The sequence below is a fragment of the Nocardioides hwasunensis genome (assembly GCF_014779665.1).
Classification (GTDB): Bacteria; Actinomycetota; Actinomycetes; order Propionibacteriales; family Nocardioidaceae; genus Nocardioides; species Nocardioides hwasunensis.
Map to the genome: position 1 here is coordinate 1 of NZ_JACXYY010000008.1, position 113626 is coordinate 113626.

The following is a 113626-nucleotide window of genomic DNA, read 5'->3' on the forward strand; positions in this document are numbered from 1 at the left end:
CCCCCCCGTCGTCCACGAGGGTTTGAGTCCCCTCGCCGTCACCTCCCAATTCAGCTCGCAGGCGTTCATGTCACTCGGGACTCGGGGGTGTCGACGCGTCTAACGGGCGATGGTCTGTGATTCGGCCAGTTACAGCGGAGTGCGGACGTGCCAATGAGCTCCGCTCAACTTGAAGGTCATCCAGTCATTAAGTTCGGTTGGCGTGAGAGGGTCGGTGTCCCAGCCGGGTGATGTCCGGTCGAGTACCTCTACCAAACTGACCGGCAGGCGTTGACGATCGATGCTTTTCACTTCGGTGCACGCGTGCGCGTAGGCGTCCCACAACGAGATGCCACGTATGAGCGCGTGGTGAAGTGCGGCGCTGAAGACGGCGGCGATGCGGTCGCTGATGGGGCGGGTGGTCGCGATGCAGGTGACGGCGCCGACAGTGATGAAGCACGAGTCGAGCGGGGTTTGCTCAAGGAGTTGCATCGGGTCGTATGTGCTGTGGCCAGTGGCGCAGGCTGCGAGAACGACGAGTTTGGTGCCAGAGAGATTCAAACCGCCGAGTACCTCGGCACCTGTGAGAGTGCCAGCCCTGAGGTGGATGCCGGTACTGGCTTCGTTCAGGCCGGTGGTGGCGTGCCCCGCGAGGTGGATCAGCGCATACCTGCCAGTTGTGGGCAAACTATGGTCGGCGGGCGCGTTGTACAGATCGGTGAGAAAGGCGACTTCGCCGTCGACTCCGCCCAGTTGGTCTGAGCCTGTGCCTGCCCATCCATTGATGTGATGCGGTCTCGGTGGGGGCGCCGCGACTGAGTTAGTCGGTTGAAGCAGCGACAGGGACGGAGCGTAGGAGGCCTCTTCAAACCCGAGCGCCAGAAGCGCCACGTGAACTGGCGTGCGCGTGAACCGCTCGGAGGGACAGACGACGAGACGTGAAACGCCGAGTTCAAGTAGTTGTGTCAGAGGGCGAAGCGCATCCGTGAGAGCTGCGACTCCCTCCCTCTCATGTGCCGCGCCCTGGGTGGGGTCGGTGGTCGCGTTCGCTGCGGCCGGAGGGTTCCAGATGCCGCACTGGAACCCCTTGAATTGGGGTGCTCCGTCGTGGTGGAGCCAGCTCGCGACTGGGTAAAGCATGGCATCGGTGTCGCACTCGAGGTGAATGAACGCCCGTCTGTCTCCCAGTACGGTCAGGGTTTCTTGATTGATCGCCGGGAGGTGCAGTCCGCTGCCTGCGATGCTTTTGCGGAGGGCGAGTCTGTTCTCTTCGAGTTCCGCGACGCTCGATTGCTCGATTCCGAGATATTGACTGTCGAGCGCGGTGTAGCGCGTCAACGCGTCGAAATACTGCCGAAGAACTTCGCGGACCGTGCTCGGGACGCGCCCTTCTAGCGCGGCACGGACAGATCGTGCGACGTCGTGGCGTCGCAACTCAGCAGCGCTGGCGCGAAGCTCAGCCTCCTCGGCCTCATCTAGGGCTTCGGCGACGAAGTCCACGACGCCATCAGGTGAGGCGTGTCGCTGGACAAAGGCGGTCGCGGCTTCCGCGACTTCGTCGGGAATCCCCATGTTGAAGGACATGACATGTTGGAGGTGATTGCGATGGTCCAGGAAGAGAAGATCCACCAAGGCCGCCTTCATCGTGCCGAGGACCGCGAGGCGCAGCAGGCTGGTGGCTTCGGCTCCGTATCCAAACTGGATCCTTAGCTCGGAGGGCATGCCGTTGGGGCCAAGTGGATGCAAGCTCAAGTCGAAAGACTCGGACTGTTCGTCGAAACTGAACGCACACCCGTACTTGAGGCGCCTGAGAGCTTTGACGTCGTCGTAAGTCTCGGCCGTGATGAACCATCCGGGAATGGCACCGGAGGTTTGGTGCATGTTTCGGGCGCCCCTATTCAGAACCCACTCGCGTTGGTAGCCGGTGAGGCCGTCGGGACGTGATCCTGACCATCCGCCCCGGCCGGCGAGCGGGACGTCGATCCTTAAGCCGCTCCTGGTGAGGACCAGGTCGGCGGCGACATCATCGGGGCCGTCGCCCTGGCTGGAGAGAAGTTCTAGTGGCGTGAACGTCCTCATCGCTGTTGGGATATCGGTGCTGACGAGGTGCCGCACGATCGCAAGATGGTTGTCAGGAAAGCTAAGTACGCCGGTCGGGTTGTGCTGGTACAGGTCTGCCGCGTGCTGACATGCGGGAGGGAGCAGAAGTGGGCGGGGTTCTAGGTGGGGCATCCTGGCGGCTGGACCGTCAATGATCTCATCGAGCACCGCTGCACTGACTCGTTGTGAAGTCTGGCTGTACTGACGAATGCTGACCCATGTGACGTCGCTGAGCCAGGCGGTGCGTGGTTCGACGCGGCCAGTTCGCCAGCGCGAGATCTCTGCTCCGACCGCGTCGAGTGACGTACCGGCCACGGCCAGTTCTTCGTCGCGTAGGCCGTGACGGTGCCCCACGCCGATGGTCATCCGCAAGAGTGCTTCAAGCAGTGGGTCCTCGTCAGTTGGACCGACGATCGCCGTCGATAGTTCGGTGAACCAGCCGTCTCTGCGTCGAGTGCATTCTGGGCACAGCCCGGCACTCATCGTTTCGGCCACGCTCCCAGAGTGCACTGTCCGCGCGTTTCACGTCGTATTGACTCGGATGGCGCTAAGGAGAGAGTGGCGTATCGGCTGACGGGCGATTCCCAGGTCGTTAGGCCCGATGAGACACTGGGCTGCCTTCGGGATCCGCGCGCAGGAGACTCCGATCGTCGGCCTAGAAGCGACTTTCAGGACGCGGGCGAGCGGCGGTAAGACGCACCCATTGCGAATGATCTGGACGAGCTGATCCCGGGCGATTAGGCGTTAAAGACTTCAGTTGGGATCGACACTTCCGGGTAGGCGCTGGAGCTAGTCCACGATCACGCTGCGGCGTTAGCGTCGCACCAGCTAGCGTGGCGTCGGCTGAGGAGGCTCCGTGATCGTAGTCGTCGTCGACACCACCGCGACTTTCGTGGACGTCATGATGTCCACCACGAGGTGGATGCAACTGCTGACCCTGGCGAACCAGTCCTCCGTGACTCTAGTCGTACCGGACGTCGTCCTGCGCGAGACCGCCCGCCACTGGCACCACAAGGCAACCGAGGCGATCAAAATCGCCAACAGCCGGATCGACAAGCTCGACAAGTCCACGGCCGACCTCAACCACCTCGGCGTCGAGGCTGCGGTAATCGAGTCGAGCGCTCCGTTGACTGCAATCCCGGACGCGGTCGGGTTCGAAGAGCAGCGACGCGACATGCTCGAGGCGTTGGGCGTGGATTTACAGCTTACACCGTCCGGTCTCGACATCGAGACGGTGCTGGTGCGTGACCTGGCTCGCTCCAAGCCCTTCCAACCTTCCGGGAAGGGCTTTCGAGACACCCTGGTTTGGGAGACCTTGAAAGAAGTGATCGGAGAGGCATCCTCAGCTGACGAAGTCGTCTTCGTCACCGACAACAGCGGCGACTACTGCGCCTCGAACGGCGAGATGGCGCCAGAGCTGCTCGCCGAGCTCACGCCGGGCACGGGACATCTGACCCGGGTGGCGACGCTCGACGAGCTCTTCGACACCCCCCTCATGACTCCGCTGGTCGGGGCAATTTCGAAGACCGATAGCGAGCTCGCTGAGTTCCTAGCGCTCGCCCAAGCCACGGCTGTAGCCAAAGCTGAGCTTCTGTCAGTCGGCCAAGTCGTCGCCAGTGCGGTGTACAGCACGGTGGACCAGCTGATGGGCGAAGACGTAGATCCGTACGGCGACGAGTTCACCCCTGGCTACAACTTCAGCGAGCTCGACCTCCCCAACAGCCTCACCGAAGTAACTCTCGACGTCGTCGAGGTAGACCAAGACACCCTCACTTGGCAGTCGTATGCCACTTACGACGAAACGACCGTGCTCATCCAAGCCGAGGTCGACGCTGACATCTCGCTGATCGCCCTGGCCTACACGAGTGAGGCCGTCCACCTCGCGGAGGCGGGCCTGGTGGCAGTGAGCGATCCCCACTTCAACGACCACATGGCCGAGGTCGTGCTGTCCACCCCCGGGCGCTTGGTTTTCCAGATCCGTGTAGAACACGGCGTGAACTACGCCGAACACTGCGAGCTCGAGCGAGTCGAGCCACTGTAAGTCCGACATTCAGCGTCGCATCCCGATGTGGTCGAGGCCCGCCAAAGGCACGTCCGTGCCTCCCGATCCGCTGGCGTAGCCCACACGCTCGCTCCTGAACTTGCCGTGATGCTCGACCACTCCGATTAAGGCTTGCGTCAGCGGAGAAGCTGCAGCCGAGGCGTAGCGCGACGCGGCGGAATGGGCGTCCCCGCAACAACACGACTGGCGCGTCGCAGAAGCTTGCAGGGTCCGACACTCGCCTCCTCACGCTCAGGTCGGAACCAGCTCACCGCGTCCATGTTCGAGAGTGCGAGTCCGCGTTGACCAGTAGACGGTCCTGTCGGCCGCCTGTGCGAGACTCGGCGCATGCGAGAGGTTCGGCTTATCAAGTCCTTCTCGTCCATCGGCGGACGCCAGTTTCCGCCAGTATCGGAGCTTGATCTGCACTCAGTGGCGGTTGACGTGGCCGCGAGCCTTCAGGGGCCCTCCGGAGACGTATGGGTGATACCCGAGATGCCCAGCCCGTTGGGCCTGCCTGACTTCGTAGCGCTTCTGGGCGGCGAAGACTGGCTAGCCGCTCGATCGAGGTTGGCGACGAGCCCAGTGCTATCACAAGCGGATTGCGTCGTCCTGGCCAGCCTTCACGTGACAAGGCCCTCGTCGCCATCAACGGTGATGCGCAGGCTTGGTTGGCACGCGGACCGGCTTGCCCCAGTAGTAAGTCGTCTCGTGCGGTCCGGCGCGGCTCTTCAAACGACCAGCGGGGCCTTGTCGCTCGCGCCCGGACTGCTCCCGCAGGGCAGGCTCGTGGCGATCGAGACCAAGGTGAAGGATTGGGGCCGTGCCATACAGCAGGGTCGGGCGTACAGGACCTGGTCCGACAATTACGTAGTTGTTCTCGGCGATGTCGGCCAACTTGCGCTAAACCGAGCACGCGTCGAGGTTGCCGCTGATCGCGCGGGGCTCTATGCCGGTGGGAACTGGCTTGTCCGTCCGGCGGCCCGCACGGTCACGCTTCCGCGCAGGCTTCAAGGTTTCGAGTACGTCTATGCATCAGTAACCTCAGATCCAGCCTTCCGAATCTCGGAATAGGTCGACCCCTTGCAGGAAGGGGGTGTTCCATCGGCTCGCGGCGAGCCGCGTTGAGGTGACACGTTGTACCTCCGGCCACTCTCCGACCGCTGCTACGTACGCCGCTCGAAGAGTGTCTACTCGGTCCTGTCCTGACCGCGATCGCAGGTCGTCGATCACAGTAGTCAGGACGGTTGCATGGTGAGCAAAGGCTTGCTCAGCCTGAGGACCAATCGTCCCCGGCGTTAGGCGAAGCGCAAGGGTAGGGCGCTCGGAAACCAGCACGTCGTACTCACCGTTTGAGAGGCCCCCCATAAGCCCCCGCAGTGTTGGGCGCTGATACCAAGCGCCTCCGCCTGCGCCCGTATCTGCCTGGCGCTCCTCGAAGTCCTGATATGCGCAGAGCCGTTGACGCATATCCCAGCCGGTGCCGACCGCCTCGGCGCCGGCAGCCACGGCAGGTAGCGCTGCTACGTCGCCGAATGCCACGCGCACGGGTCGATCCTGACTCAGTGCGTACGTGGTTCGCATCAGTCCGAAGATTTCTTCGGGCGTCGCAGCCGGCGGCATGGCGTTGTCGCCCCGAGCGATTGTCAGCAGCCAGCCGCCTGGTTGGAGTTGATCGAGGGCGCCGATATGCGCGTCCAGCTCTGCTCCCGAACTCCAGAACTGCTGATCTCCCGCGATCGTGAGCCAGGACGTCGGCGATTGCCTCACGGCTTCGGCAGACATGTCTAGCGCTGCCTGACTTCTCGGGGTATCGGGGTATGACACGAGGAAAGTCGGCGCCAAACCGGGTGCTTGCAGTTGCGCTTGCACTGCAAAGACGCGTTCGACGTGGTCCCGCACCAGCGTTGGAGTGCTGAAGTCACCGCGAGTGCCGCTCCACAGTTGCCAGTCGTCATAGAACCGAAAGTCGCCCGCCCGAGGCATGTTGAGGGCGTGAGTCATCGGATCAAACCAGAACTCCCCTCCCGCACCTCTAATTGCCTCGGACGTTGCAAGCGCTGACCGCTTGTAGCCGTTGCCTTCGACGGGAGAGGTGAAGGGTGACAACGCCGCGCCACGAGCGTATCCCCCTCGGAGCGCGTTACTGGTCCATCGGATCAGCGTATTTCGAGCCGTGTCTTGAATTATTGTGCTCATCGAAGGGACTCGAATGCGGTCTTGAGAGCCGACCCATTTCGATAGCGGCGCGCTGGTTGAGCATGAAGCGCCCGCTCCACGATGGCGACAAGTTCAGCTGGAAGATCGCTCCGCGCGTCTGCAAGAGGGACATGTTCTGCGGTCCTCAGCCGCTGCATGTATTCGGCGTCGTTTCCCTTGTACGGAACGGGAGAAGTGCCGGTGGCCGCTAGGTACACTAGTGCGGCGCAGGCAAAGACGTCCGATGCTGGTGTTGGCGCTCCGGAGTACGCCTGAATGTGCTCAGGAGTCATGAAACCCGGCGTCCCAGGCTGACCCCCCACAGTTACACCGCTACGGAGCGTGTGCTTGGCGAAGCCCGGATCCATGACCTTGAAGTCACCGCTACTCAAGCATCTAACGTTGCCCGGGCTTAGGTCCCTATGGATAACACTCTTGTCGTGCATAGCGCCTAGGCCTGCTGCCACTTGGCTCCCGAGTGAGACGAGCTGGTCAGCATCCCAACCCGTTCCTAGGGAGTGGCGCAAATCGGCGCCGTCCAGCAGTTCCTCAAGCCATGCCGCCGCGTGCGCAGGATTACCTATCTCCGTAAGTTCGGAAACCACTTTCACGACATTCGGGTGGTCAATAGCTCGAAGGAGCTCGACTTCACGGTGAGACCGCTCAAGGGCGGCAGGATCACTCGCTCGACCAAGGTCGATCAGTTTGAGGACGCGTTGCTCCCCGTTTGGGTCAGTAACTACGTAGACCCGCTTCTGTCCGCCCTCGAAGAGCGGTCGCAATACCGACACGTCAAGCGCGCTGCAGGCGTCGCTTAAGAGATCCCCCATGTCGTTCAGCATATGGCTATCTGACGACGTCGTGGATCAATCTCTGCTCCGCCACACCGAGTCACCCATGTGGCGGGTCGCCATTACGCCCATTCTGGGCGGATCGCAGTAGATCCTTCGCTTCAGACTGGCGCCCGGTCCAAAGCCCACTGCGTGACTACGCGTGCGGGCGTCCAGCCCGTGAAGGTGCCGATCGGCTCCGCAGCCTCGACGCCGATGCGGGTCAGCTCGCCGCCGTGGGCGGCGTACGCCCTGGCAAGCAGCATCTCGGTCTCGAGCGTGACGCCGTGGACGACGAGGCGACCGCCGGGCTTGAGGGCGGCCAGGCAGGTCTCGAGGACGCCCTCGCGGGTTGCGCCGCCTCCGATGAAGATGGCGTCCGGCGCATCGAGACCGGACAGGGCTGACGGAGCGCGACCTTCGACGACCTGGAGGTCGGGGACGCCCAGGGCGTGAGCGTTGCGGGTGATTCGCGCGGCGCGCTCAGGGTCGGTCTCGATGGCGATCGTGTGGCAGGTGGGGTGAGAACGCATCCACTCGATGCCGATCGACCCGGCGCCGGCGCCGACGTCCCAGAGGAGCTGGCCGGGGGCGGGCATCAGGCGGGCGAGGGCCGAGGCGCGGAGGTCGCGCTTGGTGAGCTGGCCGTCGTTCTCGTAGGCCGAGTCAGGGAGGCCGGGCGCCCAGGAGGCCAGGCCGAACCCCGGCCGTGGTTTCGACACGCTCGCTGGCGCTCGCTGCTCAACCGACGGGCTGACCGAGATCGCGATGACGTTCAGCGCCGGTGAATCCCCCGACCAGGAGGAGGCGACGCCTGACTGAAGACTTTCGGAAGGCGAGCCGAGGTCGCCGAGGACGGTGAGAGTCGACGCACCCCAGCCCGACGAGGTCAGCAGTGAAGCCACCGCAGCGGGCGTCGAGGCATCCGACGACAGCACCAGGATCCGGCGGCCCGGTGCTAGGTGTAGCACCAGCCGGTCGATCGGGCGCCCCACGAGCGAGACGACCTCGCAGGACTCGGAGGACCACCCCATCCGAGCCCGAGCCAACGCGACGGACGAGACAGCAGGCACCACCCGCACCGGGGCGCCGTACTCCAGCAGCGTCGTCGCGATGCCCGACACCAGCGGGTCCCCGGAGGCGAGCGCGACCACCGGACGCCCGGCGTACTCAGAGAGCAGCGCAGGCAGGGAAGCTGCCAGCGGAGAGGGCCACGGCACCCGCTGCTGACCGTCGACGGACGGCACCAGGGAGAGATGCCGAGAGCCGCCCCAGAGCACCGAAGCCTCCAGCACCAGGGACTGCGACGAGGGGGAGATCGAGGCCCAGCCGTCGGCGCCGATCCCGACGACCACGATCTCGCTGGGTGCACCACTGGACGACATGGCCGCAGACGCTATCGTGACGCGGACAAGGCGAGAGGTGCCCCGAGGCTTGGGGAGAATCTGGGAAGCCGGTGAAAGTCCGGCACAGGGCCCGCTGCGGTGACTCGAGACGTCGACAACGGCGATCCGGGAAGTCCGAAGACCGGCCTCCCGTCGACCAGTTCCAACCTGGCAACGAGAGCGGGAGCCCCCATGCCACAGCAGTACCCCCTCTGCGCAGTCGTCGGCAGCGACGACATGACGCTCGCCCTCCTCCTCACCACGATCTCCCCCGAGGTCGGCGGCGTGCTCGTGCGCGGCGAGAAGGGCACGGCGAAGTCCACGACCGTCCGCGCCCTCGCCACCGTGCTGCCGCCCATCGAGGTGGTCGCCGGCGACCGGTTCGCCAGCGCACCCGGCGACACGTCGCCTGACGGGACCTGGGGAAGCGACGCGGAGACCGAGACCCGGCCCGTACGCCTCGTCGAGCTCCCCGTCGGCGCCACCGAGGACCGCGTCCTCGGCTCGCTGCACCTCTCCAAGGTGCTGGCCGACGGCGTGGCTGAGTACGAGCCCGGCCTCCTCGCCCGCGCGCACCGCGGCATCCTCTACGTCGACGAGGTCAACCTCCTCCACGACCACCTCGTCGACCTGCTCCTCGACGCCGCCGCGATGGGCCGCTCCACCGTCGAGCGCGACGGCGTCTCGGTCGCCCACGCCGCCCGCTTCGTGCTCGTCGGCACCATGAACCCCGAGGAGGGCGAGCTCCGTCCGCAGCTCCTCGACCGCTTCGGCCTCACCGTCGAGATCGCCGCGCCGCGCGACCCGCAGCTGCGCGCCGAGGTCGTCCGACGACGGCTCGCGTTCGACGCCGATCCGGCCGCCTTCGTCGAGTCGTACGCCGACGCCGAGCGCGCGCTGACCGACCGGATCGCTGCCGCCCGCAAGCTGCTCCCCGAGGTCGAGCTGACCGACGCGGTGCTGACCAAGGTGGCTGAGGTGTGCGCCGCCTTCGAGGTCGACGGGATGCGCGCCGACATCGTCACCACGCGTACGGCGATCGCGCACGCCGCGTGGCACGGGCGTACCCACGTCACGCGGGCCGACATCCGGCAGGCGGCGCTGCTGGCGCTGCCGCACCGGCGGCGGCGAAACCCCTTCGATGCGCCCGGGCTGGACGAGGACCTGCTCGACCAGGTCCTCGGGGACGAGGAGCCAGACCCTGAGCCGCCCATGCCTCCGGAGCCGCAGGGTGACGGGGACGGGGACGCTGAGGATCCGGGTTTCGACACGGGCCCTGAGGACTCTGCTCAACCGACGGATCAGTCGGAAGATGGCGGACGTCACGAGAATCCTCGGTCCGAACCGAGCGATTCCATGACGTCCGACGAGCCGACCGACGTTGAGTCTCCGGGAGACTCACGGCCGAGTGGCGCGGGTCAGACGTCGGTGATCGGGGCGGCGGACCCCTACAAGGTGAAGCGGCTCGAGGTGCACGGCACCGGGGCCGGGGAGTCGGGCAAGCGCAGCCGCGCGCTGACGAGCAACGGCCGGCGGATCGGGGCGGATCCGACCGGCAACGGTGGGCTCCACCTCATCGAGACGATCCGGGCCGCGGCCCCCCACCAGATCGCCCGCGGACGCACCGACGGCAGGATCCGGTTCGAGAACGCCGACCTCAGGACCGCGCGACGCGAGGGCCGCGAGGCCAACCTCGTCCTGTTCTGCGTCGATGCGAGCGGCAGCATGGCGGCGAAGAAGCGGATGGAGCAGGTCAAGACCGCGATCCTCAGCCTGCTGCTCGACGCCTACCAGCGCCGCGACAAGGTCGGGCTGGTCACCTTCCGCGCCGACAGCGCCGAGGTCGCGCTGCCGCCGACCCACTCGGTCGACATCGCCGCCAAGCGGCTCGCCGACCTGCCGGCAGGAGGGCGTACGCCGCTCGCCGAGGGTCTGCTCACCGCGGCCGAGGTGCTGCGGGTGGAGAGGGTCCGCGACCCGAGGCGACGCCCGCTCCTCATCGTGATCACCGACGGCCGCGCCACCCACGGCCCCGACGCGGTGAACCGCAGCCGGCAGGCCGCCAGCTGGGTCGCCGAGCAGGGCACGTCCGCCGTCGTCGTCGACTGCGAGCAGGGCCCGATGCGGATGGGCCTCGCCGGCACGCTCGCGATCGCCATGCAGGCCAGCCACCTCCCGCTCGCCGAGGTGAACGCGCAGGCCCTCACCGGACTGGCGCGCGCAGCATGAGCCAGCAGCTCTACGACGTCATCGCCCGCCGCCGCGACGTACGAGCGGAGTTCAGCGGCGACGACCTCGACCAAGACGCGCTGCGACGGGTGCTGTACGCAGCCCACCAGGCGCCGTCCGTCGGCCACTCCCAGCCGTGGGACTTCGTGCTGGTGAAGGACGAGGTGAAGCGCCGCGAGTTCGCCGAGCACGTGGAGACCGAGCGCAAGGTCTTCGCCGACCAGCTCGACGGCGAGCGGCGCGCCACCTTCGAGAAGATCAAGGTCGAGGGGATCCGCGAGTCCGGCCTCGGCGTGGTCGTGACCTACTCCCCCGACCGCGGCGGGCAGCACGTGCTCGGCCGCCACGCGATCGCCGACGCCGGCCTCTACTCCACCTGCCTGGCCATCCAGAACCTCTGGCTCTCCGCCACCGCCGAGGGCCTCGGCGTGGGGTGGGTGTCGTTCTACCGCGAGGAGTTCCTCGCCGACCTCATCGGCCTGCCCGACGGCGTACGACCCGTCGCGTGGCTCTGCCTCGGCCCCATCACGCGGCTGCAGGAGGTGCCCGACCTGGTCCGCCACGACTGGCGCAAGGGCCGCACACTGGACGAGGCCATCCACCACGACAGCTGGAGCGCCTGATGCCCAAGGGAGTGCCGACCACCGTCCCCGACGACGGCCTGACCACGCGCGAGCGCCGCAACCGGCCGCTGATCATGGTCCACACCGGCCCCGGCAAGGGGAAGTCGACGGCCGCCTTCGGTCTCGCGATGCGCGGGTGGAACCAGGGATTCAGCATCGGCGTCTTCCAGTTCGTGAAGTCCGCCAAGTGGCGCATCGGTGAGCAGACCGTGCTCGAGCGCCTCGGCGAGCTGCACGAGGAGACCGGCGAGGGCGGGCCCGTCACCTGGCACAAGATGGGCTCGGGCTGGTCGTGGTCGCGCAAGGCCGGCACCGACGAGGACCACGCCGCCGACGCCGCCGAGGGCTGGCAGGAGATCAAGCGCGCGCTCGCCGAGGAGCGCCACGACCTCTACGTCCTCGACGAGTTCACCTATCCGATGAAGTGGGGCTGGGTCGACGTCGACGACGTCGTCTCCACCCTGGTGGACCGGCCCGGTCGCCAGCACGTCGTCATCACCGGCCGCCACGCCGACCCGCGCCTCGTCGAGGCGGCCAACCTCGTCACCGAGATGGGCCAGGTCAAGCACCCGATGGAGGTCGGGCAGAAGGGACAGCGAGGCATCGAATGGTGACCCTCCCCCGCCTCATGGTCGCCGCACCCGCGAGCGGCCACGGCAAGACCACCGTCGCCACCGGGCTGATGGCCGCCCTCGCCCGCGCCGGCCACACCGTCAGCGGCCACAAGGTCGGCCCCGACTACATCGACCCCGGCTACCACGCGCTCGCCACCGGCCGCCCCGGCCGCAACCTCGACCCGCACCTCGTCGGGGAGGAGCGTCTCGTACCGCTGCTCCTGCACGGCGCCGCCGGCGCGGACCTCGCCGTCATCGAGGGCGTGATGGGCTTGTACGACGGCCAGATCGGTGGCGACGGGTTCGCCTCGACGGCCCACGTCGCGGCCGTCACGCGCACGCCGGTGGTGCTGGTGGTCGACATCTCCTCGGCCTCGCGCACCATCGCCGCCACCGTCCACGGCCTGATGACCTGGGCGCAGCCGCCCGTCGACGTGGTCGGCGTGATCCTCAACAAGGCCGGGTCCGCCCGGCACGCCGAGGAGGTCGTCCGGTCCATCGGTGACCGGGTGCCCGTGCTCGGGATCCTGCAGCGCGACGACGGGATCGAGGCGCCGTCACGCCACCTCGGGCTCGTGCCTGCCGCCGAGCGCGGCGACGCGGCTGCGGCGCTCGACCGGCTGGCCGCCCAGATCGCCGAGAAGGTGGACCTCGAGGCGGTCGTACGACTCGCTGCCGCCGCGCCGGCGTTGGCTGAGGCTCCCTGGGATCCGCGCGTCGCTCTTGGTTTCGACACGCTCGCTTCGCTCGCTGCTCAACCATCGAGCCTCTCTGGGTCGTTGGTTGAGCAGGGTGCTCTGGCGCCCGTGTCGAAACCAGGCCTCGGTGGGCGTCGGCCTGTCATCGCCGTCGCCGGCGGCCGGGCGTTCACCTTCCGCTACGCCGAGACCGTGGAGCTGCTGGAGGCCGCGGGCGCGGAGGTCGTCGACCTCGACCCGCTGACCGACAGCGAGCTGCCGGAGGGGACGACCGGGCTCTACCTCGGTGGCGGCTTCCCCGAGATGCACGCCCTCGACCTCGCGGCCAACGAGCAGCTGCGCGCCGACATCAGGGGCGCCATCGGCCGCGGGCTGCCGACGGTTGCCGAGTGCGCCGGCCTGCTCTACCTGTGCCGCACCGTCGCCGGCCCCTCCGGCCAGCCCGCCCACATGGTCGGCGCGATCCCGGCCGACGCCGCGATGGCGCCCCGGCTCACGCTGTCCTACCGGCGCGCCAAGGCCGTCGGCGGCGACCTGCTCTCCCGCCCCGGCGAGGAGGTCACCGGCCACGAGTTCCACCGCACCCACCTGCTCGGCGACACCGGCGGCCAGCCCGCGTGGTGGCTCGACGGCGAGGGCGGGCCGCACCCCGCGGGCGTCGGCACCCGGACGCTCCACGCGTCGTACCTCCACGTCCACTGGGCCGGGCACCCGCACCTCGCGGCGCGCTTCACCGAGGCGGCGGCCGCGGCGCTGCCTATCACCGCCGCACTGCGGTGAACCTCCGCCACCACGGGGACCGCGAGGCGACGCCGGGGCTGGTCGACTTCGCCGTCAACGTCCACCCGGCCCCGATGCCGTCGTGGCTGCGCGAGGCGATCACGCGGAGCGTCGACGACCTCGCCCGCTACCCCGACCCGACCGAGGCCGAGGCGGCGCTCGCGACGCACCACCACCGCGAGCGCGACGACGTACTCGCCACCTCCGGCGCCGCCGAGGCCTTCACGCTGATCGCACGACTCACGGCCTGGCGCAGGCCGGTCGTGGTGCACCCGCAGTTCACCGAGCCCGACGTCGCCCTCGAGAACGCCGGCCACGCCGTCGACCACGTCGTCGTCGGATCGCCAAGACGTGGGGGACTGCCGGACTTCGGGCTGGAGACCACCGCGATCCCCGACGACGCCGACCTGGTCGTCGTCGGCAACCCGACCAACCCCACCGGCGTACGCCACCGGGCCGCTGCGTTGCAGGAGCTCACAGGGGAGGGCCGGCTGGTCGTCGTCGACGAGGCCTTCAACGACAACGGCGCCGAGAGCCTGGCCGACGAGCGCATCCCGGGCCTGCTGGTCGTCCGCAGCCTCACCAAGCTCTGGGCGATCGCCGGCCTGCGCGCGGGCTACGTCCTGGGCGAGCCCGACACGGTCGCCCGACTGCGCGAGCTCCAGCCGCCGTGGTCGGTCTCCACCCCCGCCGCGGCCGCGATGATCGCCTGCACGAGCGACCAGGCACGCGCCGAGGCGAGCGCCCGTGACGAGCAGGTCACCCGATGGCGCGAGCACCTCGAGCAGGGCCTCCGGGACGCGGGCATCGAGCACGTGCCGAGCTCGGCTCCCTTCGTCCTCGCCCGGCCCGGCGCCGGCGTCCACGCGGCCCTGCGCGCCCGCGGGGTCGCCGTACGACGCTGCGACACGTTCCCCGGCCTGGACGACTCCTGGGTCAGGATCGCCGTGCGCCCGCCCGAGGTGACCAGAATCCTGCTCGATCTCTTGTCAGCACCCGCCTGAGCGCTGGTAGGTTGCGCTAGATCGCGTGCGAGGAACCCGGTGTGAGTCCGGGGCAGTAGCGCTACTGTGACAGCCGCCCAGGTGGCTGGAGCCAGACCCGAGCTCGCGGATCGCCCAACGCAGCACCCACTCAACTGCACGGGGACGCTTTCATCCCCAGGAGGCACCACATGAGCCAGGCCATTCCCGCTCCCGCGTCACCCGAGATCGCGGTTCCCACCATCCCGCTCGGCCAGATCGCGCCGTGGGCACTGTTCTTCGGCCTGCTGGCCGTCATCGCGCTGTTCTTCGTCAGTGCCGACCAGGGTGCGATCAGCATCCCCGCCGGCAACGCGGTCCACGAGTGGGTGCACGACGGCCGGCACCTGCTCGGCTTCCCCTGCCACTGAGCCGGGGGACGCATGACCATCCGCAACTTCCTGGTCACAGGTCTGCTCGCAGGCCTGTTCGCCGGGGTGCTGACCTTCGCCGTCGCCAACGTCTTCGGTGAGCCGTCGATCGACACCGCCATCGGCATCGAGGAGGCCGGCTCCGCCGCCGAGGCGCCGGCCGCCGACGACGGCCACTCGCACGAGGACGGCGAGGAGGCCGGGCACTCCCACGGCGACGAGGGCACCGAGGTGTCCCGCGGCACCCAGAAGACCTGGGGCCTCGCCACCGCCTTCCTGATCGTCGGTCCCGCGCTCGGCGGCCTGGTCGGCATCGCGTCGGCCTTCGCCATGGGTCGGCTGCGCCGGCTCACGCCGCCCCAGTCGACCGCGCTGATCGCCCTGCTCGGCTTCGTCGCCGTCGCGCTGGTGCCGTTCGCGAAGTACCCCGCCACCCCGCCCGCCGTCGGCGACGGCGACACCATCGGCCAGCGCACCGGCTACTACTTCGCGTTCCTGGTCGTCTCGGTGCTCGCCATGGTCGGCGCGGTGCTGCTCGGCCGGATGCTGCTCGCCTCGCTGCGCACGACCGAGGCCGTGGCCGTGGCGGCCGCGGCCTACCTGCTCGTCGTGGTCGTCGTCGGTCACCTGATGCCGACGGTCAACGAGCTCGGCGACTTCCCGGCCGACACGCTGTGGTACTTCCGTCGCGCCTCGCTCGTCACGCTCGCCACCCTGTGGGCGCTGATCGGGATCATCATGACCGCGCTCGTCGCGCGCCAGCACGAGAAGGCCACCCTCGCGCACGCCAAGCGTGAGATGGCCGCCTCGCTCTGACCCGACCGACCGCCGGTTGAGCAGCGAGGGACGAGCGTGTCGACACCAGCGGTATCCCGCGCGCTCGGCCTCGCGCTCGGCCACCTCGCCGACCGGCGCCTCGGTGACCCGCAGCGCGGGCACCCGGTGGCGCTGTTCGGCAGCGCGGCCGCGGCGCTCGAGCGGCGGACGTACGCCGACTCGCGACCGCGCGGCGTCGGGCACCTGGCGCTCCTGGCCGGGACCGTCTCGGGCGGCGGTCTCGTCCTGGAGCGTCGCACGCGCGACCACTTCGTCGCCCACACCCTGCTCACCGCCGCAGCGACGTGGACCGTACTCGGCGGCACCTCGCTCGCCCGCGAGGCGGCCGCCGTGCACGGCCTCCTCGCCGCCGACGACTTGCCGGGCGCTCGTCAGCGGCTGACCCACCTGGTCGGCCGCGACACCTCCGTCCTCGACGCCGAGGAGGTGAGCCGGGCGACTGTCGAGTCGGTCGCGGAGAACACTTCAGACGCCGTCGTGGCTCCCCTCGTCTGGGGCGGGCTGCTCGGCGTCCCCGGTCTGCTCGGATACCGCGCGGTCAACACCCTCGACGCGATGGTCGGCCACCTCGGGGAGCGCTACGGCCGCTTCGGCTGGGCGTCCGCCCGGCTCGACGACCTGCTCAACCTGCCCGGCGCGCGCCTGAGCGGACTCCTCGCCGCCGCGCTCGCGCCGAGGGTCGGCGGTCGCCCGCGCGACGCGCTGAGGGCGTGGGCGCGTGACGCGCGACGCCACCCCAGCCCGAACGCGGGCGTGGTGGAGGCCGCGTTCGCCGGCGCGCTCGGCGTACGACTGGGCGGGCGCAACACCTACGCCCACGGCACCGAGGACCGCGTGCTGCTCGGTGACGGGCCACCGCCGGGCCCGGACGACATCGACCGCTCCGTCCGCCTGGCGGACCAGGTCGGGGCCGGAGCGGTCGTCGTCGCGGTGCTCCTCGCGCTGCGCCGACGGGCGTAGCCGCGCGGACGTTGGTCTGGAAGTCGGGCTGCGTCCACGCCGAGCGGCCGCGCACAGCGCGCGTGGTGTCCGCGCGTCTACGCGTCCGCCTCGAGGCGGTCGGGGAGCCCGAGGCGGGGGAACTGCTCGGCACCGAAGATGGTGACCTCGGTGACGAGGCCGCCCGAGATGCGGAGCACGTCGACCGTGAGCGGCACGTAGGCCGACTCCTGCTCCCGCCAGTGATAGCTGGCGATCGCAGGCTGCCGGTTCACCGACGTGGTGATCGAGCGCAGGCCCGTCATCTCCGGGAAGCCGTTCGCCGTCCAGTCGGCGACCACCGCGTCGCGGCCGACGACCAGTCCCTCCCACGGCGGCATCGAGTAGCGCACGTCGTCGCGCATCATGGTCGCGATCGTGTCGATGTCGGCGACGGTGCTGGCGTCGGCGAAGCGACGCACCAGCTCACGGGTCTCCGGGTCCTCTCCGCCGGTCCAGTCCTGACGCTCGGCGGGCAGGTGCTCGCGCATCCCGGCACGGGCCCGCTGGAGCGCGCTGTTGACGGAGTTGACCGAGTCGCCGAGCAGGTCGGCGACGTCCTTGGCCGGCCACCCGAGCACGTCGCGCAGGATCAGCACCGCGCGCGGACGCGGGGCCAGGTGCTGCACCGCGACGACGTAGGCCAGCTCGATGGTCTCGCGCGCCACTGCGACCACCTCGGGCTCGTCGGCATCGGCGGCGGGCAGCTCGTCGAGCAGCCGGTCGGGATAGGGCTGCAGCCACCGGGCCTCCCCGCCGGTCGCGGCCGCGGGCCGCGTGCGGGTCAGCAGGTCGAGGCACGCATTGGTCGCGATCCTGTAGAGCCAGGCCCGGAAGGTCGACCTCCCCTCGAAGGTCTCGCGACGGCGCCAGGCGCGCAGGAAGGTCTCCTGCACGGCGTCCTCGGCGTCCTCGAAGGAGCCGAGCATCCGATAGCAATGGACGTGCAGCTCGCGCCGGTGCGGCTCCGCCCGCTCGGCGAACTCCGCCTCGCTCGCAGCCGTCACGTCGACCTCCACCCCTGTCGCGGTCATGGTCCCTGTCCTTCCTGTCGTCGGGTGTCATGGGTATGACTCCGACGACCGGAGGAACTCATCACTCCGCAGGGACCTTTGCACCCGAGTCTCCCGCTTGGTGGCTCAGATCTGGTGTGACAAGCGGGGTGGTCACCGGATATCCGGTGACTCCAGCCGCGGGCCGGGCCCCGAACCCGGGTCAGACGAAGGGGTTCGGCAGCGCCCCCGGCAGCCCGGCGAGCAGCTCGCGCGCCCGGGCGGCGTGGGTGTGCTCGACCAGTACCTCGTACTTCGTGGCGACCACCTGGGTCACCGAGGAGAAGTCGCGCTGCCCGCGGGTGGCGCCGTAGCCGATGAGCGCCCAGACCAGGCCGAACGTCGCGCCGAGGAAGGCCGTCGTCAGCAGCACCTGCCACACGCCCTCCTCGGTGAAGAGCGCGAAGACCAGGCCGATGAAGACCCCGAGCCACAGCCCCGACAGGATCCCGCCGACGCCGACCTTCGACCACGTGAGCCGGCCGGTGACCCGCTCGATCCGCTTGAGGTCGGTGCCGACGATCATCAGGTGCTCGACGGGGAACTCGGCATCGGAGAGGAAGTCGACGCTCTTCTGCGCGGCGGCGTAGTCGTCGTACACCGCCAACGACTGCGGGAACTTCAGCGTGAAGGGTGAGCCTGACCTGAGCATGGGGTTGACGCCGGGAGTCGACATGGTCGGACCTTTCGTGATCGGTGCCTCCAGCCTAGGACGGTCGGCTGAGGACCCACTGAACAGCGGCTGCCGGGTCGCTGACGGTCTCGACGCCGTCGATCGCGGCCCCACGTCGTACGACGACCACGGGCACGCCGAGCTGGTCGGCCGCGGCCACCTTGGGCCAGGTGTAGGAGCCGCCGGAGTCCTTGGTGACGAGGACGTCGATCGCGTGCTCAGCGAGCAGCTCGAGCTCGCCGGGGAGGTCGTAGGGACCGCGGTCGTGGAGCAGCAGCCACGGCACGGGCAGCGCGATCGTCGGCGCGTCGACCACCCTCGCCACGGCTCGTACGCCGCCCAGCGGAGCGACGAAGCGGTCGAGCTGCTGGCGCCCGATGGTCAGCAGCGGGCGCCGACCGAGCCGCACCGCCAGTGCGGCGGCCGCGTCGTGGTCGTCGACCCAGTGCCACCCGTCCGCCCCGGGAGCGCTCGACCAGCCGGGACGGGCGAGCCGCAGCAGCGGCAGCCGGGCCGCCGTGCAGGCCTGCACCGCGTGCGCGGACATCCCCTCGGCGAAGGGGTGGGTGGCGTCGACGACGACGTCGATGCGGTGACCGGCCAGCCAGTCCAGCAGCCCCTCGACCCCGCCGAAGCCGCCGATGCGCACCGGCCCCACCGGCAGCCGTGGTCTCGCGACCCGGCCGGCCAGCGAGGACACGACGTCGACACCGTCCGCGACCAGGAGCGCCGCGAGCTCGCGCGCCTCGCTCGTGCCACCGAGCAGCAGCACCCTCACCGGGAGGCCCCCGGCTCGAGCATCAGCAGGTCGGAGGGAGCGCCGGAACGAGCGAGGTCGAGCAGCGCGTCGAGGTCGAGGTGCTCCTCGGCCAGGTCGCCGAGGAGGTCGAGCCGTCGTTCGCGCAGCGCCGCGAAGCTCACCTCGCCCGGCTCGTACGACGCCCCTGCCGCCGCGGACGCCTCCGTGAGGAGAGCCCGCCGGAGCTCGTCGCCCTCGAGGCTGCCGTGCCACATGGTCCCGAGGACCGCGCCGGCGCGGGCACCACCGAGGAACTCCTCCCCGCCGTGGCGGGTGATGCGGCCGTGGTGGATCTCGTAGCCGTGCGCGGGCTGCCCGAGGGCCGAGCCGGTCGGCAGCCGCAGCACCTTGTCGGCACCGAAGGTCGTCGTCACGTCGAGCAGCCCGAGCCCCGGCTCGTCCGCACCGGCGGCGCCCTCGACACCGGAGGGGTCCGTGATCCGTCGCCCGAGCATCTGGAAGCCACCGCAGATCCCGAGCACCGGCCGGCCCTCGGCGGCGTGCGCCAGGATCGCCCGGTCGAGCCCGCGGGCACGCAGCCAGGCCAGGTCCTCGAGCGTCGCCCGGGTGCCGGGCAGCACGACCAGGTCGGCGCCGGCGAGCGCGCGTGCCTCGGAGGCGAAGGTGACGTCGACCCCCGGCTCGATGCCGAGCGCGTCGACGTCGGTGAAGTTGGAGATCCGCGGGAGCCGGACCACGGCGACCCGCAGCCGAGCCTCGGCGTCGGACGCGCGCCGCCCGGCGAGGTCGAGCGCGTCCTCCGAGTCGAGCCAGAGGTCCGGGTGCCACGGCAGCACGCCGTACATGTCTCGCCGCGTCAGCCGGCGCAGCTCGTCGAGGCCCGGTCGCAGCAGGTCGACGTCGCCGCGGAACTTGTTGATCACGAAGCCCGCGATGAGTGCCTGGTCGGCCGCGGACAGCAGCGCGACCGTGCCGAAGAGCGCGGCGAAGACACCCCCGCGATCGATGTCGCCGACGACGAGGGTGGGGATCCGGCCGTGCTGGGCCAGGCCCATGTTGACGTAGTCGCCCTCGCGCAGGTTGATCTCGGCCGGGCTCCCGGCGCCCTCGACCACGACCAGGTCGTGACGGGCGGCCAGGTCGTCGAAGGCGGCGTACGCCGCGTCGCGCAGGTGGGTGCGCCCGCCGACGAAGTCCTTCGAGTCGATGGTGCCGCCCGGACGACCCATCACCACGACGTGGCTGCGCCGGTCGCCGCCGGGCTTGAGCAGCACCGGGTTCATCGCGGCCTCGGGCTCGACCCCGGCGGCCACCGCCTGGATCCACTGCGCGCGCCCGATCTCGGCACCACGTCCGTCGGGCGTGGGACAGACCATCGAGTTGTTCGACATGTTCTGCGCCTTGAAGGGCGCCACCCGGATCCCGCGACGGGCGAAGGCCCGGCACAGCGCGGTGGTGACGATGGTCTTGCCGGCGTCCGACGTCGTCCCCGCCACCAGCAGTGCGCTCACGGGTGCAGCCTAGAGAGGTGCGCAGCTCTCCGCCGACCTGGCCCGCGGAAGCCTGACGCTCATCGTCGTGCCGTCGCCGGCCCGCGACGCGACGGCGACCGTCCCGCCGTGGCGACGCACGATGCGGTCGACGATCGAGAGCCCGAGACCGTGGCCCGGCCGCGCCCGCACCTCCGAGGAGGGGGACCGGAAGAACTCCTCGAAGACGTGCGCCTGGTCCTCCTCGCTGATGCCGATGCCCTCGTCGCGGACCGCGAGCACCACGTGCTCGGCCTCCACGTCGACGCTGAGCCTGACCGCACCACCGGGCGGGGAGTACTTGACGGCGTTGGTGAGCAGGTTGCGCACGACGACGCCGAGCTCGTCGGTGTCGCCGCGGATCTCCACCGCCCGCTCGGGCAGGTCCAGCTCGATGTCCTCGGGCGCCTGGTCGTCGGCCAGCTGCCGACGCACCTCGCGGGCGATCCCCACGAGGTCGATCGGGGTGGCGGGCAGCGGCCTGTCCTCCTCGACGCTCGCGGTCACCAGCATCGACTCGGCCATGTCGGCGATGCGGTGCGCACCGCGCAGGATCGCCTCGAGGTGACGGCGCACGTCAGCGTCGGGCTCCTTGTCGAGCGCCAGCTCGGCATGTCCCAGCACGCTCGTCGTCGGCGAGCGCACCTCGTGGGACAGCATGTGCATCAGCTCGCTCCGGGAACGCGAGACGCGTCGCTCGACCTCGAGGTCGCGGGTGAGGTCGCGGTGCTCGACGACGTTGACCACGGCCCGCCGGGCCTGGTCGGCGTAGACGTTGAGCACCTGGCGCTGGTCGACGTCGGGGCGCCGACCGTCGCGGGGCAGGTCGACCGAGAGGAGACCGCGCAGGCGGCCCTGCGCGTCGCGCAGCAGCGCGCACAGCAGGTCCTCGGGATGCCAGGACACGTCCCCCGGTGCGGCGTCCGTCACCGGGATCCACTGGAAGCCGTGCAGCCGACCGGTCGCGCGGTCGTGCGGGACGAAGAGGAGCTGCCCCCACTCGTCCGCGCGCGAGAGCTCCTCCAGGACCAGCTGCACCGGGGCCTGCCGGTCGAGCAGGTCGCGCGCGGCCGACCGGCTCCCGGCGACGGCGACGATCCGGAAGTGGTCGTCCTCGACGACGCTGATCGCGGCGACGTCGAACCCCGAGAGGCTCACCACCCCGTCTGCGATGAACTGCAGCACGTCGTTCCCCGTGTCGGGGTGGCTCATCCCGGTTCTCTCCCTCGATGTCAGATGTGTCGTCAGGCGCGTGTCGGCCGACCGCGAGCTCGGCCTTCCTGTTTCCCTACCCGCAGCGGGCAGGTCCCACGCGTGCGGGACGGGCTCCTGAGGCGAACTGGACCTTCGAGTGATACTTCGTTGCCGGGGCCTGGAACGGATCTTGACGAAGCGGATGTTTCGTTCTCGAGACAGGCGGGCAAGAGTGGGTGTATGAGCAGGCTCCTCTTCGACAATCGCGTGATCGTGGTCGCGTTCCTGGTGCTGGCCTTCGTCAACGCCTTCGCGATCCAGAACCGCTGGTACTCCTGAGTCCCACCCCGCCCCTGTCCGAGTTTCCGTGACAGGGGCGTCGAAGTCTGCCTAGGGTCGAGGTCCACCTTCCTCGGAGGCCGTCATCCGATCCTCTCCCGCCGCCCTGATCGCCCTGCTCCTCGCGAGCACCCTCGCCCTCGTCGCGCCGAGCCACCCGGTCGCCGCCTCGGCCCGTGCCGGCTCGCTCAGCGCGAGCCCCGGCAACGGCGGCTTCACCGCCGGGCAGGAGGTCACGCTCACCGGCAACATCGGTGCCAGCGGCCGGCGCACCGTCCGGCTCCAGAGCAACCTCGACCGCCCCGGTGACCGCTGGCGCGACGTGCCCGGCACGGCCACCCGCACCAACGCGGCAGGCTCGTTCACGATGCGCGTGCGCGCCCACTCCAGCCACATCGTCTACCGCGTGGTCTCGGGCAACCGGCGCACGCCGACGTGGGCGTCCGACGCGGTCCACCAGGAGATCACCCTCGCGGCCCGTGGGCAGGCAGTGGCCGGCCGACCGCTCACCCTGGTCGCCAGCACCGCGACGATGCCGCTGCTCGAGGGTCGCGCACTCACCCTCCAGGAGCGCTCCGGCGCCGGCTGGACGACCCTCGCGACGAGCTCCGTCGGACCCGACGGCACCGGCTCGTTCACCATCACGCCGGCTGCCGCCGGCACCGCCGTCTACCGCGTCCGCCAGGAGGACCACGACCGCGGCGTGGGCCACGTCGGCTGGTTCCCCAGCTATCCCCTGTACGTCGAGGTGCTGGGCGCCGCGTCCCGACCATCGCCCGCGCATCGGATCGCACCCGCGATCGCAGCCGTGCCTCAGGACGACCTCGCGCCGCGGTCGGCCCGGAAGGCCTTCCAGACCACCGCCGCGGCCTCGCTGCGCTGGGGCAAGCAGATCTACGACTTCGACTGGGAGTTCGGCGAGTCCCTCACCGACCGCGCCGTCATCGGCACCCGACGACGGGGGTCGTGGACCGACGTCACCACCGGCACCGGCCGCATCGCGCTGCGCAACGGCGCCCTGCAGATGAGCAGCAACAGCGAGGGCGCCGGACGTGCCGGCTCCTACGGTTCGCTCGTCGCCACGCTCGGGGGCAGCGCCACCCCGGCCTACGGTCGCTGGGAGACCCGCGCGATGCCGATGCTCACCGCGAACGGCACCACCGACTACGTCGTCAAGGCCGAGCTGATCCCGGTGGCGGACGTCGCCACCGGGTGCGACGCCCGAGCGATCACGCTCTTCGAGGCCACCCCCAGCACGACCGGGGTGACGATCGGCGCCAAGGCCGCCTCCGGCGCTGCCTGGACCCGTCGGCTCCCGGTGACCACGCGCGACACCTTCCACGCCTACGCCGTCGAGGTCACCCGGAAGCGGATCACCTGGTTCGTCGACGGGCGCCCGGTGGGCAAGGTGACCGACCGCGCGGCCGTGTCGGGGCAGCCGATGACCGTGCGGATCTCGATGCTCGACTCGGGCACCGCGCCGATGAAGACCACACGGACGCTCGTCGACTGGGTGCGCGGCTACCCCGCCGGCACCGGCAGGCCCACGCGCGGCGGCGTACGCCTGAGCGCGGGGACGCACACCACCACCTGCTGACGTGGGCGCCCCGCCATCGTCCTGACAGCCCCCTGACACCCCCCTGACACCATGGTGGCGTGATCCTGTCCGACCCGCCCCTCCTGCCCGTCCTGTCGTCGGACTGCTCCCGGTGCAGCGGGCTGTGCTGCGTGCTGCTGCCCTTCTCGGGCAGCGACGGCTTCGGGGTCACCAAGTCGGGCGGAACGCCGTGCGCGCACCTCACCGGATCGGATGCGTGCGGCATCCACGCGACGCTGCGCCGCGACGGCTGGGTCGGGTGCACCCGCTTCGAGTGCTTCGGCGCGGGCCAGCACGTCACCCAGGTGACCTACGGCGGAGCGTCGTGGCGCGACCAGGCCGACCTCGGCGAGATGGCGGCCGTGCTGTCCGTGGTGCGCTCGCTCCACGAGATGCTGCTGCACCTCGGCACGGCCGGCGACCGCGCGCCCGGCTCGGTGCCCGACGGTCTCGTCGAGGAGATCCTCGTGCTCGACCGGGCCGACCCGGTCACGCTGCTCACCGCCGACGTGGACGACCTCTACAGCCGCGTCGGCGCGACCCTGGCCGATGCCAGCGCACGGGTGCGGCCCGCGTCCGCCGACGACCTCGCGCACGCCGACCTCGCAGGGCACGACCTGCGGGGGCGTGACCTGTCCGGCGCCAGCCTGCGCGGAGCGACCCTGATCCGGACCGACCTGCGCGGCCTCGACCTCCGCGACACCGACGTCCTCGGAGCCGACCTCCGTGACGCCGACGTGCGCGGCGCCGACCTGTCGACGACGTTGTTCCTCACCCAGCCGCAGGTCAACGCCGCGACGGGCGACTCGACGACGGTGCTGCCCGAGGGGCTCGACGTCCCCGGGCACTGGTGACGACCTCAGGCGACCAGCAGCCCGACCCCGAGGCTGACCAGGCTCAGCGCGAGCAGCAGTGCCCCGGCGAAGACCATCACGATGAGCCGGTTCGGCTCGGTGCGACCCGCCCCCATCGACGAGAGGAAGAACCCGCCGGGCATCAGCAGGGCCGACACAGCGACACCGGAGCGGGAGAACCAGTCCAGCACTCCCGTCTGGGCGGTGTTGTCCGCGAGCACCTGGCACACGAGTGCCAGCACGAGCAGCACGGCTGCATGGGCGTGACCGGCTCGCGCGAACTTCTCCTGGAACGGCGTCACCGCCGACCGCCCCCGGACGATCCTCAGCAGGTGGAGACCACCGGTCTCGACCGTGACGAGCGACAGCAGCAACACTCCGGCGAGCACCCGGGACTCCTCGGACAGCACAGCGGCGGCGTTCTCCATGACAGCTCCTTTTGGATAGTGGACTCTCCAATAGTTGGACAGTAAAGTATCCAAAACAAGGGAAGGAGCATCCCGGATGTGGATGGCGGAGCTCTCCGACCGCAGCGGTGTCGCGGTCCCCACGATCAAGTTCTACCTGCGCGAGGGCCTGCTCCCCCGAGGTGAGCCGCGGGGCGCGACGCGATCGTCCTACGACGAGTCGCACGTCGATCGGCTCCGCCTGATCCGGGCGCTGGTGGACGTCGCCGGCCTGGGGCTCGAGCGCGTGCGCGAGGTGCTGGACGTCCTCGACTCGCCCTCCTCCTCGCTGCACCAGGCACTCGCCGCTGCCCACCAGCTGCTCTCGCCGGCACCCGAGGCGTCGCCGACCGAGGCGAGCGCGGCTGCGGTCGCCCAGCTGCTGGCGGCCACCGGTTCGGCGGCCGATCCCCACGGGCCGCACGCGACCGCCGTCGCAGCCGCGCTCGACGCGATGCACCGTGCCGGGCAGCCGGTCTCGGACGAGGGGCTGGTGCGCTATGCGCAGGCGATGGCAGCCGTCGCCGAGGCGGAGGTCGTCGGCATGACCACCGAGCACCGCGACGGAGCACTCACCTACGCCCTCCTCGGCAGCGTCCTCGCCGAGCCCGTGCTGCTGGGCCTGCGCCGGCTGGCCCACGAGGACCAGTCGGTGCGCCGGTTCTCCGGCTGACCGCCGCCTCGGGTCCGCTCAGCCGGGCACGTCCCCGAAGGCGTGCTCGTCGCCGAAGGGGTTGTCGCAGAACAGCACCGACCAGTGCGCGCAACCGATGTCCTCGTCCACCAGCGGCTGCTCGTCCCTCACGACGACCCACCGGCCGGACCACGACTCGGTCGGCTCGCCCGCCACCGGGTGGGTCTCACCGACCGGGCGCAGCAGCCTGAGGCAGGAGGGCTCACCGTCGGAGGAGGCGTCGACGTCGACATGGCTCACCTCGGCCTCGCCGATCGTGCCCAGCCGCTCGCACCCGTCGTACGCCGCCTGCTGGTCGCCGCTCACCGTCAGCAGTCCCCGCGCCTCGACGTCGGAGCCGACCTGCCACGCGCTGACGCTGCGGAGCGTGCAGACCTCGCGGTAGTTCTGCACGATCCACCCGCCGTCGTCGGTCGCGAAGTCGCAGACCTGCTCGACCCAGGCGACGTCGGCATCACGCCCGGCGGCGTCCACGAGCTCCTGGTGCCGGTCCAGAGCGGCAGGGACCGCCGACTCGAGCTCGGCGCTCACCCGCTCGGCGATGTCCCCGCGCTGCTGGTGCGCGCCGATGACGGCGACCAGGTTGACGCCGAGATAGCCGACCACGACCAGGGCGAGCAGACCTGCCAGGACCTTCAGGAGGGTGCGCACCCACCTCATCTTCCCCGATGACCGGGAGTCGACACCCGGCTGAGTGCCCGTACGCACGCGGCGCACGCTCGACCCGACGAGACTCGGCACATGGAACCCAGCACCTGGCAGCGTCCGGGCCTCCGCGCCGCCCTCCTCTACGCCCTGGCCGCCAGCCTCCTCGGCACCGTCGTCTCCGCCGTCAGCCGGCTCGAGCTGACCCGCCGGTCCGTCCCCGACGCCCCGCTGCCCGACGGGCCGGTCATCGTGGTCGCGAACCACACCAGCTTCGCCGACGGCATCCTGCTCGCGCTGGTCGGCCGTCGGCTCGGACGCTCGCTGCGCCTGATGGCCACCGGCGGCGTCTTCCGCTCGGGGCTCGTCGGGCCGATCGTCCGGCGGCTCGGCTTCATCCCCGTGCTGCGCGGGACGGCGTCGGCGGCCGGCTCCCTCGACGCCGCGGCCGCCGCCCTCGAGGCCGGCGAGGCGGTCGGCCTCTTCCCCGAGGGCCGCATCACCCGCGACCCGGGCCACTGGCCCGAGCGCAGCAAGACCGGTGCGGTCCGCCTCGCGCTCCGCACCGGCGCCCCGGTCGTCCCGGTCGCCCTCGTCGGCGCCGAGCGGGTCGTCGGCAGGACCGGCATCGTCGGCCGGCTGCTGCGCAACACGGTGCTCCGTCCGCGGGTCGCGGTGTCGGTCGGGGAGCCCATCGACGTACGCCGTCTCGCCGACGTCGCCTCAGCCGCGGACGCCGCGTCGGTGGACGACGCGACCGTGCGCCGGGTCGCCGACGAGGTGATGGCCGTGCTGGTCTCCCACGTCGCCGAGCTCCGCGGGGAGCCCGCGCCCCACCCGGCCGGCGTACCGGAGGACGTGCTCAGCGCCTGAGGTCGCCGAAGGGGCTCAGGAGTAGCGGTGGCTCTTGGCCGCGTGGCCCTTCTCGCGGGTGCAGGTGCGTCCGCTCATGTTGCGGTGACCGCAGAGGTCGTCGGCGTCAGCAGCGGGGACCTCGGCCGCACGCTCCTCGACCTTCTTCGTCGCAGGCGGGGCGACCGGCGCCTTCAGGCGCGCCGGGGCCGCAGCCGATCGCTTCTGCGCCTCGGCGTACTTCGCCTCCCGCATCGCGCGGAGGTTGTCCATCTTGCTCATCGCTCGCTCACACCCCTGAACCTACGTGGTCGCACCGACACGACGGCGCGACACCCTCACCGGCTCCAGTCGATCTCGGCGTGCATGGCGAGCAGCCGGGCCCCGCGCAGCCGATCGTGCTGCGCGACCCACGCGACCCGACCGCGCAGGTGCTCCTCGAAGGCGGGGTGGTCGTCGCGGTTCTGGCTGCTCGGTCCGTGGACCCGGCAGTTGTGCAGGATCGCCTTCAACCGGTCGACGTCGGCCCGCGAGACCCGCGGCCGCTCGTTCACGACGAGGCCGCCGAGCGACTGGCGACCCGCGCGCGGCATGACCCCGGTCTTGCGCGGGTTGAGCCGGAAGCCCTCGTCGACGACGATCCGCTCGACGGCGTCGAGGAGTCGCGAGGTGCCGGTGCCCCAGCCCGTGGCGCCGGAGAACGCGAGGTCGTCGGCGTACCTCGTGTAGCGCCCGCCCCAGGAGCGGGCGAGCGCGCTGAGCCGGACGTCGAGGTGGTAGGCCGCGAGGTTGGCCATCGCCGGCGACGTCGGTGCTCCCTGGGGAAGGTGCGGCCGGGCCAGCCGGCGACCCAGCCGCCAGTGGGCGTCGAGCAGCCCTTCGTCCACCGGGGTCGGGATGGCGCGCCACGAGGCGAGCGGCAGCACGCTGGTCACCAGGCCGGCGAGGGCGTGCGCCACCGGCTCGGGATAGCCCGCGGTGCGCCAGATGCCGTAGACACGGGACACCGTGACGCTGGCGAAGAACGCCTCGAGGTCCATCCGCAGCACGACGCTGCGGCCGGCGTGGGGAGCGGCGTAGGCCCGCACCGACCCGCCCGGGCGGAAGCCCCGCGCCGCGTCGTGCGGCGGGATGCGCGAGGCAAGCTCGTCGAGCAGCCGACGCTGGATCGCCCGCAGTCGGGGCTTGGGCGCCTCGAGCACCCGGATCCCGCCGCTCGCCGCGACCCGGTGGCTGACGCGGTAGTGCTGCAGTGGTGGCTGCACGGTGAGCCGCGCCAGGTGTCGCGGGTCGGCGAACCAGTCGAGCTCGCCGTCGGTGACGCGGAGGTACGACGCCAGGTCCGCCAGGCGGTCGAGCTCGGGCAGGCGCCACCGGTTGGCGATCATGTGGGTCTCGGCCACCGGGTGGACCTGGGGGCCGGCCAGCGCGGCCTTCTCAGCCGCGGGCAGCCGCGCGAGGTTGGTGGCGAGCTCGCGCGGCCGGTCGCCGGGCGGGCGGGGATAGAGATCGAGCGTCTGCCGCACGAGGGGTGCGAGCCATCGCGGGCGACGCCCCAGCACGACCGCGCCGCTGGCGGTGAGCCCCGCGCGCGTCCACTCGCCGGCCAGGAACCCGGCAGCGAGCGCCCGTGCGAGCTCGGGCCTCATCGCGCCGACGTCGGGCGGGTGGTGTGCGGCAGCGCAGCTCGACCTGTCCCGTCGTGCGCGCGGCGACCTGCAGCGGAGCGCAGCCTGTCGCGCGCGGTGCCGTGCCCGAACATTCCGGTGGTCCCCGGGGTAGCCCCGGGGAAGCTGACCGGTGACACGCACCGGTCCGCCGTCTCGAAGAAGCGCTGCCGCACCTCGGCACCCTAACCGGGCGCGGGGACGGCTCGACGTGCGCGGCGTCGACCTCAGCGGGCGTGGCGTCGACGTCGACGCCTGGCGTGTCAGGTGGGCCTGCGCCAGACCACGACGGACTGGCCGACGCCGTGGTGGAGCACCGGCAGCTTGTTGCCCGGCGGGCTCGCCGGCGCACGGGCGGCCAGCAGTCGGCGTACGCCGTCCAGCTCGGCGACGAGCTCCTCGTTGCGGGCGCGCAGGGCGTCGACCTGGAGCTCGAGGTCCATGATGCGGCGCACGCCCTCGATGCCGATGCCGGCGCTGGTGAGGTCGGCGATCTCGCGCAGCCGCTCGAGGTCGCGGTGGGAGTAGCGACGGCCGCCGCCCCCGGTGCGACCGGGCCGGATCAGCCCCATCCGCTCGTAGGCGCGCAGCGTCTGGGGGTGCAGCCCGGTCAGCTCCGCGGCGACGCTGATGACGTACACCGCGGCATCGGGGGACGGCGATCCGAACGGGGTTGTCATGCGAAGAGCCCTGCCCGGAGCGGCTTTCCGGCGGTGGCCGCGCGGTAGGCCTCGAGGGCCTCGCGCGCGGTCGGGTCGAGCGACGCCGGGACCTGCACCTCGACCGTGGCGAGCAGGTCGCCCTTCGAGCCGTCGCGCTTGGTGGCTCCCTTGCCGCGCACCCGGAAGGTGCGCCCGTTGGGCGTGCCCGCCGGGACCTTGAGGGTGACGGGCGCGCCGCCGAGCGTCGGGATCTTCACCTCGGCGCCGAGTGCCGCCTCGTCGAAGGAGACGGGGACCTCGATCGTGAGGTTGTCGTCCTTGCGCCCGAAGACCCGGTGGGGCGTGACCTTGACCTTGACGAACAGGTCGCCGGCCGGGCCGCCGTTCTCGCCCGGAGAGCCCTTGCCCTTGAGCCGGATCTTGGCGCCGTCCTTGACGCCCGCGGGGATGCGGGCCTGGATCGAGCGGGCGGAGGTGCCGCGGCCGGAGCCGTGGCAGGTGGGGCAGGCCTCGTCGTAGACCAGCTGGCGACCGCCGCACGCGGGGCAGGTCTCCTGCATCGCGAACGCGCCGCCCGCGCCGGACACCACGAAGCCGGCGCCCTCGCACTGCGGGCAGATGTGCGGCCGGGTGCCGGGCTTGCCGCCCGTGCCCTGGCACGTCTCGCACGCTGTGTCGGTCGGCAGCCGCAGGGAGAGCGTGACGCCGTCGAGCGCGTCGCTGAACCCGATGGTGGCCGAGCTCTCCATGTCGGCGCCGCGCCGCGGTCGCGCCTGCTGCGGACGGGTGCGCTGGCCACCACCGAAGAGGTCGCCGAACATGTCGCCGAGCCCGCCGCCGGCGCCGCCCCGCTCGCGGAGCAGGTCGTCGAGGTTGAACCCGCCACCGCCGAAGCCGCCCGGACCGCCGGTGCCGCCACCCATGCCCGCGCCGAAGCCGCCACGCGCCTGCAGCGAGCGGAACTCGTCGTACTTCTTGCGCTTGGCCTCGTCGCCGACGACGTCGTAGGCCTCGGCGACGGCCTTGAACTTCTCGTGCTTGGCGTCGTCACCGGGGTTGGAGTCGGGGTGGTTGTCGCGGGCCAGCTTGCGATAGGCCTTCTTGATGTCGGCCGCGCTCGCGTCCTGACCGACGCCGAGGGTCTTGTAGAAGTCCTTCGTCGCCCAGTCGTTGCGGAACGTCTCCTCAGCCATGGGTGTACCTCCTCTCGTGAGGGTCGGTGCCGGACGTCACGGCGGCCGGTGCCGGGGCGGCCGGCCACCGTGACGTCGTGGATCAGGCGTCGACGGGGTCGACCACCAGGACCTGCGCGGCGCGCACCACCCGGTCGCCGATCTTGTAGCCCGCCTTGGCGATGTGCTTGCAGGTGACGACGTCGACCTCCGGGTCGGTGCCCAGGTGGCTGAGCGCCTCGTGCAGGTTCGGGTCGAACGGGTCGCCCGGCTCGCCGAAACGGGTCAGCCCGAGGTTGGTCACCACACCGGTCAGCTGGTCGGCCACGGCCTTGAAGCCGCCGTCGATCTCCTCGTGCTCGCGGGCCCGGTCGATGGTGTCGAGCACCTCGATGATCGGCGCGAGGACGCGGTAGGTCGCGTTCTCCGTGGTGAGCTGGCGGTCCCGGTCGACGCGCTTGCGGTAGTTGGCGTACTCCGCCTGCAGGCGCTGCAGGTCGGCCGTGCGCTCCGCGAGCTGTACGTCGGCCGACGCGGCGACGCCACCCTCGGCGGTCTCGACCTCGGCGACGTCCTCGGGCTCCAGGGGTCCGCCTTCCTCGAGCCAGGTGTCGACGCCGCTGATGTCGTCACGGTCGCCGGGGTCGCTGGTGGTGTCGGACGGGAGGTCGGCCGCTGCGTCCGGCTGGCCGGCCGAGGCCGAGGCGCCCTCCACGGGCACCTCGACCTCGGTCTCGTCGGCCATCTCGCCGGCGGCGTCACCGAAGGATCCGCTGCCGGACTGGGTCACTTGTTCTCACCCTCCGTGCTCGAGTCGCCGGTGGAGTCGGTCGTCTCGCCCTCGACGGGCTCGTCGACGATCTCGGCGTCCACGACGTCGTCGTCGGCCTCACCGGTGGCGCCGGTGGCACCGCCCGCGGCGGCCTGGTCGGCCTCGGCGGCGGCGTACAGCGCGGCGCCCATCTTCTGGCTCGACTCGTTGAGCTTGGTGACGCCGGCGGTGATCTCCTCCGAGGTCGCGTCCTCCTTGGCGAGGGTCTCCTTCAGTGCGTCGACGTCGGCCTGCACCTCGGTCTTCACGTCGTCGGGGAGCTTCTCGGCGTTGTCGGTGAGGAACTTCTCGGTCGTGTAGACCAGCTGGTCACCCTGGTTGCGGGCCTCGACGGCCTCGCGACGCTTGGCGTCCTCCTCGGCGTACTGCTCGGCCTCCTTGACCATGCGGTCGATCTCGTCCTTGCCGAGCGCGGAGCCACCGGAGATGGTCATCGACTGCTCGCGGCCGGACGCCTGGTCCTTGGCCGAGACGTGCACGATGCCGTTGGCGTCGATGTCGAAGGTGACCTCGATCTTCGGCACGCCGCGCGGGGCCGGCGGGAGGCCGGTCAGCTCGAAGTTGCCGAGGGGCTGGTTCTGCGACCACATCTGGCGCTCGCCCTGCGCGACCTTGATCTCCACCGACGGCTGGTTGTCGTCGGCGGTGGTGAAGATCTCCGAGCGCTTCGTCGGGATCGTGGTGTTGCGCTCGATGAGGTAGGTCATCACGCCGCCCTTGGTCTCGATGCCGAGGGAGAGCGGGGTGACGTCGAGGAGCAGCACGTCCTTGACCTCACCCTTGAGGACACCGGCCTGGAGCGCGGCGCCGACGGCGACCACCTCGTCGGGGTTGACGCCCTTGTTGGGCTGCTTGCCGCCGAGGAGCTCGGTGACGACCTCGGTCACGGCCGGCATCCGGGTCGAGCCGCCGACGAGGACCACGTGGTCGATGTTGGCGACCGCGACGCCACCGTCCTTGAGCACCGACTGGAACGGCGCCTTGGTGCGCTCGAGCAGGTCGGCGGTGAGCTTCTGGAACTCGGCTCGCGTCAGCTTCTCCTCGAAGTGGAGCGGCCCGGACTCGCCGTGGGTGATGTAGGGCAGGTGGACGGTGGTCTCGCTGGAGGACGAGAGCTCGATCTTCGCCTTCTCCGCGGCCTCCTGCAGGCGCTGCTTGGCGATCTTGTCGGCTGCCAGGTCGACGCCGTTGGAGTCCTTGAACTTCTTGACCATCCACTCCACGACGCGGTTGTCCCAGTCGTCGCCACCGAGGTGGTTGTCACCGGAGGTCGCCTTGACCTCGACGACGCCCTCGCCGATCTCGAGCAGGGACACGTCGAACGTGCCGCCACCGAGGTCGAAGACGAGGATGGTCTGGTCCTCGCCCTTGTCGAGGCCGTAGGCCAGGGCGGCCGCGGTGGGCTCGTTGACGATGCGGCTCACGTTGAGGCCGGCGATCTCGCCGGCCTCCTTGGTGGCCTGGCGCTGGGAGTCGGAGAAGTACGCCGGGACGGTGATGACCGCGTCGGTCACGGTCTCGCCGAGGTAGGCCTCCGCGTCGCGCTTGAGCTTCTGCAGCACGAACGCGCTGATCTGCTGCGGGGTGAAGGTCTTGTCGTCGATCTCGACCTTCCAGTCCTCGCCCATGTGGCGCTTGACGGACCGGATGGTGCGGTCGACGTTGGTGACCGCCTGGCGCTTGGCGACCTCGCCGACGAGGACCTCGCCGGACTTGGTGAAGGCCACGACGGACGGGGTGGTCCGGGCGCCTTCGGCGTTGGCGATGACGGTGGGTTCGCCACCTTCGAGGACCGACACGACGGAGTTCGTCGTGCCGAGGTCGATGCCGACCGCTCGAGCCATGGTTGTTACCTCCTGCGTTGGTTCTTCCGGGATGTTCGGTGAGAGCTCTGGGTGCCGCGTCTGCTGGCGGCGATGTCGCCATCGTGCCGCGCTGCGGGTCCGGACACAAATTAGTTGAGCCGGAATGACTCAACTCTCGTTATCTGACTCAACGCAGGACGGCGTGAGATGTTCCCGGATCCGGCGACGAATGTGCAGGTTGAGCGGACCATCGGTCGCTTGACCGACCGGCGCCGGTCGGTCAGGCGGCCCATGGTCCGCTCAACCGCAGCGGTGGCCGGCCCTAGGGTGGGGCGCATGATCCGTCACACCGTCGCCTTCAGGCTCCACCACGCGCCCGGCTCGGCCGAGGAGCAGGACTTCCTCGCCGCCGCTCGGGCCCTCGCCGACGTCCCCGGCGTGACGGCGTTCGAGCAGCTGCGACAGACCAGCGCGAAGAACGACTTCTCGTTCGGCTTCTCGATGGAGTTCGCCGACCAGGCGGCCTATGACGCCTACAACGACCACCCCGTCCACACGGCGTTCGTCGCCGACCGCTGGGTGCCCGAGGTGGCCGACTTCCTCGAGATCGACTACGCGCCGCTCTGACGGGTCCAGACGTACGGCGTCGTCGTGGTGATCGCGGCGAGGCCCGAGCGCTCGAGGATCGGGCGCGACATGTCGGTGCAGTCGGAGTTGATGTAGCGGATGCCGCGCTCGACGGCCGAGCGGGCGCGGGCCGCGACGAGGGCGCGGTAGATGCCGCGGCCCCGGAGCTCGGGGAGCGTCGAGCCGCCCCAGATCCCGGCGAAGTCGGTGCCCTCGACCGGCGTCAGCCGACCCGCGCACACGACTCGCTCGCCGACCTCGGCGACCCAGAACTCCGAGCCGCCCGACTCCAGCTCGGCCAGCGAGGAGGCCACCGACGGGCCGCGCCCGGTGCCGAAGATCGACTCCTGGGCCTCGAGCATCCGGGTGAGATCGGCCTCGGCGTCGGGACCGGGAAGGAGGCGGCGTACGACGACGGGGCCGGCGGGCGTGTCGTCGAGGTCCACGTCGACCGCGAGCAGCGACGCCTCGCCGACCATCACGGTCTCGACCGGCTCGGCCTCGAATCCGTGGGCGACGAGCCTCTCGCCGAGGTCGGCCGGGAGGTCGTGGCCGCGGGACTTCCACTCGAACGAGTCGACGTCGGTCTCGTCGCGGTAGTGGACGACGGTCCGCGCGATGAGGTCGTCGAGCGCGTCGCCCTCGATGCCGTCGAGGTCGCGGTAGGAGACGAAGCCGCCGTGGTCGAAGATCCCCCGCCACAGCGGTCCGTCGCGGTCGACCTCACCCGCGCGGGCCATCTCGGCCTCGGTCCTGAGCTGTTCGTCGTACGCCCTGAGGAGGACCTGGCTCGCCATGGGGTCAGCCTAGGGTCTCGACTTCCCCGAAACAGGTGCTGTTCTCGCTGATTCACCTGTTGCTCAGGGCGTGGCGACCGCACACTTTCCCCATGCTCCATCGGGGGAACCTGCGCCGGGTCGTCGGCGCCTCAGTCGCAGTGACGCTGCTCGCTGCGCTCATCTCGTTCTACGTCGCCGACCGCGCGGGCGCGGGCCCGACCCGCTGCCAGCAGCACCGGGCCGACGCCCGTGAGCGCGCAGGCATCGTCACCGGCGAGGGCGAGAGGGTCCTGGTCATCGGCGACTCGTGGTCGGTCGGCCTCGGTCAGGACGACCTCGCGCGGTCGTGGGCCACCCAGCTCGCGGGCGAGGTGCACGTCGCCGGGTTCTCCGGATCCGGGTTCAGCGAGCGGGCCAGCGGCTGCGGACGTGTCGCGTTCGCCGACCGTGCGCCGACGGCCGTCGCGGCGGTGCGGCCGCAGCTCGTCGTCGTCGAGGGAGGCCTCAACGACTACGACCAGCCCGACCGCGCGATCGACCGGGGATTCCGCGACCTGATGGCCGACCTGGCCGGCCGCCGGGTCGTCGTCGTCGGACCGGCCACGGCCCCCTCGCGCGCCGCCGCCGTGCCTCGCGTCGACGAGGTGCTGGCCAGGCTGAGCGCGGTGTACGGCGTGCCCTACATCGCCACGTCCGACCTCGACCTCGACTACCTCGACGACCGGCTGCACCTCACCGAGGGTGGACACCGGGAGTTCGGCGACGCCGTCGCCGACCGAATCGCTGCCGTCGAGCCCACCCGACCGGCGGTTCTGCCCCGCTGATCCGCTCGCCGCGACGGAATCGCGTGCGCGTCCGATGATCGGACAGACCGTCATCCCGACGGTCGACATGTGCAGGTTCTCGCGTTGCGAGAACCTGCAGTTCAGGCCTCATTGACGCCGACCTCGCTGATTGCAAATTTGTGCAGTGGTCCGCTTCACCCAATCCCACTCTCGGGCTCTCGGGCCCGGACTCACGATTGGAACACCTCAGTGAACTCAACCCGACTGGCCTCCCTGGCCGGTATCGCAGCGACCGCGGTCGCTGCATCGTTCCTGGCACCGACCACCACCCCGGCCGGTGCCGCACCCACGGCGGGCAACCCCCGCCTCGAGGCCCAGCAGGCAGCAAGCGCCTGGGTCAAGGGACACGGGACCGCGCTCGAGCGCGCGACCGCTGACTCCTTCGTCCGCACCGGCACCTTCGAGGGCGACGGCGATGTCTGGTCGATGGCCTACGAGCGGACCCACGAGGGCCTGCGCGTGGTCGGCGGGGACTTCGTCGTCCTCGCCAACGCCGAGGGCCAGGTCGTCGGCTCCTCGGTCGCCCAGGAGCAGCCCGTCGAGATCGCGAGCACGACGCCGACCCTCACCGCCGACCGCGCGACGAACGTCGCCCAGACCCAGGTCGACGAGGTCAGCGACACCACCGCACCGGAGCTCGTCATCTGGCACCGCGACACCGGTACCCGGCTCGCGTACGAGGTCCAGGTGCGAGGCACCGACGCCGGCCACGTCTCCTGGCAGCGGGTCTGGGTCGACGCCCTGACCGGTGACGTCCTGGAGTCCCGCGAGCAGATCGCGCACGGCACCGGCAACGGCAACTGGGAAGGCACGGTCACGATCCCCACGTCGGGATCGGGCTCGTCGTACTCGATGATCAACGCCAACGCCACCACGCTCAGGTGCCAGGACGCCGCCACCAACACCACGTTCAGCGGCAGCGACGACGTGTGGGGCAACGGCAGCGCCACCGACAAGGAGACCGGCTGCGTCGATGCGTTCTACAGCGCTGAGCAGGAGCGGCTGATGCTCGCCAGCTGGCTCGGCCGCAACGGCATGGACGGGTCGGGTGGCTGGGTGCCGATCCGTGTCGGCCTCAACGACGTCAACGCCTACTACGACGGCACCCAGGTGCAGATCGGCCACCGCCAGGGCAGCAACCAGTGGATCGGCGCCATCGACGTCGTCGCCCACGAGTTCGGCCACGGGATCGACGACAAGACCCCCGGCGGGATCTCCGGCGGGGGCACCCAGGAGTTCGTCGCCGACACCTTCGGCACCGCCACCGAGTTCTACGCCAACAACCCGGCCGACCCCGCCGACTACACGATCGGCGAAGAGGTCAACCTCGTCGGCCAGGGCCCCATCCGCGACATGTCCAACCCCGGCAACGTCGGCGACCCGAGCTGCTACTCCAGCTCCGTCCCGGGCTCCGAGGTCCACGCCGCGGCCGGGCCCGGCGACCACTGGTGGTACCTCCTGGCCAACGGAGGCACCTCGAAGTGCAACGGCGCCACCGTGAGCGGCGTCGGCGTCCAGAACGCGATGAAGATCATGTACAACGCGATGCTGATGAAGACGTCGTCCTCGTCGTACCCGAAGTACCGCACCTGGACGCTCACCGCGGCCAAGAACCTCGACTCGACCTGTGCGCTCTTCAACTCCACCAAGGCCGCCTGGAACGCCGTCAACATGCCCGCGCAGTCGGCCGACCCCACGTGCGGTGGCACGACCACCCCGCCGACCGACCCGCCCACCGGCGGCAACCTCCTCGCCAACCCGGGCTTCGAGTCCGGCGCGACGAGCTGGACCGGCACCTCCGGACCGATCACCAACAACACCGGCCGGCCGGCGCGCTCGGGATCATGGAAGCTGTGGCTCGGTGGCAACGGCTCGTCGAGCACGGAGACCGTCAACCAGTCGGTCACGATCCCGTCGTCGGCGAGCGCGGCCACGCTGTCGTACTGGATCCGCACCGACACCGCCGAGCGTGGCTCCACGGCGTACGACACGATGCGGGTGCAGGTCGTGGACGGCTCGACCGCCACCACGCTGCGCACCTTCTCCAACGCCGGGGTCAGTGCGACCTACACGCAGTACTCGCACAACCTCGCGGCCTATCGCGGGAAGACGGTCACCATCCGCTTCACCATGACCGAGGACTCGTCGCTCCAGACGAGCTTCGTGGTCGACGACACCGCGCTGAACGTCTCCTAGGCTCCGCCGCCAGTCGACCAGCGAGCGCCAGCGCAGCGCCCCACCGGTTGAGCAGCGAGCGCCAGCCCCCACCGCCGGTTGAGCAGCGAGCGCCAGCGAGCGTGTCGAAACCAAGGGGATCGATGACCTTGGTTCCGACACGGGCGCCGGGGCGCCCTGCTCGACCGGCGGTGGAGGGTCCTACTCCGCGAGCCAGGCGGTCCAGGCGTCGAAGGAGGAGGGGCGACCCAGGAAGTCGGCGACGAGGTCGGCGGCGTCCTGTCGCCCGCCCTGGGCCAGCACCTTGTCCCGGTAGGCGGTCGCCACCTCTGTGGCGAACAGGTCGTCGGTGTCGAAGGCGGAGAAGAGATCCTTCGCGATCACCAGCGACCACATGTAGGTGTAGTAGCCCGAGGAGTAGCCGTCGAGGTGGCCGAAGGAGCAGTGCATGTGCGCGCCCTCGAGCGGCGGGTACACCGAGTAACGGCTCTGCAGCTCGTCACCGTAGGCCGTCAGGTCGTCGTGCGGGCCGGCGTGGAAGAAGTAGGACCGAGCCGCGTACGACATCTGCTGCGCGGCGTAGAGACCCTTGCCGAAGTGGTCGGCCCGGCGCATCGCGGCGACCAGGTCGGCCGGGATCGTCTCGCCGGCGGCGTTGCGGGCGAAGGTGGCGAGCACGTCGGCGTCCCAGGCCCACTCCTCGAGCATCTGGCTGGGCGCCTCGACGAAGTCCCACTCGGTGGCGACGCCGGAGAAGCGCGTCCAGTCGCCCTGCCCGGCAAGGACGTGGTGGACCAGGTGGCCGAACTCGTGGAATAGCGTGACGACCTCGTCGTGCTCCATCAGGCCGCGGCTGAAGTTGCAGACCAGCACGCCCTCGGGCAGCTGCACACCGGCGATGCCCTTGACCATGTCGAACTGCGCGGCGTGCTTGAACTTGCCCTCGCGGGGGTGCAGGTCGAGGTGGATCCGGCCGATGTGACGGCCCTCGAGCCCGACGTCGTAGCTCGCGACGTCGTCGTGCCAGGTGCCCGCGTCGGCCCGGTCGACGGACGTCCACTCGAGGCCGAACAGGCGGCCGGTGACGTCGAGGAGGCCCTGACGGACCTGCTCGAAGGGGAAGTAGGTCCGCACGACCTGGCCGTCGACGTCGTACTGCTCGCGGCGGACGAGCTCGCCGTAGTAGCGCGAGTCGTAGGTCGTCACGGTGTCGGCAGCCGGTTCGTCGACGCGCAGGCGGTCGCGGAGCACCACGACCTCCTCTCCGGCCCGGTCGACCGCAGCCGCGCTGATCCGGTCGATGAAGTCGGCCACGGCCCGGCCCGAGCCGATCATCTTGACCTCGGTGTCGTAGTCGGGCCACGAGTCGTAGCCGAGGAGGTCGGCGGTCTCGCGGCGCACCGCGAGGAGGTCCTGGAGCACCTGGTCGTTGGCCGGCCAGGCGACGTTGTTGGCGGCCAGGGTGAGCTCGCGGCGGGCCTCGCGGTCGGCACCGAAGGTCATGAACGGGACCAGATCGGGATAGTCGGTGGTGAGGGTGACCAGCCCGTCGTCGTCGGGCTCGTGGGCGGCGCGGTAGTCGTCGGGGAGGCCGGCCAGCCGCTCGGGGGCGACCCGGATCGAGCGGACGTCGTCGCGGATGTTGCGCCCGAAGTCCTGGGAGAGCCGCACGCCCTGCTCGCTGAGCTCGCGCAGCCGGTCGCGAGTGGCGTCGTCACGGTCGACACCGGACCGCCGGAAGTCGCGCAGCGTGTGCTCCAGGACGCGGGTCGCATCGGCGTCGAGGCCCTCCGCGGCGAGCCCCGCGAAGACGGCGTAGAGGTCGCGGTCGAGGCTCAGCTCGGTGACGTACTTCTGCACCTGCTGGCTCAGCTCGTCGGCGCGGTCGCGCACTGCGGCGTCGGGGTGCACCTCGGCCCACAGCGCGACGGCGTCGGCGTTGGCGATCGCGGTCTCGGCACAGTTCCATGCGGCGAGCACCTCGGTGGCCGAGCCGCCGGCCTTGACGGTGTCGACCTCGCGGACCGCGTCGGCGAGGGCGCCCTCGCAGCGCTCGCCGACCCACGCGAGCCAGTCACCGGCTCCCGGGAGGTCGATCGGGGCGGGCCGGACGTCGGGCTGGGCGCTGTCGTGGGTCACCCCCAGAGACTAGGACGACGCTCCGACGGCGGAATACCTCGGCGCCATCCGGTGTAGGGACAGACATGACTGTTCCCGACATCGCCCTGCACGACGGCACGTCCATCCCCCAGCTCGGCTTCGGCGTCTTCCAGGTGCCGCCGGCCGAGACCGCCGCCACGGTGGCGAAGGCCCTGGAGGCCGGCTACCGCCACATCGACACCGCGCAGATGTACGGCAACGAGGAGGGCGTCGGTGCCGGCATCAAGGACTCCGGCATCGCGCGCGACGAGCTCTACGTCACGACCAAGCTCAACAACGACTTCCACCTCCCCGACGACGCCCGCCGCGAGATCGACGTCTCGCTCGACAAGCTCGGCCTCGACCAGGTCGACCTCTTCCTCATCCACTGGCCGCTGCCGAACCGCTACGACGGCGACTTCGTGCAGACCTGGCGGGCGCTGATCGAGGCGCAGGAGGCCGGCAAGGCCCGCAGCATCGGCGTCTCGAACTTCCAGCCCGCACACCTCGAGCGCATCGTCGAGGAGACCGGCGTCGTGCCGGTGGTCAACCAGGTCGAGGTGCACCCCTTCTTCGCCAACGAGGCGGTCCGCGCGGCCAACACGAAGCACGGCGTGCTGACCGAGGCCTGGTCGCCGATCGCGCAGGGTGCGGTGATGGACGACGACACCATCGGCGAGATCGCCTCGCTCGTCGGACGCACGCCGGCCCAGGTCACGCTCCGCTGGCACGTGCAGCGCGGCGACATCATCTTCCCGAAGTCGATGAACGCCGACCGGATGAAGCAGAACTTCGAGATCTTCGACTTCGAGCTCGAGCCCGCTCACATGTCGGCCCTCGACGAGCTCGACCGTGGCGAGTCCGGCCGGACGGGCCCGAACCCCGACACCTTCTGATCTCGTCCTGAGCGGTGAGTGAGACATGTTCCACCGCCTGAGAGCCTGCGTCACTCACCGCTCGTCGAGTGCCCGTAGCGTGGCCGGGTGACCTCGGGGACCACGCAGGAGTTCCGCTTCCGCGACATCGCACTGGTGGCGTACGGACCCTCCGTCGTCTCCGCGATCGGCCACGGCGCGATCATGCCGGTGCTCGCGCTGCGGGCGCGCGACCTGGGCGCCGACATCAGCGTCGCGGCGGCGATCGTCGCCCTGGTCGGCGTCGGCCAGCTCCTCGCGAGCCTCCCGTCGGGCGCGCTGATCGCACGGATCGGCGAGCGTCGGGCACTCGTGGCGGCCGGTCTCCTCGACGCCTGCGCGATGGCGTTCGCGGCGCTGACCGACTCCGTGATCGGGCTCGCGGCCGGCGTGCTGCTGAGCGGGGTGTGCTGGACGCTGTTCCTGATCGCGCGCCAGGGCTTCATGATCGACATGGTCCCCGCGACCCACCGGGCGCGGGCGATGTCGCTGCTGGGTGGGTCCTACCGGGTCGGCGTGCTCGTGGGGCCTCTCCTCGGCGCCGGGCTGATCCACGTCACCGGCATCACCAGCGTCTTCTGGCTCGGCGCCGCGATGTCGGTCACCGCCTCGTTGCTGGCGGCCACGATGCCCGACCTCGGCGAGGAGAAGCGGGCGGTCGCCAAGGCCAGCGGCCAGGGTCACCTCGGCGTGTGGACCGTGATCCGCTCCCACCGCACGGTGCTCGCGACCGTCGGGTCAGCGGTCGTCATCCTCGGCATGAGTCGGTCGCTGCGGCTGAGCCTGTTGCCGCTGTGGGCCGACCACCTCGGCCTGTCGGCCTCGACGACGTCCCTGATCTTCGCCGGCGCGGCGGCGATCGACGTCGCCTTCATGTGGCCCGGAGGGTGGCTGATGGACACCCGCGGCCGGATGTTCGTCGCGGTGCCGGTCGTGCTGTCGATGGCTCTCGCCTGCCTGCTCCTGCCGCTCGCGACCAACGTCGTCACCGTCTCGCTGGTGATGGCCATGATCGCCTGCGGCAACGGCCTCGGTTCGGGCATCGTCATGACGCTCGGGGCCGACTCCGCACCACTGGACGGCCGCCCGCAGTTCCTCGGCGCGTGGCGCCTGTGCGGCGACATCGGCAACTCCGGCGGTCCGCTCATGGTCAGCGCGGTCGCGGCGGTCGCACCGCTGGCGACCGCCTGCCTCGTGCTCGGCGTGCTGATCCTGGCCGGCACCGGGTGGGTCGGCTACTGGACCCGGCGGGTCGACGTCGCCCGGGAGGCCGTCAGCCGACCGTGACCGTGACCTCGTTCGAGACCGCGTCGGAGTCGGTGTCGACCACGCGGAACTTGTTCTCACCGGCGCGGCTCGTCTGGACGTACGTCGCGAACGTGCCGCCGCTGACCGACATGGTCACCGGGAAGTCGGACCACTGCTCGTTCTCGAAGCGCTGCACCTGGAGGATCGCACCCTCGGCACCGGCGTAGGTGCCGGTGAGGTCGATCTGCTGCATCGGGCTCACCGTCTGCTGCGCCGCGGTCAGGGCGATGCCCGCGGCGGGAGCCTCGGTCGTGGACTCGCCGTCCGTGCCGGGCTCCTCGGTCGTGGTGGGCGGAGCCTCCGTGCTGGTCTCGCTCGGCTGGGGCAGCTCGAAGGTCGGCGGCGGGTCGTTGCTGTCGCTCGCCGACGAGCTCTCACCGATCCCGGTGGCCTTCACGCCGACCGTCACCGCGAGGCCACCGAGGAGCCCGATGACCACGGCGACGCCGACCAGGGCGATGAGCCCGGTCAGGACGGGACGCTTCTCGGTGTCCATGGTGGTGGGGGGACCTCTCGGGTGACGACAGCAGCCTCGCCATCATCCAAGATGGCTGGTTGCATGGCCAACCGACGCCGGTCGCGCACGCTCGTCAGGGAGGATGGGGACATGCAGTCACCGTTGCGACACGGCCGGGCAGCCATTGGTACGACGATCGCCGGGGGCGCGCTCGCCGCGCTGTCCCAGGCCCCGGAGCGGGCCTCACGGCTCCTCCGGCACCGCTACCCGACGGTCGCGGTGACCGGGATGACCGGCGTCGGCAAGACCCGCCTGGCCGACCGGCTCTCCCGCCGCGCCAGCAGCCAGTCCTCGTCGTCGACGGCGAGCAGCACGACCGACGTCGGCTCGGCGACGATGGAGCGGCGCACGCGTCGCAACGCGAGGCTGCGCGGCTACCGCTTCCGCGTGGTCCCGGGCGAGAACGCCGCCACCCGGCTGGGCGCGCTGGACGAGGTCTTCCACGACGAGCCGGTGGACGGCGTCCTGCACGTGGTGGCCAACGGCCACGCCACCCCGCGGCGCACGGCCGGCACCACCGGCGCGGCCGACGCCTCGCGTGAGGAGCAGCTGGCGGCCGAGCTCGAGGACTGGTCGATCACCGCCCACCGGATCGCCAGCATGGCGGTGCGGCGCGAGCGACCGACCTGGCTGGTGGTCGCGGTGACCAAGGCGGACCTGTTCGCCGACGACGTCGACGCCGCCGTGCACTACTACTCCCCCGGGAGCGGCTCTCCCTTCGGCGACAAGCTCGACGAGCTCCGCGCGCTCGCCGGCGGGGCGAAGCTCTCGATCGACGTGCTCCCCGTCTGCTCGCAGGGTGGCGACAAGAGGTCCGCGATGCCCGAGAAGGCATGCACGGACCTGCTCGGCCGACTCGAGCTGCGCATCGCGCAGCTCTGCGGACATGTCTGAGCCCCTGAGGCGAGGACGGCTGGCGCTCGCCGTCACCGGGACGGCGTACGTCGTCGCGCTGGTGTGGTCCGCGCTGGTCCTCCCCGAGCGGGTCCCGTCCCACTTCGACGCGGCCGGCCGGGTCGACGCGTGGTCCTCGCGCACCTCGATGATCGTGTTCTGGGCGGTGATCGGCGTGGTCGTCCTCGTGGGGCTCCCGGCACTGGTCCGGCTCGTCACCCGCGGCGACGGCACCTTCGTCAACATGCCGCGGGCCTCGAAGGACTACTGGTTCGCGCCCGAGCGTCGGGCGGAGTTCCAGGTGCGGTTCCAGGACGACATGGAGGGGTTCACGGCGCTGACCGGGGTGCTGTTGGTCCTCGTGCTGGGCGTGACCACCTGGGTCGGCGCGACCGGGCGAGACGGCCTGCCGTGGTGGGTCCTCGCCGCCGCGATCGGGCTCTACCTCGTCGTGACGGCGGTGTGGACGGTCCGCCTGCTGCGGGCCTACCGACCACCCGGGGCCGGCTGACCGACCACCGCTGGGCCACGTCCGGTCCAGACCGCTCGACGGGGTTGTTCACAGATTCACGACCCGTGGTTTCGACGGTGTTCACGGGGGCAGAAGATGGCCATGAGGCCGATCGCGATCAACCAGCGGGCGCTGCGAGGCGCCAAGGGCGAGCTGGACTCCGCACGCGATGAGGTGCGGTCCGCGCTCGGTGACATCGATCATCCCTCCGACGACTTCCCTTGGCGCGACCTCGTCGTCGAGGGCGTGCGGAGCCTGGTGGAGGACGCCGAGCAGATCGCCCGGCGCTGCCGCACCCTCGCCGGTGCGATCGACGACTCCATCATCGACTTCGACGAGCTCGACGTCATGGTCGGCCAGGCCGCCGCGCTCACCGCCCACCTCGACCAGGTGAGGTCATGACCAGGGTCGCGGCCGACGCGCTCGAGACCCAGCAGAGCGGCCTCCGGTTCGGCGACCCGATCGGCTGCGGCTACCACTGGACCGAGCCCGACGAGATCGACTCCTACGGTGACTCCGTCCGGCGCCTGGCCAACCGGGTCGAGCTCGCGGTCGACGCCTTCGAGCGCACCGCGACCATCTCCGAGGACGTCTTCTCCGGCGAGGCCGCCGACACGCTGCGCGAGCGTGCCGGTCGACGCCACGAGGAGTCGGCGAGCGTGCGCGACAACCTCCGTGGTCTGGGGCGCGCCATCAACGTCTACTCCGACGTGCTGCGCCGTCACCGCCAGGGGCTGGAGGAGCTGCGGGTGTTCGGCGCCTCGAAGGGCCTCGAGATCCGGGGCAACCGCATCTGGCCGCCGGTCGAGACCCTGCCCGGGGACGCGACGCAGAAGCAGGCGGACGCCTGGGAGAACGACTGGAAGGCCTACCAGGAGTGCTTCGAGGCCAAGATCGCGCTGCGTGATGCGCGACGGGCCAGCACCAAGGACCTCGTGAAGGCGCTCGCGGACTACGCCGGCGTCCGCCCCGACAAGGACACGGCGAAGCTCGTCGTCGCCCAGCACCAGCAGGTGAGGTTCGGCGACCTGCGTCGCGAGGCCGCTGAGGAGGCGATGGAGGCCGTCGAGGCCCACGATGCGGCCGACGCCGCGCGAGCGACCGTGGAGGCGCTCAGGAGGCGCGAGCAGACGGCGCTCGGCGACCTCGAGGACCTGGCGATGGCCGACGCGCCGGCCGACCAGATCAAGGCGCAGGCCGACAAGGTCGCCGCGCTCCACCGCGAGCTCGCCGAGGCCCGGGCCGAGGCCCGCGAGGCCACGGCCACCGCCCAGCGCGAGCAGGCCGAGGCCAACCGTGCCGCACGCAACCTCGAGGCCGCCGAGCAGGGACGCCCCCGCATCGTCGGCCGGACCGTCCCCTCGCCGTTGCCCGTCACCAACCTGCAGGACCGGCTCGGCTGATCCAGACTGCTCGCCGTCGGTGGTCGCGTAGGCCGGGAGGTCCACCCGCCCGCCGGTTGAGCAGGTCGCGCAGCGACCGTGTCGAAACCAAGGGCACTCGGCCAATACCAGTCCCCCCACAGATCCAGTTGCGCGATGGCCGCTGTCAGTGGTCGCCGATACAATCGAACACATGATCGACCCACCGGCAGCCGCACCCGAGGCAAAGGCAGACGACCTCTCCGCCTCAGCGCTGCTCGCGGTGGCACGGGAACGGAAGGCTGCCGAGGACCGTGCCGCGGCCGACCTGTTGGAGGTCGCCGCCCGGTGGGCTGACCTCCACCCGCCCGAGTCGATCCACTCGGCCGCGTCGTTCACGACCGTGGGGTGTGAGCGCGAGGAGCCCATCGCCGGTCCCGGGTGCCCACTGGTGGCGGAGTTCTGCGTCGCCGAGTTCGGTGCTGTTCTTGGGATCTCCACTCTGTCGGCGAAGAAGCTGATCGGACACGCGCTCGAGCTGCGCCACCGGCTCCCCCGCCTCTGGACACACGTCCAGGCTGGTGTCGTGCCCGCGTGGCGGGCCAGGTCGGTCGCCGAGACCACCATCCACACCAGCCCCTCGTTGACCGTCGAGGCGGCCGGGTGGGTCGACGCGCAGGTCGCGGCCGTCGCCGCACGCATCGGTCCCGCGCAGCTCGACCGGCTCGTCGCCGAGACCATCACCCGCTTCGACCTCGCCCAGCCCGACCCCGCCGCCGACCCCGAGGACGGCTACCTCCACGTCGACCCGAGGCATGTGACCGTGCACGGCCAGGACGTCCACTTCGCCGGCACCGTCCGCATCGACGCCGAGGTCGACCTCGCCGACAGCATCGACCTCGACCGAGCCCTCGCCCACGGCGCCGCCACCCAGAAAGCCCTCGGCTCCACCGAGTCCCTCGACGCCCGCCGCGCCAAGGCACTCGGCGACCTCGCCCGCACCCAGACCGCCCTCGACCTCTTCCACCAGAGCACGGGATCAGCGAAGTCCGACACCATCAGCACCGACACCCACGACCGGGACGGCCTCCCCGCCGCGCGGCAGGTCGTCCTCATCGCCCACTTCGACGCCCACACAGCCGGCGACACCACCGTGTTCGGTCCCACCGGCCAGATGGAACACGGCCGACGCCTCGCCCTCCTCGACCAGATCCAGGCCTGGTGCGCCGACTCCCGCACCGAGGTGACCGTCACGCCCGTCATCGACCTCCACCAGCAGCTCAACACCCCGGCGTACAAGATCCCCGACCGCATCCGCGACCACGTCACCCTCCGCGACCGCACCTGCGTGTTCCCCTGGTGCAGCCGACCAGCAAGGGCCTGCGACATCGACCACATCATCCCCTTCGACCACGACGCCCACGCCGAAGGCAGACCCCAGACCGGACCCACCCAGACCGGCAACCTCGCCGCCCTGTGCCGAACCCACCACCGACTCAAGACACACACGACCTGGCGCTACCGCATGATCGACCCCGGGGTCTTCGAGTGGACCAGCCCCCACAGTCACCGCTACCGGCGCGACCAATCAGGCACCACCCGCATCGGCGAACCACCCGACTGACCGGGTCTCGCGACGGGGCTTCGCCCTGCCTCGACCGACGACACCGAGCCGACTCCGACCTTCCCCGACCGACGCTCGACGGTCAATGCTCAGCGCGCCCCCACCTCGTAGCGGGTCGTGCCCTTGACCTTGTCGTCGCCGCACGACTGCCGGCGGACGGGACCGGCCACCGCCACCACCTCGTCGTCAGGATCGCCGCCGGCGCGGACGTGCAACTCACGGACCTGATCGACGCCGGAGCGGCCGGCGCGCCCGCGCACGAGCCCCTCGGGAAGCTCTCCGCGGAGCACCGCCTGGCAGGCGGCGAGCGCGTTCCCGGTGTCGAGCCGGCCCAGGGTGATGCCGCTCGGGAGCGCGAGGAGCGTGCCGGAGAACCGGTGCCCACCCAGGTGCGTGGTCTCCCAGGTCCCCTCCGCCCACGCCTGGCTGAGCGACGCGGCGATCGGCCGACCGATCTCGGCGCAGCACCGGTCACGCTTGCCGTTCGTGCAGACCAGCCACAGCGGCTCGTCGTACGACGGGAGCGTGGCGAGGTCGATGCCGAGGAGGTCCTCGGCGCGATCGAGCACCGCGCCGCGCACGTCGAAGCCCTCCCCGGTCGCGCGCGCGAGGAAGACCCGGGTGCCCGGGCCGGAGGTGCCGTCGGGACGACGGACGAGCAGCACCTTGAGATCGAGCGACCCGAGGTGCTCCCGCACCGGTTCGGGCAGTCGGTTCTCGGCGATCGCGTCACGTCCCCACGGCCCGGGGCTCTCGACGAGCAGGGTCTCGGTGTCGGTCGGCGCGGTGCCGACGATCGACTCGTCGTCCTCGACGCTCGCAGCGGAGCAACGGAACTCGGTCAGGTCAGGCACGTGCAGCAGTCTGGCGGACGACCCTCACGAGCCGTTCGCCCGGCGGGGCCGAAGCACCCCGGAGCGGGGCGGGTCAGTACCTCAGGTTCTGCCAGAGCAGCGCTGCCGCGGCGCTCTCCGTCGGGTTGCACCAGCTGCCGTAGGTGCGCTGAGCGCCACCGGTGACCAGGAAGGTGGCGCAGTCGGCTGCGTGCTCGAGCGGAGCCCAGTCGGAGGCGAGCGGGATGACTGGCCCGCTCGGGTTCTGGTCGGGCACGAAGATCTCGGCGGAGCGGGCCTCCAGCGTCTTCCAGCCCTGGGCGGTGCCTCCCCAGTTGTAGAACTGCTTCATGTGGGCGCACTCGTGGATGGCGATCGCGAGCTTGGAGGCCTCCGTCTCCCCGGTCGGGGCGGCCAGCGAGGCGACGTCCATGGTGATCCCGTGCTGCCAGCTGAAGACCGCGTCCTTCGCGCCGGTGATCTCGCCGGTCGTGTCGATCGTGATGGCGGCGTTCGGGCACAGGTTGGCGATCGGCGCGTAGAAGCGGGCCTGGTCGCCGGTGTACATGGCCTGGTTCTCGAAGCGGACCGAGACCGGCTTGGAGGCGACGCTGCGACGCGCCTTCCTCGGGCCCTTCTTGATCTTCTTGGTCTTGAGCCGGTAGTCGACGGTCTGCGCCGCGACGCCGGGGGTGTTGACGAACGCAGGGATGCTGGCCTTGACCAGGCCCCTCTTGCCGATCGTGGCCCTGACGCCCTTCATCCGGCTCCACTTGCCGCCGTCGACGCGCGCCTGGACGAAGACCTTCTTCGGCTTGATCGGCGTCGCACCGCGGTAGGTCTTCCAGGCGGCGGTGAGCTCGATGCCCGTGCCGGACCCGCGGGTCGCGGTGGAGAAGCCGAAGCCGTCGATGCGGTTGTACTTCTGGCCCCAGAACGCGAAGAGCGGACGACGAGGCCGCTGGGCGCTGGCCACCTTGCTGCGGGCGTCGGTCGTCGCCGGCGCGTCGAGGACCGGGGCGACGACGGGCGCGACGCCGTCGACCGACACCGCGGCATCCGGCGTCCGCACGTCGTCGGCCCCGTCCGGTGCGGCGCCCGCCGAGGTGGCGAGAGCGAGCGTCGAGGTCGTGGACAGTGCCGCAGCGGCGAGCACGACGGTCAGGCGTCGGCCAAGGGTCATGGGTTCAGCTCCAGACGGGTAGGTGTCGCAGATCCTGTACCCCCGGCCACCGCCCAGCAAACGGTGGGCCGGCTCAGGCCTGGATCAACCCACGGCGACGCGCCACCGCCGCGGCCTCGGTGCGGGACGCCGCGTCGAGCTTGGCCAGGATGTTGGAGACATGGACCGAGACGGTCTTGGTGCTGATGAACAGCTGCTTGCCGATCTCGCCGTTGGAACGTCCCTCGGCCACGAGCGCGAGGATCTCGGACTCTCGCGGTGTCAGCACGGCGACCTCGACGGTGCTGGAGGGCGCGGGGGTGGAGCCCTGGCCGGTGAGCTCGGCCAACAACGACGTCGACCGCATCGCGTGCGCCGCCTCGCGTGCCTGGTCGGCCACCGCACGTGCGCCCTGGGCATCGCCGGTGGCGCGCAGCACGCCAGCCAGGCGGACCCGCGCCTGCGCCATCTCGGGCACGCTGCCGTAGGCCACAGCCGTCTCCTCGGCTGCTCGCCACGCCTCGACGAGCTCAGCGGCCGACGGCGGCTCGACCTGGGCGAGCCAGCGCCAGCGCAGGTGCTCGGCCGTCCGCCGGGCCACCCACATCCGGTATTCGGGGCCGTGGCTGCCGTCATAGGGGGCGTAGAAGTCGATCACCCGAGCGGCGTCGCCGACCAGGCGCTCCACGTCGACGGCGGCGGCCTCGCGCTCCTCGGCGGACTGACGAGGGGCCGCGGCGGCGTGGGCGCTGAGCGCCAGGACGGCGAGTCGCAGCCTGGCCTGGAACCACTCGTTCCAGAGGGGGACGACGACCGCGACCACGTCGTCGTACACCGCGAGTGCCCCTGCGGCGTCGCCTGCGGCCGCTGCGCGCATCAGCTCGGCACCCCCGGCCGAGATCGCCGTCAGGCCGTCGGTGCCCCAGTAGTCGCGGAGCCGCTCGAGCGCCGCCGTGTGGGTGTCGCCGCGGACACCGATGGTGATGAGCATCTGGTGGGCGAAGTAGAGCCACTCGTAGACCATCGGCGGGTTCTGGCCGCTCACGTCGAGGAGCTCCCACGCCTCGTCGAGCCGGCCCAGGTGGGTGAGGGCGACGGCCTGGAGCAGTCGCGCCTCGGCCGGGTAGGGCGACCAGACCAGGCCCCCGACCTCGCTGCGCTCGATCACCCGGCGATAGACGTCGACAGCCGCGTCGAGGGCGCCGGCGTCGTGGCGCATGCGCCCGAGCAGGTAGAGCGCGCGCAGCTCCGCCTCCACCAGCCCGGCGCGGCGGGCGCGGTCGGCTGCCGCCTGCCAGCCCGCACCGGGGCTCGCGCCGCCGTCGGGGTCGAGGCCGGCCAGCGTGGTGTGCAGCTCCACGGCCAGGCTCGTGAGGTCGTTGCGCTCGGCCAGCTCGAGCGCCTCGAGGGCGATCGCGCGAGCCTCCTCGGCGCGCCAGCTGCCCAGGCCTGCGGCGCGGACGTAGAGCGCCCGGGCCAGGAGCTTCGGCGGACCGCCGCGCAGCAGCTCGACGGCCTCCTCGGCGATCTCGTAGGGGTCGTCGGCGGTGTCGGTGAGCAGCAGGGCGGACGCGAGCGCGGTGAGCAGCTGGCCACGGTCGACCTTGCTCCCCTCGACCGGCAGCGTGGCCAGCCGCGCGCGCAGCACCTTCACGGCCTTCGGCACCCGCCCCGCGGCGACCAGCGCCTCGGCGCAGCGGCGGGTCAGCGCGAAGGTGTCGACGTCGTCCATCGGGGTGCGCGAGGTGTCGATCAGCTCGAGCGCGTCGAGGTAGTGGCTGGCGGCCTCGGACGGGCCGCCGACCGCGAGGGCCTCCTCGCCTGCCTCGATGGAGGCGTGGACGGCGATCGGGCGGTCGTCGGCGCGGCGGGCGTGCTGGGCGAGCTCGGCGGCGGTGCCGACGGCCCGGCCCTCCCCCAACGCCGAGACGAAGTCGGCGTGGAGCCGCACGCGCTCACCCGGCAGCAGGTCGTCGTAGACCGCCTCGCCGAGCAGGGCGTGGCGGAAGGCGTACGTGCCGCCGCGAGAGGCGACCAGCACGTGTGCCTCCACGGCATGGCGCAGCGCGGCCTCGAGCGCGGCGGCGTCGAGGTCGGAGACCGCCGCGAGCAGGCTGTGGCTGACCTGGCGGCCCGCGACCGAGATCAGCCGCACCACGCGCCGGGTGGTCTCGTCGAGCCGGTCGAGGTGGACGAGCAGCACGTCGGCGAGCTCACCGGGCACCTGCCCGGTCCAGGCGGCACCGACGAGCTCCTCGATGAAGAACGGGTTGCCCTCGGCGCGGTCGACGATGGAGACGTATTCGGCCTCGGACATCGTCGAGGGGTGCAGCGCGCGGACCAGGAGACGTACGTCGTCGTCGGCGAGCGGCTCGAGCTGGAGCCGGTCGACGCCGCGCAGCCGGGTCCACTCGGCGACCTGGCGACGCAGCGGGTGGCGGCGGTGGAGGTCGTCGGAGCGGTAGGAGACGACGAGCGAGACCCCCGGCACCGGGCGGGAGAAGAGGAAGCTGAGCATGTCGCGGGTGGACTCGTCGGCCCAGTGGGCGTCCTCGACGACCACGAGCAGCGGGCCCTGCTCGGCGACGGCTGCGAGGAGGTCGCCGAACGCGTCGTAGACGTTGCCGCGGTCGAGGGCCTGGTCGCCCGACGCGGTCTCGCTGCTGCGGATCCGCCGACCCGGCTGGAGCCGGGCGAGGGTGAGGTGCTGGTCGAGGACCCGGGACGCCACGTCGGGCGAGTCGGCCATCACACGGCCGAGGATCTCGGAGAAGGGGAGGTAGGGCAGCGAGCTGTCGGCGAGGTCGAGGCAGTGGCCGGCCACCACCTGCCAGTCGGCGGCGAGCGCGGCGTCGCGCAGCGCCATCAGGACCCGCGTCTTCCCGACACCCGCGTCACCGGCGACGAGCATCGCTCGGACGGCCCGGTCGGCGCGCGCACCCCCCTCGGACGCGCGAATGCCGAGCTGGGTGGTGAGTTCCTCCAGCTCGGCATCGCGTCCGATGAGATCGGTGGTCCGCAGCGACGGCACGGACGACATTGTGTCCTGCTCGTCCGACACCCGCGGGTCGATCGCGGTGCGGGTCACTTCCGGGTGTCGTCGGTGCGGACCCGGATCCAGCGGCGCCGGCCGTAGTCCTGGCGCACCCGGTCCTGGCGGTAGCTGATCTCGGCACCCAGGAAGCTGTCGGTGGTGAACATGTGCGTCTCCTCTTCTCGCTGTCTCCAGCAGGTCCTCTCTGGACCGTGAGAAGAGATTGCGTCGGTGAGGTAGGCCCGGACATCGGGCTGGTGCCCTATTCGCGCGTGGCCAGCTACCTCAGATGCCCCGCCCGGCGTCGCACGACCGGTGTCTGAGGTAGCCCCTCGTGGGGTAGTCCGCATCAGGATTCCGCTCGAATCGGCTCACCGACGGAATTTCGATGCGGACTACCCCACGGTGGGACGGCCGGCCTGCCAGACCCCGGCCACGAGCGGCACCCCGGGGCGATAGGCGAGGTGGACGTACGACGGGGCGTCGAGGAGGACGAGGTCGGCGGCCTTGCCGGGGGCGAGCACGCCGACGTCGTCCCGGTCGAGGGCAGCGGCACCCATGGCCGTGGCCGCATGCAGCGCCTCGGCCGGGCTCAGCCGCATCTCGCGCACGGCCAGCGCGATGCAGAGCGCCATCGAGGAGGTGAAGCACGAGCCCGGGTTGCAATCGCTGGCGAGCGCCACGCGTACGCCGGCGTCGAGGAGCCCGCGGGCGTCGGGATAGGGCTGGCGGGTCGAGAACTCCACCCCCGGCAGCAGGGTGGCGATGGTGCCCGACGCCGCGAGCGCGGAAACGTCGTCGTCGGCGAGGAACGTGCAGTGGTCGACCGCCGCGAGACCGAGCTCGCAGGCCAGCTGCACCCCGCCGCCGTAGGTCAGCTGGTTGGCGTGGAGCCGGCCGCGCAAGCCGATGTCGGACCCCGCCGCCAGGATGGCTCGTGCCTGGTCGACGTCGAAGGCGCCGTCCTCGCAGAACACGTCGATCCACCGGGCGTGCGGTGCAGCCGCCGCGAGCATGGGGCCGGTGACCAGAGCGACGTAGTCCTCCGGGGTGGTGTCCGCGGGCACGACGTGGGCACCGAGGAACGTGGTCTCGCTCGTGAACTGGGCGGCCACCGCGAGACTGCGTGCCTCGTCGTGGACCGACAACCCGTAGCCGCTCTTGATCTCCAGCGAGGTGGTGCCCTGGGCCCGCATCTCGGCGACGAGCCGGGCGACGTGTGAGGTGAGCTGCTCGTCCGTGGCGGCACGGGTCCTCGCGACCGTGGTGCGGATGCCGCCTGCGGTGTAGGTCTCGCCCGTCATCCGCGCCTCGAACTCCGCCGAGCGGTCCCCGGCGAAGACGAGGTGGCTGTGGGAGTCGACGAAGCCCGGGATGACGGCGCGGCCGCCGGCGTCGACCTGCAGGTCGGCGTCGGGCGCCTCGGCGGCCGGGCCGACCCAGGCGATGCGGCTGCCCTCGACGACGACGGCGGCGTCGGTGAGCAGGCCCAGGAGGCCACCCTCGTCGGCTCGTGCAGGGTCGTTGGTCACGAGCTCGGCGATGCCGGTGATCACGGTGGTCGTCATGTGGTCTCCCAGATCCGGCTGACGACGTCGTCGAGCTCACGGCCGATCGCGGCCCGGTCGCCGTCGTCGACGATCCACCGCCCGTCGGCCATGACCCGGCGTACGTCCTCGGCGGTCGCGGCGAAGACGACGCTGCTCTCGTCGCGCCCGGTGCCGGCCGTGCGCGCGCTGGCCGGGTCGAGGACGACCAGGTCGGCGCGCCGGCCGACGGCGATGGCGCCCGCGTCGGCCCACCCGAGGCTGGCGTGCCCGTCGGTGGTGGCGGCGGTCAGCAGCTCGGCGGCCGTCCAGTGACCGCGCTGCTGGGTGGCGAGCCGCTCGTCGAGCTCCACCGCGCGCATCTCCTCGAAGAGGTCGATCACCGCGTGGCTGTCGGAGCCGAGCGTCAGGCGTGCACCGGCCTCGTGCAGCCGGCGCGAGGGACCGATGCCGTCGCCGAGGTCACGCTCCGTGGTCGGGCAGAAGGACGCGTACGCCCGCGCTGCCCCGATGACCTCGATGTCGTCGCCGGTCAGGTGGGTGGCGTGGACGAGCGAGGTGGTCGGCCCGACGAGGCCGGCGTCGGCGAGCAGCCGGGCCGGGGTGACGCCGTACGCGTCGCGGCAGGCGTCGTTCTCGGCGGCCTGCTCGGACAGGTGGACGTGGAACGGGCGGTCCCCGAGGCCCGCCGCGACGCTGGGGAGTGCGGCCGAAGGCACGGCCCGGACCGAGTGGACGGCCGCGCCCACTCGCGCGTGCCCGCCGAGCTCGAGACCATGCACTCGGTCGAGCCACGCCCCGACCGACCCGTCGGAGTAGCGCACCTGCGCCCCCTCCGGCGGTGCCCCGAAGCCGGACGAGAGGTAGAGCGTGTCGAGCAGGGTGATCCTGATGCCGGCCTCGCGCGCCGCGTGCACCAGCGCGAGACCCATCTCGTGGGGGTCGGCGTACGGCGTGCCGTCGGGCTGGTGGTGGAGGTAGTGGAACTCGCCGACGCTCGTGATGCCGGCCGCCGCCATCTCGCGGTACGTCGCCCGCGCGAGGGCGAGGTAGGTCTCCGGGTCGAGCCGCGCGGCGACGTCGTACATCTGGTCGCGCCAGGTCCAGAAGGTGCCGCGCTCACGCTGGGTGCGGCCCCGCAGCGCGCGGTGGAAGGCGTGGCTGTGCGTGTTGGCGAGCCCCGACACGACGAGTCCGCGCACCGGGATCGCTCGCGGCGGGTCGCTGTCGGGCGTCACCGAGGTGAACCGACCGTCCTCGACCTCGACGAGGACGTCGTCCGCGAAGGCGGAGCCCAGCCAGGCGCGTTCGAGGAGGTACGCCGTCACCGGGCGAGCTCCTCGAGCACGTCGGCGAGGGCCGCGACCCCGGCCAGGCAGTCGGCGGTCTCGGCGTGCTCGTCGGGCGAGTGCGAGACGCCGGTGGGGTTGCGCACGAAGACCATCGCGGTGGGGATGCCGGCGGCGGAGAGGATGCCGGCGTCGTGACCGGCCTGGGTCGGGATGACCGGCCAGTCGCCGAGGCCCGCGAGCCGCGCGGCCAGCTCGGGATCGAAGGCGACCGAGCCGGAGACCGACTCGGGGGTGACGACGAGCGAGGTGCCGTCGCGGCCGGCCCGGTCGTCGGCCTGGCGCTCGATCGAGCCGACCATCTCCGTCAGCGCGTCGTCGGTCGAGGCACGCGCGTCGAGCCACGCGGTGACGAGCGAGGGCACGGCGTTGGTGCCGTTGGGCTCGACGGCGACCCGGCCGAAGGTGGCGCGCTGACCGGCGAGGCGGGCCTGCTTGTTCGCAGCCAGGGCGGTCATCGCATAGGTCAGCATCGGGTCGCGACGGTCCTCCATCCGCGTGGTGCCGGCATGGTTGGCCTGCCCGGAGAAGTCGAAGCGCCAGCGGCCGTGCGGCCAGATCTCGCTGGCGAGGCCGACCGCCACGTCGCGGTCGACGAGGTCGCGGCCCTGCTCGACGTGCAGCTCGACGAAGGTGCCGATCCGGTCCAGCGGGAGCAGCCCGGCGCTGGGGTCAAGCTCGGCGTCAGCGATGGCGTCGGCGAGGAAGACGCCGTCGCGGTCCCGCAGCTCTTTTGCGTCGTCCCACGTCGTCGCACCGGTCGCGAGCCGGGAGCCGAGGCACGCGCGGCCGAACCGCGAGCCCTCCTCCTCCACGAAGACCCCGATGCCGATCGGCCGCGCAGGCTCGAAGCCGCGCTCGCGGAGGGCGTCGACTGCGGCCAGGGCGGAGACCACACCCAGCGGGCCGTCGTAGGCACCGCCCTCGAGGACCGAGTCGAGGTGTGAGCCGGTGAGCACGCCATCGTCGCCGGCACCCCACCACGCCACCTGGTTGCCGATGCCGTCGGTCTCGACGGCCAGCCCGCGGCGCGCACACTCCTCGGTGAACCACGCCCGCAGCTCGATCTCGGCCGAGGCCCAGGGCTGCCGGTTGTAGCCGCCCGACGAGCTCGATCGACCCACCGGAGCCAGGTCGCGCCACATCTCCTCGAAGGCCATGCGCCAAGTCCACCGGGTGCGGCCGCACCGGTCAACGCGGCACCCCGTCGACACGTCTCGGATCCGAGACGTACGACCCGGGTCGTACGTGCGGCCAGCACGTCGGCACCACGGGCTGATGAACTCGCTCTCCCGCGCTCCTAGCGTCGTCCGCGGCGGCATCCCGACGCCGTTGCCACTCGACGACCCACCAGTTCCGGCCAGGCCCAGGAGTCCCCAATGCCCGACACCTCACCCGCGTCCCGCCTCGTACGTCTCCTGATGGCCGCCTCGGTCGTAGTCCTCCTGGCGGTCTCGATCTTCCTGGCGGTGGGCCTGACCGCGGAGCGGACCGTCGGGTCGCCGCGGGCCCAGGCCAGCGACACACATGCGCCCCCTCGACGATGATGGCGCCATGGAGTTCCGTGAGGTCGTACGTCGTCGCCGCATGGTCCGCCGCTACGGTCCCGAGCCGGTGGACCCGGCCGTCGTCGACCGGATGCTCGAGCACGCGCAGCGGGCTCCCAACGCGGGCTTCACGCAGGGGTGGGCCTTCCTCGTGCTCGACACCCCCGAGGACCTCGCACGGTTCTGGGAGTCGACCGGCGCCGCGCCCGAGACGCACAACGCCTGGCTCGACGGGATGCGCACCGCCCCGGTCGTGATCGTGCCGCTCGCCTCGAAGGAGGCCTACCTCGAGCGCTACGCCGAGGCCGACAAGGGCTGGAGCGACCGTCGCGAGGACCGGTGGCCGGTGCCGTACTGGTACGTCGACACGGGCATGGCCGCGCTGCTGATCCTCCAGACGGCCATCGACGAGGGCCTCGGCGCGTGCTTCTTCGGCATCCCGGCGCAGCATGCCGACTCCTTCCGCGAGGCGTTCGACATCCCCGCCGACCACCGGCCGGTCGGCGCGATCACCGTGGGCCACCGGGTGCGCGACTCCGGCTCGAAGGGCTCGCCGGCCCGACGCGATCGGCGCACGAATGTCGTCCACCGAGGCCGCTGGGGCACTACGGTCACCCCATGACCGACCGCGTGGTCGCCGCGCTGCAGGCGCTCGTGCGCATCCCGACCGTCTCCGACCGCGACCCCTCGCGCGTCGACACCGACGCCTTCGACCGGCTGCTGGCCGAGCTGCGGACGCAGTTCCCCCTGCTCCACGAGCGGCTGGAGCTGACCCGGGTGGGCTCCCACGGCCTGCTGTTCCGATGGGCAGGGGCGAGCGCCGAGCGACCGGTCGTGCTGATGGCCCACCTCGACGTCGTGCCCGTCGACGGCGAGGCGCCCTGGCAGCACGAACCGTTCGGCGGCGAGATCCACGACTCCGAGGTGGGGCCGGCGATCTGGGGACGCGGCACCCTCGACGACAAGGGTTGCGTCGCCGGGATCTGCGAGGCGGTCGAGTCGTTGCTCGAGGTCGGGCACGTGCCCGCGCAGGACGTCTGGCTGTCGTTCGGGTGCGACGAGGAGGTCAGCGGCACGGCCGCGCCGGCCGCCGTCGAGGTGCTGCGCGAGCGTGGTGTCGCCCCCTGGCTGGTGCTCGACGAGGGCGGTGCGATCGCGGGCGGCGCGTTCCCCGGCGTGAAGGCACCGCTCGGCGTCATCGGTGTCACCGAGAAGGGCACGACCTCGCTCGAGCTGGTCGCCGAGGGGCGCGGCGGGCACGCCTCCACACCGGCGAGGAACGGTCCGACGGCCCGCATCGCGCGGGCCGTCCTGCGGATCGAGAAGTCACCGTTCCCCGCCTCCGCGCCGGCCCCGACGCTGGAGCTGATGCGCCGGCTCGCGCCGCACCTCCCACTCCCGCTGCGGCCGGTGCTCGCACCCCTCCTCGGCCGCGCCGAGCGGCTGGCGCCGGTGGTCACCCGGGCACTCCTGGCCGCCGGACCGGAGGCCGCGGCCATGACGCGTACGACGGTCGCGACCACCACGCTCAGCGGATCGCCGGCCCTCAACGTGATCGCCTCGACCGCGAAGGCCGGGCTCAACATCCGGGTCATGGTCGGCGACACCGTCGCCGGCGTCGTCGACCACGTCCGCAGGGCCGTCGACGACGACTCGATCCGCATCGACGTGATCGAGTCGGGCGAGCCCTCACCGGTCTCCCCGATGGACGAGCCCTTCGAGCTGGTCGAGGGCTGCATCGGCGAGGTCTTCCCCGATGCGGTCGCCACGCCCTACGTGATGATGGCCGCCACCGACTCGCGGCACTTCACCGCGATCAGCGAGCACGTCTACCGCTTCGCCCCCTTCCGGATGACCAAGGCCCAGCGCCAGGCGATCCACTCCTACGACGAGCACCTCGGCGTCGCCGACCTCGTCGACGGAGCGCGCTGGTACCGCCTGCTGATCGAGAGGCTTCCCCGATGAGCGGTTTCGACAGGACCGACCAGCGGGAGGCGCCGCCGGCCCACACCGCGGTCAAGGGACTCGCCACGGTCGTCGGCTTCCTCGTGCTGGTCGAGTTCGCGAGCGGCATCCTGCAGGGCTACTACACGCCGATCTACCCCCAGATCGCCGAGCACCTGTCGATCCACGAGGGCGACATCAACTGGTTCGAGGCCGCGCAGCTGATCGTCAGCGCGCTGTGCATCCCGCTGCTGGCGCGGCTCGGCGACCTGATCGGCCACAAGCGCGTGCTGCTGATCTCGACCGCGGTCACGGCGCTCGGCTCGTGGTGGCTGGCCTTCGCGCCGACCTTCACCACCTTCCTGATCGGCTGGGCGATCCAGGGTGCGTACGTCGTCTGGCTGCCGCTCGAGATCGCGATCATCCACCGCCGCACCCGGGCCTCGGGCCGCCAGGAGCTGCTGACCCGCCGCGGTGCCGCGATCCTGGTCGGCTCGCTCGAGCTCGCGGTCATCGTCGGCGCCCTGACCAGCGGCCTGCTCGTCGACTCCCTCGACATGAACGTCCTGCTCGCGATGCCCGCGATCGTCGTGACCGCCGTCTTCTTCGTGATCCTCGCCGGGATCGAGCAGGCACCCGGGGACGACACCGGTGGCAGCATCGACTGGGCCGGCCTCGGCCTGATCACCGTCGCCCTCGGCGTGCTGATGGGCGGGCTCGTCTGGCTGCGCCTCGACGGGCCCGGCTCGACCCGCGGCTGGCTGACGATCGTCGTGTCGCTGGTGGCGTTCGTCGTCTTCTGGCGCTTCGAGAAGCAACACGCCGAGCCGATCGTCGACGTGAGGCTGTTCTCCAGCCCCGCCCAGTGGCCGGTGCAGCTCACCGCCTTCCTCTTCGGCATTCCGGTCCTCGGCGGCCAGATCCCGCTGTCGACCTACGCCCAGGCCGACCCGGTCGAGCGCGGCTACGGCCTCGGCGCCGACCCGGCCTTCATCTCGACGCTCATCGGGCTGTACGTCGTCACGCTGGCGATCGGCGCCTTCACCCTCCCGCTGACGACGCGGCTGCTCGGCGGCGTACGTCGCGCGCTCGTCGTCGCCTGCTCGCTCGTCGGCCTCGGCTACCTGCTGTGGCTGCCGTTCCACGACCACACCTGGCAGGCGCTGATCAACATGGGCGTCGCCGGTCTCGGCTCCGGCGCGCTCGTCGCTGCGCTCCCCGCCGCCGCGGCGGCTGCCGCTCCCCCCGAGCGCACCGGCATCGCGACCGGGATGACGAACGGCACCAAGACCGTCGGCGGTGCCATCGCCTCGGCGATCTTCGCGATCGCGCTGACGGCCACCGGCTCGCTCGACGCGGCCGCGGAGAAGGTCGCCCCGCTGTCCGGCTACCTCACCGTCTGGGCGGTCTGCTCCGGTGCGGCGTTCCTCGCCGCCCTCGCGCTGCTCGCCGCACCGAAGCACGCCTTCAGCGACGCGCCGGCCGAGCCGATCTCTCGCTGAGCGGGAGCCTGTCAGCGAGAGCCCGACAGCCCCGCCTCGAGCTGCGCGAGACCGGACCCCGACAGGTCCTCGAGCACCTGCGCGCGCCCGGAGACGACCATCAGCAGCGAGAACGCCGGACCGGCGACCTCCGGCCCGTCGCCGTAGGACAGGTCGGCGTCGGTGGCGACCAGCCGCAGACCGGCTGCGCGCTGCCTGCCGCCGCCCAGCGCGACGGACGTCCTGAGCTGGTGCGCCAGCGACCGATGGACCGTCTCGTCGGGGTAGTCGCGGCCGAGCCCGAGGGGGCGCCTGACGTCCTCGCCGTGCACGACCTCCTCGACCAGCCGGCTGTCGAGCGGCGCCGGCGGGGTCGTGCGACGGTCCGCGACCGCGCGCAGCCGGTCGAGGGTCTCCGCGGGCGAGGCACCCTTCGCGCGCGCGACGCCCTGGTCGTTCTGCCGGTCGAAGTCGGAGCGCGCCCGCACCATCGCGACCACGATCCCGACGCGGGTGGTCCGCGCGTTGTCGACCAGGTGCGCGGCGACGTCGTGCACCGTCCAGCCGCCGCACAGGGACGGGCGCTGCCACTGCTCGTCGCTCAGCCCGGCCAGGTCGTCGATCAGCGCCTCGCGCTCGTCGCGCACCAGCTCCCACACGTCGGTCATGGAGGCAGCCTGTCAGGGCGCTCCGACAGCACCCCACCCACGGCGTCGCGGCCAGCGCGAGCCTCAGGGAGCGATCGGCCTCGACAGCAACCCCGCCGCCCGCGGGTCGAGGTCGTCCAGCGGCGCGCGGTGCCACAGCAGGCGGAGCAGCACCTCCGCGCGATCGCGTACGACGACGGGCTCGCCGCTGCCGATGATCACGCTGTCCCCGACGTCCGTGGCGACGAGCTGCAACGAGGAGAGCAGCGGATCGACGCGACCGAGGCGCACCTGCCGCGGGTACATGACGTCGGCGACCTCCCGGACGCCGTCCCAGGCGAGGGAGGCGTCGATCGGCGAGGGCGGACCGAGCGCCTCCTCGGCGTCCCAGGTGTGCATCACGGTCTCGTGCACCTGCCGGCGCCGCCAGAACCCGGCGGTGCGGTCCGCCTTGTCGAGGGTCCACGCGGGCGCGTCGGGCGGCGTCTGGCTCAGCACCTCGAGGAGTGCTGAAGCGTGCCGTCGGTACCACCCGGCCAGGTCCGCGTCGTGGGGGACGGGCTCGGGATCGAAGTCCGGGTTGCCGTCGACGACGGCGTGGGCCGCCCACTGGTGCACCCCGCCGAGGTGGTCGACGAGGTCGCGCAGCGACCAGTCCGGACACCAGGTCACCCGCGCGCCGGGGTCGGCGCCGGCCACCGTCGAGGCGAAGCGGTCGGTGCTCTCGCGCAGCAGCGCGAGCCAGTCGTGGGCCATGTGCAGAACCTAGGGGTCAGCGGGTCAGGTGCGGCGCGTTCGACGCGGCGACCAGGCTGCGGTCCCCCGGCATCACGAACCACAGGATCGGGTAGATCAGGAACTGGCTGCCGGGGATGACGATCAGCGTCACCAGGAAGAGCAGGCGGGTGACCCACGGGCCGAGGCCGAGCCGGCGCCCGACACCGGAGCAGACGCCGCCCAGGATGCCGCGGTCGGAGGAGCGGACGAGGCCCTGACGGGCGAGGGAGGCACGAATGTTGTCCATGCCTCCAGCCTGCGTCGCGCCGACGACGCGGACCATCGGGATCGACCCCTGTCCGACCCCGAGACCGCCCTGGGAGGAGGTCAGCCGAGCCGGCCCGAAGCCTCGCTCACCTCGCGCAACCTCCTGGCGAGGTCCGCGGTCAGCATGCCGGGGCCGAGCTGCCACGACCACGTCGCCGCGGTGCCCGGGGTGTTCATCCGGGCGTCCGCACCCAGCGACAGCACGTCCTGCGCCTGGACCATCGCGACCCTGCAGGGTGTGGAGTGCGCGAGACGGATCATCGCCCACGCGGGGTCGGCGTCGTCGATGCCGGCTGTCTGCCAGGCGCGCCGTGCCGCGCGGCGCCGGCGCTCTGGCAGTCCGTCCCACCAGCCGACGACGGTGTCGTTGTCGTGCGTGCCGGTGTAGACGACCTGGTCGTGATGCAGGTTCTCGGGCTCGTGCGAGCGGTCCTCGCCGTCGGGGTCGAAGGCGAACTGCAGGACCGCCATCCCGGGGAGGCCGAGGGCCGAGCGGAGCCGTCGCACCGGCTCGTCGATGACCCCGAGATCCTCTGCCACGACAGGCAGCGGTCCGAGCTCGGCGGCCGCCGCGTCGAACACCGCACGGCCGGGCCCCGGCTCCCAGGTGCCGTCCTCGGCGGTGTCGTGATCGGCCGGGACGGCCCAGCAGGCGGCGAAACCGCGGAAGTGGTCGACCCGCACCAGGTCGTAGAGCTCGAGGCTGCGTCGCAGCCGCTCCACCCACCACCGGTAGCCGTCCGCCTCCATCGCCTTCCAGTCGTAGAGGGGGTTGCCCCACAGCTGACCGGTGTCGCTGTAGGCATCCGGCGGCACGCCCGCGACGGCATCGTCGCGGAACAGCTGCGGCCACGCCGATGCGTCCGCGCTGCCCGCGGCGACGTAGATGGGGATGTCACCCAGGACCTGCACACCGTGGTCGGCGGCGAACGACCGCAGTGCGCCCCACTCCCGCTCGAAGCGCACCTGGTCGGCGAGGTCGCCACCGTGGGCCGACCACGACCCAGCCCAGTAGGCGTGGTCGTCGGCGTAGGCCGCCACCTCGGTGTCGCTGACCACGGCGGCGGGGTCCTCGAGCAGTCCCGACCACGCGGCGAACGCCGAGGGGGAGGCGTAGGGCGAGCCGTGCTCGTCCGGGACCGTCAGCGGCAGCACCTGCCACACCGACTGGCCGGCATCGGCCAACCACCGCACGAAGTCCCGCGCCGGCTCCCCGAGCCTGCCACCGGGGAGGGAGGTGATGTGGAGCTGAACCCCAGCGGCCCGCTCGGGGATGCCTGAAGAAGCAGCCATGGCGCCACCCTGTCACGCCGACCGGCAGGGCCCGGCTGCGAGTCGGTCAGCCCACCAGCCCGTGCTCGTGCGCGAAGACCACGATCTGCACCCGGTCGCGCAGCGAGAGCTTGCGCAGCACCGAGCCGACGTGGGTCTTGACCGTCGACTCGGAGGCGAAGATCAGCCCGGCGATCTCGGTGTTCGACAGACCGCGGGCGACGGCGGCGAAGACCTCGCGCTCCTTGTCGGTCAGGGAGAGGTACGCCGCCGGGGCGGGCGCGCGTGCCACGAACTGGCCCTGCAGCAGCAGGGACAGGTCCGCGGGGGCGAGCACCGCGTTGCCGGCGTACACCGTGCGGATCGCGTCGCGCAGCATGACCGGGGTGGTGTCCTTGAGCAGGAAGCCGCTGGCGCCGTAGCGGATCGCGGTGGCTGCACGGTCGTCGAGGTTGAAGGTGGTCAGCACGACCACGCGCAGGGGCTGCTCGCGCCTCGAGACCCGGTCGGGTGCGAAGAGCTGCCGGGTCGCCTCGACACCGTCCATCTCCGGCATCCGGATGTCCATGAGCACCACGTCGGGCTGGAGCTCGTCGCAGACCGCGACCGCCTCGAAGCCGTCACCGGCGACGCCGACGACCTCCATCTCGTCCTGCGCGTCGACGATCACCCGCACGCCCTCGCGGAAGAGCTCCTGGTCGTCGACCAGCACCACCCGGATCACGCGCCGCCCCGCACCGGCACCCAGGCCGTGGCCGTGAACGTCTGGCCGCCGGCCTCGTCGCGACGGCGTACGTCGAGCCTGCCGCCGACCGCCTCCAGCCGGCGGCGCATCCCGTCAACGCCCTGGCCGGGGGTGGCCGCCGCGACGCGTGCGGTCTCGCCGCCGGTGATCGACCGGATCGGCTGGGTGACGTCGGACGACTGCTCGACACCGACGACGTTGCGGACCTCGAGGCGCAGCTCGCCCTCCCAGTGGCGTTCGACGAAGACGGGGCTGTCCCGACGCCCGTGCTTGATGGCGTTGGTCAGCATCTCCTGCAGCACACGGTAGGCGACGGTCTCGAGCTCCGGCGGCATCGGCTGGGGCTGGCCCACGACGGTGGAGACGACCTCGTGGCCACTGCCCCGCACACCGTCGACCAGCGTGTCGAGACTGCCGCTGCGACCTGACGACGTCGGGCTCTGCGTGCTGGTGAGGACCTGGCGCACGTCCTGCAGGGAGGTCCGGGCGGAGGTGGCAATGGTCTCCATCGTCGCCTTGAGCTTCTCGGTGTCCGCGTCCTTGAGGTACTGCGCGGACTCGGCCTGGGCCAGGATCACCGCCAGCGAGTGGCCGACCACGTCGTGCACGTCGCGGGCCAGCCGCGTCTGCTCCTCCCGCAGCCGGGCGATCTCGCGCGCCTGCTCCGACTCCTGCACCGCACGGGCGGCGTCCTCCTCGGCGGCGACCTGCGAGACCCGCGACTGCTCGGCCCGCGAGCCGAAGCGCAGCGCGAGGCCGGCCAGCCACGGCACGCCGAGGACCAGCATCCCCAGGACCGCGGAGCCGACCTGCCACGACGAGCCGAAGCGGTAGGCCCCGTTGATGATGCTGTTGTAGTCGATGAAGCCGGCGAGGACGTCGTAGACCTCGGAGGCGGCGAAGAGCACCACCACCGCAGCGCCGAGCGGGATCGACAGCGCGCTGAGCCACACGGTCAGCGTGCTCCCCCACCTCGCCGTGCCGAACGCGACGAACCCGATCGTCAGCTGGGTCAGCAGCACGGGGGTGCCGGTCATGACCTGGAGGAAGCAGACCAGCCACACCAGGGCGAGACCGATCCCGGGCGCCCGGCGGCTCAGGCCCACCGCCGCTGCGATGCCGAGCACGACCAGGACGAGGGGGAGGCGGGTGCCGTAGAGCTGCACCGTGTGGGTGGCCTCGACGAGTCCGAGCAGGAGCACCAGAGCGGCGAGGACGGCGTCGGGCGCCCAGGACCGGACCCGGGTGAGGTCGAGGTCGAGGTCGCCACCGTCGGAGCGCCGCCGGTAGTCCGGTCGTCCCCCCTGGAGTGCGGGACGGCTCATGCCGACACCACCGCGCGCGTACGCCGCCGCTGCTGGGCGGGCACCTCGACGAGCCGCCAGCTGATCGCCGCCATGACCAGGGTCAGGACCAGCGCCGCGGGGCCGGCGTACGCCTCGAGCGAGGGCCGCAGCCAGAGGGTCAGCGGATAGTTCCAGAGATAGGCGCCGTAGGACACCGTGCCGAGGACGACCAGCGCCCGCGCCGGTCCTGTGACGGAGGTCCAGGTCCGCCACGACAGCAGCAGGACCGCGGTCAGCGCGGCGATGGCGGGACCTCCTGCCAGGTAGGTGAGGGCGTGACCCCGCAATGGAATCACGCTGAGCACCGCCAGGCCGACGAGCGCCACGGGTGCCGCCCACGCGGGGGCGCCGACGCGGCCGCCGAGGATCCGTGTCGCACCGCCGACGACGAAGCAGACCGCCCACGAGGTCGGCAGGGCGTAGGCCAGGTCGGGCGCCTCGTGGAGCCACACCAGCGTCGCGGCGCAGGCGAGCAGGCACGCGGCGGCCACGATCGCAAGCGCGAGTCGCACCCGGCCGCGGGTGAACGCGACCACCAGCACGGCTGGCCAGAGCAGGTAGAACTGCTCCTCGGTCGCGAGCGTCCACAGGTGGAACGTCGCGTCGCTGGCGTGCCCGAAGGGCAGGTTGCCGGTCCACGTCAGCGCGACCAGCACGGTCTTGCCGAGCTCGCCGCGATCGCCGAGCGGGTCGAGCAGCAGGGTCACCACGACGACACCGGCGACCAGGAAGAGCAGCGCCGGCACCAGCCGTCGGGCACGACGCGCGTAGAACCGCCGAAGGTCCACCCGGTCGGTCCGCTCCAGCTCGTCGACCAGCAGACCGGTGATGAGGTAGCCGCTGAGCGCGAAGAACATCACGACGCCGACGACCCCGGCGCCGGGGAAGACCGAGGGCCAGGCGTGGCGCAGCATCACCATCCCGATGGCGATCCCACGCAGCAGGTCGATGCCCTCGATCCGCCCGGAGGTGTGTCCCCTCACGCGACGAGCACGTCGCGCACGAGGCGGTCGAGCAGGTCGGCGTACGACACCCCGGCCGCGGCGAACATCTTCGGCACCTGCGACTGCTCGGTGAAGCCGGGCATGGTGTTGACCTCGTTGAGCACCGGGCCGTCGTCGGTGACGAAGAAGTCGACGCGCGCCACGCCGGCGCAGCCGAGGGCGTCGTAGACCGCGAGCGCGGCGCCCTCGAGCCCCTTGCGGTCCACGTCGTCCATCACGGCGGGGACGCGGAAGTCCGCGCCACCGCCGTACTTCGCGTCGTAGTCGAACCAGCCGTCCACCACGATCTCCAACGCGGGCGAGACCACGCGCGCGCCGTCCGCGGTGCCGAGCACGGCGACGTCGATCTCGCGGCCGACCACGACGTCCTCGACCAGGATCCGGTCGTCGAGGGCGAGGGCTGCCGCCAGCGCGTCGGGCAGCTCGGCCGCCTCACCGACCAGCGTGACGCCGTGGCTCGAGCCCGCGGCGACCGGCTTCACGACGACCGGGTGCGTCCAGGCGTACGTCGACGCGGTGGCCGCCGTCAGCAGCCGGCCGGGCGCGGTGGCGATGCCGAGCGCGCCGGCGAGGAGCTTGGTCGCCCACTTGTCCATCGCGAGCGCGCCCGCGCCGACGCCGGAGCCGACGTAGGGCACCCCGGCGAGCTCGCACAGCGCGGCGAGAGAGCCGTCCTCGCCGCGCGGCCCGTGCACCACCGGGAGCACGGCCGCGCACGACTGGAGGACCGTCACGGCCTCGCCGAGCCCGAGCTCCCGCTCGCCCATGAGCCAGGTGCCGTCGGGCGCGATGGTGAGGCGCACGACGTCGTACGCCGTCGGGTCCAGGGCGTCGGCGACCGCGGCGGCGGACGCGAGGGAGACCGCGTGCTCGCAGTTCTGGCCGCCACCGACGACGGCGATCCTGGGACGACTGGTGCGGGTCGTGCTGGTGGTCACGCGAGGCTCCTGAGACGTGCGGGCGAGGTGGTGATGGCAGTGCGGTGGACGCGCGAGCCGATGCCGGTGACGACCTCGTGCGCGATGGTGTCGGCCCAGCCGGCCCACTCCGCGACGCTCGGCTCGCCGTGGTCGCCGGGCCCGAGGACGATGGCCGTGTCGCCGGGCTCGACGTGGTCGTCACCGAGGTCGACGACGACCTGGTCCATGGAGATCCGGCCGACGACCGGGCGGCGACGGCCGCGGAGCAGCACCTCGGCGCGACCGGACGCGAGCCGCGGCAGACCGTCGGCGTAGCCCAGCGGCAGCAGCGCGAGGGTGGTCGCCGTCGGCGCGATCCAGGTGTGTCCGTAGCCGACGCCCGCCCCGGCGCGGACCCGCCGCACGCTGACGACCGGGGCCGTGAGGGTCAGGCCGGCCGCCAGCGGAGTCGCGCCGGACGGGTCGATGCCGACCAGGCCGGCGCCGATGCGGACGTGCGTGTGGTGGCTGCGCGGGTCGAGCAGGGTCGCCGACGTGGCGGCGAGGTGCCGCATCTCGGGCCGCAGCCCGGCCTGGCGCGCGACCTCCAGACCCCACGCGAAGCGGCGGCGCCCGAGGACGTTGCACTCGTCGGCCGGGGCGTCGGCGCAGCCGAGGTGGCCCATCAGCCCGACCACGTGCACGAGTCCGGCGCGCTCGGCCCGCCGCGCCGCGCGGCACAGCGCCGGCCAGCCCGAGGGCTCGGCGCCGTCGCGGGACATGCCGGTGTCGAGGTGCAGGTGCACCCGCGCGGGCCGCTGGACGCTGGCGGCGCGCAGGATCGCCGCGAGGTGCTCGCGCGAGGGGACGGCGAGGTCGACGTCGGCCGCCAGCGCGGCGGCGTACGACGCATCGAGCGGGTTGAGCCAGCTGAGGATCCGTCCCCCGAGGCCGGCATCGCGCAGGGCGAGCGCTTCGTCGATGCTGGTCACGCCGAGCGAGGTCGCGCCGTGGGCGAGCGCCGTGCGGGCGACGTCGGCGGCGCCGTGCCCGAAGCCGTCGGCCTTGACGACCGCGATCACCTCGGCGTCGGTGCGCGCCGCGAACAGCCGGGTGTTGGCGGCGACCGCGGAGAGGTCGACCTGGAGGCGAGGGCCGTGCCCGGTGCCGGTGTCGGGCACGGCGGCGAGGGCGGTGCAGCTGGGGTGCCCGCGGCGTAGCTCGGAGGAGCGCAGCGGAGGAGAAGAACGTCGTGGGGCACTCATGCGGCGGCCTCGGACTCGACCCGCGCCGGACCGTAGAGCGCGGCCGGGGCGCCGGTCGTCAGCGCCCAGTAGCGGTCGCCGTAGCTCCAGTGCCACCACTCGGTCGGATAGTTCACCAGCCCTGCGTCGCCCAGCACGCGCGCGAGCAGGTCGCGGTGCGCGCGGGCGTCTGCTCCGATGCCCTCCGCGGCGAAGTAGCACGCACCGTCGGACTGCTCGGGCGTCGCGTCGATCGGCGTACCCAGGTCGAGCTCCTCGCCCGTCACGTCGACCAGCGTCAGGTCGACCGCCGCGCCGGCGACGTGGGGCGCGACCGCGACCGGGGACACGAAGCGGCTGGTGAGGACGTCCAGGTCGTCGGCCGAGATGCCGGGGTGGGCCGCGCAGACCTCCGCGGAGTAGGCCGCGATGATCGCCGTCTGGTCGGCGACCGAGCGGTGTCCCTCGACGACACGGAGCGCGAGGCCGGGCGGGAGCGCGCGCTGCGCCTCGGCCAGCCGGTCCGCCAGCCCCAGGCGTACGAGTGCCCGTGCCGGCCCGAAGGACTCGTCGAGGCGCACGAGCACCTCCCCTGACTCGTGGACGGGGACGGCGCCGACGCGCGGGTCGGAGAGCAGGATGATCATGACCACCACGCTCCCCGCTCGCGGTGGCATGCACCTCCGCCTCAGGTGCCGAAGGGCTGTCCTCGAGGACGAGATCTCGCGGTGGCGATGCGGAGCGATCCCGCCCGCTCCGAGCGGGACACGTGTCCGAGATGTCGCCCTTGGTTCGGCTGTACGAGGGGAACTCCTCGGACACGTGTCCGCGAAGTTGCCGCAGTTCCGTGCGCCAGGGCAATGTCACGGACACGTGTCCCGGGGGCGGCCGTAGAGTGGCGGCATGCCGGAGCACGACCGGAAGGACGACGAGTTCGAGGTGGCCGACCCGCGGTCGGGCCGCCGCGAGGCCGAGCGCGACAGCCGCACGGGTCGCTCGGCAGCCGCCGCCCGGATCGCCCAGCAGTCCTCGTGGGTCGACCTGCAGGTGCGGCAGGCGATGGAGCGCGGCGAGTTCGACTACCTGCCCGGCCGGGGCAAGCCGATCGAGGACCTCGGGTCCGAGCACGACCCCGACTGGTGGGTCAAGAAGCTCGTCGAGCGCGAGAACATCGCCCTCCTCCCACCGGCGCTGGCGATCCGCAAGGAGGACGCCGAGCTCGACGGTCGGCTCGACGCGATCAACGTCGAGTCGGAGGTACGCCGCGAGGTGGAGGAGTTCAACGCCCGCGTGCGCAAGGCGATCTACACCCCGCCGGTCGGACCCTCCGGTCCGCCGGTGATCACGCAGCAGCGCGACGTCGACGCCGAGGTCGTCGCGTGGACCGAGCGGCGTACGGCTCGCATCGAGGCACAGCGTGCCGCGCGGGCAGCCGTCCGGCCGGAGGCGCCGAAGCGCCCCTGGTGGCGCCGCCGCTCAGGCGGCTGACCGACCGGTGGCGGTCAGTCCCACTCGAGGCCCCCGCGACGCCACTCGTAGGCGTAGGCGAGCGAGAGGTTGAGGATGAACAGCACGACCGCGACGTAGCCGAACATGCCGAGCTGGTCGAAGTGGACCGCCCACGGCACGAGGAACATGATCTCGACGTCGAAGATGATGAACGTCATCGCGATCGTGTAGTAGCGCACGGGGATGGTGCGGTTGTTGCGTCCGGGGTCGTGGACCGGCTGGATGCCGCACTCGTAGGAGTCGACCTTGACCCGGTTGTAGCGCTTCGGTCCGACGACCGAGCTCATCAGCACCGAGCCCACGGCGAACAGGCCCGCGATCGCGGACAGCACGATCACCGGGGTGTAGAGCTCCATCGTCACTCCTCGTGGCGGGCGGACGTCGTGGGGAGAGTCCTAGCAGGTCGGGGCAAACGATGGCCAACCCTGGCTCGAGAGATCCGTCATATCTGCGCGGCACCGAGCGGCGGTAGTTTGCCGCTCATGCCTCGTACCGCCAAGGACTTCTTCGCCCCGCTCGCTGTCGGCGCACCCCAGCCGCTGCGCGAGATCCCCGCCCGCCCGAGCCGAGCGATCCACTTCTTCGACCCGGGCAACGAGAAGATGGCGGCTAAGGTCCCCGCCATGGTCGGCACCGTCGACGTGCTGCTCGGCAACCTCGAGGACGCGGTCAAGGCGGAGAACAAGGAGAAGTCCCGCCAAGGCCTGCTCGACATCGGGAGGTCGACAGAGTTCGGTCCCACCCAGTTCTGGACCCGGGTCAACTCCCTCGACAGCCCCTGGGGGCTCGACGACCTGACCACCCTCGTCACCGAGGTCGGCGACAAGCTCGACGTGATCATGGTGCCGAAGGTGCAGGGCGCCGAGGACATCCACTACGTCGACCGGCTGCTCGCCCAGCTCGAGGCCAAGGCGGGCCTGACCCGGCCGATCCTCGTCCACGCGATCCTCGAGACCGCACGCGGCGTGGCCAACGTCGAGGAGATCTGCGCGGCCAGCCCGCGGATGCAGGGGCTGTCCCTCGGACCAGCCGACCTCGCCGCGGACCGTCGGATGAAGACCACCCGCGTCGGCGGCGGCCACCCCGGCTACCTCGTGCGGCAGGACCCGCCCCGCAGCGACGCCGGCGAGACGCAGTACGACGCCGACCGCACGACGTACCAGCAGGACCTGTGGCACTACACGATCGCCCGGATGGTCGACGCGTGCGCGATGCACGGGATCTACCCCTACTACGGGCCGTTCGGGGACATCGTGGACACCGTCGCGTGCGAGGACCAGTTCCGCAACGCGTTCCTCCTCGGGTGCGTCGGCGCGTGGAGCCTCCACCCGGCGCAGATCGCGATCGCCCACCGGGTCTTCTCGCCCAGCGTCGAGGACGTCGCGCACGCCCGCCGGGTGATCGCGGCGATGGGCGACGGCACCGGCGCGGTGATGATCGACGGCAAGATGGAGGACGACGCCTCGGTGAAGCAGTGCCAGGTGATGGTCGCCCTGGCCGACGAGCTGGCGGCGATCGACCCCGAGCTGAAGAAGCAGTACGACGCGATCTCGCTGGAGGCCTGAGATGACTGCCCACTCGACGACACCGTTCACCCCGCTGCGCTCGGTGCTCTACATGCCGAGCTCCAACGAGCGCGCGCTCGAGAAGGCCAAGGCCATCGCGTGCGACGCGCTGATCCTCGACCTCGAGGACGCCGTCGCCCCCGACGCCAAGGCCTCGGCCCGCGAGGCGGCCGCCGCCGCTGCGGCCAGCGGTGACTACGGCCGTCGCACGGTCACGATCCGGGTCAACGGCATCGGCAGCGAGTGGCACGCCGCCGACCTCGTCGCCGCGGCCGCCGCCGGCCCCGACGCGGTCGTGGTGCCGAAGGTCAGCACCGCCGACGAGGTCCGCGGTCTGGCGACGGCGCTCGAGTGGGCGGGCGCGCCGGAGCACACGAAGCTCTGGGCGATGATCGAGACACCCGAGGCGATCTTCAACGTGCGCGAGCTCGCGGCCGCCTCGCCGCGGTTGACCGCGCTGGTGCTCGGCACCAACGACCTCGTCAAGGAGCTGTACGCCGAGCACGTCCCCGGTCGCGCGCCGATCCTGCCGAGCCTGCACACCACCCTCCTCGCCGGACGCGCCGCCGGGATCGCGGTGATCGACGGCGTCTACAACGACGTGAAGGACACCGAGGGCTTCCTCGCCGAGTGCACGCAGGGCCGCCAGATGGGCTTCGACGGCAAGACGCTGGTCCACCCCGGCCAGGTCGAGGGCGCCAACACCGCCTTCGCCCCCAGCGAGCAGGCGGTCGACGACGCGAGGGGCCTGATCGCCGCGTTCGAGGACGGCAAGGGCGCCGGGGTGGTGACCTACAACGGCAGGATGATCGAGAACCTCCACGTGGAGTCGGCCCGCCGGACGCTGTCGATCCACGACGCCATCGGCGCCCTGAGCGCTGACTGAAGTATTTCACCCGCAGGGATGTGCTGACTTCCCAAATCGTAGGGGTGACGGGCACAGTGTTCTGGCCGCCCAAGATGTGGGTGGCATAAGGAGGCTAGACAACATGGTTGTCCTCGGACTGATCCTGCTCATCATCGGACTGCTCGTCTCATCGGCGAAGATCCTGGTCACCATCGGCCTGATCCTCATCGTGGTCGGCCTGGTGCTCAACTTCGTCCCGATCGGCGGCTCGAGCCGCCGGGTCTTCTAGCGGCGAAGCGCCTTCTGACGGGCCTCGGACACCTCGGGTGTCCGGGGCCCGCGTGCGTCTCGGGTCACGACCGCGGGCCGAGGATCCGCAGCACACCCTCGAGCACCTGGCCGACCGGGCTGCCGATGTCGGCGCCGAGGTCGCGGTCGGTGACCGCGACGCCGACCTGGTCGGTGATCAGTCCATCGATCCCGCGACGCAGGTAGTCGCGGATCAGGCCGGGGTCGTTGACGGTCCACACCCAGACGGCCTTGCTCGCGTCGCGGCCCTCGCGACCGAGGCGGTCGGAGTAGGACCAGTCCTCCACCACGACGAAGTCCGCCGTCGTCCTCGGGAGCGCGCCGATGTTGAAGGGCACGACGTAGCCCACGTCGATGTCGGGCAGCAGCTCGCCCACCTGCTCGACGAGGTCGCGGTCGAGCGACTGCACGAGCCAGTCGTCGGGGACCTCGAGCGCCTCCAGGTCGGCGACGAACCGCTCGGCGAAGCCGGGGGCCTCGTGCCCGTGCGGCTTCAGCTCGATGAGCAGCCGCACGCCGAGCTGCTTCGCGCGGTCGGCGTACTCCGCGAACGAGGGCAGCGGCGCCTCGTGCCCGCCCTGGCGCAGCGTCGTGCCGACGAGGTCGTCGAAGTCCTCGTCCCAGGCATCGACGTCCTCCCCTGCGAGGCGCGACAGGTTCACGTCGTGCATCACCACGAGCTGCTGGTCCTTCGTCTCCAGCACGTCCAGCTCGACCACGTCGGCACCCGCGGAGGCCGCCGCCTCGAGTGCCGGGACGGTGTTCTCGACCGCCTCCTCGGTGTAGCCGCGGTGCCCGACGACCACGGTGGCAGCAGGATCGCGCGCCGAGCGGATGTCCGAGGCGTGCGCGTAGGTCCCGACGACCAGGAAGCCCGCCGACACGACCACCGCGAGGCCTGCCACGAGGGCGCGGGTGCGGCTGCGCAGCCGTCGCACGGGTACGTCGGGCTCGTCGGCGAGGTCGCGCTCCCAGGCGACCAGCCAGAGGGTCACCCAGGCCGCGGCGATGCCGAGCGCCAGGAAGCGGCCGAGGTCGACGACCGCGAGCGAGAAGCCAGGCCACCAGGCACTCTCGTCGCCACCGACCGTGCTGGCGAGCGCCGTGACCAGGACGGCCAGGCCGGAGATGACCGCAAGCACGGCGACGAGAACGACGACGACCGCCACGAGCGTGACCGCTGGCCGCCACGGCACCCAGCCGGTGGCTCGGAAGCTGTCGCGCATCGCGCCGGGCAGGCCCCGATCGGAGCCGAGGAAGATCGCGAGCGTGAGGATCATCCGCAGCGCGAGGTAGACGATCGCGGCGTTGAGCAACCACCAGGCGATCGCTCCGCCGGTCGTCTTGGTCAGCTCACCGCTGATGAAGGCGGGCACCGCGACGTGGGTGGTGAGACCGCTGGTCACCCCGACGTTGGCCAGCGGGAGGAGGAAGACGGCGTAGACCGCGAACAGCAGGACCGAGCGGACGTCGAGCTTGCGCGCGGCCTGCCGGAAGTCGGCCGCCAGACCACGCACGCTGAGGTTCTCGCCCTGCAGGTGCCGCTGGGCCGCGAGGGTCAGCACGGCCAGCTCGGCGAAGATGAGGACGACCGCCACGGTCGAGAAGACGACGAGCACCAGCAGCGTGAGCGGACTGGTGGCGACCGCTCGCAGCGAGTCGGTGTTGACCGCTCCCGTGTCGACGGTGTCGAGCACGAGGTCGAAGAGGCGACCGAGCGCCGGCAGTCCGAGCCCCACCACGAAGGCGTTCACGAGCGCGACGATCGAGAGGTAGCCGAGCAGGTGCCGACGCAGGACCCGGGTCGCGACCCGGTGCGGAGGCGCGTCGGTCAGCAGTTCCACCGGACCATCATGGCCCACCGCGCACCGACGTGCGATCAGGCGACGTCGCCGCCACCGCGGCGGAAGCGGTCGTTGAGCCAGCCGCTGGCCTGGCCCATCCAGCCGGCGAGGTCGTGCACGAGCCTGCCCAGGGTGTCCTGGGTGCGCTCGAAGGCGTCGGAGTAGCTCGCCGCAGCCTCCTGCGCGGCGTCGCTCACCGAGGCGGTGTCGTCGTCGGCGCGGCGCGGGTAGTCGCCGCCGAGGATGGCCGTGTAGGCGCCGGTGTCGATCCAGCGGCGCAGCTCGGTGGCGCGCACGACCGCGAACGGGTGGGTCTGCTGCTGGAGCAGCGAGAGCTTGATGAGCGACTCGCGCACGTCGCCGCCCTCGTCGTACTCCGCTCCCTGCTGGAGGAACGAGGTGACGTCGAGCTCGTCGAGCGTGCCGCCGCTCGCGAGCTTCATGTGGGTGCGCAGCGCGGCGGTCGGGTCCTGGCTGGCGAGCAGGCCGGCGCGGTCGGCCGACAGCTCGGCCTTGCGCGACCACTCCAGCAGCCCGACGGTCACCATCCGGATGCCGATCGCGCCGCCGGGGATCGCGTTCAGCAGACCGCCGAGCCCGAGCAGGCGCATCAGCAGCGTGCGGTAGACCGCGTGGCCGCTGATCGCGTGGCCGAGCTCGTGGCCGATCACGAAGCGCAGCTCGTCATCGTCGAGGTGGTGCACGAGGCCGGAGGACAGCATGATGATCGGCTTGTCCATGCCGATGGTCAGGGCGTTGAGCCTTGGGTCGGCCTGGACGTACATCTCGGGCAGGACCTCGGTGTCGAGGCTGCGGCCGACCTCCGCCAGCAGCCGGTGCAGCCGCTCGAACTGCCGCTCGTCGACGCGCACCGCCGAGCCGAGCAGGGTCAGCCGCCACGCGCGCTCACGGAACACCCCCGACATCGTCTTCAGCAGCACGTCGAAGCCCTTGAGCTTGCGCAGGGCGACGAGCGCACCCCTGTCGGCGGGGTGCTCCCACGCCCGCGAGCTGATGTCGGTCAGTACGACGCGCGAGCGCGCCGGCTTCTTCTTGTCCCCCGATGCCATGGCCGCATCCTCGCCGATCGGGCCAAGAAAGTCAGCGCTTCGAATGTCTCGGGCACCACGGCCCGCTCGACCATGCCCGTGGACGGGCCGTCAGCCGCGGCGCACCGGAGCCACCGGGATGGTCACGCCTCGCTCGTCGGCGACCTCGATCGCGCGGTCGTAGCCCGCGTCGACGTGGCGGATCACGCCCATGCCCGGGTCGTTGGTCAGCACGCGCTCGATCTTCTCCGCGGCGAGGTCGGTGCCGTCGGCGACGGTGACCTGACCGGCGTGGAGCGAGCGGCCGATGCCGACGCCCCCGCCGTGGTGGAACGAGACCCACGTCGCGCCGGATGCGGTGTTGACCAGGGCGTTGAGGATCGCCCAGTCGGCGATGGCGTCCGAGCCGTCGAGCATCGACTCGGTCTCGCGGTAGGGGGATGCCACCGAGCCGCAGTCGAGGTGGTCACGCCCGATCACGATCGGCGCGGTGAGCTCGCCGCTGGCCACCATCTCGTTGAACCTCGCGCCGGCCTTCGCGCGGTCGCCGTAGCCCAGCCAGCAGATGCGTGCCGGCAGTCCTTGGAACTGCACGCGCTCGGCCGCCATGTCGAGCCACGTGTGGAGCCGGGCGTACTCCGGCTTCTCGTCGGCCGGGAACAGCTCCTTGATCGCGCGGTCGGTCGCGGCGATGTCGGCGGGGTCGCCGGACAGCGCGGCCCACCGGAACGGCCCCTTCCCCTCGCAGAAGAGGGGGCGGATGTAGGCCGGCACGAAGCCGGGGAACTCGAACGCCCGGTCGTAGCCGCCCTTGCGGGCCTCGTCGCGGATCGAGTTGCCGTAGTCGAAGACCTCGGCACCCGCGTCCTGGAACTCCACCATCGCGCGGACGTGGCGGGCCATCGACTCCTGGCTGCGCTTGGTGAACCCGCGCGGGTCGTCGGTGCGCTCGCGCTCCCAGTCGTCGTACGCAGTCCCGGCGGGGAGGTAGAACAGCGGGTCGTGCGCGGAGGTCTGGTCGGTGACGATGTCGACGAGCGGTCCGTCCCCGGCCTCGCCGCGGTCGAGGTGGCGCTCGAGCAGCTCGGGCAGGAGGTCGGCGGCGTTGCCGAGCACGCCGATCGACAGGGCGCGACGCTCGTCTCGGGCCTCGAGGGCGAGGTCGATCGCGTGGTCGAGGTCGCGCGCCTGGACGTCGAGGTAGCGGGTCTCGAGGCGCCGGTCGATGCGGTGCTGGTCGACCTCGATGCAGATCACCACGCCGTCGTTCATGGTCACGGCCAGCGGCTGCGCGCCGCCCATGCCGCCGAGGCCGGCGGTGACGGTGATCGTGCCGGCGAGGGACCCGTTGAACCTCTTGTCCGCGATCGCGGCGAAGGTCTCGAACGTGCCCTGGAGGATGCCCTGGGTGCCGATGTAGATCCACGACCCGGCGGTCATCTGGCCGTACATCGTCAGGCCGAGGTCCTCCAGCCGACGGAACTCCTCCCAGTTGGCCCAGTCGCCGACCAGGTTGGAGTTGGCGATCAGCACGCGCGGCGCCCACTCGTGGGTGCGCATCACGCCGACCGGCTTGCCCGACTGCACGAGCAGCGTCTCGTCGGACTCCAGCTCGCGCAGCGTGCGGACGAGGGCGTCGTAGGCCTCCCAGCTGCGCGCGGCCTTGCCCGTGCCGCCGTAGACGACGAGGTCCGCGGGTGCCTCGGCGTTGTCGGGGTCGAGGTTGTTCATCAGCATCCGCAGCGGCGCCTCGGTCTGCCACGACTTCGCGGTCAGCTCGGTGCCGCGCGCGGCGCGGATGGGGAGGCGGTGGTTGCCGTGAGGAGCGTCCGTGGTCATGCACTCATGAAAGCGCTGCAGCGTCATCGACCGAAAGAGGTCGACCCGAGACACGGTCTGTGATCCGAGACTGGCTCGGCGGCCACGCTCTCGCTGGTCAACGACTCCTGTTACGTGCACGAGCCCACGCCCGCGCGGATCTCATCAGCTCGTCGCGAGTGATGTAGGTGTCGTTCGGTCGCAGGTGTGGACGCACCTGGGTCACGCCGTTGGAGCACAAGGCGTCGTTGTGCCAGTTGTCGTCCATCGTGGGCGACCACCAGCACCTCCAGAGAGGAGCAGCCGCGGGTGCCACTTGGGCTCGCGCACTCTCGGTTCCCGACGATGCCTGCGCCGCGGCTCCGGACCCGGGCGCGGCGAGGATCACGACCAGGATGGTCCCGCACAGGCTTGCTCTCACGAGACGCACCGTAGTGCCGACCGCGAGCCCCGTCTGCAGAACAGCACTACTCATCGGTACGGCGGGGTAATGCCTTGCGGCGTCAGGCCAGCGGGCCGATCACTGACTCGGCGGCGGCGAGCACCGCGCCGGACTGGACCAGGCCGACGGCGGCCTCGATCTCGGGCGAGAGGTGGCGGTCGGGCCCCGGCCCGGCGATGCCGTGGGTGCGCAGGAGCCCGACGACGGCGCCCGTCGCGGGCGACGGCGTCAGCGGGGCGCGGAGGTCGAGCGCGCGGGCCGCGGTGAGCACCTCGACGGCGACGACCCGGGACAGCCCGTCGACGGATCGGCGCAGCTTGCGGGCGGCGTTCCACCCCATCGACACGTGGTCCTCCTGCATCGCGCTGGAGGGGATCGAGTCGACCGACGCAGGGACGGCGAGCCGCTTCAGCTCGGAGACGATCGCGGCCTGGGTGTACTGCGCGATCATGTGGCCGCTGTCGACGCCGGGGTCGTCGGCGAGGAACGGCGGCAGGCCGTGGTTGCGCGACGTGTCGAGGAAGCGGTCCGTGCGACGCTCGCTGATCGAGGCCACGTCGGCGGCGACGATCGCCAGGAAGTCGAGCACGTAGCCCACTGGCGCACCGTGGAAGTTGCCGTTGGACTCCACGTCGTCGCCCAGCACCACCGGGTTGTCGATCGCGCTGGCGAGCTCGCGCCCGGCGACCGTGGCGGCGTGCTCGACGGTGTCGCGGGCCGCACCGTGCACCTGGGGGGAGCAGCGCAGGGAGTAGGCGTCCTGCACCCGGTTGCAGTCGCCGGTGCGGTGCGAGGCGACGATCGCCGACCCCGCCATGAGGGCCGTCAGGTTCGCCGCGGACAGGGCCTGGCCCGGGTGGGGGCGGATCGCCTGCAGCTCGGGCGCGAAGACCCGGTCGGTGCCGAGCTGTCCCTCCACGCTCATCGCGGCGGCGACGTCGGCGGTGCGCAGCAGCATCCGCAGGTCGGTGATCGCCATGACGAGCATGCCCAGCATCCCGTCGGTGCCGTTGATGAGCGCGAGCCCCTCCTTGGCGACCAGCTCCACGGGCTCGAGACCGGCGGCGGCGAGCGCGTCGGCGGCCGGCATCAGCGTGCCCTCGGCGTCGCGGACCTCGCCCTCCCCCATCAGCGCGAGCGCGCAGTGCGACAGCGGCGCGAGGTCGCCCGAGCAGCCGAGCGAGCCGTACTCCCGCACCACGGGCGTGATCCCGTGCGACAGCAGGGCGGCCATGAGCTGCGCGGTCTCCCGGCGTACGCCGGTGTGGCCGGTGGCGAGCGTCGAGAGGCGCAGCAGCATCAGGCCGCGCACCACCTCGCGCTCCACCTCCGGACCCGACCCGGCCGCGTGGGAGCGGACGAGGGAGCGCTGGAGCTGCGCCCGCATCTCGGTGGGGATGTGGCGGGTGGCCAGAGCGCCGAAGCCGGTGCTCACGCCGTAGGTCGGGGTCTCCGCTGCGGCGAGCGTCTCGATGACCGCGCGGGCGCGGTCGACCGCGGCGAGCGCCTCCCCGGTCAGCTCGACTCGCGCATGGTGGCGCGCGACGCGGACGAGGTCCTCGAAGGAGACGGGGCCGACACCGACGTCGACCACCGTGGAGGCCTGGCTGCTCTGCATGCGCTCCATGAAACTCCCGACGACCGGGCACCACCAGAGCCTCCGGCGCAGCAGGGGTCTGGCATACGAGACTCGCGTTCGGTGCGCCGCCACCACTGGACAGGTGGCCGTCTGCTGCGACACTGAGGACATGACCACCACCATCATCGTTGTCGTCGTCGTCGTGCTGGTCGTCCTGGGAGCTGCACTCGTCCTGGGTCAGCGGAAGAAGAGGCAGACCGGCATCGACCGGTCGCAGCAGCTCAGGTCCGAGGCCGCCACGGACGCCGCTGCCGCGGTCCCGCCCGCCCGCGAGCGCGCCGCGGCGACGCAGGCCGAGGCCGAGGAGGCGCGCGCCGAGGCCGACGCCGCCGAGGCGCACGCCGAGCAGGTCGAGGCCGTGGCGCACGAGGCGCGCGTCGAGGCCCAGCAGGCTGAGGCGGCCCACGAGGACCAGGTCCGCGAGGCCGACCGGCTCGACCCGCGCGTGGACCAGAAGGCCGACGACTACGCGCCCCAGCTCCCCGACAACACCGACCAGCAGCCCGCCTCGCCGCCGCCGGCGTCCGAGGTGGCCACCGAGCCGGCCGAGCCGGCCATCCCGGCCGAGCCGACCGACCCCGTGGCTCCGGCCAGCGGCACGGCCCCGCTGCCGCGTCGTACGCCGGGGGCGCAGGACATGCCCGGCAAGCCCATCGAGAAGACCGACGACGGCGGCGGCTGGTTCACCAAGCCCGACACGACGAGGGCACCGGACTCCGACCGCACCTGATGAGCCAGGTCCCCGCCGCCACGCGGGCGCTGCGGGTGCTGCGGTTCCTCGCGACGCAGGCCGACCCGGTCCCGCTCGAGCGGATCGTGCGCGCGTGCGACCTGCCGCGGAGCACGGCGTACCACCTGCTCAACACGATGATCGACGAGGGCTTCGTCGTGCACCTGCCCGACGAGCACCGCTACGGCCTCGGCGTGGCCGCGTTCGAGGTCGGCAGCGGGTTCACCCGGCAGGAGCCGCTCGCCCGGCTGGCGCGTCGTCCGCTCGCCGAGCTCGTCGACCGGACCGGCCACGGCGCGCACCTCGCCGTGCTCCACGGTCGCGACGTGCTCTACGTGATCGAGGAGCGCGCACCCGGCAGGCCGCCGCTCGTCACCGACGTCGGAGTCCGCCTCCCGGCCCACCTGACCGCGTCCGGTCGCGCGATCCTCGCCGCCCTCCCGGCCAGCCAGGTCCGCGCGCTCTATCCCGACCGCTCGGCGTTCGTCGACCGGCACGGCGTCGGCCCGACGTCGCTCAGTGCGCTGCGCACCGTGCTGTCCGAGACCCGGCAGCGAGGCCATGCGACCGAGGACGGCGAGGTCACCCCGGGACTCCAGAGCGTCGCCGCAGCGGTCCTCGACCACAACGCCCACCCCGTCGCGGGGGTGGCGGTCACGTTCCCCACCGGGGAGCGCGTGGCCGGGATCGCCGACGCCGTCTCCGCCACCGCCACGCGGCTGGGCCGGAGGGTCGGCGGAAGGGTTGCCACGTAGCCCCGACGGGGTGAGTCTCGTTGACACCGCAGACGACAGGAGTTGCCGTGGCCCCGAGACCCCGACCCGTCCGACGCGTGCTGGTCTCCCTGCTGACAGCGGGAGGCCTGGTGACCGGCGGCCTCCTCGCGGTCGCGCCGAGCGGCGAGCCGTCGGCCGACCTGATCACGACGTTCGACGCGGAGACCAGAGCCCGCACGCGGGCGCTCGCCGGCTCACCCCCGATCACCGACCCCGGAGCAGCGGCGATCGCCGGCATCGCAGGCACCGCGAGCCTGGACGGGCACGGCCACGTGCACAACGACCCCACCACCAAGAACGCCGTCAGTCGCAGCGGTGAAGCGGCGGCCCACCCCGACCGGACCACGCCGCAGCAGCGCGCAGCCAGCCGGGCCCGGGTCGCCGAGCAGCGCACGCAGCGCGAGCCCCGGCTCACCCGCGTCCCCCTGCGCGAGAGGCGCCGTGCGGTGCCGGAGAGCAGGTACGCCATGGCCGGCGGCTGCTACACCCTCGGCGGGCGACCGATCACGTTCCAGGCGACCGGTCTCGGCAGCTACCTCCTCTACGCCGCCGACGGCACCTTCCTCGCTGCTGGCGGCACCGACGACGCGACCTTCGCCGCCAGCCCGTCGGAACAGGCCGACTGGACAGCTCGCACGGCAGGCAGGGGCAGGTTCACCTTCACCCTCGCCGACGGACGCTCGCTGCGGCGTGCTCCCGCGACAGCGACGGGATTCGGCACCCGCACCGGCCCGGCCGAGTCGCTCGCCCTGCGCCGGGCCGACGGCTGCGCGGCCTTCCCCGAGGTCGAGACCAACGTCAGCGGACGACCTTTCGGCGGGGTCACGTCGTTCCAGGAGGTGCGGGGCTACGTCGACCCGCACGTGCACGGCCAGACCCACGAGTTCCTCGGAGGCCGGGTCATCTGCAGCCCGCCCTTCCACAAGTACGGCGCCGCGGCCGCGCTGGTGGACTGCCCCGACCACCAGCTCGCCGACGGTCGCGGCGCGCTGCTCGAGGACGTGCTGGCCGACAAGACGCCCGGGACGGGCCACGACCCGGTCGGCTGGCCGACGTTCTCCTACTGGCCCAACCCCCACTCGCTCACGCACCAGCAGGTCTACTACAAGTGGCTCGAGCGCTCGTGGCGCGCCGGGCTGCGCATCCACACCAGCCTGCTCACCGAGAACCACGTCCTCTGCGCGATCTACCCGCTCAAGAAGAACTCGTGCGACGACCGCGACGCGGTGCGGCTGCAGGCGAAGGACATGCGCGCGATGCAGGACTACATCGACGCGCAGTACGGCGGCCCCGGCCGCGGCTGGTATCGCATCGTCACCAACCCCTTCGAGGCACGCTCGGTCATCAACCAGGGCAAGCTCGCCGTCGTCATGGGCATGGAGACCTCCGTCCCGCTCGGCTGCAACGTGCAGCTCGGCCGCCCCACCTGCACCGAGGAGCAGATGCTGGCAGAGCTCGCCGAGATGAAGGCGCTCGGCGTCAGCCAGATGGAGCTCACCAACAAGTTCGACAACGCCTTCACCGGGGTGGCCGGCGACGCGGGCAGCACCGGCACGCTGACCAACGCCGCGAACTTCCTCAGCACCGGCTCGTTCCTGCGGATGCGGACCTGCCCGTCGAGCAACCCGCCCGGCGTCGAGGACCGGCTCCAGTCGCCGAACCTCGGCGACCTCGGCACCCTCCCCGGTGGACAGGACACGACACCCGACCAGGACGCCATCTTCGGCGCGATCTGGGAGCTCTTCGGCGACGTCGGCGTCCAGCCGGGCCCGCTCTACCCGGCCGGCCCGCACTGCAACCAGCTCGGTCTGAGCCCCCTCGGCGAGAAGCTGCTCTCGGCCATGATCGACCAGAGGATCCTCTTCGACCCCGACCACATGAGCGTCGCCGGCCGCACCGCGGCACTGGACTACCTGGAGCAGCAGCAGGCCGCGGGCCGCAGCGTCGGCGTCGTCTCCTCCCACTCGTGGTCGACGTCCGACGCCTATCCCCGGATCTACCGGCTCGGCGGCTTCGTCGCCCCCTACGCCGGCGACTCGACCGGCTTCGTCGACAAGTGGCGCCAGCACCTGGGGTGGAGCGACCCACGGTTCTACTTCGGGTTCGGGTTCGGCTCCGACATGAACGGCTTCGGCGCCCAGGGCGACCCGCGCGGCGCCGACGCGGCCAGCCCCGTGACGTACCCGTTCCGCGGGCTCGGCGGCGTCACCGTCGGCCAGCAGCGCAGCGGCGAGCGGGTCTTCGACGTCAACACCGACGGCGTGGCCCACTACGGGCTGTACGCCGACTGGGTCGAGGACGCCGAACACGTGGCCGGCGCCGACGGTCCCGCACTCGCCGCCGACCTGTCGCGCGGCGCGGAGGCCTACCTCCAGACCTGGGAGCGGGCGTGGGGCATCGCGCCCGACTCGTGCCGCAACCCCCGGTTGCGCCGGTCGGTGCGGGCGTTCACGAAGGCGGCGACCCCGGGGATCCGCACGCGCGAGCTGATGCGCCGCGTCGGCCAGCCGTGGCAACGGATAGGTCGGGAGCTCACCTACTGCGCGAAGGCTCCGGGCGAGCAGCGCGTGCTGATCACGGTCGCGATGTCCGGCGTCGGCAAGGTGAGATCCGTCCGACGTGGCTGATGCTCAGCGCCGTCGCCACCAGCGACGACGCGCCGCGGGGGTGTCGGTGATGCTGCGGCCCCAGCGGCCCCGGGCCAGGGTCACCGCCTCGTCGACGAACCGCGCCCGCGCCTGCGCCCAGTCGGCGGTCTCGACGAGTGTGCGCTCCGACCCCCAGTCGCCGACGTACCAGACCCGGTAGGTCGCGTCGTCGCGCCTCTCCAGGCCGATGCGTTCGCTCGACAGCCCATCGGCCGCCGGACGCCCGACGACCTGGAAGTCCGTGCCCTCGCCGAGTCCGCGCGCGAGCAGGTGCTCCGCGACCTCGTCGAGCTCGTCCTGGTCGGCCACCGACCACTCAACCGTGGGTGGCGCGCGACTGGGTCGGCATCGGGTCGGAGCGCACGCCCTCGCGATCGGCGAGCTCGCCGGCTGCGACCGTCGCCTGGAAGACGCCGGGCTCGACCTCGGTCGCGCCGAGCTCGGCGGCGTCCGCTGCCGAGTCGGGCGTGACCACCACGAGGACCTCGTCGCCCGCCTGCTGCAGGACGCGCACCCGGTGGTCGCGCCAGCGCGCCACGAGGGCGATGTCGAAGACCTCGCACGCGGACACCGGCGCCGTGCGGGAGTGGACCATCGGCCGCACCGGCTCGAAGCCCTCGGGCACCTGGTCGTCGCCGACCCACACCAGCTCGACCGACTGCTGGTCGGCGGTGTAGGAGCAGGGCAGGTCGAGGGCGCCGAACCTCGCGCGGGGACCGATCAGGTGCAGTGGCGGGAAGTAGCCCTTCGCGCCCTGCCACCCGCGCGCCGCGCCCAGGTAGCGGGAGAACTCGCGCTCCGTGCCGTCGAGGCCCACCCGGACGTAGCGGGCGCTGACGGGCATCCGCGTCATCGTGAGGATCCACGTCGCCGTGCCGTCGCGGAGGAAGCCGGTGGGGTACGTCGGCCACGGTACGTCTGCGTGCCCGAGCGCGTTGGTCGGGACGCGGAGGTCCATCAGCGGGTGGGTGCCGAAACGCACCACGTCGACGTGGTCGGGGGCCTCGCCGAACGGCCCGTCGGGCCCGTCGAGGCCCAGCGCCCTGACGCGCTCGACCGGGGTCAGTCCGATGTGGTCCTCCGGCCGGTAGACCGGGCCCGTCAGCACGTCGTAGCCCTGCTCGACGATCCGGCGCGACACCTCGGGGACCAGGAGCTTCTCCAGGACGGTCATGCCTCGCGCCTCCTCGGGTGGATGGACGTCACTCTCTCATCGACGTCGGTGAGCTCGGCCAGCGCCGCCGCACCGCGCCACCCGTCGTAGGTGTCGCCTGCCAGGCCCTCGCGCTCCGCGAGCCCACTGTCGTTGGTGAAGAAGCCCGCCTCGTCACCCTCGACCGCGCTGATCGCGATCGTGCCGCCACGCCACGTGGCGAAGGTCTTGACCGACAAGAAGTCGTCGAGCTCGTCCATCTCGTGACGGACGGGTCCTCCGGGGCCTGTCACGGTGACGTAGCCGCGCCCGTGCCCGTGCACGTGGATCTCCTGCCCGCCGAGGACGGCGTAGAGACCGGAGGGCCTGACCCTGGTCACTGGACCGGCATCCACATCTTGGTGCCCATGTAGTCCGTGAGGACGGCCACCAGCTCCTGTCCGCCCGAGCTGTCCATCCGCCAGATCTGGGACCCGTCGGGAAGGTTGGTCGCGACGTCGGTGCGGAACTCCGGGATGCCGCCGGAGGTGTAGCCGTTGCCCGTGAACGGGTTGTCCGGGTCGATCGCCTTCGCGTCCCAGCTCGGGTCTCCTCCGAGGTCGGAGTGCCGCGGCACGCTGACCCCGCTCGGGTCGGTCTGGTCGTAGCGAAGCACGTGGATGTCTGCGTCGTCCGGGCTGAACTTCGTGCCCGTGTAGTCGAGGCCGAGCTTGTCGTGCATCTCGCGCGGCGTGTGCAGCTGGTCGACGTCCTCGTAGCGCGAGGTGAAGCCGAAGGTCTCGTCGGGCTTGAAGTAGGGGTCGGAGGACGACCCGCGGAGGTAGTCGTCGACCGTGCTCTCCGGGATCACGCGCTGCATCGGCGTGCCGGGCTCGATCCGGATCGCGTCACGCGCGTCGACCAGGCGCTGGAGCTCGCCGGGGCTGAGCTCGTCGATCGGCTTGTTGACGAGGTGTCGCAGGTCGTCCGGCAGGTCGTCGAGGCGGCGGAGCCCGGTGAGCTCGTCGAACCGGTCGAGCTTGCCGAGGTCGGCCAGGTGGTCGAGCCGGTTCAGGTCGCCGAGCGCGTCGATGGCGTCGAGACCGCCCTTGGCGCCGCGGGTCGCGAGCGCACCGGTTCCCGCGGTGGCGACGGCGATGATCGCGTCGGGCACCAGGTGCCCGATCGCCCGCGCCGGGTCGTCGGCCCAGGTGTCCCAGTCGAGCAGCGCCTTGCCGAGCTCCTTGCCGAAGCCGATCGGGTCGGTGGTCAGGCCGGTGTAGATGCCCTTGGCCATGTCCCACGCGCTCTCCGCGGAGAGCTCGTACTTCTTCATCAGCTCCTCCGGCGTCAGGTCGCCGGTGGCCAGCTTGTAGGAGTCGATGACCATGTTGACCGGACTGAACGGCACCATCGTGAGCAGGTCCCACACGGCCTCGCCGGCACCCTCGAGGATGCCGCCGACGAACTTCAGCCCCGACTCCAGCCAGTTGGGCTCCTCCGGGGCGTCGGCGCAGCCGGCCTTCACCTCGCCGGCGCAGACCTGGGCGGCGCTCTCGAGGTCGGACCGCGCCGCGGCGAGGTCCGCCAGGGCCTTCTTCTGGATCGGGTCGCCCCAGTCGTTGAACGGCTCGGCCTGGTCGGTCCCGCCGCCGGCCCAGTAGTCGCGCATCTGGCCCATGTAGGAGTCGTACTGCCGGCGGGCGCGCTCCGACTCGCGCTGGCCCTCCTCGTGGTCGGCCTTCGCCTCGGCGGCGCGCTGCTTCGCGGTGTCCAGCGCACCGGCGTACGTCCTCAGTCCGGCGGCAGCGCGCTTGAACCCGTTGCCGGCCTTGGTCCAACGCTCGGGCTCCAGGTCGTGGGCCTCGCGGAACTGGTCAGCGGCCCGGCCGACCCAGCCGGAGACGTCGATCTTCGACAGCGCGTCGCCGGTGTCGAAGAAGAGCTGTCCCTTCTGCTCCATCGTGGTGGCCTTCGCGCGGACGTTGCCCGGGTTGCCCTCGACCTCGAAGTCCGGCACGTCACATCACCTTGACCGCGGTGATCGTGCCCATCAGGGAGGTGAAGGCCTCGCCGCCCGCCTTGTCGGTCTCGAAGTAGTTCATCGCGATCTTGCCGAGGCGTCCCGACATCTCCTCGACGTCCTTGCAGAGGTTGTTCATGCCCTCCTCCCAGCGCCCCTGGAACTCGTCGAGCGCGTCCCAGACCACGTCGCTGCCCACGTCGTCACGGCTGGGCACGAGGTCCTCGACGTCCTTGTCCTTGAAGAGCTTCACGGTGTCGTTGAGGCCCTGGGCGGCCTTGCCCATGCTCTCGAGGTCGACTTCGTAGTCGTAGGACGGCATGGCTGTGGGGTTCCCCGCGCGGCGCCCGCTCAAACCGATGGTGACCCGGCAGAAATCACGCGTGTGAACCCCCGCTTCCGGGGGTAGGAGGCCGGCATCAGTGCTCGACCGAAGGGAGCGGCCCGTGGCCGTCGGACTCGTCTATTCCGAGATGCAGGCAGCCGCCCAGGCCGCTGCCGACGCGGTCGACCCGCTCCAGCAGACGCTGCGCGAGCTCGCCGCCACGATCGAGACCGAGGCCGGCAAGGGCTTCAAGGGCCAGGCGGCCGTCGGGTTCGGGCAGGCGATCAACGAGTGGTTCAACGTCGCCGTCACCCTGCGTCCCATCCTCGAGGGCTACTCGCAGAACCTGACGTACCTCGCCCAGGAGCATGCGACCAACGACACCGAGCAGGCCGTCCGCGCCGGGCAGCTCGCCGACCGCCTCGGCGGCGGTCCCCGATGAGCGAGCGCGGCGTCGTCGTCCACCAGGGCGCACTGTCGAGCATGGAGACCGCGCTCGGCGACGCGACCACGAAGATCACCGAGCAGATCGACCGGCTCCTCCAGGAGGCGGAGCGGCTCACCCCGGGCTGGGACGAGACCAGCGAGTCCCACCTCGCCCACCTGGACTACCAGCAGAGGCTCCGCGACGGCGTCAAGAGCCTGACCGACGCGCTCGACCAGGTGCGGACGAAGGCGGCGACCTACCGCGAGGACGCTCGCGAGATCGAGGTCGAGAACGTCGCGATCTCGAACTGATCGCACCCCGTCGCGGGATGGTGACCGCGGCGACCTCGGCCCGGCGATCACCCATCGGGGGGATGTTACCTACGGGTAGGATCCTTCTCACTCGTGGGAGCCCTGCCGTCCGCGCGCATGACGGTCATATGCTCCGGCTCGTACGCCCCGACTGAGGAGCAGCCCTTCATGCAGATCTTCGCGATCGTCGTCTCGTTCGCACTGACCGTCGCCGCCGTCGCCCTGCTGGTGCCGGCCGTACGTCGGATGCTGGGCGTGATCCGGGCCGGCCAGCCCGCTCCCGGCCGCACCGGCAACCCGGCCGGTCGTGCGACCACGATGCTCAAGGAGACCTTCCTCCACACGCGGATGCTCCAGTGGCACTGGGTCGGCATCATGCACTGGTTCGTCTACGCGGCGTTCCTGTTCCTCAGCACCGCCGTGCTGGCGGCGTACTTCCAGCTGTTCTCACCGTCGTTCGCCTGGCCGCTCATCGGCCACTGGTATCCCTACGAGTGGTTCAGCGAGCTCATCGGCCTGCTGAGCACCGTCGGCATCGTCTATCTCATCCTCGTGCGGCAGCGGAACCACCCGCGCACCAAGGGCCGGCGCAGCCGCTTCTACGGCTCCAACTTCTGGCAGGCCTACTTCGTCGAGGCGCTCGCGCTGCTCGAGGGCTCGGCCATCCTCTTCGTCCGGGCCGCCGAGTGGAAGCTCGACGAGGACGCCGGGCGCAGCCACTACCCGGTCGCGTCGTGGATCGGCGACGCGCTCTACACCAACGACGCCTCCACCCTCGAGAACATCATCTACTTCATCGCGGCCTTCAAGATCGCCCTCGCGATGATCTGGCTGATGGTGATCGCCCGCAACATCACCATGGGCATCGCGTGGCACCGCTTCACCGCCTGGTTCAACATCTACTTCAAGCGCGAGGACGACGGCGGCACCGCGCTCGGCGCCATGAAGCCGCTGACCTCGGCCGGCAAGCCGATCACCCTCGACGACATCGACGACCTCGACGAGGAGTCCGTGCTCGGCACCGGCTCGATCGAGGACTTCTCGTGGAAGGGCATCCTCGACTTCACCACCTGCACCGAGTGCGGCCGCTGCCAGTCGCAGTGCCCGGCCTGGAACACCGAGAAGCCCCTCTCGCCCAAGCTGCTCATCACCGCGCTGCGCGACCACGCGTACGCCAAGGCAGACGGCGACGAGGCTCACGCCGAGCGTCAGCTCGTGGGCGTCGGCTCGAAGGGCGAGAGCGCCGGCAGCGGCACCGACGTCCTGGACTACTTCTACAACCCTGCCGACGGCGACTTCGTCATCGACGAGGACGTCCTGTGGAGCTGCACGTCGTGCGGCGCGTGCGTCCAGCAGTGCCCCGTCGACATCGAGCACGTCGACCACATCATGGACATGCGGCGCTACCAGCTGCTGGTGGAGTCCAACTTCCCCGCCGAGCTCAACCAGCTCTTCAAGGGACTGGAGAACAAGGGCAACCCGTGGAACATGTCCGCGTCCGCGCGGATGGACTGGGCCAAGGGCCTCGACTTCGACGTCCCGGTGGTCGGGGAGGACCTGGAGTCGCTGGAGTCGGTCGACTGGCTGTTCTGGGTGGGCTGCGCGGGCGCGTACGAGGACCGCGCGAAGAAGACCACCCGTGCGGTCGCCGAGCTGCTCGACCTCGCCGGGATCTCCTTCGGCGTGCTCGGCAACGGCGAGACCTGCACCGGTGACCCGGCCCGGCGCGCCGGCAACGAGTTCGTCTTCCAGGGCCTGGCCCAGCAGAACGTGGAGACCTTCCAGGAGTACAAGGTCAAGAAGGTCGTCTCGACCTGCGCCCACTGCTTCAACACGCTCAAGAACGAGTACAAGGACTTCGGCATCGAGCTCGAGGTCGTGCACCACACGCAGCTGCTCAACCGCCTCGTGCGCGAGGGCAGGCTGACGCCGGTCAAGGACGGCGCGGGCGCCGCGAAGCGCTCGATCACCTACCACGACCCGTGCTACCTCGGCCGCCACAACCAGGTCTACGAGCCGCCGCGCGAGCTGCTCCAGGTGCTCCCCGGCGCCGAGTTCGTGGAGATGGAGCGCAACTCCGAGCGGTCCTTCTGCTGCGGCGCCGGCGGCGCGCGGATGTGGATGGAGGAGAACCTCGGCGAGCGGATCAACGTCAACCGCACCCGCGAGGCCGTCGGGACCGGCGCCGACCAGATCGCGGTGGGCTGCCCGTTCTGCCGCGTGATGCTCGCCGACGGGCTCACCGCCCAGCAGGCCGCGGGCGAGGCGCGCGAGGAGGTCGAGGTCCTCGACGTCGCCCAGATGCTGCTCGCGTCGGTCAAGGGCGAGCAGGCGACCAAGGCCGCACCGTCCTCCGCGCCCGCCCGGGGTGCCGCCGCACCGGCCACCGCGGCCGCCACGACCGACGTGGCCACCAAGGACGAGCCCGAGACCGGCGACGTCACGATCACCGAGGACACGGTCACCGAGACCGCCGACGCCGGGCCCGCCGCGAAGGCCTCCGGAGGGTCGTCGCTCTTCGACACCCCGGCCGAGTCGGGCGGGTCGCTGTTCGACGCTCCGGCGCCTGCTGCCGCACCCGCTCCCGCACCCGCGGAGGACACGAAGCCCGAACCCGCCTCCGGGGGATCGCTGTTCGACACGCCTGCTCCGGCCCCGGCCACCGCAGCCCCTGAGGACAAGACCACCGAGCCCGCCTCCGGGGGATCGCTCTTCGACGTGCCTGCCGACCAGCCGAAGTCACCGCAGGCCGAGGCACCGCAGCCCGAAGCGCCGTCTGCGAAGCCCGCCGAGAAGCCCGCGACGGACCTCGGTGGCGGTGGGTCGCTCTTCGACATCAGCACGCCCGAGCCCGATGCTCCCGCCGCCCCGAAGCCGGAGGCGGCCCCCGCGGCGAAGGAGGCCACTCCCGACCCGGCCCCCGAGAAGCCCGCGGTCGACCTGGGTGGTGGTGGATCGCTCTTCGACATCGCCGCCCCCGAGCCGGCCCTCGAGGTCGAGTCTCCCAGCGACTCAACCGGGAGTGAGCCCGCCGAGGACGTCGAGTCCCCCAGCGACTCGCCCCGGACCGAGCCCGCCGCACCGGCGCCCGCGACGGACCTCGCCAGCGTCGGGTCGCTCTTCGACATCGCCACGCCGGAGCCCGCGGCGGAGCCGCAGCAGCGTGAGTCTCCCAGCGACTCGACCGCTCAGGAGCCAGCCGAGCAGGCCCCCGAGCAGGCCCCCGAGACGGACGTCGTCGAGGACGAGCCGGCTCCTGCCGCACCCGCGGCCACCGCTACGACGTCGGCGCCGAGCACCGACGTCGACATCGCGGGCGTCGGGTCGCTGTTCGACATCGAGGCGCCCGCCGCGGAGGCGTCCGCCCCGTCGGAGCCGGCGGCCGTCGAGCCCGAGCCCACAACAGAGGTCGAGGCCGAGGCGGCGCCAGCCGGTGCGCCTCCGAGCGGCGCCGACCTGAGCCAGGCGGCGACGTTCTCCGACCGGGCCGAGGCCAGCGGTGACGCCGAGGAGCCGGCCGAGGCGACACCTGAGGAGACGGCCTCCGAGAGCGCGTCACCCGAACCGGCTACCACCTCGGACGGCCCGACCCACACTCCGAAGACCGACGTCGACATCAGCGGCTCCGGGTCGCTGTTCGACCTCTGAGTCGCGCCGCCCCGCCCACCCTCGGCACCGCTGTAACGCCGGGTTAGTTGCTCTACCCACCCCGCTGCATCAGGGGTGGAACAGCCAACAACCCGGCGTTACAGCGCGCGCTGACATCACCCCGGCGCTGCGTGACATCACGAGGGCGTTGACATGACATCATCGTGATGTCAGAGTGGTGCACATGGACATCACCCCGTACGTCGACACCCTGCGCCGTGACCTGGTCGCTGCGGCGGAGGCCGGCAGCGACGAGCTGAAGCAGGCCGCGGAGCGACTGGCCTACGCGCTCGACCCGAGTGCCCGGCTCGCGCTCATGGAGGCCATCTCCCACGCGGCCGCCGAGATCACCGCCGAGCTGCCCGAGGGCAGCGTCGACGTGCGCCTGGTCGGTCGCGAGCTCGACTTCGTCGTCGAGGTCGCCCCGCCGACCGCGGTCCCGGCACCTCCCCCGCCGCCGGCCCCGCCGGCAGCACCCGAGGAGGACGACGGCGACCTGGCCCGGATCACGCTCCGCATCCCCGAGGCCGTCAAGGCCCGTGCCGAGGAGAAGGCGGCAGCCGCCGGCCAGAGCCTCAACACCTGGATGGTCGGCCTCGTGCGCAGCGCCACCAACGAGCACTCGATCAACGTCGACATCGACCTCAGCAGCGTGCCGTTCGTCGGCTACGACCCGTTCGCCGCCAGCCGCAAGCAGAACAACAGCCGTCGGATGAACGGCTGGATCTGACCCGCCGGGCCTGAGCGCCCGACCACCCACCGCCAGCACCATCCCAGCGGAACGGCACCGGCCGGCCCGTCGGACGAACACACCCTCAGGAGACCAGATGAGCACCCACGTGGACCACGCGTTCGCCACCCCGGAACCGATCGACCTCTACGTCGAGAACGGCCGCGGGAGCGTCGTCGTCACCGCCAGCGACACGACCGAGACCACCGTTCGGATCACCGGCCCGCGCGCCGAGGAGTACGACGTACGCCACCTGGTCGACGGGCCCGGCCGGGCGCGCGTCGCGATCCTCGCCCCGCACCGCAACGGCGGGATCTTCGGCAAGGACTCGCGCACCGAGATCGTCGTCGGGGTGCCGGTCGCCAGTGGTCTCGAGGCCAAGGTCGGCAGCAGCGACGTGGCCGCCCACGGTCGCCTCGGCGACACGCGTGTCGACTCCGGCTCGGGCGACGTCTCGCTCGACGTGGTCGACGGCGAGACAGCGGTCAAGTCCGGCTCGGGTGACGTCACCGCCGAGCTGCTCGCGGGCAGCGGCCTGGTCAAGACCGGCTCGGGCGACGTCGTCGTCCGGCGCGCCGACTCGTCCCTTCTCGTCACGACCGGCAGCGGCGACGTACGCATCGAGGCCTCCGGCGACGAGCTGGCCATCAAGACCGGGTCGGGCGACGCCGAGGTCCGTGCGATGGCGGGCGAGGCCGTCTTCACGACCGGCTCCGGCGACCTCGTCATCGGCGACGCGGCAGCGGGTCGCATCACGGCCAAGACCGCGAGCGGCGACGTGCGCATCGGCGTACGTCCCGGGCTGCCCGTGTGGACCGACGTCCGCACCGCCAGCGGCCGGCTCTCCTCCGACCTGCCGAGCACCGGCGAGCCCGCCCCCGGCCAGCCCTACCTCGAGGTCCGTGCCACCACGGCCTCGGGCGACGTCACCCTCCACCAGAACTGACGCGAAGCACACGAGACAAGGAGCACCGCCATGTACGAGTCCCTCACCGCCCTCGAGCTCATCGCCCGTCACCGCATCGCCGAGCGCGTCCGCTACTCCCCGCGCGCGCCGAAGCGCCGCAGCTGAACCAGCACCTCAGGACTTCATGGCGACGCCGCGGCGCCAGTAGCCCATGAAGGCCACCCGGCCGCGGTCGAACCCGAGCTCGTTGACCAGGTGTCGGCGCAAGCCGGTCACCACCTTCGACTCGCCCGCGATCCAGGCGTAGGTGCCGCCGGTGCCCACCGCGTCGCCGGCCACCGCCTCGCCCGAGGAGGAGTGGGACGGCGTCTCCCACAGGTCGGGGTCGACCTCGTCCTCGCCGACCTCCACCTCGGCGCCCGGGATCCCCAGGTGCGCGACCACCGCGTCGTGCAGCTCGCGTCCGAGCTCGGCACCCTCGCGGGCCAGCCACACGACCTCGACGCCGGCCGGACGTCGTACGTCCTGGACGTCCGCCGCGACCGGCACCTCCAAGAAGGCCGTTCCGCGGGCGTCGGCGGGGAGCTGCTCGAGGACGGTGCACACGGCCGGCACCGCCGTCTCGTCGCCCACCAGCAACAGCTCCGCGCCCGGCGCCGGGGCGAACTCGATGCCTCCGTAGACGTGGCCGCGGCGCGGCGCGAGCACCACGAGGCGGTCCCCGATGGCGGCCGTCGACGCCCAGGTCGAGCCTGGGCCGACGAGGTCTCCCTCGAGGTGGAGCACGATGTCGACGACGAGCGTGGTCTGCTCGCCGGTGCCGCGGACGTCGCGGATCGTGTAGGTGCGCATGTGGCCGCGCTGCTCGGTCGGCTGCTCGAGCCACGTGGTGAACCACGACCCGTCGGCTCCCTCGGTGGAGGTGATGCCGCCCGTCACCGGGTCGGGGAAGATCAGCTTGATCCGCTGGTCGTAGCGCGGGCCGTCGACGCCGAAGTCCGCGAGCTCAGGGCTGCCGAGCCCGACGCGGAGGAAGGTCGGGGTCAGGCGCTCGACGGAGACCACCTCGACCTCGGTGAAGATCATCGGCAGGACGTCGGTGGTCACGGTCATTTGCCACTCCTGGGCGAGTTCGGGCGAGCCGGCGTCCCCAGGCCTCCCCCCAGAGGACCCGAGGACGCCGACCCGGGTCAGTCACATTGACTTAGGCAAGCCTAACCATACCGAACAGCCGTGGGCGACTCACGGGTCAGCACCAGGCGTCGACGTCAGATCTGCGTGCGGTGGAACCCCTGGAACGACCGGCTCGGCGTCGGCCCGCGCTGCCCCTGGTAGCGCGAGCCGTACTTCTCCGAGCCGTAGGGGTGCTCGCTCGGCGAGGAGAGCCGGAAGAAGCAGAACTGGCCGATCTTCATGCCCGGGTAGAGCTTGATCGGCAGGGTCGCGACATTGGCGAGCTCGAGGGTCACGTGGCCGGAGAACCCGGGGTCGACGAAGCCGGCCGTCGCGTGCGTCAGCAGGCCGAGCCGACCCAGGGACGACTTCCCCTCGACCCGCGCCGCGATGTCGTCGGGCAGCGACACCACCTCGTACGTCGAGCCGAGCACGAACTCCCCCGGATGCAGGATGAACGGCTCGTCGCCCTCCGGCTCCACCTCACGGGTCAGCTCGGACTGGTCGGCCGCCGGGTCGATGTGCGGGTAGCGGTGGTTCTCGAAGACCCGGAAGAACCGGTCGAGGCGTACGTCGACGCTCGAGGGCTGCATCATCTGCGGGTCCCACGGCTCCAGCGCGATCCGGCCGGCGTCGATCTCAGCGGTGATGTCGCGATCGGAGAGCAGCACGCGGCCGACCCTAGCGGCCTTTCCCCCCGACGGGGTTGCCCGCTGGTTGAGCAGGGCGCCCTGGCGCCCGTGTCGAAACCGAGGACGCCACAATGTCCCGGTGACCTTCCACCGCTACGTCGCCCTGGGCGACTCCTTCACCGAGGGCGTCGGCGACCCCGACCCCTCGCGCCCCAACGGGTTGCGGGGCTGGGCCGACCGCGTCGCCGAGGTCCTCGCCCAGCAGACCGACGACTTCGGCTATGCCAACCTCGCGATCCGCGGCCGCAAGCTCGGCCCCATCGTCGCCGAGCAGCTCGACGCCGCGATCGCGCTCGAGCCGGACCTCATCACCATTCACGGCGGCGGCAACGACGTGCTCCGCCCGCGCGTCGACGTCGATGCCCTCGCACGGACCTACGACGACGCGATCGCGCGCCTCTCGGCGACCGGGGCGCGCGTGGTCATGTTCACCGTCTACGACCCGGGCGGCAGCGGGATCTACGGCCCCGTCCGCGGCCGGATGGCCCTCTTCAACGAGTGGGTCCGCGAGATCGCCGACCGCCACGACGTGACGCTCGTCGACATGTGGCGGATGCGCGAGGTGGAGATCGATGCCGCCATGGACGCCGACCGCATGCACCTCAACGCCTTCGGCCACTCCTACATCGCGCGCGCCGTGCTCGAGGAGCTCGGCGTCGACCACGGCCTCGAGCCCGTGGCCATCGACCCGCTGCCCGTCCTCGGCCGTCGCGACCAGTGGCGCGCCAACGCGCAGTGGACGCGTGAGTTCCTGGTGCCGTGGGTCCACCGCCGTCTCACCGGCCGCTCGTCGGGCGACACCGTCTCCGCCAAGCGCCCCCGTCTCTCCGGTATCTCCTCCGAGGTCTGGTAGCACCATCCGGTATCGTTCGGCCCGCCGTCCCCGGACGGCTCTGCGGATGTAGCTCAGCTGGTAGAGCGCGACCTTCCCAAGGTCGATGTCGCGAGTTCGAATCTCGTCATCCGCTCCACGTGTGACGAACGCGCCGAGCGCGACGCTCTGCCCACCATCGATGTCGCGAGCTCGAATCTCGTCATCCGCTCCACGTGTGACGTACGCGCCGAGCGCGACGCCGGCCAGATAGTCCGCATCAAAGCTCGGGTGCTGGACTCGGTTCCCCCGGAAATCTGATGCGGACTACCGCGAGGCGGGCACGGGTCCACCCCTCCCGCTCGTGACGGTTGGGGCACTTGCGTCTTGTGGGGACAACGAGGACAGTGAGGCGATTGTTGTTTCTCGGATCGAGGTTCCCTCCCCATGCCTGCCCTTCCCCGACTGCCGCGTGCCCTCGCGCACCAGATCTCCGGCGGCGCCACCGAGCGCCCGCTCTGGCGCCACCCGGCCACGATCGCGACCGCCGCGCTCGTCCTGACCCTCGGCGCAGCCCCGCTCCTGCCGAGCGGCGGTGACGACGAGCAGGAGGCGTTCGCGCCGACCGCCGAGAGGTCCGACGCGCCGCTGACGTCCGGGTCCACGATGGCCACCGTCGGCCGCGGCCGGGTGACGCGCGCGATGCACGCGGAGATCGATCGCGTGGTGGCCGAGGGGGTCGCGCTCGACCGCGCCCGGGGACGTACGGCGACGGCGCGCGCGTCCGTGCGGTGCGCGAGGTTCGAGGGCCAGCGCTACTGCCTCGGGTTCGGCTGGACCCAGCAGTCCCGCGGCGCACTCGCGGCGCGCCTCGACGCCAGGCCGACGGCCGGACGGGAGAGCACCGGCGACCTCGACGCCGACGGCCTGCTGGCCCGCGCGAGCGCCCGCACTCCTGCCGAGCGGGCCGACGCCGACCGCGCCGAGCTCACCGCAGCGGCGCAGGCCGTGGGCAAGGTGTGGCTGCTGCGCCACGAGATCCAGGGCGTCGACCTCCCCGCGGGCTTCACCGCCAGGCACCCCGAGCTCGACCTCGGCGTCAGCGAGGTCGACGCGAGAGGCGGCTTCGGCCAGAAGTACCCCCGCAGGTTCTCCATCCTCGAGGAGGAGCGCGCGCTCGCGCAGAACGAGACCTGGTGGTGCGGCCCGGCCGCGATGCAGGCCATCGGATGGAGCTCGCAGAAGACGCGGAAGAACCAGTCCTACTGGGCCCGCCGCCTCGGCACGACGACGGCCGGCACCGCGATCACCGACATGGTGCGCGTGGTCAACAACCAGACGCACTACGCCGACGAGGACCGCGCCGGCCCCTACGTCGTGCTCGACATCAGCGACTTCACGTTCAAGCAGTGGTACCGCCTGATGATGCGCCACATCCACGACTACCGGGCGCCCGTCGTGCTCCACCCGGTACTGCTCAAGCAGTACTACCCCTACCTCGACGACGATGCGAGCGGCCACTTCCAGGTCGGCCGCGGCTTCGACCAGAACCCGAAGGGCAACCCCCAGCTCGGCTACTTCGAGCCGTGGGACCAGTCGAAGTTCGACCCCAGCGAGCCGCGGATCGGCCGCGTCCAGTGGCGCAACGCCTACCGCTCCTACCGCGCCAACCAGGCCCACTTCCAGCACAACGTCGGGGTCTGACATGCAGATACGTACGACGATCGCGCTGGCGCTGCTGGTCACGCTGGCCGCCTGCGGCACCGACGACGCCACGCCCGGACCCGACCGCGGCAGTCCGTCGAGCAGCTCGAGCGACGCGACGAGCGACCCCACGGGCGGAGCATCCGGCGGCCCCCGCGACGACCCGACCGTGGTCGAGCCGGCCGAGGCGCTCCTGACGTGGCAGGACACCGGCGCGGAGGCGGGCGCCCCCCTGGTGAAGGGCCCGGCGTGGGAGGCGAGGTCCGGCGCGGACCGCACGAAGGTCGCGCTGACCGACGGTGATCGGACCGTCACCATCGACGCCGGCAGCGGCCGCACGGTCTCCGAGGTCCTGATGAGCGAGGACTGGGCGGTCGTCGTGCGCCAGGACGAGGCCGAGACGGAGCCCAGCGAGGTCGCGACCGTCGACCTGGCGACCGGCGAGCAGGGCACGGTCGTCACACCACCGGCGGCCAGCGGCGGCTCGTGGGCGCTCACCGGCGGCGACCTCTACTACCCGACCTTCGGCGACGACCGGGCCTACTGCCTGGCCACCTCCGCGCTGGCCGACAGCAACGGCGAGGACGGCTGGTGCGCGCCGGCGAGGTCCGGCTTCTCGGGCCTCACCGCCAGCGAGCTGGGCGTCGGGATCATGACCTTCGACGACGCCCGCCCGGTCGCCTGCCGCACGGTGAACCTCCTCGACGACGCCGGTGTGCCGCAGCCGGTCGACGGACCGACCGACTGCCTCGGGTGGGACGTCGCAGCGGCGTACGACGGCTACGTCTGGTCGGAGGTCGCGAAGCCGCGCCGCCAGGAGGAGGCCCACTTCTACGCCTCCGCCTACGGCGCCTACCTCGACCTCGGGCCCGGCACCACCGGCACCCTGACGCCGTGCGGCGACTCGGTCTTCTTCGTCCGCGACCCCCAGGGGGGCGACGAGCCGGCCCGCCTGATGCGCTGGACGGCCGACCACACCCTGGAGATCGCCTACGAGTCCGCCTCCACCGGCAACGCCTTCCTCGGCGAGCCGGCCTGCGCCGGCGGCGTCGTCACGCTCTCGTCCTTCGGCGACGAGGGTGACGAGCAGGTGTGGGCGCCCGTCGCCTAACGTTCGAGGGGTGAGCTTCACCGGATTCCCCGTCGCTGCGCTCGACTTCTACGACGACCTCGAGATGGACAACACCAAGTCCTTCTGGGAGGCGCACAAGGCCGTCTACCAGGAGTCGGTCGCCGCGCCGATGAAGGCGCTGATGGCCGAGCTCGAGCCGGAGTTCGGCGCCCCGAAGGTCTTCCGCCCCTACCGCGACGTGCGGTTCGCGAAGGACAAGACGCCCTACAAGACCCACCAGGGTGCGTTCGTCGCCGCGGGGCCGGCGACCGGCTGGTACTTCGAGATCGCCCCGCGCGGCACCCGCGTCGGCGCCGGCTTCTACGACGCGGACGGCCGACGGCTCGCCGCGATCCGTGAGGCGATGGCCGACGACAAGACCGGCAAGGCGCTCGACCGACTGCTGAGGCGGCTCGAGAAGGACGGCTTCGAGGTCGGCGGCGACCAGCTCAAGACCTCGCCCCGCGGCTACGACACCGACCATCCGCGCATCCACCTGCTGCGGCACAAGCAGCTCTTCGTCGGCCGCTCCTACGGCTTCGAGGCCGACGCGATCGGCGCCGGTCTCGTCGACCGGGTCCGCGAGGACTGGCGCTCACTCAAGCCCCTGGTGAGCTGGTTGCAGGCCGTCGAGGTCGAGCGGCCGTGATCGTCACCTTCGACCTGTTCAGCGCGCTCACCGACACCCGCAGCGGGGCCGGACGCACGTTCTCCGGCATCGCGGCCGAGCGCGGCTGGAGCCAGTCCGGCACGGAGCTTTACGACGCCTGGGACGACCACAACAAGGCGCTCCAGCGCGACGCGCGAGCGCCGACGACGTTCCGGGACGTCTCTCGCGCCGCCCTCGTCGCGGCGTACGCCGACCTCGGCCTCGACGCCGCGCTCGCGCCGGCCGACCTCGTCCGCCTGCATGAGACGGTCCCCGACTGGCCGCTGTGGCCCGACGTCGAGGCGGGTGTCGCCGCGGTCGAAGCGATCGGACACGTGACGGCGGTCGGGCTGCTCTCCAACGTCGACGACGACCTCGCCCGGCTCACCCGTGCCCACGCCCTCGTCGACCCCGACCTGGTGCTCAGCTCGCAGCGCCTCGGCGCCTTCAAGCCGAGCCCGGAGATCTACACCCGTGCGGTGACGGCCGTCGCGCCGGAGCCGCTCGTGCACGTCGCCGCCTCCGCGCGGGACGTACGCGGTGCGCTCGAGGCCGGCATCACCGCGGTGCGGCTCGCGCGACCCGGGCACGTCGTGGACGCGACAGGTCCGCGGCCCCCGCACGAGGTGCAGGACGCCGCGGACCTGGCCGGCGTGATCGCGCGCCTGTAGGGCCTCAGACGGTCGGCACGACCAGCACGGCCCAGGCGACGACCGGTGCCACGACGACGATCGACATGCCCCACTGCATGAGGCGCTTGAAGACCATCTCGCGCTGGTCGGGTTCGGCGTTGGCGACCACGAGGGCGCCGTTGGTGGAGAACGGGCTGCAGTCGACGACCGAGCTCGAGATCGCCAGCGCGGCGATCAGGCCGATGGCGCTGACCTGGTCGGTGAGCAGGAACGGCACCGCCAGCGGGATGAGCGCGCCGATGATGCCGGTCGTGGAGGCGAAGGCCGAGACCACCGCACCGATCAGGCAGATCAGGACGGCCGCGACGAGCGGGGCGCCGACGTTGGCCACGCCGTCGCCGAGCCAGTCGACGACACCCTGGTTCTGCAGGAGCGTCACGTAGGTCACGATGCCGCCGATGAGGAGCACGGTGCCCCAGCTGATCTTCTCGACCGCACCCTTGGCCGAGGCCGGGAAGGCCAGGGTCAGCGCGACGGCGATGGTGAGGGCGGTGAAGCCCACGTCGAGGTCGAAGCCGAGCGCGCCGACCATCAGCGCCACCAGCCCGACGAGGGTCACGATGCGCTGCGGGTTGAGCTTGCTCGGGTCGTCGGCGTCCGAGGACGCCGCGACGGAGCGCTTCGCCTCGACCGCGGAGTGCGGGGTGCCGCCGCTGCCACCAGAGCGCGTGGCGGCGTACGACGCCTGCTCGGCCTCGGCACCCATGGCCGCGACCTGGACGTCCTCACGTCCGCGGGCGATGAGCGCCCGGCCGCCGAAGGCGACGTAGGTGACGACGGCGATCAGCGTCGCGGCGAGGAACGTCGAGAAGAACAGGAACGTCTGGCTGCCCGGCAGGTCGTTGCTCTCGACGACGCCGTTGGTGATCGAGCCGAAGATGCCGATCGGCGAGAAGCTGCCGGCGGTCGCGCCCTGCACCACCATCATCCCCATCATCACCGGGTGGATCTGATAGCGCACCGCGAAGCCCATCGCGACGGGCGCCACGATCGCGACGGCGGCCGGGCTGACCGCACCGATCGCGGTGACGATCGCGCAGACCAGGAACATCGCCCACGGGACGAGCGCCACGCGCCCGCCCACCGCGCGTACGGAGCCGTGCACGATCCAGTCGACCGTGCCGTTGTTCTTGGCGAGCGCGAACAGGTAGGTCACCCCGACCAGGATCACGAAGAGCCCGCTCGGGAAGCCGGCGAGGACGTCGTCGGTGGTCGCGTCGTAGACCGCGAGCCCGACGATGAACGACGCCACGAGCGCCAACGCGCCCATGTTGACGCCACGCACGGTGGCGACGAGGAAGACGATCACGAGGACCGCGAGGGAGATCAGTTCGTGTGACACAGGGAGTCCTTGCCGGTGGGGGCGTGGGGCCGTGACGACCGCCATGTGACGTGGATCATGCCAGTGGCTAGGCCACCTAGCAACCGGGCCACAGTGCCACTAGGGTGGACCCATGCCCGAGCAGCCCTCGCGGAACCTGCCACCGCTGCGGCGCGAGCGCCTCTACGAGAGCCTCGCTGCGCACATCTCCGACTTCATCGAGGCACAGGGCCTCGTGGGCGGCGACCGGCTCCCGCCCGAGCGCCAGCTTGCGGCCGATCTCGGCGTCAGCCGTGCCACGCTTTCCCGCGCCCTCGCCTCCCTCGAGACCCGCGGCCGGATCGAGGTCCGCCACGGCGTCGGTGCGCTCGTCCGCGACGTCGACGGCGGCACCGACTCGCGCCTCCAGGAGCGCGTCGACACCCAGCCGCAGTCGGAGGTCGCCGTCGCCCGCGAGTCGATGCTCGCCGGTCTGGCGCGTGCTGCCGCCGTGCACCCCAACGCCTCGCTGCGGCTGGCCATGCTCGCCGACGACGGGCGTCCCCGCAGCTTCGAGCACACGTGGCGGTGCGTACGCCGCCTCGCCGACTCGCCGCTCCTCGTCGACCTCGACGACCTGCTCGCCGACAAGGCGCCCCCGCCGGCCGACTCGACCGCCTTGCGTCAGTCGCTCGACGTGCTCGCCGAGGCGGTCATCCGCGGCGACGCGAGCGCGGCCGCGACCGCGTGCGCCGGGATGCTCGCCGGCTGAACCTCAGTCGAACCAGACCTCGCTGGTGGCGACCGCGGTGAGCTGGTCGGTCGCGAGCGGGGGCTGCGGCGCCAGCGGCGGCGAGTCCTTCCCGGTCGCGGCGTTGCAGGAGGTCGCGGACACGACGTAGCCGTGGCGGTAGGCGCTGACGCCCTGGCAGGTGACGCCGTCCGCCAGCGTCGGCCCCCACGTCAGCTGGACCGTGCCATCGGGCAGCGCGGCGCAGGATCCCCCGAGGTGCGCGTTGATCTCCTCGCACCGACCGACCGTCACGAGCTGGTTGAGCTGGAGACTGACCGCGGTCTCCATCCCGTCGTAGGGGAAGTAGGCGATCCTCTCCTCCGAGCCCCCCACCACGGTGTCGGTGGGGCGCGGCGGGGCGGCGAGCCCGGTGCCGAGGATGCCGTCGACCATCCCGGCGATGGCGGCCGGCCCGAAGTCCGCGAGCGCCCGCTCGGTCGCGGCGGGCGGGGGTGCCTCGACCACCGATCCCGCGGTCGACGGCTCCCGCGCGATGTCGGCCTCCCGGACGCTGTCCGGACCGTCCGCCCGGGGCACGACGACCGCCAGGGTGCCGATGACGCCGAACACGGCGGCCGAGGCGACCGTCGTGCCGATCCGGGTGCGGCGCTGGCGCGAGCGGCCGCGGGAGACGCCGCCGCGGACGAGGCGGTCGATGTCGGGGGCGAGGTCGTCGCTGGCGCGACGCAGGAGGTCGGTGACGCCGAGGTCGGGGCTGGGCATGGGGGCTCCTCAGGTTTCCAGCAGGTCGTGGAGGGACGGGCCCAGGACGGCACGGAGGCGGTCGAGCGCGCGGATGGTGCGGTTGCGCACGGCACCGGGGCTGACCCCGAGGGCGTCCGCGGTGTCGGCGACCGACACGTCCTCGAGGAACCGCAGGACCAGTACCGCCCGGTCCATCGGCGCCAGCTCGTCGAGCGCTGCCCGGAGGGCGAGGCGGGTGGCGGCGTCTCCGTCCGACACGGCCGTCTCGAGCAGGTGCTCCGTCGGTCTCTCGTGGGTGCTGCGCCGACGCTGGGCACTGAGGTAGGTGCGTGCCAGCGTCGTGTGGGCGTACGCCACCGGGTGCTCGATCGGCGGCCCCAGGCGGCGGTGCCACCGGACGTAGACCTTGGCCAGGGTCTCCTGGACCAGGTCCTCGGCGCGGTGGGTGTCTCCGCACATCAGCCACGCCGCACGGAAGAGCTGAGGCGTCCGCGCGACGGCGAACTCCTCGAACTCCTCCGTCGAGCGAGGCATGTCCCTCCTTGCTGCTGCGGGTGGGTGGATGGTCTCGGCGTCACCAGTGAGACGCATCCCGGAGGCATCACGTCACGCCCTCGTCCACCAAGGATGGACCCAGCAGTTCCCGAGCACGTCAGCCGACGTTCACACGCGCGTCGCCGGTCGGCGCGAGGCTCGCGCCATGGCCAAGAGACTGTTCCTGCTCCACATCGGCCCCGACCCGGTGGACGTCTCCGAGATGACCGAGGCGCTCGCGCTCGGCCAGGTCTCCGTCCCGGAGGTCGAGGCCGAGGTCGTCGACCACGCGGGCATCGAGATCCGGCGCACGCACAAGGCCGCCGGGCTCAAGCGCAAGCACGTCGAGGGCGCGTGGGCGAAGGTGGTGCGTCGGGCGTGGAAGACCAGGTCGGACTGCTTCGTCACCGTCCCCGGCTTCTTCGAGGCCACGGCGGAGCAGGCCGCGCTCGCCCTCGACGGCCTCGCCGACTTCAAGGTGGCCCTCGTGATGACGAGCGGCTTCGCCGTCGAGCCGCCGGCTGCGTGGACGAGCCTGGTGAAGGAGGGGCGCAGCCACGTGCTGCCCTCGGGCCTCACCGACGTGCAGCTCGCCGCCCAGGTCGCCCGCATCGCCCTGATGGAGGAGGAGGCGCGCCTCGACAGGCGCCTCGCGAAGATCGGCAGGCGCCGCAAGCAGGTGAACCGGCGGCTCGCCGCCTGACCACTGGCCCGGCGGGTGTCCAGGCTGGAGTCACCGGATATCCGGTAACCACCTCGCTTGTCACACCAGATCTGGTATGACAACCGCGAGACTCGGGTGCGAAGCCCGGCTCAGTGGGGCTGCCAGGCGTCCTCGTCCTCGGTGAGAGCGGCGATCCCCTGGGGGAGCTTGCCGTCGGCGAGGTCCTGGATGGTGACCTGCTCGAAGACGCTGCGCAGCGAGTGGCGCGCGGCGATCCACACGTGCTGCAGGACCTGGGCCGAGTCGTCGTACTCCACTGCCTCGGGACGCAGGCCGTAGACCGAGACGAGCGGGCCGTCGACCGCGCGGATGACGTCGGCGACCGTGACCGACTCCGGCTTGCGCGCGAAGCGCCAACCACCGGACTGACCCCGCTGCGACACCACCACGTCGGCGCGGCGCAGGTCGGCGAGGATGGCCTGGAGGAACCCGTGCGGGATCCCCTGGGCCTTGCCGAGCTGCTCGGCGCTGACGGCTGCTCCGTCGGTGCGCACCGCGATCTCGATCAGGGCCCGCAGGGCGTAGTCGGCTTTGGCGGAGACGCGCATAAGACCAGTTTGTCAGATATCTCGGCAGGGACAGTGTTCTTCGGCCCCGGCCTGCACGGCCCGGCCGCGCACGCGCCTGTGACCAGCGACATCGGGGTTCGTGTTGCGTGCGGCCCGATCGCGAGGCATGATTTTGTTACCGGCGGGTAGCCAATGCATCCGTCACCAGATCCCGCACACGGAACAGGTGGAAGCTGTGAGCCACTACAAGACCAACCTCCGCGACATCGAGTTCAACCTCTTCGAGGTGCTCGGCCGCGACGAGGTGCTCGGCACCGGACCCTTCGCCGAGGTCGACGGCGAGACCGCGCGCGAGGTGCTCGCCGAGGTCGACCGACTCGCCCGCGAGGACCTCGCCGCGTCCTACGTCGACAGCGACCGCAACCCGCCGGTCTTCGACCCGACGACGAACACCGCTCCGCTGCCGGAGTCGTTCAAGAAGAGCTACAAGGCCTGGGAGGACGCCGAGTTCTGGCGCCTGCAGATCAACGAGGACCTCGGCGGCACCCCCGCCCCCTCGTCGCTGATCTGGGCCATCGGCGAGATGGTGCTCGGCGCCAACGCACCGATCTGGATGTACGGCGCGGGGCCGGCCTTCGCCGGCGTGGTCCACCGCAACGGCAACGACCGCGACAAGCGCATCGCGCAGCACATCGTCGACCACGGCTGGAACACCTCGATGGTGCTCACCGAGCCCGACGCCGGCTCCGACGTGGGCGCCGGCCGCACGAAGGCCACGCCCAACGACGACGGCTCGTGGAACATCGAGGGCGTCAAGCGCTTCATCACCTCGGCCGAGTCCGACCTCTGCGACAACATCATCCACCTCGTGCTGGCCCGCCCGGTCGGCGTCGAGGGCGCCGGCGGCCCCGGCACCAAGGGCCTGTCTCTCTTCATCGTCCCGAAGATCCACTTCGACCACGAGACCGGCGAGCTGACCGGCGAGCGCAACGGCGTCTACGTCACCAACGTCGAGCACAAGATGGGCATCAAGGTCTCCAACACCTGCGAGCTCACCTTCGGCGACTCGGCCGTCGGCGGCGGCGAGCCCGCCAAGGGCTGGCTGCTCGGCGAGGTCCACGACGGCATCGCGCAGATGTTCCAGGTCATCGAGAACGCCCGCATGATGGTCGGCACCAAGGCGATCGCGACCCTCTCGACCGGCTACCTCAACGCCCTCGAGTTCGCCAAGGAGCGTGTCCAGGGCGCCGACCTGACCCAGGCCGCCGACAAGACCGCACCGCGCGTGAGCATCACCCACCACCCCGACGTCCGCCGCTCGCTGATGACGCAGAAGTCGTTCGCCGAGGCGATGCGCGCGCTCGTGCTCTACACCGCCACCTGGCAGGACCAGGTGATCGTCGCCGAGCACGAGGGCACCGCCGACTCCGAGGAGACGCGCCTCGCCGCAGCGGTCAACGACCTGCTGCTCCCGATCGTCAAGGGCTACGGCTCGGAGCGCTCGTGGGTGCTGCTGGGCACCGAGTCGCTGCAGACCTTCGGCGGCTCGGGCTTCCTCACCGAGTACCCGATCGAGCAGTACGTCCGCGACGCCAAGATCGACACCCTCTACGAGGGCACCACCGCGATCCAGGGCCAGGACTTCTTCTTCCGCAAGATCGTCAAGGACCAGGGCAGGGCGCTGGGCCACCTCGCGAAGGAGATCGAGGGCTTCATCGCCTCCGAGGCCGGCAACGGCCGCCTGAAGAACGAGCGGGCGCTCCTCGCCACGGCGCTCGAGGACGCCAACGCGATCGTCGGTCACATGATCAACGACCTGATGAGCTCGCAGGACGAGCAGCGCAACATCTACAAGGTCGGCCTCAACACCTCACGCCTGCTGATGGTGCTCGGCGACGTGGTCTGCGCCTGGCTGCTGCTGCGCCAGGCCGACGTCGCGCTGGGCAGGCTCGGCGGCGAGGTGTCGGCGAGCGACCAGGCGTTCTACGAGGGCAAGGTGCTCGCCGCGCAGTTCTTCGCGCAGACCAACCTGCCGCGGGTCAGCGCCGAGCGCGCCATCGCCGAGGGCATCACCCTCGACCTGATGGACCTCGACGAGGCGGCCTTCTGAGCGAGTCCCTCGCCCTCGACGCCTGACAGGTGTCACGGCCAGCTCGTGACAACTCCACCCCGAGCCGAGAGGCGTACGACGGCAGGCTGAGGCCATGTCCCGCACCCCAGCCATCCACGCCACCGGCCTGCGCAAGCAGTTCCGGGCCACCGACGGCAGCGAGGTCGTCGCGGTCGACGACGTCGACCTGACCGTCCAGCCCGGCGAGATCGTCGCCTTCCTCGGCCCCAACGGCGCCGGCAAGACCACGACGGTCGACATGCTCCTCGGCCTGACCACACCGAGCGGCGGGACCGTCGAGGTGTACGGCGAGGCCCCGGGCCGCGCGGTGGCCACGGGCCGGGTCAGCGCGGTGATGCAGACCGGTGGCCTGCTCAACGACTTCACGGTCCTCGAGACGGTCCAGGCCATCGCCCACCTGCACGGCCGTCGCGACCGCGTCGACGACGCCATCGAGCGGGCCGGGCTGGCGCCGATCGCCAAGCGGCGGGTGCAGGCCTGCTCGGGCGGGGAGCAGCAGCGCCTCAAGTTCGCCCTGGCCCTGGTCCCGGACCCCGACCTGATCATCCTCGACGAGCCGACGACCGGCATGGACGTCAGCACCCGGCAGTCGTTCTGGGAGACGATGCGCGCCGACGCCGCCGAGGGCCGCACGATCGTCTTCGCCACCCACTACCTCGCCGAGGCCGACGAGTTCGCCGAGCGCACGATCCTGATGAAGTCCGGCCGGATCGTGCAGGACGGCCGCACCGCCGACGTACGCGCGGCGTTCGGCGGTCGCACCGTCTCCTTCCAGCCGCCCGCTGAGTTCGTCCACGCCGACGGCATCGACCCGGACTGGCTGGCGCGCGTCTCCGCAGCGCTGGAGCCGCTCGGGATCTCCGACGTCGAGGTCTCCAGCGCCAGCCTGGAAGCCGCCTTCCTCGCCCTGACCGCCGCTGACACCCATGAGCTCGAAGGAGCCGACCGATGAGCGCCACGACCAGCACCGGGACGACCGACACCGCCCGGGACCGGGCACCCCGCTCCTCCCGGCTCGCGGCCGTGACCGGCTTCGCGCTCCTCGACCTGCGCCGCCGCCTGCGCAGCCGGGTGGAGATGTTCTTCATCGTCGGCCTGCCAGCGTTCTTCTACCTCGTCTTCGGCTTCGGCGACGACGAGCGGGTCGGCAGCGGCAACGTCGCGATGTACGTCATGATCTCGATGGCGGCCTACGGCGCCGTCACCGCGACCACCAGCGTCGCCGGCAGCGCGGTCCTCGAGCGCACCCTCGGCTGGGGTCGCCAGCTGGCCCTGACCCCGATGCGCCCGCTGACCTTCGTCGCGGTCAAGACCGTCATCGCGATGGCCATCGCCGCCGTCCCGATCGCGCTGATCTTCGTGATCGGCGCCTTCACCGGCGCGCGGGGCGAGACGTCGGACTGGATCCTCGCCGCCCTGATCGTCTGGCTCGGCTCGTCGCTCTTCGCGATCTACGGGCTCGCGGTGATCCTGGTGTTCCGCAGCGAGAACGCCGTCGGCATCGCCTCCGGCCTCATCGTGATCATGGCCTTCCTCGGCAACGTCTTCACCCCGATGTCCGGGCTGATCCTCGACATCGGGCGCCTCACCCCGCTCTACGGCTACGCCGCGCTCGCTCGCTACCCGCTCACCGACGGGTGGACCGCGTCGGGCTCCCACGACCCCCTGTGGCTGCCCCTCGCTAACGTGGCGGCGTGGGCGGTGATCTTCACGGTGCTGGCGGTGTGGGGGATGCGCCGCGGCCAGGAGCGGGTGTGACCGCACCGACGGCGCTCGCCGCCCAGTCCAGCGACAGCGGACCGTGGGCCCGCTGGGGCTGGGCCATGGCGGCGATCTGGCTGGGGTTCCTGGCCTTCCCCGTGATCTCGGTCTGGCAGTCCGACACCGGGTGGGCCGGCAAGGCCGTCACCCTGGCCGCGATCGCGGCCTTCGCGGTCCTCTACGTCGTGGGCTTCAGCATCTGGGAGCGCCACGCCATGCGCGTGTTCGTCGCCCTCGTGCTGCTGATGGCGACGACGGTCCCCGTCCTCGGCATCGACGCGGTCGGGATGACCCCCTACTTGGGGGCCTACTCCGCGCTGCAGGTGCCCGCCCCCGCCTGGCGGTGGACCACACCCCTCACCGCGCTCGTCCCGCTGTTCTCGCTGCTGGGCGACGAGTTCCCCGCGTTCTTCTTCGTCCTGGTCTGGCCGATCATCGGCGGGTGCGTGATCGTCCGGGTGCTCACCGAGGCCGAGATGCGCGCCGGCGAGACCCGCGGCTCGCTCGCCATCGTGGCCGAGCGCGAGCGCGTGGCCCGCGACGTGCACGACGTGCTGGGCCACTCGCTCACCGCCCTGTCGATCAAGGCCGAGCTCGCCGCCCGCCTCATCGACGTCGACCCCCAGCGCGCCAGGGCCGAGCTGGAGTCGATCCAGGCCACCGCCCGGTCCGCCCTGGCGGAGGTGCGCGCCACGGTCGGCGGACTGCGCGCCGCCAACCTCGAGGCCGAGCTCGCCGCCGCACCTCGCGTCCTGGCGGACGCCGGCGTGCGCACGAAGGTGGCCGGCGAGATCGCCGACACCGACCCACGGCACCGCACGCTGATGGCCTGGGTGCTGCGCGAGTCGGTCACCAACGTCGTACGCCACGCGCAGGCGCGCTCGGTCGTGATCGAGCTGGGTCCCCACGGCATCGCCGTGTCCGACGACGGCGCCGGCTGCGACGGCACCGAGGGCAACGGGCTGCGCGGCATGCGCGAGCGCGTGTCGGGCGCCGGCGGCACCCTCACCATCTCCCCTGCCGAACCCGGCACCCGCGTGGAAGTAGGACTCCCGTGATCAAGCTGCTGCTCGCCGACGACCAGGCGCTCGTCCGCGGCGCGCTCGCCGCGCTGCTCGACCTCGAGTCGGACCTGGAGGTCGTCGCGCAGGTCGGTCGCGGCGACGACGTGGTCGAGGCCGCCCGCAGCTCCGAGGCCGAGGTGTGCCTCCTCGACATCGAGATGCCGGGGCTCAACGGCATCGACGCGGCCGCTGCCGTACGACGCGAGCTGCCCGGCGTACGGTCGCTGATCGTCACCACCTTCGGCCGGCCGGGATACGTCCGGCGCGCGATCGAGGCCGGCGCATCGGGCTTCGTCGTCAAGGACACCCCCGCCAAGCAGCTCGCGGACGCCGTCCGTCGGGTGCACGGCGGCCTCCGGGTCATCGACCCGGACCTCGCCGCGGAGTCGCTGATCGACGGCCCGAGCCCGCTCACCGCGCGCGAGCGCGAGCTGCTGACGTACGCCCTGGACGGGGCACCGGTTGCCACGATCGCCGCGCGCGTGCACCTCTCCGAGGGCACGGTCCGCAACCACCTCTCCGCCGCGATCGGCAAGACCGGCGCGACGACCCGCTCCGAGGCCGCGCGGATCGCGCAGGACCGCGGCTGGCTCTAGCCCGAGGGTCGGAACGCGTCGAGGGCCGGACCCCAGCGGGACGCTCGACCGCAGGAGGGTTCCGCGACAGCCCACAAGGCCGAACGGCAAAGATCGTGGAGCCTCCGTGCCACCTGATGACTCGGCCGCTCCACCATCCCCTCGGGCACGAGCCCTAGGCTCGGGCCATGACCGATCTGGAACGTCTCGGGTCCTACGTCGCCATCTGGTGGGAGGCGGTCGACACCTTCACGCACCTGCTCGAGAAGGTCGGCGACGACCAGTGGCACGTGCAGACCGACCTGCCGGGGTGGGACGTCCACGCGATCGCGGCCCACACCGCGCACCTCGAGGCGCTGCAAGCCGGGCGCCCGCACGACGAGGTCGAGGTCGGCGAGCCCCCGCACGCCGTCGGATCGATGGGGATCTTCACCGAGCAGGGGGTCGTCGCGCGACGCCACGAGCCGGCCGACACCCTGATCACCGAGATCCGCGAGTCGACCACCGCGCGTCACACGCAGCTGCTCGCCGACCCGCCGACCGACGCCTCCGCTCCCGCGCCCGGCCCGTTCGGCGCCATCGGTTGGACCACCGGGCTCCTGCTGCGCAACCGACCGCTCGACGTCTGGATGCACGAGCAGGACATCCGCCGCGCGCTGGGCATGCCCGGCAACCTCGACAGCGCGCCGGCCCGCCACAGCACCGACTACCTCCTCGAGAGCCTCCCGTTCGTGGTGGCCAAGAGGGCGCAGGCGCCGGTGGGCAGCGTCGTACGCCTCGAGGTGGCCGGCCACGAGCCGGTGACCGCCGTGGTCGGCGAGGACGGGCGCGGTCGACCCGGTGGTGCGGACGACGGCGAGCCGAGCGTCACGCTGGCGATGGACCGCGAGACCTTCGTCGTGCTCGCCGGCGGTCGTCGACCCGCCGAGCCCGGCGGCGTCGGCATCTCAGGAGACACCGACCTCGGCGAGCGGGTCGTCTCGTCGATGGGCGTCACGCCGTGAGCGGCGATGCCTGGACGACCGGCGACATCCCCGACCTGAGTGGGCGCACCGCCCTCGTGACGGGACCGACCGAGGGCGGCCTGGGCTACTTCACCGCACTGGAGCTCGCCCGCCACGGGGCGAGGGTCGCGCTCGCGGGACGTACGACGGCCAAGCTCGACGCCGCTGCCGAGGCGATCGCCGCGCAGGTGCCCGGTGCCGCACTGGACACCCTGGTCGTCGACCTCGCCGACCTGACGTCGGTCCGGAGCGCGGCCGCGGAAGCGGCCGACCTCGGCCCGATCCACCTGCTCGTCAACAACGCCGGCGTGATGGCGACCCCCTACCGACGCACGGTCGACGGGCTGGAGTCACAGCTGGCGACCAACCACTTCGGCCCGTTCCTGCTCACCGGTCTTCTTCTCGACCAGCTCGTCGCGTCGGGCGGCGGGCGCGTCGTGACCCTGTCGTCGCAGATGCATCGCGCTGCGAGGTCGGCACCGCTCGGCGACCCACACGTGCGCCGGCACTACCGCCGGTGGCGCGTCTACGGCCAGACCAAGCTGGCCAACCTGCTCTTCACCTTCGAGCTCGACCGGCGCCTGCGGCGCGCCGGGCTTCCCGTCGCGGCGCTCGCCGCCCACCCGGGCTTCGCGGGCACGCACCTGGTCACGAACGGCCAGCTGTCGGCGCCCGAGGGCCGGCGCGCCTCCATCCTGGACGCGGTGGTCAAGATGGTCTCGCAGCCGGCCCACGCGGGCGCCTGGCCGACCCTGATGGCCGCCACCGCCGACCTCCCGGGAGGGACGTACGTCGGTCCCGGCGGACTGGGCGAGAACAGCGGCCTCCCACGGATCGTCGGCTGCTCGGCGCTGGCCGCCGACGAGACGGCCCAGCGCGACCTGTGGGAGCTCAGCGAGCAGACGGTCGGGCTCGGCTGGCCCTAGGAGCGGTCGCGGACCCGCACGAGCCCAGCCATCGTGCCGAGCCAGGCCGAGCCGTCGGAGGCGAGGGTGATCGTGGAGCCGTCGCTCCCGGCGAGCAGGCCCGTGCCGGTGCGCGCGCCCCACATCATGCGTCCGCTCTGGGCGTCGAGGGCGGTCAGGTACCACGCGCTGACTCCCGTCAGCGAGGGCCGCTTGGTCCAGGCGTAGAGCAGGCCGTTGGGCCAGCTGGCCGTCGCCCCGGAGCTCGGTGAGACCGCGTCACTGGTCCAGCTCACCACGCAGCCGCCGTCGACCAGGTCGACGCGGGCGATGCCGGGGTTGCTGGTGAATCCCAGGAGGGTGCTGCGCGGGGTGGAGTAGCCGTGGTTGTTGACGACCGCGACGCCGGAGCCGAGTGGGGCGAGGTCGCTCGTAGTTGCGCCGTCGCCCTTCTCGAAGACGGACTGACGACACAGCCGCTCGCCGGTGTCGCGGGCGACGAAGACGACCCCGAGCTCGTCCTTCGCCTCGTCGGTGATCGCGACGACCCCACCGTCGAGCAGCACCGGCGCCGACCCGCTGCTGTCGTTGTCGGTGCGCCACAGCGTCTGCGGCACCCCGTCCTCGCCGGCACCCAGCCTGTGCAGCGCCTCGTCGGTGACGACGTAGACCCCGCCCTCGTCGACGGCCAGTCCTCGGCGTACGTCCTCACCGAGGTCGATCACCTCGACGGTCCCGGTCGCAGGCGTGATCGTGCCGACCAGTCCGTCGCGCGAGGCCCACCACACGCGGCCGGCCCAGTCGGGTCCGAGGCCCACGACGCAGTCGCCGTAGGGGATCCAGGGCTTGAGGTCCCAGCTCGACTCGGTCGCGAGGTCGACGTCTCCCTTGCCCTCGTCCGCGGCCGGCGTGGTGGGGATGACGAGCACCTGACGGTCGGCGGTCGCGACGACGGCACGGTCGCTCGCGTCGAGGTAGAACGGGTTCGGGCAGGGGCGCTTCTCGACCTCCGGCAGGTCGCGGCTCACGGTCGGGACCATCGACTCGGAGTCCACCAGGCGCAGGCTCGGGCCCGAGCGGTCGGTGCAGAGCGCGACCAGCACGTCGGTGGAGGTCTGCTCCAGGCGGCTGCACCGCTGCAGGCCGAGCCAGGCCGTGTCCACCTCGGGCTGCAGGCCCAGTGGCCCGGGTCGAGCACTCGAGCCGGTGGCAGCGAGCTGGGGGTTCGGAGGTGGCTCGGTGGTGACCGGACGCGCGGTCGCCGGCCGACCGACGTACGACGGTGCGGCCCACACCCCGGGCGCCGGAGGGATCGGGAGCCAGCCGTCGGGGACGACGAGGACACCCACGACGAGAGCAGCCAGGATCCCGGTCACCCAGGTCGCGATGCGACGGTCGAACCAGATGCGGTCCTGCACCCACCACCGGACCCGCGGCACGCACAGGAGACCGACGGCGACGACGAGGACCGCGGGGCCCCACGCGATCCAGACGAGCAGGAACGCGACGACCAGCCAGAGCACCGGGAGAGGGTAGGCGAGTCGACGCCGCCGGTCGGGGAGGCGCCACGGTGGCAGCCCCGGCGAGGGGCGCCGAGGAGGATCAGTCGGTCGACGCGCGAGGTCGCGGTGCGGTCACGGTGAGCTCGGCGAAGAACCCTTTGCCCTCGCCGCCGCGCAGGTAGACCCGGGAGCGTCGCGGGACGGGCACCAGTGCCGCCGGTGCCTCGTGGATCGGGATCACGTCGGCGTCAGGCTGCGCTCGGACGAACAACGATCCGGTGAACTGGTCGAGTGACTGGATGCGCCCCGTGAGATCCAGGACTTCGTGATCGTGCTCGCGCTTCATCGGCGCATCCT

At 71.6% G+C, this 113626-nt stretch carries 105 protein-coding genes, 1 tRNA gene, 1 pseudogene and 1 riboswitch; of the genes and pseudogenes, 53 read left to right on the forward strand and 54 right to left on the reverse strand.

Annotated elements, in window-relative coordinates:
- Positions 1–129 precede the first annotated feature (129 nt).
- Positions 130–2574, reverse strand: coding sequence for a CHAT domain-containing protein (locus tag IEZ25_RS22355; RefSeq protein ID WP_191200841.1), 2445 nt, complete (start codon positions 2572–2574; stop codon positions 130–132).
- Positions 2575–2935: 361 nt separating this feature from the next.
- Here IEZ25_RS22355 and IEZ25_RS17940 point away from each other — a divergent pair, with 361 nt between their 5' ends.
- Positions 2936–4120, forward strand: coding sequence for a PIN domain-containing protein (locus IEZ25_RS17940; RefSeq protein WP_191200842.1), 1185 nt, complete (start codon positions 2936–2938; stop codon positions 4118–4120).
- Positions 4121–5164: 1044 nt separating this feature from the next.
- Here the strand turns inward: IEZ25_RS17940 and IEZ25_RS17945 are convergent.
- The 3 genes from IEZ25_RS17945 to cbiE all read right to left on the reverse strand — a co-directional run bounded on the left by IEZ25_RS17945 (position 5165) and on the right by cbiE (position 8534).
- A complete protein-coding gene (locus IEZ25_RS17945; protein WP_191200843.1) occupies positions 5165–6124 on the reverse strand; it encodes a hypothetical protein in 960 nt (319 codons plus the stop codon).
- Between the two features lie 191 nt (positions 6125–6315).
- Complete coding sequence (locus IEZ25_RS17950; protein WP_191200844.1) at positions 6316–7161, reverse strand: serine/threonine-protein kinase; 846 nt, start codon at positions 7159–7161, stop codon at positions 6316–6318.
- A gap of 110 nt (positions 7162–7271) precedes the next feature.
- Positions 7272–8534, reverse strand: coding sequence for a precorrin-6y C5,15-methyltransferase (decarboxylating) subunit CbiE (gene cbiE / locus IEZ25_RS17955; RefSeq protein ID WP_191200845.1), 1263 nt, complete (start codon positions 8532–8534; stop codon positions 7272–7274).
- Between the two features lie 18 nt (positions 8535–8552).
- Positions 8553–8699, forward strand: a riboswitch (cobalamin riboswitch).
- Positions 8700–8726: 27 nt separating this feature from the next.
- On the opposite strand from cbiE, the gene IEZ25_RS17960 reads away from it, so the two are divergent.
- The 7 genes and pseudogenes from IEZ25_RS17960 to IEZ25_RS17995 all read left to right on the forward strand — a co-directional run bounded on the left by IEZ25_RS17960 (position 8727) and on the right by IEZ25_RS17995 (position 16668).
- Positions 8727–10763 (forward strand): magnesium chelatase subunit D family protein, encoded by a 2037-nt coding sequence (locus IEZ25_RS17960; RefSeq protein WP_191200846.1) that lies wholly within the window; start codon positions 8727–8729, stop codon positions 10761–10763.
- Positions 10760–11386: a 5,6-dimethylbenzimidazole synthase gene (bluB, locus tag IEZ25_RS17965; protein ID WP_191200847.1), complete on the forward strand. Its 627-nt coding sequence runs from the start codon at positions 10760–10762 to the stop codon at positions 11384–11386. Before IEZ25_RS17960 ends, bluB begins: the two co-directional genes overlap by 4 nt.
- Positions 11386–12000, forward strand: coding sequence for a cob(I)yrinic acid a,c-diamide adenosyltransferase (cobO, locus tag IEZ25_RS17970; protein ID WP_191200848.1), 615 nt, complete (start codon positions 11386–11388; stop codon positions 11998–12000). The genes bluB and cobO overlap by 1 nt, the downstream gene beginning before the upstream one ends.
- Positions 11994–14482, forward strand: a pseudogene (locus IEZ25_RS22500) (cobyrinate a,c-diamide synthase). The gene cobO and the pseudogene IEZ25_RS22500 overlap by 7 nt, the downstream one beginning before the upstream one ends.
- Positions 14483–14652: 170 nt before the next feature.
- On the forward strand, positions 14653–14871 hold the full coding sequence (locus IEZ25_RS17985) for a CbtB domain-containing protein (protein WP_191200851.1): 219 nt from the start codon (positions 14653–14655) through the stop codon (positions 14869–14871).
- 12 nt (positions 14872–14883) lie between these two features.
- Positions 14884–15687, forward strand: a complete 804-nt coding sequence (locus IEZ25_RS17990; protein ID WP_191200852.1) for a CbtA family protein — start codon at positions 14884–14886, stop codon at positions 15685–15687.
- 36 nt (positions 15688–15723) lie between these two features.
- Positions 15724–16668, forward strand: a complete 945-nt coding sequence (locus tag IEZ25_RS17995) for a cobalamin biosynthesis protein (protein ID WP_191200853.1) — start codon at positions 15724–15726, stop codon at positions 16666–16668.
- A 77-nt stretch (positions 16669–16745) separates the two neighbouring features.
- On the opposite strand, the gene IEZ25_RS18000 is transcribed toward IEZ25_RS17995, so the two are convergent.
- From IEZ25_RS18000 to IEZ25_RS18020, 5 genes are all read right to left on the reverse strand, one after another.
- Positions 16746–17720: an RNA polymerase subunit sigma-70 gene (locus IEZ25_RS18000; protein WP_191200854.1), complete on the reverse strand. Its 975-nt coding sequence runs from the start codon at positions 17718–17720 to the stop codon at positions 16746–16748.
- 181 nt (positions 17721–17901) lie between these two features.
- On the reverse strand, positions 17902–18414 hold the full coding sequence (locus IEZ25_RS18005) for a general stress protein (protein ID WP_224749273.1): 513 nt from the start codon (positions 18412–18414) through the stop codon (positions 17902–17904).
- A 31-nt stretch (positions 18415–18445) separates the two neighbouring features.
- Positions 18446–19189, reverse strand: coding sequence for a cobalt-precorrin-6A reductase (locus tag IEZ25_RS18010; RefSeq protein WP_191200855.1), 744 nt, complete (start codon positions 19187–19189; stop codon positions 18446–18448).
- Positions 19186–20682: a cobyric acid synthase gene (locus tag IEZ25_RS18015; protein ID WP_191200856.1), complete on the reverse strand. Its 1497-nt coding sequence runs from the start codon at positions 20680–20682 to the stop codon at positions 19186–19188. The genes IEZ25_RS18010 and IEZ25_RS18015 overlap by 4 nt, the downstream gene beginning before the upstream one ends.
- Positions 20683–20691: 9 nt before the next feature.
- Entirely contained in the window at positions 20692–21912 is a 1221-nt protein-coding gene (locus IEZ25_RS18020) for a sensor histidine kinase (protein WP_191200857.1), read from the reverse strand.
- 643 nt (positions 21913–22555) lie between these two features.
- Between IEZ25_RS18020 and IEZ25_RS22360 the strand changes: the two genes are divergently transcribed.
- Positions 22556–23830 carry a family 16 glycosylhydrolase gene (locus IEZ25_RS22360; RefSeq protein ID WP_191200858.1) on the forward strand — a complete coding sequence of 425 codons (1275 nt, stop codon included), beginning with the start codon at positions 22556–22558 and terminating at the stop codon, positions 23828–23830.
- Between the two features lie 59 nt (positions 23831–23889).
- Positions 23890–24684 carry a pentapeptide repeat-containing protein gene (locus IEZ25_RS18030; protein WP_318152316.1) on the forward strand — a complete coding sequence of 265 codons (795 nt, stop codon included), beginning with the start codon at positions 23890–23892 and terminating at the stop codon, positions 24682–24684.
- Between the two features lie 5 nt (positions 24685–24689).
- Here the strand turns inward: IEZ25_RS18030 and IEZ25_RS18035 are convergent, their stop codons facing one another.
- On the reverse strand, positions 24690–25112 hold the full coding sequence (locus tag IEZ25_RS18035) for a hypothetical protein (protein ID WP_191200859.1): 423 nt from the start codon (positions 25110–25112) through the stop codon (positions 24690–24692).
- Positions 25113–25194: 82 nt separating this feature from the next.
- Here IEZ25_RS18035 and IEZ25_RS18040 point away from each other — a divergent pair, with 82 nt between their 5' ends.
- A complete protein-coding gene (locus tag IEZ25_RS18040) occupies positions 25195–25803 on the forward strand; it encodes a MerR family transcriptional regulator (RefSeq protein WP_191200860.1) in 609 nt (202 codons plus the stop codon).
- An 18-nt stretch (positions 25804–25821) separates the two neighbouring features.
- Here the strand turns inward: IEZ25_RS18040 and IEZ25_RS18045 are convergent, their stop codons facing one another.
- Entirely contained in the window at positions 25822–26475 is a 654-nt protein-coding gene (locus IEZ25_RS18045; protein WP_191200861.1) for a hypothetical protein, read from the reverse strand.
- Between the two features lie 90 nt (positions 26476–26565).
- Here IEZ25_RS18045 and IEZ25_RS18050 point away from each other — a divergent pair, with 90 nt between their 5' ends.
- A complete protein-coding gene (locus tag IEZ25_RS18050; RefSeq protein WP_191200862.1) occupies positions 26566–27342 on the forward strand; it encodes a lysophospholipid acyltransferase family protein in 777 nt (258 codons plus the stop codon).
- A 15-nt stretch (positions 27343–27357) separates the two neighbouring features.
- On the opposite strand, the gene IEZ25_RS18055 is transcribed toward IEZ25_RS18050, so the two are convergent.
- The 6 genes from IEZ25_RS18055 to dnaK form a co-directional block, all read right to left on the reverse strand.
- Complete coding sequence (locus IEZ25_RS18055; protein WP_191200863.1) at positions 27358–27603, reverse strand: hypothetical protein; 246 nt, start codon at positions 27601–27603, stop codon at positions 27358–27360.
- A 56-nt stretch (positions 27604–27659) separates the two neighbouring features.
- Positions 27660–28970, reverse strand: coding sequence for a reverse transcriptase family protein (locus IEZ25_RS18060; protein ID WP_191200864.1), 1311 nt, complete (start codon positions 28968–28970; stop codon positions 27660–27662).
- Between the two features lie 281 nt (positions 28971–29251).
- Positions 29252–29668: a heat shock protein transcriptional repressor HspR gene (locus tag IEZ25_RS18065; protein ID WP_191200865.1), complete on the reverse strand. Its 417-nt coding sequence runs from the start codon at positions 29666–29668 to the stop codon at positions 29252–29254.
- A complete protein-coding gene (dnaJ, locus tag IEZ25_RS18070; RefSeq protein WP_191200866.1) occupies positions 29665–30843 on the reverse strand; it encodes a molecular chaperone DnaJ in 1179 nt (392 codons plus the stop codon). The genes IEZ25_RS18065 and dnaJ overlap by 4 nt, the downstream gene beginning before the upstream one ends.
- Before the next feature lie 82 nt (positions 30844–30925).
- Complete coding sequence (gene grpE / locus IEZ25_RS18075; protein ID WP_318152317.1) at positions 30926–31612, reverse strand: nucleotide exchange factor GrpE; 687 nt, start codon at positions 31610–31612, stop codon at positions 30926–30928.
- Positions 31609–33498, reverse strand: coding sequence for a molecular chaperone DnaK (gene dnaK / locus IEZ25_RS18080; RefSeq protein WP_191200867.1), 1890 nt, complete (start codon positions 33496–33498; stop codon positions 31609–31611). The genes grpE and dnaK overlap by 4 nt, the downstream gene beginning before the upstream one ends.
- Before the next feature lie 297 nt (positions 33499–33795).
- On the opposite strand from dnaK, the gene IEZ25_RS18085 reads away from it, so the two are divergent.
- Entirely contained in the window at positions 33796–34086 is a 291-nt protein-coding gene (locus IEZ25_RS18085) for a Dabb family protein (protein ID WP_191200868.1), read from the forward strand.
- On the opposite strand, the gene IEZ25_RS18090 is transcribed toward IEZ25_RS18085, so the two are convergent.
- Complete coding sequence (locus tag IEZ25_RS18090; RefSeq protein WP_191200869.1) at positions 34071–34883, reverse strand: GNAT family N-acetyltransferase; 813 nt, start codon at positions 34881–34883, stop codon at positions 34071–34073. The genes IEZ25_RS18085 and IEZ25_RS18090 overlap by 16 nt on opposite strands.
- A gap of 92 nt (positions 34884–34975) precedes the next feature.
- Here IEZ25_RS18090 and IEZ25_RS18095 point away from each other — a divergent pair, with 92 nt between their 5' ends.
- Both IEZ25_RS18095 and IEZ25_RS18100 read left to right on the forward strand, forming a co-directional pair.
- A complete protein-coding gene (locus IEZ25_RS18095) occupies positions 34976–35689 on the forward strand; it encodes an SGNH/GDSL hydrolase family protein (protein ID WP_191200870.1) in 714 nt (237 codons plus the stop codon).
- A gap of 210 nt (positions 35690–35899) precedes the next feature.
- Entirely contained in the window at positions 35900–37906 is a 2007-nt protein-coding gene (locus IEZ25_RS18100) for a M4 family metallopeptidase (RefSeq protein ID WP_191200871.1), read from the forward strand.
- 180 nt (positions 37907–38086) lie between these two features.
- Here IEZ25_RS18100 and IEZ25_RS18105 read toward each other — a convergent pair whose 3' ends face one another.
- A complete protein-coding gene (locus IEZ25_RS18105) occupies positions 38087–40024 on the reverse strand; it encodes a M3 family metallopeptidase (RefSeq protein ID WP_318152318.1) in 1938 nt (645 codons plus the stop codon).
- A gap of 65 nt (positions 40025–40089) precedes the next feature.
- Here IEZ25_RS18105 and IEZ25_RS18110 point away from each other — a divergent pair, with 65 nt between their 5' ends.
- Positions 40090–40920: an aldo/keto reductase gene (locus IEZ25_RS18110; RefSeq protein WP_191200872.1), complete on the forward strand. Its 831-nt coding sequence runs from the start codon at positions 40090–40092 to the stop codon at positions 40918–40920.
- An 87-nt stretch (positions 40921–41007) separates the two neighbouring features.
- Complete coding sequence (locus tag IEZ25_RS18115; protein ID WP_191200873.1) at positions 41008–42225, forward strand: MFS transporter; 1218 nt, start codon at positions 41008–41010, stop codon at positions 42223–42225.
- Here IEZ25_RS18115 and IEZ25_RS18120 read toward each other — a convergent pair.
- Complete coding sequence (locus IEZ25_RS18120) at positions 42212–42742, reverse strand: hypothetical protein (RefSeq protein ID WP_191200874.1); 531 nt, start codon at positions 42740–42742, stop codon at positions 42212–42214. The two genes, IEZ25_RS18115 and IEZ25_RS18120, sit on opposite strands and share 14 nt — an antisense overlap.
- A gap of 111 nt (positions 42743–42853) precedes the next feature.
- Between IEZ25_RS18120 and IEZ25_RS18125 the strand changes: the two genes are divergently transcribed.
- The 5 genes from IEZ25_RS18125 to IEZ25_RS18145 all read left to right on the forward strand — a co-directional run bounded on the left by IEZ25_RS18125 (position 42854) and on the right by IEZ25_RS18145 (position 47153).
- Positions 42854–43657, forward strand: a complete 804-nt coding sequence (locus IEZ25_RS18125; protein WP_191200875.1) for a GTPase — start codon at positions 42854–42856, stop codon at positions 43655–43657.
- Positions 43650–44168, forward strand: a complete 519-nt coding sequence (locus IEZ25_RS18130; protein ID WP_191200876.1) for a DUF1648 domain-containing protein — start codon at positions 43650–43652, stop codon at positions 44166–44168. Before IEZ25_RS18125 ends, IEZ25_RS18130 begins: the two co-directional genes overlap by 8 nt.
- Before the next feature lie 102 nt (positions 44169–44270).
- Entirely contained in the window at positions 44271–44570 is a 300-nt protein-coding gene (locus IEZ25_RS18135; RefSeq protein ID WP_191200877.1) for a hypothetical protein, read from the forward strand.
- Positions 44567–45571, forward strand: coding sequence for a hypothetical protein (locus IEZ25_RS18140; protein WP_191200878.1), 1005 nt, complete (start codon positions 44567–44569; stop codon positions 45569–45571). Before IEZ25_RS18135 ends, IEZ25_RS18140 begins: the two co-directional genes overlap by 4 nt.
- Before the next feature lie 172 nt (positions 45572–45743).
- On the forward strand, positions 45744–47153 hold the full coding sequence (locus IEZ25_RS18145) for an HNH endonuclease signature motif containing protein (RefSeq protein WP_191200879.1): 1410 nt from the start codon (positions 45744–45746) through the stop codon (positions 47151–47153).
- Between the two features lie 89 nt (positions 47154–47242).
- Here IEZ25_RS18145 and IEZ25_RS18150 read toward each other — a convergent pair whose 3' ends face one another.
- The 6 genes from IEZ25_RS18150 to IEZ25_RS18175 form a co-directional block, all read right to left on the reverse strand.
- Positions 47243–48007: a sucrase ferredoxin gene (locus tag IEZ25_RS18150; protein ID WP_191200880.1), complete on the reverse strand. Its 765-nt coding sequence runs from the start codon at positions 48005–48007 to the stop codon at positions 47243–47245.
- 73 nt (positions 48008–48080) lie between these two features.
- On the reverse strand, positions 48081–49169 hold the full coding sequence (locus IEZ25_RS18155) for a hypothetical protein (RefSeq protein ID WP_191200881.1): 1089 nt from the start codon (positions 49167–49169) through the stop codon (positions 48081–48083).
- Between the two features lie 73 nt (positions 49170–49242).
- On the reverse strand, positions 49243–52179 hold the full coding sequence (locus tag IEZ25_RS22365; protein WP_191200882.1) for a helix-turn-helix transcriptional regulator: 2937 nt from the start codon (positions 52177–52179) through the stop codon (positions 49243–49245).
- Between the two features lie 398 nt (positions 52180–52577).
- On the reverse strand, positions 52578–53750 hold the full coding sequence (hutI, locus tag IEZ25_RS18165; protein WP_191200883.1) for an imidazolonepropionase: 1173 nt from the start codon (positions 53748–53750) through the stop codon (positions 52578–52580).
- On the reverse strand, positions 53747–55057 hold the full coding sequence (locus IEZ25_RS18170; RefSeq protein ID WP_191200884.1) for a formimidoylglutamate deiminase: 1311 nt from the start codon (positions 55055–55057) through the stop codon (positions 53747–53749). Before IEZ25_RS18170 ends, hutI begins: the two co-directional genes overlap by 4 nt.
- Positions 55054–56238 carry an allantoate amidohydrolase gene (locus IEZ25_RS18175; RefSeq protein WP_191200885.1) on the reverse strand — a complete coding sequence of 395 codons (1185 nt, stop codon included), beginning with the start codon at positions 56236–56238 and terminating at the stop codon, positions 55054–55056. The genes IEZ25_RS18170 and IEZ25_RS18175 overlap by 4 nt, the downstream gene beginning before the upstream one ends.
- 219 nt (positions 56239–56457) lie before the next feature.
- Here IEZ25_RS18175 and IEZ25_RS18180 point away from each other — a divergent pair, with 219 nt between their 5' ends.
- From IEZ25_RS18180 to IEZ25_RS18195, 4 genes are read left to right on the forward strand one after another with little or no spacing between them, the layout of a single operon-like run.
- Positions 56458–56625, forward strand: a complete 168-nt coding sequence (locus IEZ25_RS18180) for a hypothetical protein (protein WP_191200886.1) — start codon at positions 56458–56460, stop codon at positions 56623–56625.
- A gap of 7 nt (positions 56626–56632) precedes the next feature.
- Entirely contained in the window at positions 56633–57247 is a 615-nt protein-coding gene (locus tag IEZ25_RS18185) for a nitroreductase family protein (RefSeq protein WP_191200887.1), read from the forward strand.
- On the forward strand, positions 57244–58590 hold the full coding sequence (locus IEZ25_RS18190) for a M20/M25/M40 family metallo-hydrolase (protein WP_191200888.1): 1347 nt from the start codon (positions 57244–57246) through the stop codon (positions 58588–58590). The genes IEZ25_RS18185 and IEZ25_RS18190 overlap by 4 nt, the downstream gene beginning before the upstream one ends.
- Positions 58587–60071, forward strand: coding sequence for an MFS transporter (locus IEZ25_RS18195; protein ID WP_191200889.1), 1485 nt, complete (start codon positions 58587–58589; stop codon positions 60069–60071). Before IEZ25_RS18190 ends, IEZ25_RS18195 begins: the two co-directional genes overlap by 4 nt.
- Before the next feature lie 11 nt (positions 60072–60082).
- On the opposite strand, the gene IEZ25_RS18200 is transcribed toward IEZ25_RS18195, so the two are convergent.
- The 10 genes from IEZ25_RS18200 to IEZ25_RS18245 all read right to left on the reverse strand — a co-directional run bounded on the left by IEZ25_RS18200 (position 60083) and on the right by IEZ25_RS18245 (position 68898).
- Positions 60083–60718, reverse strand: coding sequence for a maleylpyruvate isomerase family mycothiol-dependent enzyme (locus IEZ25_RS18200; protein ID WP_191200890.1), 636 nt, complete (start codon positions 60716–60718; stop codon positions 60083–60085).
- Positions 60719–60781: 63 nt separating this feature from the next.
- A complete protein-coding gene (locus IEZ25_RS18205) occupies positions 60782–61453 on the reverse strand; it encodes a maleylpyruvate isomerase family mycothiol-dependent enzyme (protein ID WP_191200891.1) in 672 nt (223 codons plus the stop codon).
- Positions 61454–61469: 16 nt separating this feature from the next.
- On the reverse strand, positions 61470–61721 hold the full coding sequence (locus IEZ25_RS18210; protein WP_191200892.1) for a PspC domain-containing protein: 252 nt from the start codon (positions 61719–61721) through the stop codon (positions 61470–61472).
- Between the two features lie 80 nt (positions 61722–61801).
- Positions 61802–63034 (reverse strand): 4-alpha-glucanotransferase, encoded by a 1233-nt coding sequence (locus IEZ25_RS18215; RefSeq protein ID WP_191200893.1) that lies wholly within the window; start codon positions 63032–63034, stop codon positions 61802–61804.
- A 46-nt stretch (positions 63035–63080) separates the two neighbouring features.
- On the reverse strand, positions 63081–63737 hold the full coding sequence (locus IEZ25_RS18220) for a response regulator (RefSeq protein WP_191200894.1): 657 nt from the start codon (positions 63735–63737) through the stop codon (positions 63081–63083).
- A complete protein-coding gene (locus tag IEZ25_RS18225) occupies positions 63734–65083 on the reverse strand; it encodes a sensor histidine kinase (protein WP_191200895.1) in 1350 nt (449 codons plus the stop codon). The genes IEZ25_RS18220 and IEZ25_RS18225 overlap by 4 nt, the downstream gene beginning before the upstream one ends.
- Positions 65080–66087, reverse strand: a complete 1008-nt coding sequence (locus IEZ25_RS18230) for an acyltransferase family protein (RefSeq protein ID WP_318152319.1) — start codon at positions 66085–66087, stop codon at positions 65080–65082. The genes IEZ25_RS18225 and IEZ25_RS18230 overlap by 4 nt, the downstream gene beginning before the upstream one ends.
- Complete coding sequence (locus tag IEZ25_RS18235) at positions 66084–67046, reverse strand: D-alanine--D-alanine ligase family protein (protein WP_191200896.1); 963 nt, start codon at positions 67044–67046, stop codon at positions 66084–66086. The genes IEZ25_RS18230 and IEZ25_RS18235 overlap by 4 nt, the downstream gene beginning before the upstream one ends.
- The gene (alr, locus tag IEZ25_RS18240) at positions 67043–68272 is read right to left on the reverse strand and encodes an alanine racemase (protein ID WP_191200897.1); all 1230 of its coding nucleotides are present in this window, start codon (positions 68270–68272) and stop codon (positions 67043–67045) included. Before alr ends, IEZ25_RS18235 begins: the two co-directional genes overlap by 4 nt.
- Positions 68269–68898, reverse strand: coding sequence for a M15 family metallopeptidase (locus IEZ25_RS18245; protein WP_191200898.1), 630 nt, complete (start codon positions 68896–68898; stop codon positions 68269–68271). Before IEZ25_RS18245 ends, alr begins: the two co-directional genes overlap by 4 nt.
- A gap of 256 nt (positions 68899–69154) precedes the next feature.
- On the opposite strand from IEZ25_RS18245, the gene IEZ25_RS18250 reads away from it, so the two are divergent.
- Positions 69155–69739 carry a DnaJ family domain-containing protein gene (locus IEZ25_RS18250; protein WP_191200899.1) on the forward strand — a complete coding sequence of 195 codons (585 nt, stop codon included), beginning with the start codon at positions 69155–69157 and terminating at the stop codon, positions 69737–69739.
- 14 nt (positions 69740–69753) lie between these two features.
- Here IEZ25_RS18250 and IEZ25_RS18255 read toward each other — a convergent pair whose 3' ends face one another.
- Entirely contained in the window at positions 69754–70116 is a 363-nt protein-coding gene (locus IEZ25_RS18255) for an NADH-quinone oxidoreductase subunit A (protein ID WP_191200900.1), read from the reverse strand.
- Positions 70117–70242: 126 nt separating this feature from the next.
- On the opposite strand from IEZ25_RS18255, the gene IEZ25_RS18260 reads away from it, so the two are divergent.
- The 3 genes from IEZ25_RS18260 to IEZ25_RS18270 all read left to right on the forward strand — a co-directional run bounded on the left by IEZ25_RS18260 (position 70243) and on the right by IEZ25_RS18270 (position 72461).
- Positions 70243–71325: an HpcH/HpaI aldolase/citrate lyase family protein gene (locus IEZ25_RS18260; RefSeq protein ID WP_191200901.1), complete on the forward strand. Its 1083-nt coding sequence runs from the start codon at positions 70243–70245 to the stop codon at positions 71323–71325.
- A gap of 1 nt (position 71326) precedes the next feature.
- Complete coding sequence (locus IEZ25_RS18265) at positions 71327–72211, forward strand: HpcH/HpaI aldolase/citrate lyase family protein (RefSeq protein ID WP_191200902.1); 885 nt, start codon at positions 71327–71329, stop codon at positions 72209–72211.
- 103 nt (positions 72212–72314) lie between these two features.
- Positions 72315–72461 (forward strand): hypothetical protein, encoded by a 147-nt coding sequence (locus tag IEZ25_RS18270; protein WP_191200903.1) that lies wholly within the window; start codon positions 72315–72317, stop codon positions 72459–72461.
- A 64-nt stretch (positions 72462–72525) separates the two neighbouring features.
- Here the strand turns inward: IEZ25_RS18270 and IEZ25_RS18275 are convergent, their stop codons facing one another.
- The 4 genes from IEZ25_RS18275 to hutH all read right to left on the reverse strand — a co-directional run bounded on the left by IEZ25_RS18275 (position 72526) and on the right by hutH (position 79252).
- On the reverse strand, positions 72526–74325 hold the full coding sequence (locus IEZ25_RS18275; protein ID WP_191200904.1) for a glycerophosphoryl diester phosphodiesterase membrane domain-containing protein: 1800 nt from the start codon (positions 74323–74325) through the stop codon (positions 72526–72528).
- 35 nt (positions 74326–74360) lie between these two features.
- Positions 74361–75395: a M48 family metallopeptidase gene (locus IEZ25_RS18280; RefSeq protein WP_191200905.1), complete on the reverse strand. Its 1035-nt coding sequence runs from the start codon at positions 75393–75395 to the stop codon at positions 74361–74363.
- A gap of 90 nt (positions 75396–75485) precedes the next feature.
- Complete coding sequence (hutU, locus tag IEZ25_RS18285) at positions 75486–77213, reverse strand: urocanate hydratase (RefSeq protein ID WP_191200906.1); 1728 nt, start codon at positions 77211–77213, stop codon at positions 75486–75488.
- 482 nt (positions 77214–77695) lie between these two features.
- Entirely contained in the window at positions 77696–79252 is a 1557-nt protein-coding gene (gene hutH, locus IEZ25_RS18290) for a histidine ammonia-lyase (RefSeq protein WP_224749274.1), read from the reverse strand.
- A 130-nt stretch (positions 79253–79382) separates the two neighbouring features.
- Between hutH and IEZ25_RS18295 the strand changes: the two genes are divergently transcribed.
- From IEZ25_RS18295 to IEZ25_RS18305, 3 genes are read left to right on the forward strand one after another with little or no spacing between them, the layout of a single operon-like run.
- Positions 79383–80003, forward strand: a complete 621-nt coding sequence (locus IEZ25_RS18295) for a hypothetical protein (protein ID WP_191200908.1) — start codon at positions 79383–79385, stop codon at positions 80001–80003.
- Positions 80003–80758 (forward strand): IclR family transcriptional regulator, encoded by a 756-nt coding sequence (locus IEZ25_RS18300; RefSeq protein WP_191200909.1) that lies wholly within the window; start codon positions 80003–80005, stop codon positions 80756–80758. Before IEZ25_RS18295 ends, IEZ25_RS18300 begins: the two co-directional genes overlap by 1 nt.
- 47 nt (positions 80759–80805) lie before the next feature.
- Positions 80806–83406: an amidohydrolase family protein gene (locus IEZ25_RS18305; protein ID WP_191200910.1), complete on the forward strand. Its 2601-nt coding sequence runs from the start codon at positions 80806–80808 to the stop codon at positions 83404–83406.
- A 3-nt stretch (positions 83407–83409) separates the two neighbouring features.
- Here IEZ25_RS18305 and IEZ25_RS18310 read toward each other — a convergent pair whose 3' ends face one another.
- From IEZ25_RS18310 to IEZ25_RS18330, 5 genes are read right to left on the reverse strand one after another with little or no spacing between them, the layout of a single operon-like run.
- Positions 83410–83736, reverse strand: coding sequence for a hypothetical protein (locus tag IEZ25_RS18310; protein WP_191200911.1), 327 nt, complete (start codon positions 83734–83736; stop codon positions 83410–83412).
- Between the two features lie 7 nt (positions 83737–83743).
- Complete coding sequence (locus IEZ25_RS18315) at positions 83744–84601, reverse strand: hypothetical protein (protein WP_191200912.1); 858 nt, start codon at positions 84599–84601, stop codon at positions 83744–83746.
- On the reverse strand, positions 84598–84960 hold the full coding sequence (locus tag IEZ25_RS18320) for a hypothetical protein (protein WP_191200913.1): 363 nt from the start codon (positions 84958–84960) through the stop codon (positions 84598–84600). The genes IEZ25_RS18315 and IEZ25_RS18320 overlap by 4 nt, the downstream gene beginning before the upstream one ends.
- Positions 84957–86579: a WXG100 family type VII secretion target gene (locus IEZ25_RS18325; protein WP_191200914.1), complete on the reverse strand. Its 1623-nt coding sequence runs from the start codon at positions 86577–86579 to the stop codon at positions 84957–84959. The genes IEZ25_RS18320 and IEZ25_RS18325 overlap by 4 nt, the downstream gene beginning before the upstream one ends.
- Before the next feature lies 1 nt (position 86580).
- Positions 86581–86904, reverse strand: coding sequence for a WXG100 family type VII secretion target (locus IEZ25_RS18330; RefSeq protein ID WP_191200915.1), 324 nt, complete (start codon positions 86902–86904; stop codon positions 86581–86583).
- 124 nt (positions 86905–87028) lie between these two features.
- On the opposite strand from IEZ25_RS18330, the gene IEZ25_RS18335 reads away from it, so the two are divergent.
- The 5 genes from IEZ25_RS18335 (at position 87029) to IEZ25_RS18355 (ending at position 92969) form a co-directional block, all read left to right on the forward strand.
- A complete protein-coding gene (locus IEZ25_RS18335) occupies positions 87029–87349 on the forward strand; it encodes a WXG100 family type VII secretion target (protein ID WP_191200916.1) in 321 nt (106 codons plus the stop codon).
- Positions 87346–87645, forward strand: a complete 300-nt coding sequence (locus IEZ25_RS18340) for a hypothetical protein (RefSeq protein ID WP_191200917.1) — start codon at positions 87346–87348, stop codon at positions 87643–87645. The genes IEZ25_RS18335 and IEZ25_RS18340 overlap by 4 nt, the downstream gene beginning before the upstream one ends.
- A gap of 93 nt (positions 87646–87738) precedes the next feature.
- Entirely contained in the window at positions 87739–91293 is a 3555-nt protein-coding gene (locus IEZ25_RS18345; RefSeq protein ID WP_318152320.1) for a heterodisulfide reductase-related iron-sulfur binding cluster, read from the forward strand.
- 184 nt (positions 91294–91477) lie between these two features.
- On the forward strand, positions 91478–92023 hold the full coding sequence (locus IEZ25_RS18350; protein WP_191200918.1) for a toxin-antitoxin system HicB family antitoxin: 546 nt from the start codon (positions 91478–91480) through the stop codon (positions 92021–92023).
- A 97-nt stretch (positions 92024–92120) separates the two neighbouring features.
- Complete coding sequence (locus IEZ25_RS18355; protein WP_191200919.1) at positions 92121–92969, forward strand: DUF4097 family beta strand repeat-containing protein; 849 nt, start codon at positions 92121–92123, stop codon at positions 92967–92969.
- Positions 92970–93104: 135 nt separating this feature from the next.
- Here IEZ25_RS18355 and IEZ25_RS18360 read toward each other — a convergent pair whose 3' ends face one another.
- Positions 93105–94043: a siderophore-interacting protein gene (locus tag IEZ25_RS18360; RefSeq protein WP_224749275.1), complete on the reverse strand. Its 939-nt coding sequence runs from the start codon at positions 94041–94043 to the stop codon at positions 93105–93107.
- Positions 94044–94198: 155 nt separating this feature from the next.
- Complete coding sequence (gene dcd, locus IEZ25_RS18365) at positions 94199–94774, reverse strand: dCTP deaminase (protein ID WP_191200920.1); 576 nt, start codon at positions 94772–94774, stop codon at positions 94199–94201.
- Positions 94775–94874: 100 nt separating this feature from the next.
- Here dcd and IEZ25_RS18370 point away from each other — a divergent pair, with 100 nt between their 5' ends.
- From IEZ25_RS18370 to IEZ25_RS18395, 6 genes are all read left to right on the forward strand, one after another.
- The gene (locus IEZ25_RS18370) at positions 94875–95648 is read left to right on the forward strand and encodes an SGNH/GDSL hydrolase family protein (protein WP_318152321.1); all 774 of its coding nucleotides are present in this window, start codon (positions 94875–94877) and stop codon (positions 95646–95648) included.
- A gap of 42 nt (positions 95649–95690) precedes the next feature.
- Positions 95691–95766, forward strand: a tRNA-Gly gene (locus IEZ25_RS18375).
- A 287-nt stretch (positions 95767–96053) separates the two neighbouring features.
- Complete coding sequence (locus tag IEZ25_RS18380) at positions 96054–97310, forward strand: hypothetical protein (RefSeq protein WP_191200922.1); 1257 nt, start codon at positions 96054–96056, stop codon at positions 97308–97310.
- 1 nt (position 97311) lies between these two features.
- Entirely contained in the window at positions 97312–98421 is a 1110-nt protein-coding gene (locus IEZ25_RS18385) for a hypothetical protein (protein WP_191200923.1), read from the forward strand.
- Between the two features lie 10 nt (positions 98422–98431).
- Positions 98432–99070 (forward strand): DUF2461 domain-containing protein, encoded by a 639-nt coding sequence (locus IEZ25_RS18390; RefSeq protein ID WP_191200924.1) that lies wholly within the window; start codon positions 98432–98434, stop codon positions 99068–99070.
- Positions 99067–99741: an HAD family hydrolase gene (locus tag IEZ25_RS18395; protein WP_191200925.1), complete on the forward strand. Its 675-nt coding sequence runs from the start codon at positions 99067–99069 to the stop codon at positions 99739–99741. Before IEZ25_RS18390 ends, IEZ25_RS18395 begins: the two co-directional genes overlap by 4 nt.
- A 4-nt stretch (positions 99742–99745) precedes the next feature.
- Here IEZ25_RS18395 and IEZ25_RS18400 read toward each other — a convergent pair whose 3' ends face one another.
- On the reverse strand, positions 99746–101104 hold the full coding sequence (locus tag IEZ25_RS18400) for an SLC13 family permease (protein ID WP_191200926.1): 1359 nt from the start codon (positions 101102–101104) through the stop codon (positions 99746–99748).
- A gap of 112 nt (positions 101105–101216) precedes the next feature.
- On the opposite strand from IEZ25_RS18400, the gene IEZ25_RS18405 reads away from it, so the two are divergent.
- Positions 101217–101834: a FadR/GntR family transcriptional regulator gene (locus IEZ25_RS18405; protein WP_191200927.1), complete on the forward strand. Its 618-nt coding sequence runs from the start codon at positions 101217–101219 to the stop codon at positions 101832–101834.
- 3 nt (positions 101835–101837) lie between these two features.
- On the opposite strand, the gene IEZ25_RS18410 is transcribed toward IEZ25_RS18405, so the two are convergent.
- Together IEZ25_RS18410 and IEZ25_RS18415 are read right to left on the reverse strand one after the other, a co-directional pair.
- On the reverse strand, positions 101838–102578 hold the full coding sequence (locus IEZ25_RS18410; protein WP_191200928.1) for a hypothetical protein: 741 nt from the start codon (positions 102576–102578) through the stop codon (positions 101838–101840).
- Positions 102579–102587: 9 nt separating this feature from the next.
- Positions 102588–103094: a SigE family RNA polymerase sigma factor gene (locus tag IEZ25_RS18415; RefSeq protein ID WP_191200929.1), complete on the reverse strand. Its 507-nt coding sequence runs from the start codon at positions 103092–103094 to the stop codon at positions 102588–102590.
- Between the two features lie 166 nt (positions 103095–103260).
- Between IEZ25_RS18415 and IEZ25_RS18420 the strand changes: the two genes are divergently transcribed.
- Positions 103261–103797: a hypothetical protein gene (locus tag IEZ25_RS18420; protein WP_191200930.1), complete on the forward strand. Its 537-nt coding sequence runs from the start codon at positions 103261–103263 to the stop codon at positions 103795–103797.
- 110 nt (positions 103798–103907) lie between these two features.
- On the opposite strand, the gene IEZ25_RS18425 is transcribed toward IEZ25_RS18420, so the two are convergent.
- On the reverse strand, positions 103908–104366 hold the full coding sequence (locus IEZ25_RS18425) for an RrF2 family transcriptional regulator (protein WP_191200931.1): 459 nt from the start codon (positions 104364–104366) through the stop codon (positions 103908–103910).
- 196 nt (positions 104367–104562) lie between these two features.
- Here IEZ25_RS18425 and IEZ25_RS18430 point away from each other — a divergent pair, with 196 nt between their 5' ends.
- From IEZ25_RS18430 to IEZ25_RS18460, 7 genes are all read left to right on the forward strand, one after another.
- Positions 104563–106437, forward strand: coding sequence for an acyl-CoA dehydrogenase (locus IEZ25_RS18430; RefSeq protein ID WP_191200932.1), 1875 nt, complete (start codon positions 104563–104565; stop codon positions 106435–106437).
- A 94-nt stretch (positions 106438–106531) separates the two neighbouring features.
- Entirely contained in the window at positions 106532–107410 is an 879-nt protein-coding gene (locus IEZ25_RS18435) for an ABC transporter ATP-binding protein (protein WP_191200933.1), read from the forward strand.
- Positions 107407–108216: an ABC transporter permease gene (locus tag IEZ25_RS18440; RefSeq protein ID WP_191200934.1), complete on the forward strand. Its 810-nt coding sequence runs from the start codon at positions 107407–107409 to the stop codon at positions 108214–108216. The genes IEZ25_RS18435 and IEZ25_RS18440 overlap by 4 nt, the downstream gene beginning before the upstream one ends.
- Positions 108213–109277, forward strand: coding sequence for a sensor histidine kinase (locus tag IEZ25_RS22370; RefSeq protein WP_191200935.1), 1065 nt, complete (start codon positions 108213–108215; stop codon positions 109275–109277). Before IEZ25_RS18440 ends, IEZ25_RS22370 begins: the two co-directional genes overlap by 4 nt.
- Positions 109274–109879, forward strand: coding sequence for a response regulator transcription factor (locus IEZ25_RS18450; protein WP_191200936.1), 606 nt, complete (start codon positions 109274–109276; stop codon positions 109877–109879). The genes IEZ25_RS22370 and IEZ25_RS18450 overlap by 4 nt, the downstream gene beginning before the upstream one ends.
- A gap of 167 nt (positions 109880–110046) precedes the next feature.
- Entirely contained in the window at positions 110047–110862 is an 816-nt protein-coding gene (locus IEZ25_RS18455; RefSeq protein WP_191200937.1) for a maleylpyruvate isomerase family mycothiol-dependent enzyme, read from the forward strand.
- Entirely contained in the window at positions 110859–111788 is a 930-nt protein-coding gene (locus tag IEZ25_RS18460; protein WP_191200938.1) for an oxidoreductase, read from the forward strand. The genes IEZ25_RS18455 and IEZ25_RS18460 overlap by 4 nt, the downstream gene beginning before the upstream one ends.
- On the opposite strand, the gene IEZ25_RS18465 is transcribed toward IEZ25_RS18460, so the two are convergent.
- Positions 111785–113290: a PQQ-binding-like beta-propeller repeat protein gene (locus tag IEZ25_RS18465; protein ID WP_191200939.1), complete on the reverse strand. Its 1506-nt coding sequence runs from the start codon at positions 113288–113290 to the stop codon at positions 111785–111787. The two genes, IEZ25_RS18460 and IEZ25_RS18465, sit on opposite strands and share 4 nt — an antisense overlap.
- A 79-nt stretch (positions 113291–113369) precedes the next feature.
- Positions 113370–113615 carry a hypothetical protein gene (locus IEZ25_RS18470; protein WP_191200940.1) on the reverse strand — a complete coding sequence of 82 codons (246 nt, stop codon included), beginning with the start codon at positions 113613–113615 and terminating at the stop codon, positions 113370–113372.
- Positions 113616–113626 lie beyond the last annotated feature (11 nt).

Bases quoted from the DNA above. Each gene is read 5' to 3' on its own strand.
- dnaK (WP_191200867.1), bottom strand. From the start codon at position 33,498: ATGGCTCGAGCGGTCGGCATCGACCTCGGCACGACGAACTCCGTCGTG.
- IEZ25_RS18410 (WP_191200928.1), bottom strand. From the start codon at position 102,578: ATGCCCAGCCCCGACCTCGGCGTCACCGACCTCCTGCGTCGCGCCAGC.
- IEZ25_RS18020 (WP_191200857.1), bottom strand. From the start codon at position 21,912: ATGAGCCACCCCGACACGGGGAACGACGTGCTGCAGTTCATCGCAGAC.
- IEZ25_RS18315 (WP_191200912.1), bottom strand. From the start codon at position 84,601: ATGACCGTCCTGGAGAAGCTCCTGGTCCCCGAGGTGTCGCGCCGGATC.
- dnaJ (WP_191200866.1), bottom strand. From the start codon at position 30,843: ATGGCTGAGGAGACGTTCCGCAACGACTGGGCGACGAAGGACTTCTAC.
- IEZ25_RS18380 (WP_191200922.1), top strand. From the start codon at position 96,054: ATGCCTGCCCTTCCCCGACTGCCGCGTGCCCTCGCGCACCAGATCTCC.
- IEZ25_RS17945 (WP_191200843.1), bottom strand. From the start codon at position 6,124: ATGACTCACGCCCTCAACATGCCTCGGGCGGGCGACTTTCGGTTCTAT.
- IEZ25_RS18300 (WP_191200909.1), top strand. From the start codon at position 80,003: ATGAGCCAGGTCCCCGCCGCCACGCGGGCGCTGCGGGTGCTGCGGTTC.
- IEZ25_RS17960 (WP_191200846.1), top strand. From the start codon at position 8,727: ATGCCACAGCAGTACCCCCTCTGCGCAGTCGTCGGCAGCGACGACATG.
- IEZ25_RS18055 (WP_191200863.1), bottom strand. From the start codon at position 27,603: ATGAGCAAGATGGACAACCTCCGCGCGATGCGGGAGGCGAAGTACGCC.
- IEZ25_RS18005 (WP_224749273.1), bottom strand. From the start codon at position 18,414: ATGTCGACTCCCGGCGTCAACCCCATGCTCAGGTCAGGCTCACCCTTC.
- IEZ25_RS18095 (WP_191200870.1), top strand. From the start codon at position 34,976: ATGCTCCATCGGGGGAACCTGCGCCGGGTCGTCGGCGCCTCAGTCGCA.
- IEZ25_RS18085 (WP_191200868.1), top strand. From the start codon at position 33,796: ATGATCCGTCACACCGTCGCCTTCAGGCTCCACCACGCGCCCGGCTCG.
- IEZ25_RS18415 (WP_191200929.1), bottom strand. From the start codon at position 103,094: ATGCCTCGCTCGACGGAGGAGTTCGAGGAGTTCGCCGTCGCGCGGACG.
- hutU (WP_191200906.1), bottom strand. From the start codon at position 77,213: ATGACCACGGACGCTCCTCACGGCAACCACCGCCTCCCCATCCGCGCC.
- IEZ25_RS18035 (WP_191200859.1), bottom strand. From the start codon at position 25,112: ATGGAGAACGCCGCCGCTGTGCTGTCCGAGGAGTCCCGGGTGCTCGCC.
- IEZ25_RS18225 (WP_191200895.1), bottom strand. From the start codon at position 65,083: ATGAGCCGTCCCGCACTCCAGGGGGGACGACCGGACTACCGGCGGCGC.
- IEZ25_RS18200 (WP_191200890.1), bottom strand. From the start codon at position 60,718: ATGACCGACGTGTGGGAGCTGGTGCGCGACGAGCGCGAGGCGCTGATC.
- IEZ25_RS18140 (WP_191200878.1), top strand. From the start codon at position 44,567: ATGACCAGGGTCGCGGCCGACGCGCTCGAGACCCAGCAGAGCGGCCTC.
- IEZ25_RS18090 (WP_191200869.1), bottom strand. From the start codon at position 34,883: ATGGCGAGCCAGGTCCTCCTCAGGGCGTACGACGAACAGCTCAGGACC.
- IEZ25_RS18405 (WP_191200927.1), top strand. From the start codon at position 101,217: ATGCCCGAGCAGCCCTCGCGGAACCTGCCACCGCTGCGGCGCGAGCGC.
- IEZ25_RS17985 (WP_191200851.1), top strand. From the start codon at position 14,653: ATGAGCCAGGCCATTCCCGCTCCCGCGTCACCCGAGATCGCGGTTCCC.
- IEZ25_RS18195 (WP_191200889.1), top strand. From the start codon at position 58,587: ATGAGCGGTTTCGACAGGACCGACCAGCGGGAGGCGCCGCCGGCCCAC.
- IEZ25_RS18255 (WP_191200900.1), bottom strand. From the start codon at position 70,116: ATGGAGCTCTACACCCCGGTGATCGTGCTGTCCGCGATCGCGGGCCTG.
- IEZ25_RS18340 (WP_191200917.1), top strand. From the start codon at position 87,346: ATGAGCGAGCGCGGCGTCGTCGTCCACCAGGGCGCACTGTCGAGCATG.
- IEZ25_RS18250 (WP_191200899.1), top strand. From the start codon at position 69,155: ATGCCGGAGCACGACCGGAAGGACGACGAGTTCGAGGTGGCCGACCCG.
- IEZ25_RS18155 (WP_191200881.1), bottom strand. From the start codon at position 49,169: ATGACCCTTGGCCGACGCCTGACCGTCGTGCTCGCCGCTGCGGCACTG.
- IEZ25_RS17990 (WP_191200852.1), top strand. From the start codon at position 14,884: ATGACCATCCGCAACTTCCTGGTCACAGGTCTGCTCGCAGGCCTGTTC.
- IEZ25_RS18260 (WP_191200901.1), top strand. From the start codon at position 70,243: ATGCCTCGTACCGCCAAGGACTTCTTCGCCCCGCTCGCTGTCGGCGCA.
- alr (WP_191200897.1), bottom strand. From the start codon at position 68,272: ATGAGTGCCCCACGACGTTCTTCTCCTCCGCTGCGCTCCTCCGAGCTA.
- hutI (WP_191200883.1), bottom strand. From the start codon at position 53,750: ATGACGACCACCGTGATCACCGGCATCGCCGAGCTCGTGACCAACGAC.
- IEZ25_RS18245 (WP_191200898.1), bottom strand. From the start codon at position 68,898: ATGATCATCCTGCTCTCCGACCCGCGCGTCGGCGCCGTCCCCGTCCAC.
- IEZ25_RS18205 (WP_191200891.1), bottom strand. From the start codon at position 61,453: ATGGCCCACGACTGGCTCGCGCTGCTGCGCGAGAGCACCGACCGCTTC.
- IEZ25_RS18040 (WP_191200860.1), top strand. From the start codon at position 25,195: ATGGCGGAGCTCTCCGACCGCAGCGGTGTCGCGGTCCCCACGATCAAG.
- IEZ25_RS17950 (WP_191200844.1), bottom strand. From the start codon at position 7,161: ATGCTGAACGACATGGGGGATCTCTTAAGCGACGCCTGCAGCGCGCTT.
- IEZ25_RS18215 (WP_191200893.1), bottom strand. From the start codon at position 63,034: ATGGCTGCTTCTTCAGGCATCCCCGAGCGGGCCGCTGGGGTTCAGCTC.
- IEZ25_RS18435 (WP_191200933.1), top strand. From the start codon at position 106,532: ATGTCCCGCACCCCAGCCATCCACGCCACCGGCCTGCGCAAGCAGTTC.
- IEZ25_RS18190 (WP_191200888.1), top strand. From the start codon at position 57,244: ATGACCGACCGCGTGGTCGCCGCGCTGCAGGCGCTCGTGCGCATCCCG.
- IEZ25_RS18130 (WP_191200876.1), top strand. From the start codon at position 43,650: ATGTCTGAGCCCCTGAGGCGAGGACGGCTGGCGCTCGCCGTCACCGGG.
- IEZ25_RS18050 (WP_191200862.1), top strand. From the start codon at position 26,566: ATGGAACCCAGCACCTGGCAGCGTCCGGGCCTCCGCGCCGCCCTCCTC.
- IEZ25_RS18210 (WP_191200892.1), bottom strand. From the start codon at position 61,721: ATGGACAACATTCGTGCCTCCCTCGCCCGTCAGGGCCTCGTCCGCTCC.
- IEZ25_RS18065 (WP_191200865.1), bottom strand. From the start codon at position 29,668: ATGACAACCCCGTTCGGATCGCCGTCCCCCGATGCCGCGGTGTACGTC.
- IEZ25_RS18185 (WP_191200887.1), top strand. From the start codon at position 56,633: ATGGAGTTCCGTGAGGTCGTACGTCGTCGCCGCATGGTCCGCCGCTAC.
- hutH (WP_224749274.1), bottom strand. From the start codon at position 79,252: ATGCAGAGCAGCCAGGCCTCCACGGTGGTCGACGTCGGTGTCGGCCCC.
- IEZ25_RS18110 (WP_191200872.1), top strand. From the start codon at position 40,090: ATGACTGTTCCCGACATCGCCCTGCACGACGGCACGTCCATCCCCCAG.
- IEZ25_RS18330 (WP_191200915.1), bottom strand. From the start codon at position 86,904: ATGCCGTCCTACGACTACGAAGTCGACCTCGAGAGCATGGGCAAGGCC.
- IEZ25_RS18000 (WP_191200854.1), bottom strand. From the start codon at position 17,720: ATGACCGCGACAGGGGTGGAGGTCGACGTGACGGCTGCGAGCGAGGCG.
- cbiE (WP_191200845.1), bottom strand. From the start codon at position 8,534: ATGTCGTCCAGTGGTGCACCCAGCGAGATCGTGGTCGTCGGGATCGGC.
- IEZ25_RS18280 (WP_191200905.1), bottom strand. From the start codon at position 75,395: ATGGCATCGGGGGACAAGAAGAAGCCGGCGCGCTCGCGCGTCGTACTG.
- IEZ25_RS18270 (WP_191200903.1), top strand. From the start codon at position 72,315: ATGGTTGTCCTCGGACTGATCCTGCTCATCATCGGACTGCTCGTCTCA.
- IEZ25_RS18470 (WP_191200940.1), bottom strand. From the start codon at position 113,615: ATGAAGCGCGAGCACGATCACGAAGTCCTGGATCTCACGGGGCGCATC.
- IEZ25_RS18420 (WP_191200930.1), top strand. From the start codon at position 103,261: ATGGCCAAGAGACTGTTCCTGCTCCACATCGGCCCCGACCCGGTGGAC.
- IEZ25_RS18385 (WP_191200923.1), top strand. From the start codon at position 97,312: ATGCAGATACGTACGACGATCGCGCTGGCGCTGCTGGTCACGCTGGCC.
- IEZ25_RS18440 (WP_191200934.1), top strand. From the start codon at position 107,407: ATGAGCGCCACGACCAGCACCGGGACGACCGACACCGCCCGGGACCGG.
- IEZ25_RS18455 (WP_191200937.1), top strand. From the start codon at position 110,047: ATGACCGATCTGGAACGTCTCGGGTCCTACGTCGCCATCTGGTGGGAG.
- IEZ25_RS18135 (WP_191200877.1), top strand. From the start codon at position 44,271: ATGAGGCCGATCGCGATCAACCAGCGGGCGCTGCGAGGCGCCAAGGGC.
- IEZ25_RS18265 (WP_191200902.1), top strand. From the start codon at position 71,327: ATGACTGCCCACTCGACGACACCGTTCACCCCGCTGCGCTCGGTGCTC.
- IEZ25_RS18360 (WP_224749275.1), bottom strand. From the start codon at position 94,043: ATGACCGTGACCACCGACGTCCTGCCGATGATCTTCACCGAGGTCGAG.
- IEZ25_RS18175 (WP_191200885.1), bottom strand. From the start codon at position 56,238: ATGGCCTTCGAGGAGATGTGGCGCGACCTGGCTCCGGTGGGTCGATCG.
- IEZ25_RS18120 (WP_191200874.1), bottom strand. From the start codon at position 42,742: ATGGACACCGAGAAGCGTCCCGTCCTGACCGGGCTCATCGCCCTGGTC.
- IEZ25_RS18125 (WP_191200875.1), top strand. From the start codon at position 42,854: ATGCAGTCACCGTTGCGACACGGCCGGGCAGCCATTGGTACGACGATC.
- bluB (WP_191200847.1), top strand. From the start codon at position 10,760: ATGAGCCAGCAGCTCTACGACGTCATCGCCCGCCGCCGCGACGTACGA.
- IEZ25_RS18350 (WP_191200918.1), top strand. From the start codon at position 91,478: ATGGACATCACCCCGTACGTCGACACCCTGCGCCGTGACCTGGTCGCT.
- IEZ25_RS18295 (WP_191200908.1), top strand. From the start codon at position 79,383: ATGACCACCACCATCATCGTTGTCGTCGTCGTCGTGCTGGTCGTCCTG.
- IEZ25_RS18355 (WP_191200919.1), top strand. From the start codon at position 92,121: ATGAGCACCCACGTGGACCACGCGTTCGCCACCCCGGAACCGATCGAC.
- IEZ25_RS18060 (WP_191200864.1), bottom strand. From the start codon at position 28,970: ATGAGGCCCGAGCTCGCACGGGCGCTCGCTGCCGGGTTCCTGGCCGGC.
- IEZ25_RS18180 (WP_191200886.1), top strand. From the start codon at position 56,458: ATGCCCGACACCTCACCCGCGTCCCGCCTCGTACGTCTCCTGATGGCC.
- IEZ25_RS18145 (WP_191200879.1), top strand. From the start codon at position 45,744: ATGATCGACCCACCGGCAGCCGCACCCGAGGCAAAGGCAGACGACCTC.
- IEZ25_RS18425 (WP_191200931.1), bottom strand. From the start codon at position 104,366: ATGCGCGTCTCCGCCAAAGCCGACTACGCCCTGCGGGCCCTGATCGAG.
- cobO (WP_191200848.1), top strand. From the start codon at position 11,386: ATGCCCAAGGGAGTGCCGACCACCGTCCCCGACGACGGCCTGACCACG.